Origin of the sequence: Vibrio breoganii (genome assembly GCF_001677275.1) — a bacterium.
In the GTDB taxonomy this organism is placed as follows: domain Bacteria; phylum Pseudomonadota; class Gammaproteobacteria; order Enterobacterales; family Vibrionaceae; genus Vibrio; species Vibrio breoganii.
In genome coordinates, this window is the sequence record NZ_CP016177.1 from 1,382,024 (window position 1) to 1,497,366 (window position 115,343).

The 115,343-nt window shown below is 45.1% G+C and carries 98 protein-coding genes, 1 pseudogene and 1 riboswitch (2 of these 100 running past the window's edge); of the genes and pseudogenes, 38 read left to right on the forward strand and 61 right to left on the reverse strand.

Going from position 1 to position 115,343, the window contains the following annotated elements:
• The 9 genes from A6E01_RS06525 to ccoN form a co-directional block, all read right to left on the reverse strand.
• A protein-coding gene (locus A6E01_RS06525) for an FNR family transcription factor (protein ID WP_017028966.1) crosses the window boundary here: on the reverse strand, positions 1–253 show its start. It extends 497 nt beyond the left edge of the window; 253 of the gene's 750 nt are visible here — the first part of the coding sequence; the start codon lies at positions 251–253; its stop codon lies off the left edge, out of view.
• Between the two features lie 111 nt (positions 254–364).
• Positions 365–1,024, reverse strand: coding sequence for a sulfite exporter TauE/SafE family protein (locus A6E01_RS06530; RefSeq protein ID WP_065209870.1), 660 nt, complete (start codon positions 1,022–1,024; stop codon positions 365–367).
• Positions 1,021–1,194 carry a cbb3-type cytochrome oxidase assembly protein CcoS gene (ccoS, locus tag A6E01_RS21520; RefSeq protein ID WP_082961347.1) on the reverse strand — a complete coding sequence of 58 codons (174 nt, stop codon included), beginning with the start codon at positions 1,192–1,194 and terminating at the stop codon, positions 1,021–1,023. The genes A6E01_RS06530 and ccoS overlap by 4 nt, the downstream gene beginning before the upstream one ends.
• Positions 1,115–3,556 carry a heavy metal translocating P-type ATPase gene (locus A6E01_RS06535; RefSeq protein ID WP_065209871.1) on the reverse strand — a complete coding sequence of 814 codons (2,442 nt, stop codon included), beginning with the start codon at positions 3,554–3,556 and terminating at the stop codon, positions 1,115–1,117. Before A6E01_RS06535 ends, ccoS begins: the two co-directional genes overlap by 80 nt.
• A 5-nt stretch (positions 3,557–3,561) precedes the next feature.
• Positions 3,562–4,041 (reverse strand): FixH family protein, encoded by a 480-nt coding sequence (locus A6E01_RS06540; protein WP_017028969.1) that lies wholly within the window; start codon positions 4,039–4,041, stop codon positions 3,562–3,564.
• Between the two features lie 84 nt (positions 4,042–4,125).
• Positions 4,126–5,103, reverse strand: a complete 978-nt coding sequence (gene ccoP, locus A6E01_RS06545; protein ID WP_065209872.1) for a cytochrome-c oxidase, cbb3-type subunit III — start codon at positions 5,101–5,103, stop codon at positions 4,126–4,128.
• Positions 5,103–5,276, reverse strand: coding sequence for a cbb3-type cytochrome oxidase subunit 3 (locus tag A6E01_RS06550; protein ID WP_017028971.1), 174 nt, complete (start codon positions 5,274–5,276; stop codon positions 5,103–5,105). The genes ccoP and A6E01_RS06550 overlap by 1 nt, the downstream gene beginning before the upstream one ends.
• Positions 5,277–5,285: 9 nt before the next feature.
• Positions 5,286–5,906 (reverse strand): cytochrome-c oxidase, cbb3-type subunit II, encoded by a 621-nt coding sequence (ccoO, locus tag A6E01_RS06555; RefSeq protein WP_017028972.1) that lies wholly within the window; start codon positions 5,904–5,906, stop codon positions 5,286–5,288.
• A gap of 11 nt (positions 5,907–5,917) precedes the next feature.
• Positions 5,918–7,354, reverse strand: a complete 1,437-nt coding sequence (gene ccoN, locus A6E01_RS06560) for a cytochrome-c oxidase, cbb3-type subunit I (RefSeq protein WP_156744615.1) — start codon at positions 7,352–7,354, stop codon at positions 5,918–5,920.
• 250 nt (positions 7,355–7,604) lie between these two features.
• Between ccoN and A6E01_RS06565 the strand changes: the two genes are divergently transcribed.
• Entirely contained in the window at positions 7,605–7,973 is a 369-nt protein-coding gene (locus A6E01_RS06565; RefSeq protein ID WP_065209874.1) for a hypothetical protein, read from the forward strand.
• Between the two features lie 15 nt (positions 7,974–7,988).
• Here A6E01_RS06565 and A6E01_RS06570 read toward each other — a convergent pair whose 3' ends face one another.
• Entirely contained in the window at positions 7,989–9,170 is a 1,182-nt protein-coding gene (locus A6E01_RS06570; RefSeq protein ID WP_017028975.1) for an MFS transporter, read from the reverse strand.
• Between the two features lie 408 nt (positions 9,171–9,578).
• Between A6E01_RS06570 and A6E01_RS06575 the strand changes: the two genes are divergently transcribed.
• A complete protein-coding gene (locus tag A6E01_RS06575; protein WP_065209875.1) occupies positions 9,579–10,562 on the forward strand; it encodes a heparin lyase I family protein in 984 nt (327 codons plus the stop codon).
• 260 nt (positions 10,563–10,822) lie between these two features.
• Here A6E01_RS06575 and A6E01_RS06580 read toward each other — a convergent pair whose 3' ends face one another.
• The 3 genes from A6E01_RS06580 to matP form a co-directional block, all read right to left on the reverse strand.
• Positions 10,823–12,049, reverse strand: coding sequence for a hypothetical protein (locus A6E01_RS06580; protein WP_065209876.1), 1,227 nt, complete (start codon positions 12,047–12,049; stop codon positions 10,823–10,825).
• A gap of 285 nt (positions 12,050–12,334) precedes the next feature.
• Positions 12,335–12,634, reverse strand: coding sequence for a DUF3634 family protein (locus tag A6E01_RS06585; protein WP_017030636.1), 300 nt, complete (start codon positions 12,632–12,634; stop codon positions 12,335–12,337).
• A gap of 25 nt (positions 12,635–12,659) precedes the next feature.
• Positions 12,660–13,109 carry a macrodomain Ter protein MatP gene (gene matP, locus A6E01_RS06590; protein ID WP_017028978.1) on the reverse strand — a complete coding sequence of 150 codons (450 nt, stop codon included), beginning with the start codon at positions 13,107–13,109 and terminating at the stop codon, positions 12,660–12,662.
• A 223-nt stretch (positions 13,110–13,332) separates the two neighbouring features.
• Here matP and A6E01_RS06595 point away from each other — a divergent pair, with 223 nt between their 5' ends.
• Positions 13,333–14,976 (forward strand): S16 family serine protease, encoded by a 1,644-nt coding sequence (locus tag A6E01_RS06595; protein WP_017028979.1) that lies wholly within the window; start codon positions 13,333–13,335, stop codon positions 14,974–14,976.
• Positions 14,977–15,043: 67 nt separating this feature from the next.
• Positions 15,044–15,574, forward strand: a complete 531-nt coding sequence (gene fabA / locus A6E01_RS06600; protein WP_017028980.1) for a bifunctional 3-hydroxydecanoyl-ACP dehydratase/trans-2-decenoyl-ACP isomerase — start codon at positions 15,044–15,046, stop codon at positions 15,572–15,574.
• 195 nt (positions 15,575–15,769) lie between these two features.
• On the opposite strand, the gene rmf is transcribed toward fabA, so the two are convergent.
• The 13 genes and pseudogenes from rmf to A6E01_RS06665 all read right to left on the reverse strand — a co-directional run bounded on the left by rmf (position 15,770) and on the right by A6E01_RS06665 (position 36,691).
• Positions 15,770–15,943 carry a ribosome modulation factor gene (gene rmf / locus A6E01_RS06605; protein WP_026012689.1) on the reverse strand — a complete coding sequence of 58 codons (174 nt, stop codon included), beginning with the start codon at positions 15,941–15,943 and terminating at the stop codon, positions 15,770–15,772.
• A gap of 236 nt (positions 15,944–16,179) precedes the next feature.
• Positions 16,180–18,120 (reverse strand): DUF3466 family protein, encoded by a 1,941-nt coding sequence (locus A6E01_RS06610; RefSeq protein WP_082961348.1) that lies wholly within the window; start codon positions 18,118–18,120, stop codon positions 16,180–16,182.
• Positions 18,121–18,126: 6 nt separating this feature from the next.
• Positions 18,127–20,040: an ABC transporter ATP-binding protein gene (locus A6E01_RS06615; protein ID WP_017030632.1), complete on the reverse strand. Its 1,914-nt coding sequence runs from the start codon at positions 20,038–20,040 to the stop codon at positions 18,127–18,129.
• Positions 20,018–20,257 carry a glutaredoxin family protein gene (locus A6E01_RS06620; RefSeq protein WP_017028984.1) on the reverse strand — a complete coding sequence of 80 codons (240 nt, stop codon included), beginning with the start codon at positions 20,255–20,257 and terminating at the stop codon, positions 20,018–20,020. The genes A6E01_RS06615 and A6E01_RS06620 overlap by 23 nt, the downstream gene beginning before the upstream one ends.
• Positions 20,257–22,386 (reverse strand): bifunctional 23S rRNA (guanine(2069)-N(7))-methyltransferase RlmK/23S rRNA (guanine(2445)-N(2))-methyltransferase RlmL, encoded by a 2,130-nt coding sequence (gene rlmKL, locus A6E01_RS06625; RefSeq protein WP_065209877.1) that lies wholly within the window; start codon positions 22,384–22,386, stop codon positions 20,257–20,259. The genes A6E01_RS06620 and rlmKL overlap by 1 nt, the downstream gene beginning before the upstream one ends.
• A 543-nt stretch (positions 22,387–22,929) precedes the next feature.
• Positions 22,930–23,472: a cell division protein ZapC gene (locus A6E01_RS06630; RefSeq protein ID WP_017028986.1), complete on the reverse strand. Its 543-nt coding sequence runs from the start codon at positions 23,470–23,472 to the stop codon at positions 22,930–22,932.
• 160 nt (positions 23,473–23,632) lie between these two features.
• Entirely contained in the window at positions 23,633–24,643 is a 1,011-nt protein-coding gene (gene pyrD, locus A6E01_RS06635) for a quinone-dependent dihydroorotate dehydrogenase (protein WP_017028987.1), read from the reverse strand.
• Between the two features lie 46 nt (positions 24,644–24,689).
• The gene (locus A6E01_RS06640) at positions 24,690–29,534 is read right to left on the reverse strand and encodes an NAD-glutamate dehydrogenase (RefSeq protein WP_065209878.1); all 4,845 of its coding nucleotides are present in this window, start codon (positions 29,532–29,534) and stop codon (positions 24,690–24,692) included.
• Positions 29,535–29,796: 262 nt separating this feature from the next.
• Positions 29,797–32,399, reverse strand: a pseudogene (gene pepN / locus A6E01_RS06645) (aminopeptidase N).
• Between the two features lie 241 nt (positions 32,400–32,640).
• Complete coding sequence (locus A6E01_RS06650) at positions 32,641–33,300, reverse strand: hypothetical protein (protein ID WP_065209879.1); 660 nt, start codon at positions 33,298–33,300, stop codon at positions 32,641–32,643.
• A gap of 163 nt (positions 33,301–33,463) precedes the next feature.
• Complete coding sequence (prc, locus tag A6E01_RS06655) at positions 33,464–35,470, reverse strand: carboxy terminal-processing peptidase (protein ID WP_017028991.1); 2,007 nt, start codon at positions 35,468–35,470, stop codon at positions 33,464–33,466.
• An 18-nt stretch (positions 35,471–35,488) separates the two neighbouring features.
• The gene (proQ, locus tag A6E01_RS06660; RefSeq protein ID WP_065209880.1) at positions 35,489–36,118 is read right to left on the reverse strand and encodes an RNA chaperone ProQ; all 630 of its coding nucleotides are present in this window, start codon (positions 36,116–36,118) and stop codon (positions 35,489–35,491) included.
• A 99-nt stretch (positions 36,119–36,217) separates the two neighbouring features.
• Positions 36,218–36,691, reverse strand: a complete 474-nt coding sequence (locus A6E01_RS06665; RefSeq protein ID WP_017030624.1) for a GAF domain-containing protein — start codon at positions 36,689–36,691, stop codon at positions 36,218–36,220.
• A gap of 177 nt (positions 36,692–36,868) precedes the next feature.
• On the opposite strand from A6E01_RS06665, the gene A6E01_RS06670 reads away from it, so the two are divergent.
• The 3 genes from A6E01_RS06670 to rsmF all read left to right on the forward strand — a co-directional run bounded on the left by A6E01_RS06670 (position 36,869) and on the right by rsmF (position 42,340).
• Positions 36,869–38,143, forward strand: a complete 1,275-nt coding sequence (locus A6E01_RS06670) for a paraquat-inducible protein A (RefSeq protein ID WP_065209881.1) — start codon at positions 36,869–36,871, stop codon at positions 38,141–38,143.
• Complete coding sequence (locus tag A6E01_RS06675; protein ID WP_065209882.1) at positions 38,140–40,782, forward strand: PqiB family protein; 2,643 nt, start codon at positions 38,140–38,142, stop codon at positions 40,780–40,782. Before A6E01_RS06670 ends, A6E01_RS06675 begins: the two co-directional genes overlap by 4 nt.
• Positions 40,783–40,909: 127 nt before the next feature.
• Complete coding sequence (gene rsmF / locus A6E01_RS06680) at positions 40,910–42,340, forward strand: 16S rRNA (cytosine(1407)-C(5))-methyltransferase RsmF (protein WP_065209883.1); 1,431 nt, start codon at positions 40,910–40,912, stop codon at positions 42,338–42,340.
• Positions 42,341–42,519: 179 nt separating this feature from the next.
• On the opposite strand, the gene A6E01_RS06685 is transcribed toward rsmF, so the two are convergent.
• Positions 42,520–43,356, reverse strand: coding sequence for a CvfB family protein (locus A6E01_RS06685; RefSeq protein ID WP_017028997.1), 837 nt, complete (start codon positions 43,354–43,356; stop codon positions 42,520–42,522).
• 106 nt (positions 43,357–43,462) lie between these two features.
• Complete coding sequence (locus A6E01_RS06690) at positions 43,463–44,332, reverse strand: putative PEP-binding protein (protein ID WP_065209884.1); 870 nt, start codon at positions 44,330–44,332, stop codon at positions 43,463–43,465.
• Between the two features lie 275 nt (positions 44,333–44,607).
• Here A6E01_RS06690 and A6E01_RS06695 point away from each other — a divergent pair, with 275 nt between their 5' ends.
• Entirely contained in the window at positions 44,608–45,660 is a 1,053-nt protein-coding gene (locus A6E01_RS06695) for a 3-deoxy-7-phosphoheptulonate synthase (protein ID WP_017242873.1), read from the forward strand.
• Between the two features lie 13 nt (positions 45,661–45,673).
• Positions 45,674–46,156, forward strand: coding sequence for a YajQ family cyclic di-GMP-binding protein (locus A6E01_RS06700; protein WP_017029000.1), 483 nt, complete (start codon positions 45,674–45,676; stop codon positions 46,154–46,156).
• Positions 46,157–46,214: 58 nt separating this feature from the next.
• Here A6E01_RS06700 and A6E01_RS06705 read toward each other — a convergent pair whose 3' ends face one another.
• The 3 genes from A6E01_RS06705 to A6E01_RS06715 all read right to left on the reverse strand — a co-directional run bounded on the left by A6E01_RS06705 (position 46,215) and on the right by A6E01_RS06715 (position 48,964).
• Complete coding sequence (locus A6E01_RS06705) at positions 46,215–47,372, reverse strand: MFS transporter (protein WP_065209885.1); 1,158 nt, start codon at positions 47,370–47,372, stop codon at positions 46,215–46,217.
• A gap of 164 nt (positions 47,373–47,536) precedes the next feature.
• The gene (trxC, locus tag A6E01_RS06710) at positions 47,537–47,971 is read right to left on the reverse strand and encodes a thioredoxin TrxC (protein WP_017029002.1); all 435 of its coding nucleotides are present in this window, start codon (positions 47,969–47,971) and stop codon (positions 47,537–47,539) included.
• A gap of 48 nt (positions 47,972–48,019) precedes the next feature.
• Positions 48,020–48,964 (reverse strand): precorrin-2 dehydrogenase/sirohydrochlorin ferrochelatase family protein, encoded by a 945-nt coding sequence (locus A6E01_RS06715; protein WP_065209886.1) that lies wholly within the window; start codon positions 48,962–48,964, stop codon positions 48,020–48,022.
• A 446-nt stretch (positions 48,965–49,410) separates the two neighbouring features.
• Here A6E01_RS06715 and A6E01_RS06720 point away from each other — a divergent pair, with 446 nt between their 5' ends.
• The 6 genes from A6E01_RS06720 (at position 49,411) to A6E01_RS06745 (ending at position 54,875) form a co-directional block, all read left to right on the forward strand.
• Positions 49,411–50,439 carry an amino acid ABC transporter substrate-binding protein gene (locus A6E01_RS06720; RefSeq protein WP_017029004.1) on the forward strand — a complete coding sequence of 343 codons (1,029 nt, stop codon included), beginning with the start codon at positions 49,411–49,413 and terminating at the stop codon, positions 50,437–50,439.
• Positions 50,440–50,510: 71 nt separating this feature from the next.
• Positions 50,511–51,713 carry an amino acid ABC transporter permease gene (locus tag A6E01_RS06725; RefSeq protein WP_017029005.1) on the forward strand — a complete coding sequence of 401 codons (1,203 nt, stop codon included), beginning with the start codon at positions 50,511–50,513 and terminating at the stop codon, positions 51,711–51,713.
• Position 51,714: 1 nt separating this feature from the next.
• Entirely contained in the window at positions 51,715–52,812 is a 1,098-nt protein-coding gene (locus A6E01_RS06730; RefSeq protein ID WP_065209887.1) for an amino acid ABC transporter permease, read from the forward strand.
• Between the two features lie 16 nt (positions 52,813–52,828).
• Positions 52,829–53,578: an amino acid ABC transporter ATP-binding protein gene (locus A6E01_RS06735; RefSeq protein WP_017030615.1), complete on the forward strand. Its 750-nt coding sequence runs from the start codon at positions 52,829–52,831 to the stop codon at positions 53,576–53,578.
• 207 nt (positions 53,579–53,785) lie between these two features.
• The gene (locus tag A6E01_RS06740; protein ID WP_017029008.1) at positions 53,786–54,448 is read left to right on the forward strand and encodes a Bax inhibitor-1/YccA family protein; all 663 of its coding nucleotides are present in this window, start codon (positions 53,786–53,788) and stop codon (positions 54,446–54,448) included.
• A gap of 97 nt (positions 54,449–54,545) precedes the next feature.
• Entirely contained in the window at positions 54,546–54,875 is a 330-nt protein-coding gene (locus tag A6E01_RS06745) for a TusE/DsrC/DsvC family sulfur relay protein (protein ID WP_017029009.1), read from the forward strand.
• Here the strand turns inward: A6E01_RS06745 and yccX are convergent.
• Positions 54,870–55,142, reverse strand: a complete 273-nt coding sequence (gene yccX, locus A6E01_RS06750; RefSeq protein ID WP_017029010.1) for an acylphosphatase — start codon at positions 55,140–55,142, stop codon at positions 54,870–54,872. The two genes, A6E01_RS06745 and yccX, sit on opposite strands and share 6 nt — an antisense overlap.
• A gap of 128 nt (positions 55,143–55,270) precedes the next feature.
• Between yccX and A6E01_RS06755 the strand changes: the two genes are divergently transcribed.
• Positions 55,271–56,458, forward strand: coding sequence for a class I SAM-dependent methyltransferase (locus tag A6E01_RS06755; RefSeq protein WP_017029011.1), 1,188 nt, complete (start codon positions 55,271–55,273; stop codon positions 56,456–56,458).
• 71 nt (positions 56,459–56,529) lie between these two features.
• On the opposite strand, the gene A6E01_RS06760 is transcribed toward A6E01_RS06755, so the two are convergent.
• Entirely contained in the window at positions 56,530–61,776 is a 5,247-nt protein-coding gene (locus A6E01_RS06760) for a tandem-95 repeat protein (protein ID WP_065209888.1), read from the reverse strand.
• 272 nt (positions 61,777–62,048) lie between these two features.
• On the opposite strand from A6E01_RS06760, the gene A6E01_RS06765 reads away from it, so the two are divergent.
• The 4 genes from A6E01_RS06765 to A6E01_RS06780 all read left to right on the forward strand — a co-directional run bounded on the left by A6E01_RS06765 (position 62,049) and on the right by A6E01_RS06780 (position 65,309).
• Complete coding sequence (locus A6E01_RS06765; RefSeq protein ID WP_065209889.1) at positions 62,049–63,356, forward strand: TolC family outer membrane protein; 1,308 nt, start codon at positions 62,049–62,051, stop codon at positions 63,354–63,356.
• Position 63,357: 1 nt separating this feature from the next.
• Complete coding sequence (locus tag A6E01_RS06770; protein ID WP_065209890.1) at positions 63,358–63,954, forward strand: OmpA family protein; 597 nt, start codon at positions 63,358–63,360, stop codon at positions 63,952–63,954.
• Between the two features lie 131 nt (positions 63,955–64,085).
• Positions 64,086–64,436, forward strand: coding sequence for a DUF2750 domain-containing protein (locus tag A6E01_RS06775; protein ID WP_017027039.1), 351 nt, complete (start codon positions 64,086–64,088; stop codon positions 64,434–64,436).
• A 66-nt stretch (positions 64,437–64,502) separates the two neighbouring features.
• Positions 64,503–65,309, forward strand: coding sequence for a Cof-type HAD-IIB family hydrolase (locus A6E01_RS06780; RefSeq protein WP_065209891.1), 807 nt, complete (start codon positions 64,503–64,505; stop codon positions 65,307–65,309).
• Here A6E01_RS06780 and A6E01_RS06785 read toward each other — a convergent pair.
• From A6E01_RS06785 to A6E01_RS21420, 4 genes are all read right to left on the reverse strand, one after another.
• Positions 65,301–65,780 (reverse strand): GNAT family N-acetyltransferase, encoded by a 480-nt coding sequence (locus A6E01_RS06785; protein ID WP_017027041.1) that lies wholly within the window; start codon positions 65,778–65,780, stop codon positions 65,301–65,303. The two genes, A6E01_RS06780 and A6E01_RS06785, sit on opposite strands and share 9 nt — an antisense overlap.
• Positions 65,764–66,390, reverse strand: coding sequence for a LysE family translocator (locus tag A6E01_RS06790; RefSeq protein WP_017027042.1), 627 nt, complete (start codon positions 66,388–66,390; stop codon positions 65,764–65,766). Before A6E01_RS06790 ends, A6E01_RS06785 begins: the two co-directional genes overlap by 17 nt.
• A gap of 61 nt (positions 66,391–66,451) precedes the next feature.
• The gene (locus tag A6E01_RS06795) at positions 66,452–67,195 is read right to left on the reverse strand and encodes a hypothetical protein (protein ID WP_237334455.1); all 744 of its coding nucleotides are present in this window, start codon (positions 67,193–67,195) and stop codon (positions 66,452–66,454) included.
• Between the two features lie 11 nt (positions 67,196–67,206).
• Positions 67,207–67,365, reverse strand: a complete 159-nt coding sequence (locus tag A6E01_RS21420) for a hypothetical protein (protein ID WP_017027044.1) — start codon at positions 67,363–67,365, stop codon at positions 67,207–67,209.
• Between the two features lie 284 nt (positions 67,366–67,649).
• Positions 67,650–67,756, forward strand: a riboswitch (glycine riboswitch).
• Positions 67,757–67,841: 85 nt separating this feature from the next.
• Between A6E01_RS21420 and A6E01_RS06800 the strand changes: the two genes are divergently transcribed.
• Positions 67,842–69,227 carry an alanine/glycine:cation symporter family protein gene (locus A6E01_RS06800; RefSeq protein ID WP_065209893.1) on the forward strand — a complete coding sequence of 462 codons (1,386 nt, stop codon included), beginning with the start codon at positions 67,842–67,844 and terminating at the stop codon, positions 69,225–69,227.
• Between the two features lie 284 nt (positions 69,228–69,511).
• Here the strand turns inward: A6E01_RS06800 and A6E01_RS06805 are convergent, their stop codons facing one another.
• The 3 genes from A6E01_RS06805 to A6E01_RS06815 are packed head-to-tail and all read right to left on the reverse strand — an operon-like array spanning position 69,512 to position 72,236.
• On the reverse strand, positions 69,512–70,294 hold the full coding sequence (locus A6E01_RS06805; RefSeq protein WP_065209894.1) for a heme ABC transporter ATP-binding protein: 783 nt from the start codon (positions 70,292–70,294) through the stop codon (positions 69,512–69,514).
• Positions 70,291–71,340 carry a FecCD family ABC transporter permease gene (locus A6E01_RS06810; protein WP_065209895.1) on the reverse strand — a complete coding sequence of 350 codons (1,050 nt, stop codon included), beginning with the start codon at positions 71,338–71,340 and terminating at the stop codon, positions 70,291–70,293. Before A6E01_RS06810 ends, A6E01_RS06805 begins: the two co-directional genes overlap by 4 nt.
• A complete protein-coding gene (locus A6E01_RS06815; RefSeq protein ID WP_065209896.1) occupies positions 71,337–72,236 on the reverse strand; it encodes an ABC transporter substrate-binding protein in 900 nt (299 codons plus the stop codon). Before A6E01_RS06815 ends, A6E01_RS06810 begins: the two co-directional genes overlap by 4 nt.
• 192 nt (positions 72,237–72,428) lie before the next feature.
• Here A6E01_RS06815 and A6E01_RS06820 point away from each other — a divergent pair, with 192 nt between their 5' ends.
• The gene (locus tag A6E01_RS06820) at positions 72,429–72,962 is read left to right on the forward strand and encodes an ATP:cob(I)alamin adenosyltransferase (RefSeq protein WP_065209897.1); all 534 of its coding nucleotides are present in this window, start codon (positions 72,429–72,431) and stop codon (positions 72,960–72,962) included.
• Positions 72,963–73,013: 51 nt separating this feature from the next.
• On the opposite strand, the gene A6E01_RS06825 is transcribed toward A6E01_RS06820, so the two are convergent.
• Positions 73,014–73,643: a LysE family translocator gene (locus A6E01_RS06825; RefSeq protein ID WP_065209898.1), complete on the reverse strand. Its 630-nt coding sequence runs from the start codon at positions 73,641–73,643 to the stop codon at positions 73,014–73,016.
• Positions 73,644–73,721: 78 nt separating this feature from the next.
• On the opposite strand from A6E01_RS06825, the gene A6E01_RS06830 reads away from it, so the two are divergent.
• Positions 73,722–75,203 (forward strand): carboxypeptidase M32, encoded by a 1,482-nt coding sequence (locus A6E01_RS06830; RefSeq protein WP_065209899.1) that lies wholly within the window; start codon positions 73,722–73,724, stop codon positions 75,201–75,203.
• A gap of 93 nt (positions 75,204–75,296) precedes the next feature.
• Here A6E01_RS06830 and A6E01_RS06835 read toward each other — a convergent pair whose 3' ends face one another.
• The 3 genes from A6E01_RS06835 to A6E01_RS06850 form a co-directional block, all read right to left on the reverse strand.
• On the reverse strand, positions 75,297–76,610 hold the full coding sequence (locus tag A6E01_RS06835; protein ID WP_065209900.1) for a malic enzyme-like NAD(P)-binding protein: 1,314 nt from the start codon (positions 76,608–76,610) through the stop codon (positions 75,297–75,299).
• 615 nt (positions 76,611–77,225) lie between these two features.
• A complete protein-coding gene (locus tag A6E01_RS06845) occupies positions 77,226–78,074 on the reverse strand; it encodes a GGDEF domain-containing protein (RefSeq protein ID WP_065209902.1) in 849 nt (282 codons plus the stop codon).
• Positions 78,075–78,638: 564 nt separating this feature from the next.
• On the reverse strand, positions 78,639–79,106 hold the full coding sequence (locus tag A6E01_RS06850; protein ID WP_017030591.1) for a MarR family transcriptional regulator: 468 nt from the start codon (positions 79,104–79,106) through the stop codon (positions 78,639–78,641).
• A gap of 288 nt (positions 79,107–79,394) precedes the next feature.
• Here A6E01_RS06850 and A6E01_RS06855 point away from each other — a divergent pair, with 288 nt between their 5' ends.
• The 4 genes from A6E01_RS06855 (at position 79,395) to A6E01_RS06870 (ending at position 82,549) form a co-directional block, all read left to right on the forward strand.
• Entirely contained in the window at positions 79,395–80,480 is a 1,086-nt protein-coding gene (locus A6E01_RS06855; RefSeq protein WP_017027055.1) for a DUF3179 domain-containing (seleno)protein, read from the forward strand.
• 294 nt (positions 80,481–80,774) lie between these two features.
• Entirely contained in the window at positions 80,775–81,350 is a 576-nt protein-coding gene (locus tag A6E01_RS06860; RefSeq protein ID WP_017027056.1) for a hypothetical protein, read from the forward strand.
• Between the two features lie 138 nt (positions 81,351–81,488).
• Positions 81,489–82,091 carry a DUF3157 family protein gene (locus A6E01_RS06865; RefSeq protein ID WP_065209903.1) on the forward strand — a complete coding sequence of 201 codons (603 nt, stop codon included), beginning with the start codon at positions 81,489–81,491 and terminating at the stop codon, positions 82,089–82,091.
• Positions 82,092–82,198: 107 nt separating this feature from the next.
• Positions 82,199–82,549 carry an EF-hand domain-containing protein gene (locus tag A6E01_RS06870; protein WP_065209904.1) on the forward strand — a complete coding sequence of 117 codons (351 nt, stop codon included), beginning with the start codon at positions 82,199–82,201 and terminating at the stop codon, positions 82,547–82,549.
• Between the two features lie 139 nt (positions 82,550–82,688).
• Here the strand turns inward: A6E01_RS06870 and A6E01_RS06875 are convergent, their stop codons facing one another.
• The 3 genes from A6E01_RS06875 to A6E01_RS06885 are packed head-to-tail and all read right to left on the reverse strand — an operon-like array spanning position 82,689 to position 86,612.
• Complete coding sequence (locus A6E01_RS06875) at positions 82,689–83,534, reverse strand: dimethyl sulfoxide reductase anchor subunit family protein (protein ID WP_065209905.1); 846 nt, start codon at positions 83,532–83,534, stop codon at positions 82,689–82,691.
• A 1-nt stretch (position 83,535) separates the two neighbouring features.
• Positions 83,536–84,156, reverse strand: a complete 621-nt coding sequence (locus A6E01_RS06880; protein WP_017027060.1) for a DMSO/selenate family reductase complex B subunit — start codon at positions 84,154–84,156, stop codon at positions 83,536–83,538.
• A gap of 11 nt (positions 84,157–84,167) precedes the next feature.
• On the reverse strand, positions 84,168–86,612 hold the full coding sequence (locus A6E01_RS06885; protein ID WP_065209906.1) for a DmsA/YnfE/YnfF family dimethyl sulfoxide reductase: 2,445 nt from the start codon (positions 86,610–86,612) through the stop codon (positions 84,168–84,170).
• 199 nt (positions 86,613–86,811) lie between these two features.
• On the opposite strand from A6E01_RS06885, the gene A6E01_RS06890 reads away from it, so the two are divergent.
• Entirely contained in the window at positions 86,812–87,378 is a 567-nt protein-coding gene (locus tag A6E01_RS06890) for a molecular chaperone TorD family protein (RefSeq protein WP_065209907.1), read from the forward strand.
• A gap of 2 nt (positions 87,379–87,380) precedes the next feature.
• Complete coding sequence (napF, locus tag A6E01_RS06895; RefSeq protein ID WP_017027063.1) at positions 87,381–87,890, forward strand: ferredoxin-type protein NapF; 510 nt, start codon at positions 87,381–87,383, stop codon at positions 87,888–87,890.
• Positions 87,891–87,945: 55 nt separating this feature from the next.
• Here napF and A6E01_RS06900 read toward each other — a convergent pair whose 3' ends face one another.
• Both A6E01_RS06900 and hrpA read right to left on the reverse strand, forming a co-directional pair.
• Positions 87,946–88,437, reverse strand: coding sequence for an outer membrane beta-barrel protein (locus A6E01_RS06900; RefSeq protein WP_065209908.1), 492 nt, complete (start codon positions 88,435–88,437; stop codon positions 87,946–87,948).
• A 74-nt stretch (positions 88,438–88,511) separates the two neighbouring features.
• On the reverse strand, positions 88,512–92,417 hold the full coding sequence (hrpA, locus tag A6E01_RS06905) for an ATP-dependent RNA helicase HrpA (RefSeq protein ID WP_065209909.1): 3,906 nt from the start codon (positions 92,415–92,417) through the stop codon (positions 88,512–88,514).
• A 160-nt stretch (positions 92,418–92,577) separates the two neighbouring features.
• Here hrpA and A6E01_RS06910 point away from each other — a divergent pair, with 160 nt between their 5' ends.
• The gene (locus A6E01_RS06910; protein ID WP_065209910.1) at positions 92,578–92,829 is read left to right on the forward strand and encodes a DUF6482 family protein; all 252 of its coding nucleotides are present in this window, start codon (positions 92,578–92,580) and stop codon (positions 92,827–92,829) included.
• A gap of 76 nt (positions 92,830–92,905) precedes the next feature.
• Here the strand turns inward: A6E01_RS06910 and A6E01_RS06915 are convergent, their stop codons facing one another.
• Positions 92,906–94,279, reverse strand: a complete 1,374-nt coding sequence (locus tag A6E01_RS06915; RefSeq protein WP_065209911.1) for a MipA/OmpV family protein — start codon at positions 94,277–94,279, stop codon at positions 92,906–92,908.
• Positions 94,280–94,389: 110 nt separating this feature from the next.
• Positions 94,390–95,079: a sulfite exporter TauE/SafE family protein gene (locus A6E01_RS06920; protein ID WP_065210354.1), complete on the reverse strand. Its 690-nt coding sequence runs from the start codon at positions 95,077–95,079 to the stop codon at positions 94,390–94,392.
• 140 nt (positions 95,080–95,219) lie between these two features.
• Here A6E01_RS06920 and A6E01_RS06925 point away from each other — a divergent pair, with 140 nt between their 5' ends.
• Entirely contained in the window at positions 95,220–95,669 is a 450-nt protein-coding gene (locus tag A6E01_RS06925) for a tellurite resistance TerB family protein (RefSeq protein WP_065209912.1), read from the forward strand.
• On the opposite strand, the gene A6E01_RS06930 is transcribed toward A6E01_RS06925, so the two are convergent.
• A complete protein-coding gene (locus tag A6E01_RS06930) occupies positions 95,666–96,196 on the reverse strand; it encodes a 3'-5' exonuclease (protein ID WP_065209913.1) in 531 nt (176 codons plus the stop codon). The genes A6E01_RS06925 and A6E01_RS06930 overlap by 4 nt on opposite strands.
• Before the next feature lie 151 nt (positions 96,197–96,347).
• On the opposite strand from A6E01_RS06930, the gene A6E01_RS06935 reads away from it, so the two are divergent.
• The 4 genes from A6E01_RS06935 (at position 96,348) to msrB (ending at position 103,043) form a co-directional block, all read left to right on the forward strand.
• Positions 96,348–96,980, forward strand: a complete 633-nt coding sequence (locus tag A6E01_RS06935; RefSeq protein ID WP_065209914.1) for a DUF2760 domain-containing protein — start codon at positions 96,348–96,350, stop codon at positions 96,978–96,980.
• Complete coding sequence (locus A6E01_RS06940; RefSeq protein ID WP_065209915.1) at positions 96,980–98,824, forward strand: Hsp70 family protein; 1,845 nt, start codon at positions 96,980–96,982, stop codon at positions 98,822–98,824. The genes A6E01_RS06935 and A6E01_RS06940 overlap by 1 nt, the downstream gene beginning before the upstream one ends.
• A 77-nt stretch (positions 98,825–98,901) precedes the next feature.
• The gene (locus tag A6E01_RS06945; protein ID WP_065209916.1) at positions 98,902–101,727 is read left to right on the forward strand and encodes an Hsp70 family protein; all 2,826 of its coding nucleotides are present in this window, start codon (positions 98,902–98,904) and stop codon (positions 101,725–101,727) included.
• Between the two features lie 188 nt (positions 101,728–101,915).
• Positions 101,916–103,043 carry a peptide-methionine (R)-S-oxide reductase MsrB gene (msrB, locus tag A6E01_RS06950; RefSeq protein ID WP_065209917.1) on the forward strand — a complete coding sequence of 376 codons (1,128 nt, stop codon included), beginning with the start codon at positions 101,916–101,918 and terminating at the stop codon, positions 103,041–103,043.
• Between the two features lie 69 nt (positions 103,044–103,112).
• On the opposite strand, the gene A6E01_RS06955 is transcribed toward msrB, so the two are convergent.
• The 9 genes from A6E01_RS06955 to A6E01_RS06995 form a co-directional block, all read right to left on the reverse strand.
• Entirely contained in the window at positions 103,113–104,075 is a 963-nt protein-coding gene (locus tag A6E01_RS06955; RefSeq protein ID WP_017030025.1) for an alpha/beta fold hydrolase, read from the reverse strand.
• A gap of 17 nt (positions 104,076–104,092) precedes the next feature.
• Positions 104,093–104,566, reverse strand: coding sequence for a DUF2947 domain-containing protein (locus A6E01_RS06960; RefSeq protein WP_065209918.1), 474 nt, complete (start codon positions 104,564–104,566; stop codon positions 104,093–104,095).
• Between the two features lies 1 nt (position 104,567).
• Positions 104,568–105,158, reverse strand: coding sequence for an HD domain-containing protein (locus A6E01_RS06965; protein ID WP_065209919.1), 591 nt, complete (start codon positions 105,156–105,158; stop codon positions 104,568–104,570).
• Positions 105,146–105,739 carry a ribosomal protein S5-alanine N-acetyltransferase gene (rimJ, locus tag A6E01_RS06970; RefSeq protein WP_017030570.1) on the reverse strand — a complete coding sequence of 198 codons (594 nt, stop codon included), beginning with the start codon at positions 105,737–105,739 and terminating at the stop codon, positions 105,146–105,148. Before rimJ ends, A6E01_RS06965 begins: the two co-directional genes overlap by 13 nt.
• Before the next feature lie 8 nt (positions 105,740–105,747).
• Positions 105,748–107,292, reverse strand: coding sequence for a transcriptional regulator TyrR (gene tyrR, locus A6E01_RS06975; RefSeq protein ID WP_017030029.1), 1,545 nt, complete (start codon positions 107,290–107,292; stop codon positions 105,748–105,750).
• Positions 107,293–107,378: 86 nt separating this feature from the next.
• On the reverse strand, positions 107,379–108,458 hold the full coding sequence (locus A6E01_RS06980) for a YcjF family protein (protein WP_065209920.1): 1,080 nt from the start codon (positions 108,456–108,458) through the stop codon (positions 107,379–107,381).
• A 4-nt stretch (positions 108,459–108,462) separates the two neighbouring features.
• On the reverse strand, positions 108,463–109,833 hold the full coding sequence (locus tag A6E01_RS06985) for a YcjX family GTP-binding protein (RefSeq protein WP_017030031.1): 1,371 nt from the start codon (positions 109,831–109,833) through the stop codon (positions 108,463–108,465).
• 72 nt (positions 109,834–109,905) lie between these two features.
• A complete protein-coding gene (locus A6E01_RS06990) occupies positions 109,906–110,091 on the reverse strand; it encodes a hypothetical protein (protein WP_017030032.1) in 186 nt (61 codons plus the stop codon).
• 273 nt (positions 110,092–110,364) lie between these two features.
• Entirely contained in the window at positions 110,365–111,879 is a 1,515-nt protein-coding gene (locus A6E01_RS06995; RefSeq protein WP_017030033.1) for a fumarate hydratase, read from the reverse strand.
• A 160-nt stretch (positions 111,880–112,039) separates the two neighbouring features.
• Between A6E01_RS06995 and pabB the strand changes: the two genes are divergently transcribed.
• The 3 genes from pabB to asnS all read left to right on the forward strand — a co-directional run.
• Positions 112,040–113,398 (forward strand): aminodeoxychorismate synthase component I, encoded by a 1,359-nt coding sequence (pabB, locus tag A6E01_RS07000; RefSeq protein ID WP_065209921.1) that lies wholly within the window; start codon positions 112,040–112,042, stop codon positions 113,396–113,398.
• Between the two features lie 22 nt (positions 113,399–113,420).
• Positions 113,421–114,020: a CoA pyrophosphatase gene (locus A6E01_RS07005; protein WP_065209922.1), complete on the forward strand. Its 600-nt coding sequence runs from the start codon at positions 113,421–113,423 to the stop codon at positions 114,018–114,020.
• Between the two features lie 128 nt (positions 114,021–114,148).
• A protein-coding gene (gene asnS, locus A6E01_RS07010; RefSeq protein ID WP_017030036.1) for an asparagine--tRNA ligase crosses the window boundary here: on the forward strand, positions 114,149–115,343 show its 5' portion. Its footprint extends 206 nt past the window's final position; only the first 1,195 of its 1,401 coding nucleotides appear in the window; the start codon lies at positions 114,149–114,151; its stop codon lies off the right edge, out of view.

The window sequence follows — 115,343 nt, forward strand, 5'->3', positions numbered from 1 at the left end:
GTTCAGTGATGGTATAGCTTTTAATTGTGCCTGAACGAATGGCATACAAGGATTTCAACTCGTCACCAGCCTTGAAAAGCTCTTGGCTTTTCTGAATCGGCTTCTTGCGTTCAATGATCTGATCGAGCTGATCAAGCTCTGCATCATTCAGCGTAAATGGAATGCAAAGCTGTGAAATACTGCAATCTTGGCAATGAATAGCACAACCACCGGACTGTATACGCTTTGTTGCTGGTTTCTCAATATTAATCATATTTATTAGATTTACATATAATTGATTTACGTCAATATATTAGCACTTTCAACCCTAAATGGGTAGTCATATAAACGTTCGTTATATCAGAAAGTTAACTAATGCATTTGCCTAATTAACTAACAATAATATTGAGTACATTGCGTATGCTATCATCAAACTTCCAATTATGCGGCGAATGATAGGAGATCGAAAAAACTGAGAATATTTAGCTGAACCTGCGCCAATGAGAATCATAGCGGGTAGGGTACCTAATCCAAAGCATCCCATAATTAGTAGGCCATTAGTTGCACTGCCAGAGACCGCAGCCCAACTCAACATCGAGTAGACCATTCCACAAGGAATCCAGCCCCACACTATACCGACAGGATAGGCATACCAAGGAGAGCGCAAAGGAATCATTTTAGCCGCGATAGGCGATAGAAACTTCCATAAGTACTGTCCCATTTTTTCTATCTTTAATAGCCCATTCCACCATTGTGCCAAATACAAGCCCAATAATAGAATCATCACAGCGGCAATGGCGCGCAACACGGTTAAAAAGTGGGTGGAATCGAAGACACTGACACTGCTAGCGACGGTACCACCAACCAGTGCGCCAATAACAAGATACGAGGATATGCGCCCAAAGTTATACAGTAGAGTGATTTGGAACGAACTTTGGCGTCCATTTAACGCTACAGCGCTGGCTATTCCTCCGCACATTCCCATGCAGTGACCGGCGCCAGCTAGTCCAATAAGAAAGGCACCTAACCAATCAATATTGCTCATTTCTCTTTCTTACTCTCGTCAGACGGAATGTCATCTTCTTCGAACAGGATATTATGTCCTTGGCGATCAAGATCTTCAAACTGCTCCGACTTAACTGCCCATAGAAATACGGCCACCGCTACGGCGACCAGTACGATTGCTATGGGAATCAGAATGTATAGACTTTCCATGTTTATTTAGTAATCTCAGTGAGTTAGTAACTACGATGATGGAGCTTGCTGACATGCCCACCACGGCAATATAAGGCGCGACCAATCCGCAAACCGCGAGTGGCAGAATAAGTAGATTGTATCCAAGCGACCAGGCAAGGTTTTCTCTAATTATCTTGCGAGTTTTAAGGGCAAGGGTGCGAGCCTCGATCAATTTATCTAACTTATCTCCCAAAAGTACCATATCCGCTGAGGATTTGGCGACATCAGTTCCGCCGCCCATTGCCACAGAAAGATGGGCACCAGCAAGGGTCGGGGCATCATTGATACCATCACCGATCATGAGTGATACATCTTTCTTAGGCAGGCCATTGAAGTAATTGAGCTTGCCCTCAGGGCTTACGCCAGCTTTCAGCTCGTCAATACCTAACTGTTTGGCGACAGGTGCTGCATTCAGTTCGTTGTCACCGGTAAGTAAGGTTGTGCGAATGCCTAAGTCTTTAAGGGACTGAATGAAGCCTTGGCTGCTTTCTCTGATTGGGTCGCTGTAAGTAAAGGTTGCTGCCAGTTCATCATTGATAGACAGATAAACCGTATGCGGTGTGTTTGCTATTGTGCTGTCACAAGCAAACGTGTAACTGCCTATCTTACAATCAAGGTTATTCACTGTGCCCGTTAGACCTGAGCCAATGTGGTTTTCTACCGCTTCAGCCGTTATCGAATCATCAATGTGTGGCCTAAACGCTACTGCAATTGGGTGATTGGCGTGGGCTTCAAGGGCTGATGCAATCGCTAGGACTTGTGATTCTTGCCATTGTCCAAAGGTCGTCACACTAGAGAGCGACACTTTTCCTTCGGTGAGTGTGCCGGTTTTGTCAACGATAACGTGATTGATCTTACAGAGCGTTTCGATGGCATGCGACTTTCGTAATAATATGCCAAGGTCGCCCATTCTTGAGGTTGAACAAGTAATGGCGGTGGGCGTTGCTAGTGAAAGGGCGCAAGGGCATGTTGCCACCAATACAGCCAGCATGATCCAAAATGCGTCTTCAGGTTGGTTTTGTTGCCAGTAGAAGTAGGTGCAGGCAGAAATAATTAAGATAGCGGCGACGAAATAACGGGCCACGATATCGGCAATTTCTGCGATCTTTGGCTTGGTTGCCTGTGCTTCATCCTGAAGCCTAACAATATTGGCAATCATGCTCTCTTGTTTGCGACAGGCGACTTCTAAGGTAAAGGTTTGTTCACCGTTGATAGTACCGGCGTACACTGTTTCACCAGTACTTTTCTTCACGTGTAAAGACTCACCAGTCAGCATCGATTCATCAACGAAGACGGCTTTATCCAGTACATAACCATCGGCGGGAACGTGCTCGCCGGCCAGCACTCGCACACGGTCTCCTATGCTTAGGGTTTTTACTGGCACCTGGTTGCCGTCTTCTAGTGTCGCCATCGCAGGGACAAGCTTTAGTAAGTTGGCACTGGCCGCAGCTGCCTTGCGACGCGCCCGCATCTCAAGAAATCTTCCAAGTAATAAGAAGAAGGTAAACATTGAGATGGATTCAAAAAACACTTCGCCACTTTGTGTAAAGGTAGCGATTAAACTTGCGAAGTACGCAAAAATTAAGGCGATAGAAACGGGGACGTCCATGCCGAGCGTTCTGGCTTTTAGGCTTCGCCACGCATTCATGTAAAAGGGCAGAGCAGAATACAGCAGAACGGGAGTTGCGAAAATTAGACTGACAATTCGGAAATAGTGTTTAAATTCAGGCTCTAAGTTACCAAACACCTCTAGATACAAAGCCACGGCCAGCATCATGACCTGCATGGTTGCCAGTCCCGCAATACCGAGTTTGTACAGGTATTGCTTCATCGCTCGATAATAGGTTTCTTCTTGTTTGTCGGCTTCGAAAGGAGCTGCTTTGTATCCTAGTTTATGGATGGCACTCAGTAATTCACTCAGTTTGGTTTGTGTTTTATCCCAAGACAATAGGGCTCTGTGAGTAGCGGTATTGACGTGAATACGAACCACACCCTTGTGTGCATTCATTTTCTTTTCAATCAGCCAAGCACAGGCTGCGCAAGACACTCCATCTAGTGACAATGTCACTTCAGAAGTGTTTTCGTCGTTGCGCACAAATTCTGATTGCACTTGCTCGTTATCGTAATGGATCAACGATTGCAACTGTTCAGGAACGAGATCGACTCGCTCTGCTTTCTCTGTACGGTACTGATAGTAAGAGCTTAAACCACTATCTACGATAGTCTGTGCCACTGATTCACAACCAGGGCAACACATCTCTCTCGATTCTTTTAGAATCGTGACGCGATAGTTCGTGTTCTCTGGTACATCTTCACCGCAGTGATAACACGATTTTTCCATAATAATCAGTTCATTAATGGTGCTGGAGTGGAACTAGGGAAGGTCATTCGACCTTGAATTAGCCATTGCTTGTCATGAGGTCGCAGTTCAATAAACCATGGGCCTTGTAGAGGCTCTTCTAGGTGAATCTTATACGTGCCAGAAGGATTGGCGGTAGCAAGATAGTCAAAGTCTCTGTCAGGCAGTGTACGGTGTGAAAACTCTATATTGAGAGCTGGGAAGTTACTGAGCTCACCTTTGTTTAGCTCAATGACGATATCACTCTCATTAGAGTATACCATTGCCGAAAGGTTGAGATCTTGAGCCACACTGACCTTAGACAGGTCTATGTTGATGCCTTTGCCTTTTTTATAGTAATCCTCTGAAACCAGCGAAACGGTATGTTGAGATAGGATGTAAACGCGAAATAGTGTGCCGAATACGGTGGTTAAGATCAAAAGAAGTATGAACCAAGCCCAAAAATGCTTATACCAAGGCTTTACCATAAAAAAGTTCTCTAATTGAAAAATGAAAGGATGATTGTAAAGAAAAGTCAGCCCCTATGGGTAGGGGCTGTTATTGAGTTGTTACTATTTATCTTGGTTGCTTAGGCTCCACACGTAAGCTGAGACAAGTTGTACCTTCTCTTCGCCTAGGATGTCTTTCCAAGCAGGCATAACGCCCATACGACCGTTAGTCACCGTTTCGGTAACTGCCGCTCTTGAGTCGCCATACAGCCAATTGTTATCAGTTAGATCAGGCGCGCCAACTGCAGGGTTACCTTTACCATCTGTACCATGACATGCTGCACACACTATAAAGCGCGATTTACCTGCAGCTGCTTCACGAGCATTTACCTTACGGCCTGATAGTGAAAGGGTGTAACTAACGACTTCTTTAACGCCGTCTTCTCCTAACACATCAATCCAAGCTGGCATCTCGCCAATTCGACCGTCCATGACCGTGGTAACGATTGCTTCAGGCTCGCCGCCATACAGCCATGCGTTATCCGTTAGGTTAGGGAAGCCAAGCTGACCACGGGCATCAGAACCGTGACACTGAGAACAGTTCTGTAGGAACAAACGTTGACCTACTTTTACTGCTTCTTCGTTGGCTGCGATTTCAGGGATAGGGCGCAAGCCACTACCGTCGTCTGTCATCGCAAGCTTACTGAATGCTTCACCAAAGTAGGCATCAGCATCTTCCAACTCTTTTGCGTATTGAACCAATTGCTTGTTCTCTTGAGAACGAGCGATAGAGGCTCGAGATTCTTCAATGCTAGTTACCGTTTGGTCAGAACTCTGCCAGCCTAGTAGGCCTTTGTAGTTACCAAGACCTGGGTAAAGCGCAAGGTAGACAATCGCGAAGATGAAAGTGGAAATAAACAAGTAAGTCCACCACTTAGGCAAATCATTGTTGAGCTCACGAATACCATCGTATTCATGGCCCATGTCATCACCTGGATCAACACCCATTTTGTCCTTTACACACCAGCGAAGGATGATAGCAACACCTACCAAGGTCCCTACGGTGATGAAGGTAATCCAAAGACTCCAAAATGTAGTCATTATTTAGTCTCTCCTTGCTGGTCTTTCTTCGGGCTTTGTTCGTCCGCAAATATAAGATTTGCGTCCTCTTCGAAGCGAGCCTTGCGGTTTTTACCGAAAGCCCACCACACAACGCCGCCAAAGCAGACAAATAGTAGAATTGTCCAGATGCTGTGAATAACACTGATATCCATATTCACTCCTTACTTCATCGCATGGCCGAGAGACTGAAGATAAGCAATCAGAGCGTCCATCTCTGTTTTGCCCGCTACGTCTTGAGACGCAGAAGCCACTTGCTCGTCAGTATATGGTACGCCAAAGTTGTTCTTGAAGATCTCTAATTTCTTCTGCGTCAATTTGCCGTCCAATACATTTTCTTCTAACCAAGGGAAGCCAGGCATGTTTGATTCAGGCACAAGCTCACGTGGATTGATCAAGTGAACACGATGCCATTCATCAGAGTAGCGACCGCCTACACGAGCTAAATCAGGACCAGTACGCTTAGAACCCCAAAGGAAAGGGTGCTCCCAAACGCTTTCACCAGCAACAGAGTAGTGACCGTAACGCTCTGTTTCAGAACGGAACGGACGAATCATTTGGCTATGACATACGTTACATCCTTCGCGGATGTACACATCACGACCTTCCATTTCTAGTGCAGAGTACACGCGCAGGTTCTGTACAGGCTCAGTGGTTTGCTTTTGGAAAATCAACGGAGTGATCTCTACCAATGCCCCCAAGCTGATTGCGAATACAATCAGAATTGCCAGTAGTCCAACGTTTTTCTCAACTAGCTCGTGGCGATTTTTTGGATTATTAGCCATATCAAAATCTCCTATTGTGCCGGTTGAGGAACAGCTTTAAGACTGTCCTTTGGTGCAGCGATGGTCTTGTAGGTGTTGTACGCCATTAGGAACATACCTGCTAAGAAGATAGCGCCGCCGATGAAGCGAACCGTGTAGTACGGGTAAGACGCTTGCACAGATTCAACGAAGCTATAGGTTAGAGTGCCGTCTGGGTTAACACTGCGCCACATCAGGCCTTGCATTACGCCAGAGATCCACATCGCAACGATGTAAAGTACGGTACCCACAGTCGCAAGCCAGAAGTGAACATTGATCAGGCCTACTGAGTACATACGCTCTTGACCGAACAACTTAGGTACTAGGTGATATACCGAACCAATAGAAACCATTGCTACCCAACCTAACGCACCAGAGTGTACGTGACCGATAGTCCAGTCGGTGTAGTGAGACAATGCGTTAACCGTTTTAATAGACATCATTGGTCCTTCAAAGGTAGACATACCGTAGAAAGACAATGAAACGATTAGGAATCGCAAGATTGGGTCATAGCGCAGTTTATGCCAAGCACCAGACAGCGTCATAATACCGTTGATCATGCCACCCCAAGATGGAGCAAACAGAACAAGGGACATCACCATGCCTAGAGACTGAGTCCAGTCTGGCAGTGCTGTGTAGTGAAGGTGGTGCGGACCAGCCCAAATGTATAGAGACACTAGAGCCCAAAAGTGAACGATAGAAAGACGGTAAGAATAAACAGGTCGTTCAGCTTGCTTAGGTACGAAGTAGTACATCATACCCAGGAAACCAGCAGTCAAAAGGAAACCAACAGCGTTGTGCCCGTACCACCACTGAATCATGGCATCGACAGCACCGGAGTACATCGAGTATGACTTCATTGGGGAGACAGGAATTGCCATGCTGTTTACGATGTGCAACACCGCAACAGTAAGGATAAAGGCTCCGAAGAACCAGTTGGCGACGTAAATATGCGATGTCTTACGCTTAACCATGGTTCCGAAGAACACGATTGCATAAGCTACCCAAACGATAGCGATGGCGATATCGATTGGCCACTCTAGTTCTGCGTACTCCTTGCCGGATGTAAATCCTAAAGGCAATGAAATAGCAGCGGCTAAAATAATCGCTTGCCAACCCCAGAAGGTGAATGCCACTAATGGACCACCAAATAGGCGCGCTTGACAGGTGCGCTGAACCACATAATAAGATGTGGCAAAAAGGGCGCTTGTACCAAACGCAAAAATAACCGCATTCGTATGAAGCGGTCGTAGACGAGAGTAGGTTAACCACGGCGTATCAAAGTTAAGCTGTGGCCAAACCAACTGAGCGGCAATCAAAACACCCACACCCATGCCGACAATACCCCAAAGAATGGTTACCAGGGTAAATTGACGAACAACGGTGTAGTTGTAGTTTTGTTCAAGCTGCTTTTCTTGGCTCATTTGCATGCTTCCAATTTATTATTAACTACACTTTTCCAACACAACGCCAACAAGTTGACGCAACGACAAATACCAACAAAATCCGAGGAAAATGAGTCAAAAACGCTCGACTTCCTAAAATCCATTTTAAAGATGGTATTAACAGCATGAATTATACGGAATTAACATTTGAATGACAGAGACTTAACTATAGGAATGAATAGAGTTTTCCTATTTAATGTAAAAAGTTTGAAGTTTGTTACAAAGGAGTCATTTAATGGCCGCAGAAAAATTGACCAAAGGGCGTTTAATTCAAATTATTGTGACATTTGCTGTGCTTATCGCTGCGTTCACTTGGCGAACAATTGAACATAGTGATAACAAATCAATAAATGAAACGAGTTGTATAGTGGTGGATTCGTGCCGTTTTGAGTTTAACAGCAACGACTATCAGCTAGAAGTGGACCCTGAAAACTCCGCGTTTCGAGTGACTAGAGTGTCAAAAGCAGAAAACGATGACTTCGTAGAATATCAGGGAGGAAGTCATCATATTTCAGAGTTTATAAGTCTTGAGAACAGCAGTGAGTTTACTTTTAGTGTGAGAAACAACGAGCAAATATTGCAGGTAAATGTTAACGACAAGTGATATCTAGCACGTAGGTTATGTCGTTAGATGGATCTTCACATCTCTAGCACTTAATGCACCAAACAAAGCACAAAATCCACCTACAATTGCGATTACGAACAATGACGCAGTCCAGTTCCCTGTGGCTTGATGTAAGTACCCAAGAAGAGGTGGTCCTATCGTTGCAAAGCCATAACCGAAGCTCTGAGACATCGCGGATAAAGCCGCTGCTTGAGAGGCGTTGTTACTTCTAAGTCCAACAAACGATAGGCCGATGACAAAGGTCGAGCAGTTGCAAAACCCAAACATCAAGGTCCAAAAGATGGCGAAGTCTGGTAACCAAATTAGCCCTAGAGTCGCCGCTACAGTGCCTGTTGCTGTCAATAAGAATAAGGCTTGCGTGCTCTTAAGCCTTGATAGAAAGGGAATTAATACAAGGCCTGGCCATATGGTCGCGAACTGTAACAAACCGTAGATGTAACCGGCTTCTGTTTCGGTCATGCCTTGGTCCAGCAAGATTTTTGGTAGCCAACTAGCGAACGAGTAGAAAGTAAATGAATTTAAACCTAGCGCGAGTGTAACTTGCCATGCAATACCGCTGGAAAGCAGCTGTTTAATGCTGACTCCCTTGTGTTGAGCGTTATGATTTTCTGTTTCTTTCGAACGAAACCAGAAGACCAACGCCAGCGTCACGAAAAACAGATTAAACAAGAGTGCAAACTGCCACCCTGATAGGGGCGTTACCGTTAGATGAGATAACGGTACCATAGAGGCAGAAGAGAGAGTAGAACCAATCCCCATAGTGAAGGTATATAAGGATGTCATCACCGCTATACGAGTAGGGAAATTCATCTTAACGGCTACAGGCAACAGAACATTGCCGATAGCGATACCCGCTCCAATAAACACTGTGCCCACATATAAGGTTGCAACACTACCAACAGAGCGTAGACACACCCCTAAAAATATGGAGAACAGGGCTAGGCAGACACTCTTCTTTAAGCCAAAACGAGTAAGAACGGTTAAGGCGAGTGGAGATATTAAGGCAAAAGAGAGTAGTGGTAACGAAGAAAGCATGCCCAAAATAGTGGAGCTTAGATGAAGCTCAACCATAATCTGGTCAAGTAAAGGCGCCAGACTGGTAAAGGGACCGCGTAAATTGGCCGCTAGCAATAATATGCCACCTAGCGCTAGGTAGTGGTTGCGTGTAAGAGACACAGGTATTCCCGTTGTGAAGAGCAAGTGAGAGATTATAAAGGAGTAATGATTTCTTGTAGAGCGTTGATTTGTAGTAATTTATAACCTTCGAAAACCATGTATATTTTCGTTATTTATATAACTTGACGCACTATAACTAAAGTGTTGCTGTTGGTTTAATTATCATTCGATATCTCGTTTAAAATATGAGGACTAAAGGTTCTAGCAAGATGCTAAATAGAATGGGGCTGGGGACTTTCTAACTGATGGATAGCATAAACGATTGACACATTTAGACATAGATCGACTTTCAAATATGGCGAAGCGTGCAAAATGTAACGCATGTAACAATCTGTAAATATGATAAGACAAGTTCATTGCTAGCGATGTTATTTTTAGCGCCTATTTAAAATTCTAGAAAGTGCCTTTATGTTAAGAACTATTGTTGCTAGTACCATTGTATTGGTCTTAGCGGGTTGCGGAGGAAGCAGTGCCAACTCTCCAGCATCAAGTAACCCTGATCAACCAATAAACACTCCAATCGATGAAACAGGTCAATATAGGGTAATTAGCTCTACAGAGCTTAACTCAGACGGCCCTGAAAGCATGGAAACCTACGACTTGATCGAGAGCATCTTGGGGCGAGGTGCTATTGAAGCCCCAGATCTCTATTCAAACAACGACCCCGATGGCGGTAGACACATCGTTGAAGAATACGACGAGGTCATTGGCAATCATTTTAAGTTCATCATGCACTTCGAAGATGGAGACCGTGATAAAGGGCGTGTGGACCGTCAAAGAAACGAGATCAAGGCATATGATAAATCTCCAGATAAATTAAAGGGTTACCTAGGTAAGACCTTTGAATACAGCTGGAAATTTAAAATTGGTGATGACCTTAAGGTAACCAAGCAATTTACGCATCTATTTCAGCTAAAGGCCGTAGCCGAAAAGAATAGTGAGGACTTTGTTATTACGAGCAGTCCGATTCTCACACTGACTGCTAACGTTCGCAGCAATCAAAGTGGCCTTGAAGTAAGACATGTCCATTACAACAACGACCGTACAGGTACAGTCAACAACACGCTTGTTCATACCACAAAGATGGATGACGTAGATTGGAATCGTGATATCGCAGGACAATGGATAGAAGCCTTTGTACGAGTGAATTACAGCGAATCTGGTAGCCTGTACATGACGCTAACGTCATTGGGTGAAACCAAGCCAATGATAGAAATCACCGAGAACAACATAGAAACGTGGCGCTCAGGACTAAATGGACGCGACGGAAACTTTGTAAGACCTAAATGGGGCATTTATCGTTCGCTTAAATCTGAGGAGCTATTAAACCAAGATCAGGATGAGGTTTACTTTGCAGACTTTAAGATAAGAGAAGTGAAAGCTGTCGAGTAAGTTGCGTAGCGAAAATACAAAGCCGCTAATTCAAAGCCAAGTGTGCGCGGTGTTGATGATGTTACTCGCCGTCGTGATGTGATTGCTGACCTGTTTCAAGAGATCCTAAGTGCCGGTGAGCTTGAAGAGCATGGGCGAGGCTACAAGCTTTCTTAAAGGCATAAACAGATTCAGTTAGATTCAGTGCGTAAGACTCCATTAGGGATTAAATTAGAAGAGCGGAGAGCTTAGCTCACCGCTCTTTTGTTTAGTGTCATAGCTCACTTCGAAATAGGCATGTTTGACGAGTTCCAGAAATGCTCGGTACTGCCTTTGTTTAAATCTGATGTTAGGACATCATCGATCCGCTTTAGCTCATTCAGTGTTTCTTGAATTGGATCATCAAGATAGTCTAGTCCGTACATACTTTTTACTAAGAGTTTCTTAAATTCCGCTTCTTTCAGGGTTCCTTTAAGACCCGCAGTGCTAGTCTTGTCTTCAACATATTGCTTAGATGTCTCAAATACTTTCGTTAAGTCACCTGACAATGACCTGACTTCGTCTCTAAAGAAAGCCACATCTCCAATAGGTACGTTAATTTCCACGTCGTGATTATCGCTCATGGCACTGACCAAAATATGGACCCGCAAAGCAGCAAGGTATGTTCCAATGCCGGGCACTAGTTGAGGCAGAATCCACATGGCCATTTCTGGGTGGCGCATCATGTGTTTTAGCGAGAAAAGTAGTGTCCCTTCACCTAATAGGTCTGTGGATTGGTGAATAAACCGCTCTATATCTTCTTCAACATGCTGACTTAACCTTGCTGTTGGTTGGTCTGGGTTCTTGAGTATACTTTCCACCTTATGAGCTAATCGCAAAAAGCTGGAAGTAGCTAGAGTAAATGCGGTGGCAGCTTTTTCTGCATCCTGCATATCCAGTTCACGTTTAATTACTCTAGCAACAATGCTCTCGATTTCAGTTGCATCTGGCGGGGGTGGGACTGAACTATTTCCACTAATGGACATTAAAAGTAAAGAACCAATGCCAAGGATAATTCCAGCTGGAAGTGCACCAATCGGCCCTAAAGCGGCAATGCCAGTGGCCAGTGACACAACAATCGTATAGCCCACATCAATCCCTTTTTGTATATCCTCTGCTTCTGGATTTCTTATGTTCAATGCAGCATATCTCGATTGATAAGGGGCAATAACTCGCGACCACTCAATGATACGTGCTCCAGAGTGACTAGTAATAATTAGTAAGGCTGAATCTGGATAATCGACAATCTCATTCCATGGGCCATACCCCAAGGTATTATTCCAACCATAGCGGGTGTCTGCAATGTTCTCATCCGCATAAATAATACGCGCCTCTATTCCATTGTAACCGTAGTGGTAATCATCCGTAGTATTGTTGAGGATATAAGTTTTCCGAGCGAAAAAGCCACGATCTCGCCATTTATATATACAGACCGCTATGGTTCCTCCAGTGCAGTTCATGATGCGCATTGTTTTGATATCCCTTATTAACTTAACGCAATTAAGTGTAGTTGCTTATTTTTGAACGACACGACTGAACCTAGAGGCGTACCTTAACAGTGTTTGTCTTGGTGGGTTTATGCATATCAGTTCACCGGTTCTGAGCCGTGTTCTACAGGTGGAAGAAATGAGATGGGGGATTGCCAATATAAGGAGTTTGAATAATCCATCACTTAGGTAATTTAACATAATATACATAATGCGCACTATATCTAAGAGTTAGAAATAGTGGTTATACAGCTTTAAACCCAAACCCTAGCGCTTATGAGCGTGACTTTTTGCACCTGGCAACGCGCTACGTAAAATGTGGCGTGTTTTGTTAGGCACACCCTTTGAAAATTTAACTCTGTACTGTTCTCTAGACTTGTACACCTTCATCGTACCGTTGAATGGATTTTTACGAGCGATGTCTTTGCACTTGTGAAGAAATGATTTATCAACTTGACCTATGTGTGAACTGACTTCACCTTCTTTAAACGTCAGTTTCATTTTCGGCTTATCGTAAAGCACGATCGCAAATATAAGCGCTGCAGCGATCAAAATGACATATAACATGAATGCCTCCTACATCGAGTGCGAATTAGTCTGATAAAAGTTTGCTGAGGTCTTCTTTGAGTAAGTTGACCTTTTCGTTGGCTTTTTCACTGCGCTGAGCTTCACTAAGTAGATACTCAATGGCGTCAGACAAGGTGCAACCCAACTCATTGGCTCTATGAGAGAGTTTTTCCCAAACGCGATAATCCAAATCTATGGATTTCTTTCGTGTGTGCACTTGTTCTGCGTTGAAATGACGCTTTCTCTTGGCCCGAATGGCTTGTTTGAGCTTGTTATCTAACTCAAGAGACATGTGATTCTCAATCCATTCCAACACTTGAACCGGTTCGTGTTCGATAGCGCGAAGGAGTTCTACTGCTGCAGCGTCTGCGCTGCTGTCTAGATGGCGAGTAACTTTCTCACCTTCTTTCCATTTTTTTACTAGATAGTTCCACTTCCAACCACATTCAAGGTTCTCAAGTTGTTGATATTTCATGATTGTTAATCTAAGTCCATTTAAAATTCAAGACGTACAGTGACAGCGTAACCCTAGTCACTCAATTTGACAATGCAAAGACCTTGCATATTTGTTGTAAAGCACAATTTGATGTAACTAAGTCTAAAATAAACGCTCCGAAATGCATCAAGTACACTATTTTTCGGGTTATCTGTTAATAGCTTAGGTATACTAAGTAGATAGTATATTTTAGTAAGTTTTTATGAAATCGATAGATTGGCAACTCGCAACTCCACAACACGATCAAGTAATAGACTCTAGTCTATCTCTGTTTCAATACCAAGAAGCCCCTTTTGTCTCATTACAGCCTCGATTAAACGCAAGTCTAAAGCGTTTTGTTGCGTTAGCAGATGATGCGCCTTTGTTGGCTATCAACGGCTCTGATACCGTGTCAGTAAAGAAAGATGTTGCCTCTATCCTTTCTCAGTTAACACAAAAGAGTGTCCATCACACAGAATCTATTGTCGCTGAAGAATTATTAGGAAGTTACATTGTCACTGACTCTGGTGATGTTCAATCATCTGTGGGTCTGTTTGAGAAACACAGTAACGGCTACCTAATTATTTCAGCTAATGCAGTGTTATCACAACCGACTACCTTGTTGGCTATTCGCGCATTATTGGCTGGTGAAGACGTCGCAAGAGTGGCGGCAAGCAAGAATGGGTTTTCACCTAAGCAGAGATTTAAAAGCGCAGTGAAGCTCATCATTGTAGGTGATCGCAATCAGTTGGCTGATTTAGATTATCTAGACCCTGCTTTCTCCTCTTCGCACACCATGTTTACTGAAGTAGAAATGGACGTTCGCGTCGATACGACTACCGCACCACTCTATTTAGGCTACATTGCGAGCCTAGTTCGAGAGGCTGGCTTACCCGACATGTCTAGTGATGCCATACACAGCTTCTTGACGGCTGGCGCCCGCGTATGTGAAGAGCAACACTTTGCTCCACTATCCGCCTCTTGGATTCGAGCATTGCTGCGCGAAGCTGCGCTAGAATCTAACGCAGAGACGATCGAAGCCAAGCACATAGATGCTGCACTTGAAGCGCGCTACTACCGAGAGTCTTATCTTCCAAATAGAGCACTTGACGACATTCTTGATGGTCAGGTTTTAATCCAAACCCAAGGCAATGAAGTTGGCCAGGTTAATGGCTTAACGGTGATTGATATCCCAGGGCATCCTGTTTCCTATGGAGAGCCAGCACGTATTTCTTGTGTTATTCACTTTGGTGATGGTGACGTCTCCGACGTTGAGCGCAAGGCAGAGCTGGGTGGCAACCTACATGCTAAAGGCATGATGATTATGCAGGCCTTCCTGAGTAGTGCTCTTAATCTTGATGAACCTTTACCTTACTCTGCTTCTATTGTATTTGAGCAATCATACAGTGAGGTAGATGGCGATAGTGCTTCTTTAGCGGAACTTTGTGCCTTTGTGAGTGCCTTATCTGGTTATGAAATCAAACAAAACATTGCGGTAACCGGCGCTGTTGACCAGTTTGGTCGAGTTCAAGCGGTTGGCGGACTCAATGAAAAAATTGAAGGCTTCTTCTATGTTTGTGCCCATCAAGGGTTAACAGGCGACCAAGGTGTTATTCTGCCGAAGTCGAACCTAAGACACCTTTCATTGCACAAAGATGTTGTCGACGCGATTAAGCAAGGCAAGTTCCATATTTGGAGCGTAGAGGATGTAAACCAAGCTTTACCTATCATCACAGGACAAGCATTTAGTGGCGAGAGTGATGATACTATCTTAAATAAAATCGCCGAGCGCATCGACCGACTCAATCAGCACGATATCAGCGAAAGTTTACTTAATCGCTTAAAAAGAGTGCTGTTTAGGGACTGATCGGAGTTGTAAGTACTATACTGCATCACATAAGATGCAGGTTCAAAAAATCTGGAGACTCAATACAATGCAACAAAAACCTTGCGATATCGCAAACTCATATGATCGTGACGACCTACTAGCATCAAGCCGTGGTGAGCTATTTGGCCCTCAAGGTCCTCAATTACCAGCTCCTAACATGCTGATGATGGACCGAGTGACTAAAATGTCACAAACCGAAGGTGAGTTTGGCAAAGGTCTTATTACTGCAGAACTAGATATTACTCCAGACCTTTGGTTTTTCGATTGTCACTTCCCTGGTGACCCTGTAATGCCTGGCTGTCTTGGTCTAGACGCTATGTGGCAACTAGTTGGTTTCTTCCTTGGCTGGATCGGTGGCGAAGGTAAAGGTCGTGCACTTGGTGTAGGCGAAGTTAAATTCACAGGTCAGATTCTTCCTACTGCGAAGAAGGTAACCTACGAAATCAACATGAAGCGCGTAGTTAACCGTAAACTGGTTATGGGCATGGCTGATGGCCGCGTGCTAGTAGACGGCAAAGAAATCTACGTTGCTAAAGATCTTAAAGTGGGTCTTTTCCAAGATACGTCTAAGTTCTAAGACAGTTTCAAATCTTTTCTTCTAAAGCCATGACCCAGTGTCATGGCTTTTTTATTGCGCTCTTCTCTGTTGTTCTATTAGATATTGTTTCGTAGTGAGTTGGTATAATTTCTATATTTTTTGTTTAAAGCTTTTTAGTTATAGTGCGTTAGTGTCATAAAAACAAGACCCCGTATGGGGTCTGTTTGGATGAGGTTATTTATATAGACCGGATTCCATGTCACCTTTCGCGTCTCTCCAACCGCCCAACCATTGTGATTTGGCATCGGTTTGCTGGTATGGGCAAGTATCGCTTGAGCGACCATTAAGCCCCGCTTTGTAACCTTGGGACTGTGCTCTCTCAAGACGGTCGCGTTTTTGTCTCTTCATAGTTAAATCCTCTAACCTTTCGATAAACAAACTAAAGGCGCGATAAGTTTCTTTGTTCGTGGGTAATGGATATGTCAGTCTGTGCTGAAGCATCTACGTTCAAAGAATCTCAAAGCACCCATATAAGATTCGTCTATAAATTGAGTTTTCTCAAGGTGAAAAAAAGGACAACGCACAATTTGTGATGTTGTCCTTCGTTAACTATGCAGTTAAATGTCTGTTAGGCGGTCAAATAATTACTTGTTTAATCTTCTGCGAAGACCTATCAGACCAAGTAAACCAAGCATCCAAGGAGCCATGCTGCCCCCCTGGCGTTCAACGGCTTGTTGTTCAACACTACGTGGAGTAATCGTTGCTGTTGCGTCCGATGCATTAAGATCAACCGTAGGTACTAACTTAACAGCGACAACCGCTTCAGTACCTGTACCACCGCCACAGTAGGCGTTATGGCCAGTATTATCATAACCGCCAGCACAGTACAGAGCTGTAGCTGCAATTTCGCCTTTATCATTAATGTCTGACGCAGCAATAATGCGGAACTGGTTATTGTTTCCAGAGGCATCATCGTCATTGGTTAGGTCATCAAGCCACCAAGCACGATTTTGGAACAGAGCACGGCGAGTGTCATGAGTGCCTACATCGAAGTCGTATGGGTCGATGAAACCACGGTGTCTACGCTGCTTACCGTTGTACTCACGTGCAGTTTCAGCATCGATGATACCAACGATCTCATTGTAGTTATTCACCGCTTTAGCTTCGCCACCAGAGCCAGTGAAGAAGATAGACTCCCCTGTTTCAGACAAATACGTTGCAGAAGGTGTCTCTTCAGATGCATCAGCTACAAAGATTCGATTTGCAGCTGCACCATTTTCTGGATAGAAGCCACTACGCTTTGATTCACCGATGACCATTAAGTTGTTGTTAATGTCGGTTGCTCGAGTATTGGCGTAAATGTAATCGCCATCGTCTTCGACTATCGCTCTTGAAATAAACTTAAACGTCCACTGATCATCTTGCGTAAGATCCAAACTATCATTTGGGTAGAATAGAGCCGCCTGCATAAGCAAGTTGTTATCATCTCGTAAAGTGTTATAACCAACAAGGACTGGCTTACCCTCGTAAGCAGTTGGATCTGCAACGCTACCATCTTCGTTTGGAATCAGTGTGCTATCAGGCACTACTGCACCACGTACACTCGACATATAGGATTTTTGGTCACGTGTTGCACCAGTATCAGAGGTACTCCATGGTGCTACAGATACACCTGTTGTACCATCACTACTCCAAACGAATCCTTTGGTAGAAAAAGCGAAGTTCTGACAGTAATCTTCAGCTGCAGGATCGGCAATAGACTGTCCATTACTAAAGCATTTACCGACATCACGACCGTTGTAGTCTTTATCGCTATCACCGTAATCAAATGGTGCGACAGATGCACTACCAACAATATAAGTTGCGCCCTCATAACTAAACGAGTCAAACGCCATAGTGCGACCCATTTGAGTGACGATGTCACTTACAGCTACATCATTAAAAGTAGTAGCCGGAGGCAAGATGGTCGTGCCTACAAACCCACGTTCTCGGTAAGCAAGGCCGTAATTGCCAAAGTCATAGTAACCACTACTTGTGGTGCCCATCACTTCGCCATCAACACTGAACTTATTAACAATAACGTTGTTAGAACCAACTACATATGTTCCATTTCCAGGCCTATATGGTTCTGCATCATTAGCACTTGGTTCTGTTTCAAATAATCGTTGCCCCGTACCATCAAAACCATTGGCATTGGCCACATAGTTCTTATCGTAATACGCTTCGCGTTCACGTTTCAAACCACCCGCATCGTTAATACCAAGCCATTCGCGAGTAGCCCAGTTTTCACAACTGTTGTAACCAAGTTGGCGGTAACAGTAGCTTTCTATATCGTCAAAATCTTGGTAGATAAAATTGTTATCAAGACCAAATGGGGCTTCATCGCGAAACGGTAAACCGTCTGTACCATTTCGGGTATCACCGGCCACATTGCCTGTTTCGTCAATGGCACTACCATAAGATTCAAGGGCAAGGTTTGCGGGTACGGTGACCAACTCTACGTTGTAAAGATTGGCACTTGCACTATAAGACGCCATAACCAAAGTGGCTACGGCTGAAAGTTTAAAGATACGACTGCAATTCAAAATATCTTATTCCTGCTGCATTGCTTCGAGCTCTTCCCAGCGCTCAAATGCTATTTCTAGTTCCTGTTCCTTGGAGGCTAGCTCCTCTAGCACAGGCTGTGTTTCCTCTACTGGAAGTGCAAAAAATGCTGGGTCGTTAACCCTTTCCTGTAGGCCTTCTAATTGTTCTTCAAGTTGTTCAAGAAGCTGTGGTAGCGATTCTAACTCACGTTGCAACTTATACGACAACTTTTTACTGGTATTGCGACTTGGTTTGCTTGCTGCTTTGTCTTTAACCACAACATCAGACGTACTCGCAACAAATTCCTGCCTAGAAGCCTTAACTTGAGCTCGCTGCTGCTGTGCGTCATGGTAACCACCAACAAACTCTTCGATACGGCCATTGCCTTCAAAGATCCAACTCGCCATTACGGTATTATCCACAAACTCACGGTCGTGGCTCACTAAAAGTAATGTTCCCTGATAGTTGGCAAGTAAATCCTCTAAAAGTTCCAAAGTTTCGATATCTAAATCATTGGTTGGCTCATCGAGCACCAATAAATTGTTCGATCTTAAGAAGATTCTAGCCAAAAGCAGGCGGTTTTTCTCACCACCAGAGAGAGCTTTAACCGGAGAACGCGCACGACGCGGAGAGAACAAGAAGTCTTGAAGGTAGCTCAGTGCATGACGCTCCCTGCCCCCGACCATGACTTCTTGTTTACCATCGGCAAGGTTATCGATAACTGTCTTTTCTGGGTCTAATGCTTCACGGTACTGATCAAAATACGCGACTTCAAGCTTAGTACCGCAGTGTAAGCGGCCTGAGTCAGCTTCTAGCTGGCCTAACATCAGTTTAAGTAAGGTACTCTTACCACAGCCGTTAGGGCCGATCAGGGCAATCTTATCGCCTCTCATTACCGTGAAACTAAAGTCATCAACAATCTGCTGACCATCAATCTGGTAACTCAGATTCTGCGCTTCAAACACAATCTTGCCACTGCGCGTGCCATCATCAATTTGAATATTGGCTTTGCCCTGCACTTCAATACGCTCTGTGCGTTCACGGCGTAACTGTTTAAGGGCTCTTACACGACCTTCGTTACGGGTACGACGAGCTTTGATGCCCTGGCGAATCCACGTTTCTTCTTGTGCGAGCTTTTTATCAAACTCGGCGTTCTGCGCTTCTTCTACACGTATCGCTTCTTCTTTATCGATAAGATATTGCTGGTAGTTGCCTGGGAACGACGACAACTTACCTCTATCTAGATCAACAATTCGGGTCGCCATAGCTTGGATAAAGCTTCTATCGTGCGAGATAAAGATGATTGAACCGCGAAAATCCTTCAAGAACGTCTCTAACCACTCAATGGTTGTGACATCCAGGTGGTTTGTGGGCTCATCTAGAAGCAGTACGTCTGGGTCACACACTAATGCACGAGCCAGCGCGGCTTTACGTTGCCAACCGCCGGAAAGGTCGGTTAGCAAGGTATGACCGTCTAAGCCTAGCGCTTCCAATACGTTGGTAATGCGGCTTTCAAAGCGCCAAGCACCACTGTGCTCTAGCTGATCTTGTATCTTAGATAAGCGGTTAATGTTCTTTTCGCTAGGGTCTTCAGTAACAAGATCCAACTGATCTTGATAGATCTTAAGCTGTTTGCCTATTTCTGCTAGCCCCTCAGATACGTAATCAAGGACAGTGCCAGCTTGGTTTCTTGGTGGATCTTGCTCAAGGCGTGATACGACCACATCTTGAGTGATCTGCATGTGGCCATCGTCCATCTGCACATCACCCGCGATGACCTTCATCAGAGTAGATTTACCGGCACCATTTCGACCGACGAGACAGACGCGTTCTTTTTCTTGTAATTGGAAGTCAGCATTATCCAATAAAGGGATATCACCGAATGCCAATTGACCATTATGAATGGTAAGTAATGCCATTATTCTCTAACCACTGTTGTAATTGTTGTAAGTTGAAGGGCCAGTTAAGCTCTGAGTTTTCAATGTGGACCACTGGTATTGTGACCCCGTAACGAGAAAACAGCTCATCATCGAAGGCAATATCAACGATTTGGGGTTCAACCCCTACCGTGAGCAGCAGCTTATGTGCTTGCTCACACAGATGACACCCTTCAGTACTGTATAGAATTACGCTCACTACGCATTCTTCTCCAGAGAGACCAACCAGCAATTGTGAATGTGCTTGTTACGAGCAAAGTCCAGTGGCAAGGTCTTATCAGAGATATTCTGCGCTCTAAGGCCTAGCTCTTTAATCGCCTCTAGGTCCATTTTGAATTGGCGCTTATTGTTTGAGAACACTATGGTCCCTTCAGGACGTAGCAATCTCTTTAGGTGCGTCATTAGTTGGATATGATCGCGCTGAATATCAAAGGTCTGCTTCATTCTCTTAGAGTTTGAGAACGTCGGCGGATCGATAAAGATAAGATCGTACTGCCCTGTTGCCGTTTCTAGCCATTGTAAGCAATCCGCTTGTACAAATTGGTGCTGCTTGCCCTTGATGCCGTTAATGGCTAGGTTCTCTTTTGCCCAATCTAAGTAGGTATTCGACATATCAACCGTTGTGGTTGATTTAGCGCCGCCTACAGCGGCGTGAACCGTTGCACTGCCGGTGTAAGCAAACAGGTTTAGGAAATCACACCCTGCTGCCATCTGACCAATCTTACGACGCGTCAGTTTATGATCTAGGAATAAACCCGTATCTAAGTAATCAAACAGGTTTACCTTTAGCTGAACCCCGTACTCGTTCACTTGCATCTGATGGGATTTTTGTGCCAATTTTTGATATTGGTTTGTACCTTTTTGTCTCTGACGTACTTTAAGAACGACATTGTTGGCTTCTACCCCTGTTACTTGAATAGATGCACGAATAATGTCAGTCAGTCTACGTTTAGCCGTTTCTGGGTCGATAGTCTTCGGTGCGGCATATTCCTGAATAACCAGGTGATCTGGGTAGACATCAATAGCAACGTTGTAATCAGGAAGGTCGGCATCGTAGATTCTGTAGCAATCTAGGTGCTCTTTCTTCGCCCACTTACCAATTTTGCCAATGTTCTTCTTCAAGCGGTTGGCAAAGTCTGGTGCCACAATTGCTTCAGTCTTTGGCGCGTCTGCAGTAGAAGCCGCCTTAGCAGAGATTGCGTAGTTCTTCTGTAAACAGTTCAAAGCACCATTGTTCACTTTGTATTGCTTGTCAGCGCGCATACGAAGACAGCTAAGCAGTTCATCAGAGCTTGAGAAGATAGACGCATTCCAGCCACCAAACTGTGCCTTCATCTGAGCACCAAACTCAGAATAAAGCGCAATTAGGCCTGGCTCAGTACTTAGACGCTCACCGTAAGGCGGGTTACAGATAATAGTACCTGCAGCAGCATCCTTAGGCGCTTCAATTTGCGTTGCATCGCCTAGACGAAAATCAATCAAACCTTCAATGCCCGCTCTTACCGCATTCTTTTTCGCGGTTTCTAGTACGCGCGGGTCATTGTCGTAGCCGATCACAGGTACTTCAAACTTGTTAATACCGCGACGTCCGACAACTTTAGCTTCAGATTTTACTTCAGCCCACAGTGCGTAATCGAAATCTTTAAGGTTCTCAAGGCTCCAGCTAGTGCGAGCGTGACCTGGTACCACATTGGCAGCCAGCATTACAGCTTCTATCAGTAAGGTGCCTGAGCCACACATTGGGTCGATAAGCGGAGATTGCTTATCCCAGCCGCTTCTCATCACTATGGATGCCGCTAGCGTCTCACGCAAAGGTGCACGACCGGCTTCGGTACGATAACCGCGCTGGTTAAGTCCTTGCCCCACCATATCGATACCCAATATCGCATCTTCTCTATGAAGACGAACATGAACGCGAAGATCTGGACGATCTTTGCTGATCTCAGGTCTAGGCAGGTTAGCTTTGGTGAAGGTATCAACGATGGCATCTTTAACCTTCATTGCACCATATTGGCTATTGCGTATTTCACGGTTAGTACCATTAAAATCCACAATAATAGATTTGTTTGCGTCAAATAGATTCGGCCAACGTACGGACATGCATGACAGATATAAATCCATATCGTCTACGCATTTGAACTCTGCAAGAACACGTACAAAACGCGAAGCGGTGCGGCTAGACAAACAGGCTTTATAGATCTGTTCTAAATCTGCCTTAAATCGCACCCCTGCTTGTACAGGTTTTGGGTCTTCAATTCCCAAGTTCTTAAGTTCTTCTACCAATAGATTTTCTAAACCATTGGCCGTTACCGCAAGGTATTGATGCATGTTAATCACTAAGCTGCTAATAAAATGGCGTTAATTATAAACCCTTCTAATTGTAAATTCCGAAATTTCTCCCTTAATTGGCTCTAATTGTTCATTTCTAGAGCACCACTTTGTGTTGGTTCACTTTCAACACGCTTATCTCAGCAGCCAATCACTCTTGTCTATTTTTCACAGCAAACTGGTACTCAAACCGATAGTGAATACTTATTCACACTAAAATTGGTATATACCAGGTGCAATTTAAGACTGAAAGTTACTTACAAAAGGCACTAAAAAGGGAAATAAAACCGGCAATCACCACTCCAATTGGCACGTTGCAGCGGTAATGAGGACAAAAAAGAATTTAAAAAATGTGCACTTGCAACACCTAGCCTCACACTAATAAGGATTAATTAGTGCGACTTAGTGAAACTGTGAGATGGGATTACTCAACTTGATGGGTATTCAAGCAAAGAAAAAGGCCGCTTTAGAGAGACTCTAAAACGACCTTGGGGAATAGCAGTGAGTGTTTGTGATAGTAATTAAGGGAGCTGGGGCTACGAACTAAGACACCATTTGAATGTGGCTTTGACAGAACATCGCATTGGCTGAGCGCATTCTGTCGTGCATGACTTTAATAGGTTCACAGAACGACATGGCTTTACTTCCGGTAAGATAGAAATCTTCTGTACTGACTGAAATGACGATGCTCGCTGTTTCTGACGATTCCACCACCATAAAATGCCCAGTATTGTATTCGTTTTGCAGTTCAACAATCTCCCCTTCCTGTGGCTGATATCCTGCAGACTGGGTTTCAAAGAACCAGCTTTTTGGCTGCACAGGCTTATGGAAGCGCTTAACTGTCACTGCTTTAAGTACAAGCTCAGCTTGTCGTGGAATAGATAAAGGTAGGCCTTTAACAGAGTCTTGGAATACATGATAAATGTCTGCGTCTTCGACTGAAAACGGCTGTGGTGTAAATGCAGATTCGATAAGAACTTTACGAGGGAGATCAGAGCGAAATACCATATCTTCGCTAATCTCAAGCATCAGAGAGGATTTATCCTCGTCGTAGTACCAATTCCATGTATCGCTTAGCTTAAGCATAACTCTGTCCTGTTTTAAACTCGGTTTAAGTAAGGCGCTACACCATCCCTTTGCAGGGTCCACGTTACTTTCCGATAATTCTACTAACAGGAGACGAAAAAAAAAGGGGAAAACAATTCCCCTTCTCTTTAGCTAAACAATTGGTTTTACTGCAAATCGATTACAGATTCTTAACGATATCTTTAACCAAGTTTGGTCCTTTATAGATAAAGCCTGAGTAAACCTGCACCAACTTCGCACCAGCCTGCATCTTTTCTTTTGCCGAAACGTAAGAATCGATACCGCCAACACCAATAATAGGGATCTCATCACCCAACTCTTGATGCAGCTTAGCGACAACTTCAGTACTACGCAGTTGTACTGGGCGACCGCTTAAACCACCCGCTTCATCTGCATGCTTCATACCAGCAACGATAGTACGGTCTAACGTAGTGTTCGTCGCGATTACCCCATCGATGCTGTGCTTGCGCAGTGAGTCACAGATCTGAACAATCTCATCATCACTCAAGTCTGGAGCAATCTTAAGTGCAACAGGTACATAGTTACCGTGTAACTCATTAAGTTCTTTTTGTTTGGCTTTCAAGTCACCAAGCAGTGAGTCTAGTGCCTCACCATACTGAAGTGAACGAAGGTCCGGTGTATTCGGCGAAGAAATATTCACCGCGATGTAGTCAGCATACTGATACACTTTTTCCATACAAATCAGGTAGTCACTGTTACCCTCTTCGATTGGTGTATCTTTATTTTTGCCAATGTTAATACCCAGAATGCCATCAAATTTGGCCTTCTTAACATTTTCGACTAACGCATCAACACCGAGATTGTTGAAACCCATTCGGTTGATGATGCCTTCCGCTTCTAACAAACGGAACATACGAGGTTTGTCATTACCTGGCTGTGGACGAGGTGTCACTGTACCCACTTCTACAAAACCAAAGCCCATCGCATCAAATGCTTCAATGCACTCTGCATTTTTGTCTAGGCCTGCAGCCAAACCCACTGGGTTTCTGAAGGTTAGACCCATGCATTCAACAGGACGATGTGGCAGTTTTTGACGATAGAAAAGATCGAGAGGAGTGCCGGTAATTTTTGGAAGATAATTAATTGCGAGATCGTGCGCCGTTTCGGCGTCGAATTGAAATAAGCCAGTTCTGGCAAGACGGTAGAGCATTGTGCCTCCGATAAAAAAAAGCCCCGTGTAAACGGGGCTGTATTATTTACTTTGTAGCTTCACAATTCAAGTTCAAAAGCATCAACTCTCTCAAAGCAACGGAAAATTTAGCAAATTCATGCACATTACCCACCTTAAACTCGTTCAAGGTATTCTCCCAACGTTGCAATGCGATGCGATTGCTGACAATCCAGTTTTCGATTGTCTCTTCTTCTGAAAGAGGTGAATCACCACAGTTGCATTGCAACACTTGCACAGTCAGTTGACGTTGCTGCCAGTCAAGATCTTCTCTAAAGGCTGCTCGAGCTAATGCCTGCCAGTTGTTATCCACGACCTGATTATTGATTTGATCAAGGAACCAATGCAAAGACAATCTATCACCTAAGTAGAAGTAGAGTTTTGCAGTACGCTCGATAGTAGTGCCACACTCTTTTGCCGCTAGAGAAATATCGTAGCAGCAGTAAAGGCTTGAAAGTCTTGCTAAGTAATTAGCCAATGATTTATCAACGCCCTTCTCAATCCATTGCAACGCAATGCTTTGATGTTGCTCCACTTCACTTGGCACCAAGAATTGGTCAAGCTTATTCACGATAACTTCAACGTCAGCTTTGAAACGCTCAACTAATTGTTCGACACTACTATTGTGGGAACGGTTTCTTAGCATCCATCGGGTTAATCGTCTCAACGTACGGCGTATCACAACCATCAGTTGATATTGGACACTGGTTTCAATGCGATTGTCATGTTCACGAATCTTGCTAAACACCTCTGAGAACTTAAACAGTTCTTTAGACGCAGCAAAGGCATTCGCTATATCAACAACACTTGCGCCTGTCTCTTCTTGAAGACGAGTAACAAAGTTGCAGCCCATTTCATTGACTATCTCATTGGCAAGTGCAGTTGCAATGATTTCACTACGTAGCGGATGAGAGTCCATACTTGCAGAATAGTTACGGCGTAACCTATCAGGGAAGTACTCCACCAGCATACGAGAGTGATATTTGTCATTTGCAATCGCATCAGTGGCAAGTTGCTCTTTTAAAAGCATTTTTCCATAAGCCACCAGCACAGACAGTTCAGGTCTACTCAGGCCAACGCCCTGCTTTTCTCGCTCTTGAAGCTGCTCATCATCAGGAATGTATTCAAGTTGTCTGTCGAGATGACCCGCCTTCTCCATAGTGTGAATAAAGCGCATTTGCTCTTTCATACCATTGACGCCTTGCTCTTCAGTCACAGAGATTGACTCTGCTTGACAATAGGCATCGTGCAATACTATTTCCGAAACGTCTTGTTCCATCGAATCAAGGATTTCATTTCTTTGCTTTAATGTCAGGTCGCTATTTTGTACTAGGCCATTAAGCAGGATCTTAATGTTTACCTCATTATCAGAGCTATCCACTCCACCCACGTTATCAATAAAGTCGGTATTAACACGACCGCCGTTCAGCGCAAACTCAATACGCCCAAGTTGCGTCAGCCCAAGGTTACCCCCTTCACCAACGACCTTTGCACGGAGTTGATTGCCGTTTATACGCAATGAATCATTGGCTCTATCGCCGACTTCAGAATGGCTTTCTTTGCTCGATTTAACATAGGTACCGATGCCACCATTCCATAATAGGTCGACCTGCATCATCAAAATGTGCTTGATAAGCTCATTTGGCGCCAGCGCATCTTCCTCTATGCCTAACATTGCCTTTATTTCTGGTGACAGTGTCACTGATTTCGCTTTTCTAGAGAAAACACCACCACCCTTTGAAATCAATGACTTATCATAGTCATCCCAACCTGTTCGAGGTGTATTGAATAAACGATCGCGCTCTTTGTAGGACGTTTTAGCATCCGGGTTAGGGTCAATGAAAATATGAAGGTGGTTAAACGCCGCTTGCAGCAAGATATGTTTGGACAACAACATGCCATTACCAAACACGTCACCCGCCATGTCACCCACACCAATAACCGTAAAGTTTGTTGTTTGACAATTCACGCCTAACTCACGGAAATGTCGTTTAACCGACTCCCAGCCCCCTTTCGCTGTAATGCCCATGACTTTATGGTCATAACCATTTGAACCGCCAGAAGCAAATGCATCCCCTAGCCAGAAGTTGTACTCTTCAGACACGCTATTAGCGATATCAGAAAACGTAGCGGTACCTTTGTCCGCTGCAACAACCAGATATGAATCGTCTTCGTCGTGACGAACAACGTTAGTTGGCGGCACTAGGTTGCCTTCTACAATATTGTCGGCCACGTCTAGCAAAGAGCTGATGAACATGCGGTAGCAACGCTGTCCTTCGGCAAAGATCTCGTCTCTGCCCGAAAGAGTATGTTGCTTCTTACAAACAAAGCCGCCTTTTGCACCCACAGGCAAAATCACCGTGTTTTTAACTTGCTGCGCTTTCACTAGGCCCAGCACTTCTGTTCGAAAATCCTCTTGTCTATCTGACCAACGTAAACCGCCACGCGCGACTTTGCCACCACGTAGGTGCACACCTTCAACGTCTGGCGAGTAAACGAACATCTCAAACTCTGGCACAGGTTTAGGGATCTCTGGGATCTTCTTAGGACTGAGTTTCAATGCCAAACACGGCTTGCGTTCGCCATCCTTGGTTTGCTGATAGTAGTTGGTACGTAACGTTGCTCGAATCATTTCTACATAACGACGCACGATACGATCATCATCTAGGCTCTCTACTTTCTCTAGTTGATCTTTGATCTGCTTGATCACCTTCAACTGAGAGGCATCATCACCGTTATTTTTTGGAAGGAAACGTTTTTCAAACAGCGTCACCAGATTATTGGCAAGCTTAGGGTGCGCGGCTAGCGTATCTCCAATGTAGTGTTGACTGAAAGGAAAACCAACCTGGCGCATATACTTGGCGTAAGCACGCAAGATTGTGGTCTCCACACCGGTAAGGCCCGCACCTAAAATGAGTCGATTAAAACCATCGTTCTCTAGGTCCCCTTTCCATACACCGGCAAAGGCTTGTTGGAAACGGTCTCTGACCTTATTGAAATCAACCGCATTACTGCCTTTATGCAGCATAGAGAAGTCTAAGATCCAATAGGTCTCACCATTCTTGGTTTCGACTTGATAAGGAGACTCGCCAATGACTCTTAGATCGAAGTTCTCCAGCATAGGCATCACATCTGACAAATGAATTGGCGAGTGCTTATGATAGAGTTTAAGGTGAACGACCTTTGAATCGATTAGCTCTTCTTGTGGTCTGTAGAACAGCATTCCAAGCTGATTAAACTCATTTAACAGCTCTAAACGCTCTATATCCGCAACGGCCGCATTAGGTAGCACTGCTTCTTGATAAGATCTTGGGAAGGCTTCCATATAACGCTTAGCAATAGGCAAGCCTCGGCTTTCACCCAAACTAGACACTACCGCTTGCTCTAATCTATCTCCCCACGTAGACGATGCTTCCATCAAGTCTTGTTCAATGCTCTTGGTATCGAAGGTGAGGTTACTGTCTTCAACACGCACAATGTAATGAGTGCGAGCCAGCGGGCTTTCAGAAAAATAGGTGGTGAACTCTACTTCTTGGTTTGTGTTGAATGCGCGCTTAAAGATGCGTTGCGTTTGACGTCGAAGCTCTGTGTTATAACGCTCTTTTGTCACATACACCATGCAGCTCAAGAAGCGACCAAACGGGTCTTTACGCACAAACAATCGGATCATATCTCGGTCTTGCATCTGCACAACACCCATCCCAATGTGCAAAAGCTCTTCTTCACTGGCTTGCAGCAGTTCATCTCTAGGATAGGTTTCTAAAATGTTGTGTAGGGCTTTGAATGCATACGACCCCTTCAAGAAGCCACTGCCTTCCAGAATACGCGCTACCTTGTTGCGTACTAAAGGAATGCCCTCAACACTTTGGTTATATACCGCTGAAGTATAGAGACCCGTAAATCTATGCTCTCCAACCACTCTACCTTGCTTATCAAAGGTTTTAATACCTATGTAGTCATTATAAGCCGGTCGATGGATACGAGATGGTCGGTTGCCTTTAGTGAGAATGAGAATATAAGGCTTAGTGGCTTCTTCTCTCGCAGACTCAGAAAAATTAGACAGCTTAGTCGCGCGTACGCGAGATTGATCGGTAAATAAGCCAAGTCCCGCTTCTTCTGTTGGCTCTAGGATCTGCTCGTCATTGACTTCAACAAGTCGGTACTCTTTGTACCCCATCAAGGTGAAGTTGTGATCCCCTAGCCAATTCAAAAACTCGAGGGATTCTTCAACATGTTTGTTATCTATGCCTTTAACTTTTTCAAGTCCCTTCACCTGCTTAACGACTTTCTTTAAGGCGTCTGTCATAGGTTGCCAATCATTCACAACAGAATGAGTATCGCGAACGACACTCTCTAGTTCCTGTTGCAGGTCATCCATCTGACTCTTACTAGAGAGTCTATCTACCTCAATATGGAACACTGACTGCAATTGGCCATCGAGTGTTTTGTTATTGATATCAAACACTTTGCCATTCTTTAAATGCAGCTTAGCTGGGCCGTGCAACATTATGTGACTGGATAGCCCCATACGTGACAGTGTCATTTTAATGGAGTCAACCAAGAAGGACATATCAGGTAAGATGATCTCTACTATGGTGTGTGTTGACTGCCAGCCATGTCGGCTTAAGGTTGGGTTAAATACCTTTACCGATAAATCATCGAGATCCTTCTCTTTCATATGTTGCCATAGGCTTACCACGGCGCCATACAGATCAGACTCGTTTCGAGAAACTAGGTCATCATGAGAGATATTACTGAATAGATGTTGCGCAAGCTTAGTCACTACGGTTTGATGAGCGGGATCAAGCTTGTCTTCGATCAGTTGATAAACTTTTTCAAGTAGTACAGGGACTAGGGGTTCACGTGCATTCATGGGGCACACTCCGTCAGAGATTTTTATTGTTATGTTAATGCAAGGCTAGTAAATCACGTTACACAAGCAGATAAATCTGCCTATTAGCGCTATTGTAGGTTTTTTATTTCATCATCGTTACATAATTAAAGGCGCATTCTCTAAAAATCTTCAATATGTGACGAAACTGTTAATAAGCAAATCTTTCCCTTGAATATAGAACAAAAAAAGGCTTAGCGTGATGCTAAGCCTTTTCATTCATAAGCGATTGTTTGTTATGCAATTATTTAAGTGCAGCTTCTACTTTTTCAAACAGATCTTTCGCCAAGTTAGGAGTATCGCGCAATACCTCTAACTCCTTACGCATCATTTGTTTACGTTGCTCATCGTATCGAGCAAATTTGAGCATTGGATCAATGAGACGTGAGGCGACTTGCGGATTGCTTGTGTTCAATTTTGCTAGCATCTCTCCAGCAAACTGATAGCCACTGCCGTCTATCGCATGAAAACCGTATGGGTTATTAAAGAATGAACCCAATACGCTGCGAACTCGGTTTGGGTTCTGCATGCTAAATGCGCTGTGATCCATGGCCGATTTCACTGCAGATAGCGCGTTCGAACTCGGCTTTGAACCTTGCAACATAAACCACTTATCCATCACCAGTCCATCGTGACTCCAGCGTTCACTAAACGCATTCATTAGAGCCTCACGGCTTTCTAGATCAGATTGGTTTGCCGACGACAGTGCGCCTATGGTGTCAGTCATATTATCGCTGGCTTCAAACTGTAACTTGGCAAGGTGCTGATGCGCTTTCAAACACGATAAAAACCCTAAACAGGTATTACGAAGAGCGCGCTTAGCAATGCTTTGATGAGAAATGTCATACTCACCACCGTTCAGTGATTGATAGGTTTCTAGCAGTTCAGCCTCTAGGCCTTTAGCAAGCGCAAGCTTAAGCTGTTTAAGGGCCTTTGAAATGCCATCGACATCTATGGCTTCAAACCAACCACATACTTCACTGTGAGGTGGCAGTGTTAGAGCTTCAGCCACAAAGGCTTTGTCTAAGCTCTCATCAAGGAGCAAGGCTTTAAACGAATGAATCACATCAGGAGAGAGCTCTATATCCCCCCCTGGGTAACCGCGTGCTTTATGTATTGAGACAGTAGTGTCTGCCCCGCATCCCAGCGAGAGACTTCATTGGTAGAACACTTCATCAGCTGAACCAACTGGGATTCCGAGTAGTCGTATTCTAGCTTCACAGGAGCGGTAAACTCTCGAAGCAATGAAGGTGTTGGCTTTTCATCAACCTGCTCAAACACAAAACGGTGAGACTCTTGGGTAATGTGCAGTAGTGACTCTACTTCCTTATCGTCGATAATTAGGGGAATCACAGAGCCGTCCTGGCGATACAGTTCAATATCAAACGGTATATGCAGAGGCAACTTCTCTTCTTGCGTGGCGGTTGGCGCCGTATATTGACGAACATTTAAGGTGTAGGTTTTGCTCGTCGCGTCATACTCATCGGTTACCGTTACGGTTGGCGTACCTGATTGACTGTACCAACGCTTAAACTGGCTCAAATCAACACCAGAAGCATCTTGCATTGCCTCGACAAAGTCATCACATGTCGCAGCAGTGCCATCGTGACGCTCAAAGTACAGCTTCATCCCCGATTGGAAACCTTCTTCACCCAACAAGGTATGAATCATTCGAATCACTTCACTGCCCTTTTCATATACGGTTAAGGTATAGAAGTTATTCATCTCTATTACTTTGTCCGGACGAATTGGGTGCGACATTGGGCTTGCGTCTTCGGCAAATTGTGGACCGCGAATAATACGCACGTTGTTGATTCGGTTTACAGCACGAGAGCCCAGATCACTGGAAAACTCTTGGTCTCTAAATACCGTTAATCCTTCTTTTAGGCTTAACTGAAACCAATCACGACAGGTGACTCGGTTGCCGGTCCAGTTATGGAAATACTCATGACCGATAACGGCTTCGATGCCTAGGTAATCTTTGTCTGTTGCAGAAGCTTGATCCGCAAGCACGTATTTTGAATTGAAGACATTAAGTCCCTTGTTCTCCATCGCGCCCATGTTGAAGAAATCAACCGCTACGATCATGTAGATATCAAGGTCATACTCTAAGTCGAATCGCTCTTCGTCCCATTTCATGGAATTTTTGAGGCTGAGCATCGCATGATGAGCTCTATTAAGGTTCCCCTTATCAACGAAAATCTCTAATGCAACTTTACGACCAGAGCGTGTGGTAAAGCTATCGACTAATTGGTCAAAGTCACCCGCTACTAGAGCAAATAAGTAGCTTGGTTTTGGATGTGGGTCTTGCCACTTCACCCAATGACGGTCGTTCTCAAGCTCGCCCTCTGCGATCTTGTTACCATTACTGAGTAGGAATGGAAAATCAGCTTTATCCGCTTCTACTGTGGTGGTGTATTTAGCGAGTACATCCGGTCTATCAAGGAAGTAAGTGATACGCCTAAAGCCTTCTGCCTCACACTGAGTGCAAAATGCGCCATCTGAAAGATACAACCCCTCAAGCGCAGTGTTTGCCGATGGGTCTAGCTCTGTGGTGATGGCCATATCAAATTGAGCCGGTAAGTTTGAGATAACCAAACCTTCATCATTCAATTCATAGTCACTCCAATCAACGCCATTGATGTGCAGTGCTTTGAGATTCAGCTGTTCCCCAACCAAGCTTAAGCGTGTCGCATCATCGTTTGCTAAGACCGTCGATGTTGCAACCACCACTGTTTGCGTTTGATGCAGTTTAAAAACCAGATCGATGCTATCGATATTGTGAGAAGGGGTTGTGTAGTCTTTACGATATTTAGCGACAGGCTGAACAGGAGCTGCGTCTTTCATTCCTACTTCCTATGTAATGATGTTGTAGAGGGTTTAGGGTCTATTTTTATTACAAAAATTACAAGTGTTACACACGTTTGAACTTGATAATTTGTAGCCTATATAGAACTTATGTTTTCTGTTGATTATTTAGCGCTCAATCTCGACTCCTCAATGACTACCGCAAACCAATGTCTTTCGTTTCTACAATCGTTCAGACATAAAAAAGGCACCGTACTGGTGCCTTTTCCTTAATTGACATTCACCGCATTCGAGCCAGTTCGGCGTACATATCGGTGCCTGTGCCCGATAGAGTCAGAGTGTCGTCGTTTAAACTGTAGCTCGATTGAGTTTCGCCGTTTTCATAGAGCAATACTAAGTGATCGTTTTCTATGTAATAGATGCCGCGCTTGATAGATTCCTGGCCTTTTTCTCCACTGGCGCGAAACATAAACACGAAATCTGGCTGAAGTATCAGGTCCAGCTTTTGCACGTTACTAGCAAGGATGTCTTCACCGGCCAATACCTGGCTTGACCAAATACCAGCGAGAGGTTTCGATAGCGCTTTATGGAAGGTAATGCCATTAAGATTCAGGCGATTGTGAGTAGTCTTGTACGCGTAGATTTGAGGTGTGGATGTATTTAGGCCAAGTACAACGGTATCGTCACTGGCGTTATACAAACCCTCCCAACGCTCTACAGAATAGTCTTTCTTCTGAATGTCGATGGTAAAGTAGTAGTTTGAGTCAAAGCTCAGTCGAATAGTTAAAAAGTCATCCTGCGTAGACTCCGGAGCAGGATTAGTGATGAACCATTCCCCAAGCAAAAAGGGATAGTCAAAACTCGGTTCTTTATTTTCATTAGCACTGACATTAAACGACTGTAGCGCGACCAAGAAGAAGATAAACAAAATTCTGCGCATCATTAATCCTTAGTTTTCCCCAAACAATTAAAGCTTAGGTACTCTTGTACGATAATGCGAAGAATTTTGATCTAAATCACATTTGCTATTTATCTCGTTGACAGTAAAGACATAAAAAAAGGTGGCTAATCAGCCACCTTTTTTATCGTATATTTCAGCAATGCTAACTGCTTGAGGTATCAGACAACATATCAACCATTATTGAAATTGATTCATCGAGATAAGCATCAGGCGCTTTGTAATCACTTGGTACATCATCTAGTGACTTAAAGACCTCTTCATCGTTCGCTTTTTGGCGCTCGTTGATTCGCTCAAGACGTTGTGCTTCGCGTTTCTCAGACTCTTGCTCACGAGTCTTAAGGTTCAGAGAAAGCGCATTGGAGTCCTTCTCTTCTTTATAGCGAACAATATCGTCTTCGATGAAACCGAATTCCATGTCATTTTGAATGCGCTTGACATGTTGATCGGTTAATTTCTTGATCAGTGCTGACTCATCACTCAGTTTGGTGTACTTAGCCGGCTCAATGCTATCCCAAGGTAATGCGTTATCTTCCACACTCTCACCTGTTTCAGCAGGGTCGATAGGTGTTGGATAATGAATGTCTGGGATCACACCTTTGTTTTGTGTACTGCCACCGTCAATTCGATAGAATTTTTGAATGGTGTATTGTACATAGCCTAATTCGTTGTCAAACAGATCATAGATATGGTTGAGCGAGCGATGCTGCTGTACCGTACCTTTACCGAACGAATTTTCACCAAGAATAACCGCACGTCCATAGTCTTGCATCGCAGCTGCAAAGATTTCAGAAGCCGATGCGCTGTAACGATTGACCAATACAGTTAATGGACCGTCGTAGCTGATGGCATTGCCGTTATCTGCGTTGACATTGATGCGACCATAGCTGTCTCTCACCTGCACCACAGGGCCGCTGGTGATAAACAGCCCAGAGAGCGCCGTTGCTTCACTTAATGCACCACCGCCGTTATTGCGAAGGTCCACTAAAATACCGTCAACATTCTTCTCTTTCAGCTCGGTAATCAACTTGTCAGTATCTTTAGAAAGTCCCACGTAAAAACTAGGCACTTCAAGAACGCCAAACTTCTTACCGTCTTTTTCAATGATCTCAGACTTAACCGCTCTGTCTTCTAAGCGAACTTTATCGCGAACGATAGTGACGACACGTGTTTTAGCATCTTTGCCATCAGGCAAGATTTGCAAGTTAACCTTGGTACCTTTTGGTCCCTTAATAAGGTCAACAACATCATCAAGACGCCAACCAATGACATCGACAATCTCTTTGCCATCTTGTCCAACGCCAACAATTTTATCGCCTTCGCCTAGCTCTTTACTGCCCGCTGCTGGACCACCAGCAACCAATGAGCGGATGACTGTGTAGTCATCAGTCATCTGCAGCACAGCGCCAATCCCCTCTAAAGATAGGTTCATCTCAGATTGGAAAGTATCGGCATTACGTGGAGAAAGATAACTCGTGTGAGGATCTACCTGACGAGAAAATGCATTCATGTACAGCTGAAAGACGTCTTCGCTTTGAGACTGTGAAATTCGCTTCATCGCATTGTTGTAGCGTTTCGTCAGAATCTCTTTGATCTCTGGCCATTCTTTATCTGTCAGAGCCAGATTAAGCGCGTCGTACTTTACTCGCTTACGCCACAGCTCATCAATTTCCTTCGAATCTGTCGGCCATGCTTCTTCGCTACGATCTAGCTCAATAGATTCATCAACATCAAATTTGATTTCATCATCAAGAAGATCAAGGGCAAAAGCATAACGTTCAAAGCGCTTTCTCATTGAAATGTTATACATCTCAAACGCAATGGTGTTATCGCCCTCTTTTAAAGAGTCATCTAGCTGTGTTCGATAGGTATCGAAACCATCGACTTCAGATTGAGTAAATAGGTTGCGACTAAAATCCAACATATTGAGATATCGGTCGAAAATCTCTGCTGAAAATTGATCGTCTAATTTGAATTGCTTGTAATGAGAGCGAGTAAAACGTGAAGTCACTCGTTTAGCAGCAGTTTGATGCTGAACTTCAGGGGTGAGAACAGGTAAGTCTTTTACCGTGAGGTTTGCTTCGACAGCATTTGCAGAGGCAGCTAGCATAACGCTAGCTGCAATCAGCGTAATCTTTGAACGCATTTTCATTCGCAGGATAAACTCCTTTTAAGCGCGAAGATGCTCCGCCTTAACAACCATTTGCAGGCCATTATTGAGTTGCACTCGCACATCATCCTTGTTTACTTCAACAATGGTCGCAGCCATGTTGCCTTTACCCATGTTTACATTCACATTGTTACCAACAGAGATTTCATCGCTGTTCAATGCACGTGTTTCAACTGGGGCTTGCTTAGGTTTTTCTGCTCTTGGCTTAGGCTTGCGAGCCGGAGCTGCTTTTTTAGCTTGAGCGCGTTTTGCTTTTTGCTCTTCACGGGCTTTATCAGCCTGTTCTTTTCTGCGAGCCGCTACGCGAGCCTTGCTTTCTGCAAGTGCTTGTTGCGCATGGTCCACATGTTCTTGCTCTAGTACGCCACAGTCGTTGCCATCTAGATCAACACGTATCGCACCAGCTTTAACGCCATGTAGGTAGCGCCAAGATGAAGTGTATTGTCTTAGCGCAGCTCTAAGTTGAGTCTTGCTCACTTTAGAGTCTTCACTTAGACGCTCTGCTAAATCCTGAAAAATACCAATTTTCAGTGGCTTAGCTTCGCCTTCTAAAGTAAAGCACTTAGGGAAGCATTCGGCAATATAAGCAATCACTTCTTTACTGGTTTTTAATTTTTCGGTGTTTTCCATGCGGGTTCCTGATTAAACGCGACTCTTGCGCGAGATTCTCAATAATATTCAGCGCTATTATAAAGACATGACAAGTAAAAACCACTCCCGAGTGGTACTTTACTTAGAGTTAATTGGCTCATTGAGCAATTTTTCGACCATATCCATCAACAATACTAACCCTTGTTCATCGATTTCGCTAAAGCGGTCATGTAATGGACTGTCGATATCGAGTACGCCCACCACTTCTCCGTTCATTGAAAATGGGATAACAATTTCTGAATTGCTGTCCGCATCACAGGCAATATGCCCTTCAAACTGGTGTACGTCTTTAATGCGCTGCACGGTATTGGTTGCTGCGGCTGTGCCACAAACGCCTTTACCCCAATTAATGCGAACGCACGCTGGGTTGCCTTGGAAAGGTCCCAACACTAATTGGTCGCCCTCTTTTAGATAAAAACCTACCCAGTTAATATTCGCCAATTCCATGTTCAGTACTGCACTGATATTCGCTAAGTTTGCGATCAGGTTACTTTCACCGCTAATTAATGCCTCAACCTGCAACGTTACTCTCTGATAGTCTTTGATATCCACTTTTTGTTACCTATATGAAAATTGTAACCAAACTCTTTGAAATCCTTCACAATAGGACTCAACATCTAAGATTGCGTATATACTGCAAACTGTAACCGATAAATCATTGAATCTAAACCATCTACGGCAATAAATGTGCTAGCGTAACAGCCGATATAAACTAGGTACGATAACTGCATGGCAACAATTCACAATGCAATCACTACTAATTCCGAACTGCGCCTGTGCCAGGGTTGTGGATTAGCCGTGTCTTCGACGCCTATCAAAGAAAACCAAGACGCGTATTGTCCGCGCTGTGAAACGCAGCTCTACCGTGGACACAGACACTCTTGCTCCGGAGACGTTGCCTTAGCCACTGTGGGCCTTTTACTCTTCATCCCTGTTGTTCTTTACCCTTTTCTATCCATACGTCTTTTTGGAGAATACATAAGTGCCACACTGCTTGACGGCGTGTTCTTACTGATAGATGAAGGCTTTGTATTTGTTGGGTTTCTGGTTCTTTTTTGCGGTTTCTTAGTCCCCCTTGCCCACTGCGTCTGTGTCATTACCGCCAACCTTGCCCTCAAGCAAAACAACACACCGCTGATGCGCTGGAGTATGTACGGTATTTATCACCTAAAACACTGGATGATGATAGACGTCTACATAGTCAGCATTGCCATTTGCTGCTTTAAGCTGACCGATTACAGTGACCTTATCTTTGGCTTAGCACTTCCTGTATTGGTAGTACTGCAATTGGTGTGCTTAGCATTAGTGCTGCGCGTGAGCCCTAGAAAATACTGGCAAAGGCTGGATGAGGTTCAATACCTAGAACGCACGATTAGTAAGGAAGTAAACCCCAGCGAGCTACATGATTGTCCTCAATGCCATTTAATACAGACGCATACCGAACATTGCGTTCGCTGCCACAACAAGATGAAGCGCACTGCTAAACAGTCTCTGCAAGCCACGTGGGCTTACCTTATTGTGGCAACGATTGCTTTGATCCCAGCGAATGTAATCCCAATTTCCATTTTGTTTACCAATGGCGCTCGTCTTGAAGATACGATTTTCTCTGGCGTTATTTCCTTAGTAGATAACGACATGCTGGTGATTGCTATCATCATCTTTATTGCCAGTATTGTAGTACCCGTTGCCAAGATACTCGGCATCCTCTATCTACTACTTTGCATTCACTTCAAGCGCACTGTTTTTCATAGACAGCGTATGATGCTGTTTTATATAGTAAAATGGATTGGTAAATGGTCGATGGTGGATCTCTTTGTTATGTCGATCATGCTAACCTTGGTAGACAGAGGACAAGTACTTAATTTCACACCTGGCTTTGGCGCGGTCGCATTTGGCGTCGTGGTCGTCTTTACCATGTTTTCTGCGGATGCGTTAGACCCGCGTTTAATTTGGAAAAACCATACTCATAAGCATTCAATCTCAACTGGTGACACTTTTTCATGACAGAGCAAAATCAATCATCCTTACCGACTCCTAAGGTAAAACGCTCAACTGGCCTCTCTCCACTTTGGGCGCTGCCTATTGTCGCGCTGCTGCTTGGTGGTTGGCTAATGTACAAAAGTGTCAGCGAAGCAGGACAACAAGTCCGTATTCATTTTGCCAATGCTCAAGGGCTGATTGCCGGAAGAACGACGATTCGCTTTCAAGGCCTAGAAGTTGGCATGGTACGTAAGCTTGAATTAGCAGAAGATCTCAACGGGATCTACGTTGACGCTGAGCTCTATCGTGATGCGCTGCAGTTGTTGGGCGAAGACACTCAGTTTTGGCTAGTCAAACCTACAGCCAGTTTATCTGGGGTATCTGGTCTAGATGCTCTTGTTTCTGGTAACTACATCGCCATACAAAGCGCGACAAAAGGCTTTAACACTCCTCCAAAGACATTCGCCGCATTGTCTAAAGCCCCACAGGACTTACACAGCGCCAGTTCAGAAGGTTTACGCCTTACTCTTAGAAGTAAGGACCTTGGATCTGTGAATGTCGGCTCAAAGATCCTGTTTAGAAAAATACCGATTGGTGAGGTTTACAGCTTTAGTCTCGATGAAGATGGTAAGTCCGTTGTGTTACGCGCCTATATAGACGAAGAGTACGACCACATCATTACCAGTGAGAGTCGTTTTTGGAATGTATCGGGCATTAATGCCAAAGTCGGCTTCGATGGCGTTGACGTCAGAGTTGAAAGCCTTGCTGCGTTAATTGGAGGTGGCATAGCCGTCGACTCTCCTGCTCAAGGCACTCGCGTAGAGTCCGATACTGAGTTTAGGCTTTACCCTGATCTGGCAACCGCCGGTCGCGGTATCCCCATCAAGATAACCCTTCCAGACGACAACAATATCAACCCAACTGGCGCACCACTTGTTTACCGAGGTATTGAAATCGGTCAAATCACCAATGTGCAACTTAGCAAAGACCGACAGGACATCATCGCCCAAGCCACCGTTGAACCGGCTTATCACGACCTATTGAATTCAGGGTCTCAATTTCTTCTTGAAGAAGCCTCCCTGTCTCTAGCTGGCGTTGAGAACCTTGGTAACTTTGTCACCGGTAATTTCTTGACCTTATTACCTGGAGATGGCGAAGCCACCCGCTCATTTAAAGCCGTTAAGCAGGACGAACTCAATACTCAAGACAGTGGCAATCTAGCATTGTCTTTGATGGCTGAGCATAGCTTTGGATTAGCCAATGGATCGGCTGTGCTTTATAAGGGCATTCAGATTGGTCACGTTACGTCGTCACAATTACATGACAGTGGTGTCAAGGTTAACGTACTGATTGACTCACAGTATCGTGCATTGATTCGCTCTAAAAATCGCTTCTTTGTTTCTAGTTCGGTGTCAGCAAGTTTTGATGCCAGCAAGCTGAACGTCAACGTACCTCCCCTTCAGCACCTTTTGGCGGGAAGCATAAGTTTTATTAGAGAAGGCAGCGAATCTGTTAGTTCAAGCTATACGCTGTATGCCAGTGAAGCTCTAGCAGAGCTTGCGGTCTACACAAAATCTGGCAGTCAGGTCATCTCTCTTCTTTCTTCAGAAATGCCTCCTGTGAATGTGGGTACGCCTATCTTCTACAGAAACTTAGTCGTGGGACAAGTGTTGGATTACAAGTTAGGCCATGCGGGGATGGAAGTGAAGATCAAGCTTGACAACCAATACCGCCACCTCATCAATTCCAACACGGTGTTTTGGAACCATTCGGGTGTAGAGATTGATGCTGGTCTATCGGGCGTGTCTGTGAAAGCAGCTCCTTTATCTCGAGTTCTGCAAGGGGGCATCGCCTTTGATACCTTGCCTGGTGTTGAGAACAAGCTCGGCAAACACTATAAGCTTTACCCTAGTCAAGATGATGCTCGCCAGTTTGGAAAAATTATTCGCATCAACGCTGCTGATAATGCCTCTGTCACTAAAGGTACAAAGATCAAGTATCAAGGTGTTGATGTTGGTGAAGTTACTCTCGTCTCTCCACTATTTGAAAAAGCTGGCGTTGAAATGCTTGCACGCATCTATCCTCAGTACGTCTCCAAGATTGCGGTTAAGGGAACCCAATTTTGGCTCGTGAACCCTGAGATAAGCCTCAGTGGCGTTAAGAATCTAGCCAGCGCTATCATTCCGATTATTGAAGTAAAACCGGGCACGGATAGTGCCAAGAAAAATCATTTCACTTTGTTAAAGAAAGCACCACTAGAAGATGGCGTGACCTTTTTCTTACAGACTGAAGTCAAAGGCTCAGTTTCTAAGAACACCCCCATCCTCTATCGTGAGATGGAAGTCGGTTACGTTAATGATGTCCAGTTAGGTGAATTGGCGGATAGAGTGATCATTACCATTAAGGTTGATAAAGACTACGCCTACTTGGTAAGACAAAACTCTCTATTCTGGAATGTATCTGGCCTAGATGTTTCTATTGGCTTAAGCGGCGCAAACGTAAAGGCTGGCACCGTAGATAGTCTTCTTAGGGGTGGCATTGCATTTACAACACCGGAAGAGCAGAATTTGCTACCAATGGCAAAAGCTGAGCGCTCTTTCTACCTGTACAAGAAGGCTGAACCCGCTTGGCTGGAATGGCGCACCGCTATTCCAAAACCTTAGAAAAGTTCTCCTAGAAGAGAGACGCTATCAACGCAACGCGTCTCTCCTCTTTCAACGCTATACACTTTCAAGATAAAGCGAGCGTTGCTACACTTCGCATGCTCGCCTTTCTCATAGGAATCCTACCTTGCATCAAAACGTATATATCCCAGAGCAATTTGTTCAACTAATGAAAGAACAAATGCCTTCGCACCTAAACCTAGATGAATTACTTGAGGCGTGTAAGCGCCCTTTAAAACGCAGCATTCGGGTGAATACTCTTAAGATCTCCGTTGAAGACTTTAAAGAGCAGGCATTAGCAATGGGCTGGACATTAACACCCGTACCTTGGTGCAAAGAAGGCTTTTGGCTGGATAACGTCGATGAGTCTGCCACCTCACTTGGCAATACTAGCCAACACCTTGCAGGCCTATTTTACATTCAAGAAGCCAGCTCTATGATGCCAGTAACGGCGCTATTTGATGACCTCAATGTTGACGCTGATTTTCGAGTATTGGATATGGCGGCAGCACCGGGCTCAAAAACCACACAGATCGCCGCCAATATGGGAAAACAAGGCTTAGTGGTTGCCAATGAATTTTCAGCAAGCCGAGTAAAGATACTGTTTGGTAACTTAATGCGCTGCGGCATTGGCAACATGGCAATGACCAACTTTGATGCACGTGTGTTTGGGCCTTGGCTTCCAGAAACCTTTGATGCCATTTTGCTTGATGCACCTTGCTCTGGTGAAGGCTCTTTACGTAAAGACGCAGATGCAATGAAGAACTGGAGTTTGTCCTCTGTTGAAGAGATTGCCGATACTCAGCAAGACTTAATAGAGAGTGCCTTCCACGCCTTGAAGCCAGGTGGAACACTTGTCTATTCAACCTGCACGCTAAACCGCCAAGAAAACCAGCAAGTGGTCGATCACCTGTTACAAGCCTTTGACGGTAGTATTGAAGTTGAGCCTTTAACTGACCTTTTCCCCGAAGCTTCTCTATCTCTTACAGACGAGGGATATATTCACGTATACCCACAAATCTATGACTGTGAGGGCTTTTTTATTGCCAAGTTCAAAAAGACGGGCTCAGTCTCTGCGCCAAAAGTGAAAAAGCGCTTAGGTAAGTTTCCTTTTCAGCGAATGTCCAACAAAGACAGTGACACCGTCACTAACTCATTAACTGAAGCCTTAGGCATTCAGATATCGGACAATTATTCGCTGTGGCAGCGAGATAATGAAGTCTGGTTGTTCCCAGTACTGATAGAACCCCTACTCGACCAAATGCGCTTCCAACGCATTGGTATCAAACTCGCCGAAGCTCATAAAAAAGGATATCGCTGGCAGCACCAGGGCGTTGTCGCGATGAGTCAACACAACGAAGACAACGCCATTGACCTAAACATAGATGATGCTCGTGAATGGTACATGGGCCGCGATGTTCGTCCAGAAGTTCCTTCGAGTAAAGGTGAGGTTCTGGTTCGCTACGATGGTGTGACCATAGGTATTGGAAAATGGGTGGGTAATCGCATAAAGAATGGATTACCAAGAGAAATGGTTCGAGATAATAACTTGTTCTAATTCATAGAGATGAAGTAGAAGCCTGCAACTTAGTATTTGAAGATAGGCGCTCTTGTGTGGCAAGAGCGCTTTAGTGTACTAAACTTAACCCAATTAATCGGTTAGCGCAGGCTCTTACATAGAGCCATTCCCCAAAGCCTAGGTCAGGATAGCCTAGGCTATTTTTTGGCAGAAATTTGCTATTTTACTAAGTGGATTCCATCAGCTTCGATGGTAATCAAGCCTGCTTTGTACAACCCACCAATGGTCTTTTTAAATGTACCTTTACTGGTGCGGAATACCTTAAAGATGGCATCTGGTGAAGACTTGTCATTAAGAGGCAGGAAGCCCTCTTTTTTATTCAGTAGATCCATCACCTTCTCACTAAGATCATCCATCTTAGCAACACCGACTTTCTGCAATGACAAATCAATCTTGCCGTCATCACGTACTTGTTTAATGTAGCCCTTAAGGCGCTTGCCAATAAACAGCTTACCAATGACATCCGAACTAAAAATCATGCCCCAATGTTCACCATTGATAATGGCCTTGTAGCCTAGGTCACTGCGTTCAGCGATCAACAGGTCTACTTGGTCATTGGCTTTGTAATGATGCGGCGTTTTATCCAGCCATTTATTGAACTTGGTTGTGCCTACGATACGACCGCTGGCATTGTCCGTGTAGACATACACCAATATTGTCTGACCTTCATTAAAACGGGCACGCTGTTCACTATAAGGAACCAGCAAATCTTTCTTTTCAATTCCCCAGTTAACAAATGCACCCGTGGCGTTGATACTGGTAATTTCCATCAAACCCCACTCGCCTACTTGCGCGATAGGGTTTTCACGCGTAGCGCAAAGTTCATTGTCGGAATCAAAGTAAAGAAAGGCTTTCACTAACTGACCAACTTCAGGCTCTTCACTGAGCTGTTTTCTAGGTAAAAGCACGCTTCCATAATCGTAAGCGTCTAGAAAAACACCAAAGTCAGTGATTTGGGTGATTTTAAGTGAGTTAAGTTGGCCAATTTTAATCATAGTAGTACTCGAGTTTGACGATATCGCGACGATTGTATTGCCTTACCCCAACAATAAAAAGACTTTTCTAGCACTTTGCACAATACAAAGGATTAGCACTCGTGACTTAATCTAGATTAATCACGTCACATTGCGGGTGCTCTAGCAAAAACTCTTGCAGTTTCGCTTTGCTTGCCAAGTCTTCTGTAATCAACATCGCAGGCTTACGAGCCGCATGGGCTTGGGTTAGAACCAGTGATAGCAACTCAGTGACTGATTCGTGCTCCACGTTGTAACCCGATGATACCGCTTCGTTATTCCTGTCCACGCCAAGAGTAAGCTGTGTAAGTGAAGCTAGGTCGATGCACACGCCGTCGAAGTACTTTAATAGACGCTCTGAAAGCAACACAGAGGACGGCGTGTCAGCGCCAAATAAAACCTTAAGGCCATTTAATCCACGAGGTAGACCTTGCTCTGCCAAATTGTCGATGACCTTAGCCGCATCACTTAAGCTACGCACAAAGGGAACGACAATTTCTACAGCTACGCCCTGCTCTCTGAGGTCTTTAATGAACTGACACTCAACCGCAAAGCTGGATTTATAAAAGTCAGAGGCATAACGCGAAACACCGCGCATTCCCAGCATAGGGTTCAGCTCTTGCTCTTCTAAGCTGCCAGCAATCAAGGTAGATAAAGAACTGCTGTCGCAATTGCTCAGTTGCACGCGTACACGCTTGTGCTCAACTAGCTTAAGATCTTTTGCTGTTTCGTTTAGAACTTCTAGATAGAACTCTCTTAGAACTTGACCGTTCACAACAGCGTCAAGGGCCATTTTGTCCGCATCACTTAGCGTAGAGTCTTGGCCAATAAGTGCAGGGTGAAAGAACACGCGCTCTTGGATTACATCCCCTATGGACAGCAATACATGCTCTGCAGTGTCGTTCACTTGTTGCAATGAAGAGCCTAAAATAATTTCCGAATTTAGCGTGTTTGGCATTTGCGTCCCTTTCTAGATCTAAGTAGCTATTATCTGATTCAAAATACCACCTCACACCGACGATTCAAATACTTAACCGAAAATTTAGGCGAAGAAAAATACGGAGTAACCCCCTTACGCCGACCAAGGATGCCACTCACTGTTCATAACCCTCTTTAGCGTGCATTTCTTAGACAAATAACTAAGAATTTCTCTATTTTTGGGTAATGAAGTTTATTCCCTCTCGTAATTCCGCTATCTTTAGCCCAATTTCGCTATAAGAAGAAAACAAAATTATGTCTCTAAAAACTGATGAGTTGCGCACTCAACCACTCGGTCCAATGCCAACGCCAGCTGAGTTGTCTCAAAATCACCCTCTTACTGCTGATGTTGCAGCCCGTATTGAGGAGTCTCGTCGCCAAATTGAAGCTATCTTAAAAGGCGAAGATAAACGACTTCTCGTGATTGTAGGTCCTTGCTCTATTCATGATACTGAAGCGGCGATGGATTATGCCGGTCGTCTAGCGGCAATTCAGGACCAATACAAAGACCAGTTATTCATCGTAATGCGTACCTACTTTGAGAAGCCTCGCACCATCATCGGCTGGAAAGGCCTGATTACGGATCCGAATCTAGATGGCTCATACGCACTAGAAACCGGTCTCAACAAGGCGCGTAAGCTGCTTCTAGACATCAACAAACTAGGCCTAGCTACCGCAACTGAGTTCTTAGACATGATCACGGGCCAATACATTACTGACCTGATTTCATGGGGCGCAATTGGCGCTCGTACGACTGAATCTCAAATTCACCGTGAAATGGCTTCTGCCTTATCGTGTCCTGTAGGTTTTAAAAATGGCACAAACGGCAGCGTAAAAATCGCTATCGACGCTGTGCGCGCTTCTAAGGCTTCTCACTACTTCTATTCGCCGGATAAGAATGGTCGTATGACGGTATACCGCACTTCAGGTAATCCTCACGGCCATGTGATCTTACGCGGTGGCGATACCGGTCCAAACTTTGATACACAATCAATAGAGAACGCTTGTAATGCGCTTGGCGAAGTAGGCCTGCCGAAACGACTTGTTGTCGACTTTAGTCACGCTAACTGCCAAAAGCAGCACCGTAAACAACTAGATGTAGCAAAAGAGATCGCAGATCAGATAAAATCAGGCAGCACCTATGTTGCTGGGATCATGGCAGAGAGCTTCATCGAAGAAGGCAATCAGCCAATGGACGACCTTTCTGCACTGCAGTACGGCAAATCTATCACTGACCCATGCCTAAGCTGGGCACACACAGTAGAGATGCTGGATATTTTATCAGACGCTGTTAAAACACAACTTTAAGGAGAAGAAGTAAATGCCTTCATTTGATATTGTTTCAGAAATCGAAGTTGTCGACGTGCGACACGCAGTAGAAAACGCGAATCGTGAACTTGCTACCCGTTTTGATTTCAGAGGCGTACAAGCCAGCTTTGAATTCAAAGATGAGCAAGTAAAACTGACTGCTGAAGCCGAATTCCAACTGCAACAAATGCGCGACATTCTACGCGGAAATTTGACCAAGCGTGGTGTTGACGTCAATACAATGGATTCTCAAAAAGAAGAAGCATCAGGCAAGAACTGGTACCAAACTGTACTGTTTAAGCAAGGTATCGACAAGGAAATGGCCAAGAAGCTGGTTAAAGCCGTGAAAGACGCCAAGCTTAAGGTTCAAGCGAGCATCCAAGGTGAGAAAGTTCGTATTACGGGCAAAAAGCGCGACGACCTACAATCGGCTATCGCACTAATCAAGAGCTCAGACCTTGGTCAGCCGTTCCAATATGAGAACTTCAGAGACTAACTTTCAAGTAAAGTCTAAAAATACTAACGAGGGCCATGGCCCTCGTTTTTTGTGATTTCTATCCTGCCACCATTTGCTGTTTTGTTTTACTTGCCGCCACTAGCATGTAAATACACGTTGCCAACAAAGCTGCGAATAAATAGCCAAGCAGTCCATGTAGTTGCGAAAGAAACCCATCTGCTACGACAGGTCCTGCAACAGAGCCAACGCTATAGCTAAACAGCATCACTTGTGTTGCTGAGACAATAAAGCGCTCATCAAGCTTTTCGCATCCAAGGTTTATGGCCACCGGGTAAATGCCAAAGGTTGCCATTCCTAGCAGAAACAGTGCCCCAGCGAGCAGTGCCACCGAAGACGAAACAAACGTTAAGCCAATCGCAAACATACCTAGCATACACAACAACGCCATTAGCATGACTCGGCTCATGAATTTGTTAAGCTTACTCACCAAAGGCTGAACCAACATCCCGCCTAAGATCACCAGCGCCATCAAACTGCCTATATCAGTGTGCTCAATTTTACGGTTCGCCAGTTCTACCGGCATAAGCCCATATATGGCACCCAGTGTAAGGCCCGATACAATACAACCTATAATGGCTGCGTGGTTAAGCCTTGATATTTGCTTAAAGGAAAGTGTCGCTGACTCTTGGCTATTAGGCTGTGTGCAGGCAACAAACTTTAACACTAAAACAGCCGCAACGATTGGAGAGACAATCACAATAAAGGGCGTTACGCCATTGATGCCAAAAACGCCAATACCCAATTGACCAAACGCAGAACCACCGTAAAGCGAAAGCATATATAGGCTTAATCTTTTCATTCGAGACTCTTCATCACCGGACATTAGCCAAGACTCAACGATGACGAATATCCCTGCAACTGCAATGCCTGCAGTAAAACGTGCCGCTAACCATACAAAGCCATTGGCAAACACTGGCAATACCACAACCGTTAGGGCAAATGTCACTAAACACCCAATGAAAGCGCGTCGATGCCCTACCTCATGAATAAGACGTTCAACAATGACGGCACCGACTAGTAAGCCTGCATAAAAAGCGCTCGCAAGCCAACTCGCATAGTACGTTGGAATATTAAACTGACCCAACATAAGAGGGATCAAGCTCATTAAATAGCCCGATGCCACGGCGTAAAAAGTCAATGCGATAACAGGTACGGTGATACGAGATACACCTTCAGGAAGAAGTGCTTTTTCCAATGTCTTGCGCCTAGATTAATGAATGATTAGGAAGGATTTAAGGCGCGAATATGGGATTAATTGAAGGCTAAGTAAAACAAAGAATTTCTAAGGTTTCGATAAAAGAAATTTATGGCAATATCACAAAAAAACCGTCCGCAACTTAATGCTACGGACGCAGAGAATTACTTGGTAAGTGCTTGATTTAACCACTGATCAAACTGAGATTTTGGTAAGGCGCCACTGAGCATATCTACGCGTTGACCATTCTTAAATACCATGACGGTTGGAATGCTTCTAATTTGAAATTGCGCACCTAACTGTTGCTGCGCCTCGGTATCAATCTTGACACAACGAACCTGACCTTCGCGCTCTTTTGCCACATCAGCAAACACCGGCGCAAACCCTACACACGGATTACACCAAGGTGCCCAGAAATCAACGACAATAGGCGTGTCACCTTGTAGCAAGGCTGCGAAGTTGTCGCTTGTTCCTTCGATAGGAGCGCCATCGAGTAGCGCCTGTTTGCATTTGCCACATTTAGCGCCTTCTGAGACGCGCTCGTTAGGGACTCGATTTAGACCGCCACACGAAGGACAGCGGGTTTTAAATGATGACATAACTTCCTCATTTTTATTAATAGATTAATTGTTCGAAAACTTTAGCGGTTATCTCGCATATCCCAATACTTGTATGCGGCCGTAACATAATGAAAGCTCTGACAGCAGCCCCTTGTTAACTTCAGGGAGCAATACCACCACAGAGCGTCGCAGTTCCAGTTGCTCTTCTAGCCGTTTTTTAAGCTCAGCGACCTCACTCCATGAAATACGCTCCGCATCTCGTCGACAACTATCTGCAAATACCGCATCTAATTCATGATGATAGAGCACCATCTCTGCTGATTGCATCAGACGTAAAGCCTTGAGAGTGAGCATTTCAAAATCACTGCCCGTCTCTATCCAACTGACAGAATAATTTGGCTCAAACTGTTTGCTATCTAGCGTCGCTTCATAACAGGCTTGCAACTGCGATTTCGTCTGTGAAGATTTAACCTCAGGTGCCTCGAAAAAGTACTCCCAAAATAATCGTCTGCGAGTCACATCTGGCAGTTTCACTTTAATATCGGCACGTTTCGACGCTGCAAACTCAGCCAGCAGACCCAAATTTTGTGGCAAAACCGCCTCAAAGGTACGCCTTAGGTTGCGAATAAGGACAGGTGAGCTGCCGCCACTTGAAAACGCGACCTGAATGCGTCCACGGGTTATCATGGAAGGGGTAATGAAATCACAATATTCGGTATCATCAACCACATTGACCATAATGCCTGCTCTTTTCGCATCGGCATGCACTCTGTGGTTGAGATCTGGATTATCGGTTGTTGCCCAAATTTGTACGAACTCTTCTATGAGTTCTTGTTGGTAAAAGCCTTTTATCCAACTTAGCTTCTCTTCTTCGTACAAAGAAAGCAAAAATGGCTCTAATGTAGGTGAAACTACTGAGACAAAAGCGCCAGCCTTGAGCAGGCTCTCTACTTTTCTGCTTGCTACTTCCCCCCCACCTACAACCAAAACTGGTTTGTGATAGAGATCATAAAACAGAGGAAAATATCGCATTTTGTTCCTTAAATGTTAATTGCCCAAGCTAAACCCGTGTCACCATTTTGGTGCGCGATAAAAATTAAACCGCTAAGTGTGACATTGAAATACTCTGTAATACTTAGTCTAATAGTATTTATCACTGCAAATTAATAGCTTTTCCACACACAACACTGATTAGACCATTCATATTGGGAGCTTTCTCCGATTCCCCAAAGTTACACAATGCTGCACTATTTACAAACTGACAACATTTAGTCATTCTAAAGTGGTTAGTTAAGAGTAAATCACAATTTGTAATTAATTGAGATACTTAGCAACCTCAACTACTTTGTATACGGGTATAAAAAATATGCCCCAATTTAGTGAATCGTACAATCGAATTCACGTTTAATGCAGAAATGCAAAGTCGTACTAGGTGATGCCTCATCACCCATGGATTTTAAAAGAAAGGATACGAATAGATGGCGAACAAACTCACAATTCTAGCTTCAGTAGTAGCTGCATCGGCAGCTGTCGTAGCGACGTCTGCATCAGCAGCAGATAGCACACTAGACAAAGTATTAGCTGCAGGCTCTCTCACCTGTGGTGTGAGCACTGGCCTTCCAGGCTTTTCGAACCCTAACTCAAAAGGTGAGTGGGAAGGTATTGATGTTGAGTACTGTCAAGCGCTTGCTGCAGCGGTTCTAGGCGACAAAACTAAGGTTAAATACGTACCTCTTACAGCAAAAGAGCGTTTTACAGCGCTTCAGTCTGGTGAGATCGACGTACTGTCTCGTAACACTACTTGGACTCAGCACCGTGATACGGCACTAGGTCTAAACTTCGTAGGTGTTAACTACTACGATGGTCAAGGCTTCATGGTTAAGAAAGACCTAGGTGTTTCTAGCGCGAAAGAACTTGATGGTGCGGCGGTATGTGTACAGTCAGGTACAACTACCGAGCTAAACCTTGCCGATTACTTCCGTGCAAGCGGCATGGAATACAAGCCAGTAGTATTTGATACAGCGGCTCAGACTTCTGCAGGTTTCGATGCAGGACGTTGTGACGTACTGACTACTGACCAATCTGGCCTATATGCACTTCGTCTAAACCTTAAAGATCCTTCTTCTGCAGTCGTATTACCAGAAATCATCTCTAAAGAGCCTCTAGGCCCAGTTGTTCGCCAAGGCGACGACAAGTGGTTCAACGTAGCTAAGTGGACGCTTTCAGCAATGATTAACGCTGAAGAGTACGGTATCTCATCTAAGAATGCGGATGAAATGCTGAAGTCTTCAGATCCAAACGTTAAGCGTATCCTTGGTGTTGACGGTCCTAAAGGTACTGCACTAGGCATTAAAGATGACTGGGGTTACCAAGTGATTAAGCAAGTGGGTAACTACGGCGAAAGCTTCGAACGTACTGTTGGTACTGGCTCTCCGCTACAGATTAGCCGTGGTGTTAACGCACTATGGAATGCGGGTGGCTTTATGTACGCGCCACCAATGCGTTAATCCTGAAGTTGTAACCTAAGGGCGGCCTCGCCGCCCTTTTGTTTAAATGGATTTAATTAAAGGTTAGTTGTATGACGCCACCGAAAGTAAACCCCGCCGGAGTGAGTTCGGCACCAAAAAGCACCAACCTCCTCTACAATCCCACCTTCCGAGCCATCGCCTTTCAGGTTATTGCTGTACTTGGCCTAGTTTGGTTCTTCTATACCATAGTCAATAATGCATTAAGCAATCTGGATGCACGTGGTATCGCGACGGGATTTGATTTCTTATCAAAAGAAGCCGGTTTTGGTATTGGACTGCATCTTATTGAATATGATGAGACTTACAGTTACGGCCGAACCTTCTTTGTTGGTCTACTAAACACCGCTTTGGTTGCAGCGTTGGGGATTTTTTTCGCGACAATCCTCGGATTTATCATGGGTGTTGCTCGCCTATCGAGCAACTGGTTGGTAAGCCGCTTAGCCGCTGTATATATCGAGGTTTTCCGTAACATTCCTTTGTTACTGCAAATCTTTTTCTGGTATTTCGCTGTATTGCAGGCGCTGCCATCACCAAGACAAAGCTTGAGCCTTGGAGAAGCCCTCTTCTTAAACGTTCGCGGCTTGTTTATGCCGGCCCCTGTTTTCAATGAAGGCAGCGGTATTGTTCTCGCAGCTTTTATTATCGCGATTATTGCCTCTATCTTTGTTGCGATTTGGGCTAAAAACAAACAAAAGCTAACCGGTCAACAAACCCCTGTTGGTCGTATTTCTGTTGCACTGATTATCGTTCTACCTTTGATTGCATATTTCATTGCGGGAATGCCAATCAGTACTGAATACCCTGAACTTAAAGGTTTTAACTTTAAGGGTGGTATCAGTATCATTCCGGAGTTAGCCGCTCTTACTCTGGCACTGAGTATTTATACGGCTTCGTTTATTGCCGAAATCGTGCGTTCAGGTATCAACGCCGTTAGCCATGGGCAAACTGAAGCGGCAATGTCCCTAGGTTTACCTCGTACTCGTACGTTGCGTTTGGTCGTGATTCCGCAAGCATTGCGTATCATCATTCCACCATTAACTAGCCAATACCTCAACCTGACTAAGAACTCCTCTTTAGCAATGGCTATTGGTTATCCGGATCTTGTGTCGGTATTTGCGGGTACGACGCTGAACCAGACAGGTCAGGCTATCGAAATCATCGCAATGACAATGGGCGTCTACCTGACATTAAGTCTACTGACCTCTCTAGTCATGAATATCTACAACAAAAAAGTTGCGCTGGTGGAGAGATAATATGAGCATACATCAATTTCAACCTGATCTTCCGCCACCCTCAAGCTCTGTAGGCGTTGTGGGTTGGTTACGTAAGAACTTATTCAGTTCTCCTTTAAACTCTATCGTTTCGGTACTATTGGGCTATCTCGCCTTTTTACTCTTCAGCAACGTTTTGAGTTGGGCGTTTGTAAACGCTGATTGGGTAGGTACTACACGTGATGACTGCACCAGCGCAGGCGCATGTTGGGTGTTTATCAGTGTGCGTTGGGAGCAATTTATGTACGGCTTCTACCCTGAAGCTGAACTGTGGCGCCCTCGCCTATTTTACGCAACACTCGCAATATTTGTTGCAGCGTTAATGTATGAAAAAACACCGAAGAGAACGTGGATTTGGTTATTCTTCGTTAATATCTATCCGTTTATCATTGCTGCCTTGCTGTACGGTGGTGTGTTTGGATTAGAGGTAGTAGATACGCATAAATGGGGCGGCTTGTTAGTAACGCTGATCATCGCACTCGTTGGTATCGTGGTTTCACTGCCTATAGGCGTGCTATTAGCTCTGGGCCGTCGCTCTGAGATGCCGATCATTCGTAGTATGTGTACCGTCTACATCGAAGTATGGCGTGGTGTACCGCTAATCACCGTTCTATTTATGGCTTCAGTAATGCTGCCTTTGTTCCTATCTGAGGGAATGGAAACGGACAAGCTGATCAGAGCCCTGATTGGTGTGGTAATGTTTAGTGCCGCTTATATGGCCGAGGTTATTCGTGGTGGTCTTCAAGCGATTCCAAAGGGACAATATGAAGCTGCTGATGCGTTAGGGCTCACATATTGGAAGAAAATGCGTTTAATCATTCTTCCTCAAGCGCTTAAGATTACCATTCCTTCGATTGTAAACACCTTCATTGGTTTGTTTAAAGACACCAGTCTAGTTCTCATCATTGGTATGTTTGATGTTTTAGGTATTGGTCAATCTGCAAATACCGACCCTGAGTGGCTTGGTTTTGCTATCGAAAGTTATGTATTTGTCGCGTTAGTGTTCTGGGTATTTTGTTTCGGCATGTCGAGATATTCGATATGGCTAGAGAACAAACTTCACACCGGTCACAAACGATAATTATCAAGGACGTATTATGACGCAACAACAAGATTACATGATCCAATTGAAGGACATGAATAAGTGGTACGGTGAGTTTCACGTACTAAAGAACATCAACCTTGAGGTTAAAAAAGGCGAGAAGATTGTTATCTGTGGCCCATCGGGCTCTGGTAAATCCACAATGATTCGCTGCATCAACCGCTTGGAAGAGCATCAGCAAGGGCATATCTTTGTATCCGGTACAGAGCTCACCGAAGATCTAAAAAACATCGAAGCGGTGCGTAGAGAAGTGGGCATGTGTTTTCAGCACTTTAACCTCTTCCCTCACCTAACGGTTTTAGAGAACTGCACCTTAGCACCAATTTGGGTTAAGAAAATGCCTAAGGAAGAAGCTGAAAAAGTGGCGATGAAGTATCTAGAGCGCGTTAAGATCCCAGAGCAAGCAGACAAATACCCAGGTCAGCTTTCTGGTGGTCAGCAACAACGTGTTGCTATCGCTCGCTCTCTTTGCATGAATCCTCAAGTAATGCTATTTGATGAGCCAACGTCTGCGCTTGACCCTGAGATGGTACGTGAAGTGTTGGACGTAATGGTTGAGCTTGCCGATGAAGGTATGACCATGCTGTGTGTAACGCACGAAATGGGCTTTGCAAAAGAGGTGGCGGATCGGGTTATCTTCATGGATGCCGGAGAAATCATTGAAGAAAACAACCCAGTGGACTTCTTTGAAAATCCACAATCGGATCGTACACAAAACTTCTTGTCGCAAATACTGCACCACTAACGGCAATTTTCACGTAGAATAAAGGGTAGCTAAGCTGCCCTTTTTACTTTGCTTTAACTAGCAATGTTACCATTTGTTACACTTTGCGGTTCACTCGGTAACACTATTTGCTTAATATCAAGTTGGCTCAGGCGAATGTCATACTTGAAAAATGGAACTTTTCGCCACATATATATACTAATTATTTAAAGGTCTTTGAGGAACTCTATGAACAGTCCAATGGTATCACGCACTCGCACGCAAGAAAGTGTGCTGCAAACCAACAAGGTTTTGCGTAACACCTACTTCTTGTTATCACTAACACTACTTTGGTCTGCTATCGTTGCGGGCTTCTCTATGGCAATGAACCTACCTCGCCCAGGTCTTATCCTGATGCTGGTTGGTTTTTACGGCCTACTTTACCTTACTGAAAAGAACCGTAACAACAGCATGGGTCTAGTGTTTACATTCCTATTCACAGGCTTTTTGGGCTACACAACGGGTCCTATCCTGAACATGTACATTGGTGCAGGCATGGGTGACACCATAGTGACTGCTCTTGGTGGTACAGCACTGGCCTTCATGGGCGCATCTGCTTACGCTCTAACTACTAAACGCGACCTTTCTTTCCTTGGTGGCGTTTTGATGGCTGGCTTCGTAGTGCTACTAGTAGGTATGGTGGCCAACATCTTCCTACAAATGCCAATGATTCACCTAGCAATGAGCGGCATGTTCGTTATGTTCTCTACTGGTGTAATCTTGCTAACAACACAGCAGATTGTTCGCGGCGGTGAGACCAACTACATCTCAGCGACAGTAAGCCTGTATGTATCTATCTACAACCTATTCATCAGCCTGCTAAGCATTCTAGGCATCATGAATAACGATTAATTTTGATTAATCTCTGAGTTGTTAAGCCCGCACTAGTTGCGGGCTTTTTGTTTTTTAATGATAATTCAATGAACAGAATCTAAATTAGGAACAGACTATGTTTGAATTTAACGGCAAAAGCATAGAAACCGACGCGCAAGGCTACCTACTCAACTTTAAGGATTGGGAAGAAGGCATGATCGCTATCTTAGCCGAAGAGGAAGGCATTGAATTGACAGAGGCACACCTTGAGGTGGTGCATTTTGTACGAAACTTTTATATAGAGTTCAATACCTCACCTGCAGTTCGAATGCTGGTCAAGGCGATGGAGAAAGCGCACGGTCCAGAAAAAGGCAACAGCAAATACCTTTTCAAGCTGTTCAAAAAAGGTCCTGCAAAGCAAGCGACCAAATTGGCAGGACTGCCAAAACCGGCCAAGTGCTTATAGGATATTAAAGCCTGAATAGTGCTTAAATTCGGCTTCTGATGGAATACAGCTTTCTACAGAAGCCGTTCTTGGGCCTTGTTTGAGCCATTCACCTAACTGATCGACCCCTGACTCAGAGCCACAAGCCATCACTTCTACATTGCCATCATTGAGATTTTTCGCATAGCCGGTCAAACCCAGCTTTAATCCTTCATGAGCGGTGTGATAGCGAAAACCCACCATTTGTACCCTGCCCGACAGTAAGAACTTTCTACAGATCGACACCATATCGCCTCCTGATTGTCCAAAATAGATTCACCTATACGAATATCTAAAAGTATAAGCCCTTCTGATTTGCTTTTAGCGGATGCTTACACGACAATGTCACAAAATTTCCTTCGAGACCTACATTTCCTATGAGTGCATCTATAAAACTTGCCAAAGGCAGAGATAAATCTGTTCGCCGTCGCCATCCGTGGATCTTTTCTAGAGGTATAGAAACGGTTTCAGGTGATCCTCAACTAGGCGATACTGTGGATGTGTTTGCACATAATGGACAATGGCTAGCAAAAGCGGCTTACTCGCCTCACTCTCAAATTCGAGCTCGTGTTTGGAGTTTCGCTAAGCAAGAAATTGACACTCAGTTTTTCATCAAACGCATCGAGCAAGCGCAAATGTTGCGTGACGAATGCATTGCTGAGGGTGGGCTTACGGGTTATCGCCTGATTGCTGCAGAATCGGATTCTATGCCGGGTGTCACCATTGACCGCTACCAAGATTACATGGTGTGCCAATTTTTAAGTGCGGGTGCTGAAAAACTTAAACAGAACATTGTAGATGCTCTTGTACACTGCTTTCCTAGCTGTTCTGTTTACGAGCGTTCAGATGTTGCGGTTCGTAAGAAAGAAGGCTTAGAAGAGAGCACAGGCCTTTTACATGGCACTGACCCAACAGAGCCTGTAGTGATTGAAGAGAACGGCGTTAAGATTCAGGTGGACATTAAGACCGGCCACAAGACCGGCTTCTATCTTGATCAGCGTGACAGCCGCCAACATTCGATGAAGTATGTTAAGGGTAAACAGGTTCTCAACTGCTTCTCTTACACAGGCGGTTTTGGCTTGTATGCTTTGAAGGCCGGCGCTGAGCGAGTCATCAATGTTGACGTATCACAGCCAGCTCTTGATATTGCAAAGAAGAATGTTGAGATTAATGGCTTTGACGTTAAGAAAGCCGTTTTCCTTAACGCAGACGTATTTAAGATCCTTCGTGAATACCGCGATCAAGGTACACAGTTTGATGTGGTAATTATGGACCCACCTAAGATGGTGAGCTCTAAGCAAAACTTAAACAGTGGCGCGCGAGGATATAAAGACCTAAACATGCTGGCCATTCAAATCCTTAAGCCGGGTGGCACGCTACTCACTTATTCATGCTCAGGCTTGATGGAGTCAGGTTTGTTCCAGAAAATCATCGCAGATGCTGCACTTGATGCAGGGCGTGAAGTGAAGTTTGTTGAGTCATTTACTCAGGCGAGTGACCATTTATTTGATACGGCTTATCCGGAAGGGCTTTACCTGAAAGGCTTTGCTGCTAAGGTAATTTAACTTAACTTAATAACGAATACGATAAAGGCTTGCATGCGCAAGCCTTTATTCTATCTGTAGTACTGTCGTGACTAATCGGGTACTACGACTATCTGTGCTAAGATATCATCGGCATTAAAGTTACCTGAATCTGAAATCAAATCGCCAAATTGCTCTCGACTATCTTCTATGACAATGGTTTGTGTACCAGACTCATGAGCGATATCCAATGTAATATCTTCACCGACGACGAACACCTCTATTGAAGCAAGCAACTCATCTAGGTTATTGCTTCCAGTATCATCCAGAATGTTATTCAGGTTAAGACTGTCCTCTCCGACAGTGAAGTTTTGCACTACATCCGTACCGTCATCAAGTTGCCCGTCGTTCCAGGTAAATGAATCAGAGTCAGAGGTTCCGACTAAGATGTCTTCACCAAGGCCGGCTAGTATAGGGTTTTCCTCCTCGACAGCAGCCAGGCTTGCGTTTACAACAGGTTCACCATCTAGAATTTTAACGTTAATTTGATCTTGTGACGGTTTAGGTTGACCAATATTCACATCCACCAAATCAATAGTGAAAGTCTCATCTCCCTCTATTTCACTATCAGGTGTGCCATAAATTTCCATTGAGACAATATCATCATCTGATGCACCTTTAGCTACCGTCTTATCTACATTGGTCACGTTAGTAATGATGACGTCAATCGTTCCATCTTGGCGCTCCACAAAGGTGGAGTTGAATCCATCAGTGGTGTTTATTAAGACGTCATAATCATCCAGAGTTAACCCTGCTGCCATATTCGCAATAGCAAAAGTGAAGACTAAAGAAGCACCAGCACGAATTGTAACGTTCCCACCTTCAAGCAACTTAACGTTAATAGAGTTACCGAAACCTCCTTCAGGTACTTCGTTAAGTTTCTTAGGAGTAAGACCCCATGCTGCATCATTATCTTCACCACCGATTAGTTGAACCCTAACTTCTGCGGTATCAGTTAAACCACCAGTGTCTGTAACTAAAACTGTAAAAGTTTGATCATATTCAAAGTCATCAGTAAGTGCCTGATTCAACGTAATATTACCGGTTGAAGGATCTATATCAAAGACACCATTTGTATACTCGCCATCTTCAAAGCTATAAATCAGTGCATCCCCATCGGGGTCTTCGGCAATGACTGAACCAACTATATCACCAACATCAGACCCTTTAGACAATCCAACAAAATAGTAGCTATCGTTATTTGGTTCATCTCCTGGTTGATCATTTCCTGAGATGAACTCTGGAGCATCGTTTATACCATTAACGGTAACAACAATTGTTTTTACCTCACTAACACCACTATTGTTATCAGTGGCGGTATAAGTGAAGGTAACCTCGTCACTCTCCCCAAAAACCAAATCATCAAAGTCACCCGCCGGGTCAAAACTATAACTACCATCGGCGTTGAACGTTAACGAGCCTTTATTTACATCTGACACCAACTGATAGCTAGCAATTGTACCATCCACATCCGTAGCCGCAGGGACATTGCCCTCAACCGACGTGTCTTCATCAGTAACAATGCCGCCATCGAGCGCCACAGGAATGTCGTTCACGCCGTTTACTGTGATCGTGATGGTTTTCTCTTCACTCACACCGCTATTGTTATCAGTGGCCGTATAAGTAAACGTCACCTCTTCACTCTCACCAGGTGCTAACGCCTCAAACTCACCATTTGGATCGAAGCTGTAGCTGCCATCGCCATTAAAGGTCAGAGAGCCTTTATCTACATCCGATGCCAGCTGATAGCTTTCCACGGTGCCATCCACATCCGTAGCCGCAGGGACATTGCCCCCAACTGACGTGTCTTCATCGGTAACAATGCCGCCATCAAGCGCCACTGGAATGTCGTTCACTCCGTTAACCGTGATCGTGATGGTTTTCTCTTCACTTACACCACTATTGTTATCAGTGGCGGTATAAGTAAATGTCACCTCTTCACTCTCACCAGGTGCCAACGCCTCAAACTCACCATTTGGATCGAAGCTGTAGCTGCCATCACCATTAAAGGTCAGCGAGCCTTTATCAACATCCGATGCCAGCTGATAGCTTTCCACTGTGCCATCCACATCCGTCGCCGCAGGGACATTGCCCCCAACTGACGTGTCTTCATCGGTAACAATGCCGCCATCGAGCGCCACAGGAATGTCGTTCACGCCGTTTACGGTGATCGTGATGGTTTTCTCTTCACTCACACCACTATCGTTATCAGTGGCGGTATAAGTAAATGTCACCTCTTCACTCTCACCAGGTGCTAACGCCTCGAACTCACCATTTGGATCAAAGCTGTAGCTGCCATCGCCATTAAAGGTCAGCGAGCCTTTATCAACATCCGATGCCAGCTGATAGCTTTCTACAGTGCCATCCACATCCGTCGCCGCAGGGACATTGCCCCCTACCGACGTGTCTTCATCGGTAACAATGCTGCCATCGAGCGCCACTGGGATGTCGTTCACTCCATTTACTGTGATCGTGATGGTTTTCTCTTCACTCACACCACTATTGTTATCAGTGGCGGTATAAGTAAACGTCACCTCTTCACTCTCACCAGGTGCCAACGCCTCGAACTCACCATTTGGATCGAAGCTGTAGCTACCATCGCCATTAAAGGTCAGCGAGCCTTTATCAACATCCGATGCCAGCTGATAGCTTTCCACGGTGCCATCCACATCCGTCGCCGCAGGGACATTGCCCCCTACCGACGTGTCTTCATCGGTAACAATGCCGCCATCGAGCGCCACTGGAATGTCGTTCACTCCGTTTACGGTGATCGTGATGGTTTTCTCTTCACTCACACCGCTATTGTTATCAGTGGCGGTATAAGTAAATGTCACCTCTTCACTCTCACCAGGTGCTAACGCCTCGAACTCACCATTTGGATCAAAGCTGTAGCTGCCATCGCCATTAAAGGTCAGCGAGCCTTTATCAACATCCGATGCCAGCTGATAGCTTTCTACAGTGCCATCCACATCCGTCGCCGCAGGGACATTGCCCCCTACCGACGTGTCTTCATCGGTAACAATGCTGCCATCGAGCGCCACTGGGATGTCGTTCACTCCATTTACTGTGATCGTGATGGTTTTCTCTTCACTCACACCACTATTGTTATCAGTGGCGGTATAAGTAAACGTCACCTCTTCACTCTCACCAGGTGCCAACGCCTCGAACTCACCATTTGGATCAAAGCTGTAGCTGCCATCGCCATTAAAGGTCAGCGAGCCTTTATCAACATCCGATGCCAGCTGATAGCTTTCCACGGTGCCATCCACATCCGTAGCCGCAGGGACATTGCCCCCAACTGACGTGTCTTCATCGGTAACAATGCCGCCATCGAGCGCCACAGGAATGTCGTTCACGCCGTTTACGGTGATCGTGATGGTTTTCTCTTCACTCACACCACTATTGTTATCAGTGGCGGTATAAGTAAATGTCACCTCTTCACTCTCACCAGGTGCTAACGCCTCGAACTCACCATTTGGATCAAAGCTGTAGCTGCCATCGCCATTAAAGGTCAGCGAGCCTTTATCAACATCCGATGCCAGCTGATAGCTTTCTACAGTGCCATCCACATCCGTAGCCGCAGGGACATTGCCCCCAACCGACGTGTCTTCATCGGTAACAATGCTGCCATCGAGCGCCACTGGGATGTCGTTCACGCCATTTACTGTGATCGTGATGGTTTTCTCTTCACTCACACCACTATTGTTATCAGTGGCGGTATAAGTAAACGTCACCTCTTCAGTCTCACCAGGTGCCAACGCCTCGAACTCACCATTTGGATCAAAGCTGTAGCTGCCATCGCCATTAAAGGTCAGCGAGCCTTTATCAACATCTGATGCCAGCTGATAGCTTTCCACTGTGCCATCCACATCCGTAGCCGCAGGGACATTGCCCCCTACCGACGTGTCTTCATCGGTAACAATGCCGCCATCAAGCGCCACTGGAATGTCGTTCACTCCGTTAACCGTGATCGTGATGGTTTTCTCTTCACTCACACCACTATTGTTATCAGTGGCGGTATACGTAAACGTCACCTCTTCACTCTCACCAGGTGCTAGCGCCTCGAACTCACCATTTGGATCGAAGCTGTAGCTGCCATCACCATTAAAGGTCAGCGAGCCTTTATCAATATCCGATGCCAGCTGATAGCTTTCCACTGTGCCATCCACATCCGTCGCCGCAGGGACATTGCCCCCTACCGACGTGTCTTCATCGGTAACAATGCCGCCATCAAGCGCCACTGGAATGTCGTTCACTCCGTTAACCGTGATCGTGATGGTTTTCTCTTCACTCACACCACTATTGTTATCAGTGGCGGTATACGTAAACGTCACCTCTTCACTCTCACCAGGTGCTAGCGCCTCGAACTCACCATTTGGATCGAAGCTGTAGCTGCCATCGCCATTAAAGGTCAGCGAGCCTTTATCAACATCCGATGCCAGCTGATAGCTTTCCACGGTGCCATCCACATCCGTAGCCGCAGGGACATTGCTCGCTACAGAAGAATCTTCGTCAGTAGTGATTTCATCATTAAATGCTATCGGTAAGTCGTTAACTGGCTCAACTACTACTGCAACCGTAGCAGTGTCAGAACCACCATTACCATCCGAAATTGTATAAGTGATTTCCACCGGTCCTACATAGTCTTCAGCTGGTGTAAACTTCAATTCACCATTAACAACCTCTACTACACCAACTTCTGGTGAAACTAATGCTTCAACTATGCTCAGCTTGTCCCCATCTGAGTCAGCATCATTCGCTAAAACGTCAATGGTTATAGGCGTATCTTCAAGAGTTGTCGCTGTATCATCGGCTGCACTGGGTACTGAGTTTATAAGCGCAACGGTCTGCACTACAATTTCAACAATTGCATCACTTTGTTCAACAGTAATTTGAGGTGGAAATAAGCCTTCCGTTTGAAAATCTGTAGCAGCTATAGTTTGTGCACCATCTCGCTCAACCGCACCGGTCGCGGTCAAACTAGACCCTTCGTCATCTCCAGATTGGGGATCATTACCGTCTTCTGCAGTAGGATCGCCGCCCTGTTCAAGGGAGTCTAAAACGCTTTGAATTCCAGACTGTGCATCTACAGATTGGATCGTGTTTTGTTGGGCGATAGACACTCGCAATTCAGTCACTATATCTTCAGGTACAGTTAGCGGGTTTTCGCCTATAGAAAGGATCACGTCACCGTCTTGCGGAACATAATCTAGGGGAGCTATTTTGAGGTTACCTTGCGCATCGACGATCAACCAACCATCGCCAGCAATGACTTCTTGAGCAAATGAGATACTGTCCATGTGTTCTCCTTAGGCGAGCTGTTCTTACTTTGCATGAAACATGCCGTAACATATTTTTCGCCTCTGAGTAAATTTTATACTATTTTTAGGTTTACATCTCATTAATCTTCTTAAAATGAACAGTAAACAATACGAAACAATTTGCTCATTCTATTGTTGTAAATAGTTTTGTATTAACTATTATGTACTTAGTGACCAAAACGCCGTATTGAAAGCAAGTGAAGGCTTCAGTTTTGGTTAAAAAAAAGTAACGGAATACTAGGGAGTACACCTTGAAAAGGATTAAGCTAAGCGCAATCGCTCTAGCTACAATGCTGTGCAATCCAGTCTCAGCCCAGTCGTTAGAGCAAGCCATCTCATACACTCTTCAAACCAACCCAACGGTTAAGAGCTCTTACAACGACTTCATGTCCTATGTTTATGAAAACAAAGCCGCAGTACGTGAGTACTACCCAAAGCTTGATTTAACAGCGGGTATAGGTTGGGAAAACTATCAAAATGATCAAACTAACCGAGATGACGATTACACAGCGTTAGACGCTTCGTTAACGTTCACTCAGCTAATTTGGGATGGTTCTAATACTCTAAACAATATGGATCGTACGGCAGCGGAAGCTGAGTCGCTTAGGTATAAAGTGCTCAGTGACGCATCTGATATCTCATTGGAAGTCGCCAAAGTGTACCTCGATGCTCTGAAAGCCTATGAGATTTTGGCTCTTTCTGAGAGTAACCTTGCCACTCACAAAGAGATCTTTAAAGACATCAAAAAACGAACCGATTCGGGGATTGGCTCAACCGCCGATTTATCCCAAGTTGAGGCTCGTATTGCTAAAGCACACGGCAACTTGCTAGCGGCTCAGAACAACTTGTTTGACACACACACACAATTCACTCGCTTAGTGGGTCAAAGCCCGCAAGGACTTGTGTTCCCACGTGCAGACGAAACTACCATACCTCTAACTCTCTCAGAAGCTATTGATGTAGCGCTAGAGAAACACCCTGTGATTAAGACAGCTAAAGTAGATGTCGATGCTGCTAAATTCCAATACAAGCAGTCAAATAGCCCTAACCTACCCACTTTTACTATCGAAGCGGGTTATGACTACTATGACGATGCTGAAGGTATTGAGGCACAGCGTGATGAGATGAATGCCACACTAAGAATGCGCTACAACCTGTTCAATGGTGGCGTCGATAGTGCAAATAAAGACAGAGCGGCTTATCAAATGAATAAGGCTAAAGACCTTAGAGACAGAGCCTACCGTAATGTAGAAGAAAGCCTTCGTTTGTCCTGGAGTGCATTGGATTTAACACTGCAACAAAAAGAATTCTTAGCTGACCATGTAGACGCAGCCTCTGATACCGTTGTCGCTTACGACAAGCAATACAAAATTGGTAAACGAACCCTGCTTGATTTGTTGAACACTGAAAATGAGCTGTTTGAGTCTCGCAAAGGCTACGTTGACGCTTTATATGCAGAGCAATACGCAAAATTTCGCGTACTTAATGCAACAGGCACCTTGCTTGAGTCCTTGTTGGTAGACGTTCCTGAACAGTGGAACGAGGCGGTGGAGTACTAATATGAAAAACTTATTTCTAGCCTCAGCAGTTTCACTAGCACTATTGGGCTGTGCCAACGATACCGAAGAGTACATCGAAACACCTCTTCCTGATCAACAAGCCGACCTTCGTGATTTTGATGGCGATGGTGTGATTAACGCTCGTGATAAATGCCCTACTACGCCAAAAGGTGCGCGGGTTAACAATGACGGTTGTGAGGAGCTTATTGAAGTTTCGCAAGAGCAGAACTTGAAAATCCTATTTGAAAACGATTCAGCCGAAGTGAACCCTGTTTTCTCTGGACAGATACAAGGGATGGCCGAATTCCTAAAACAATACCCTGAAACCTCAATCGAAATACAAGGCTTTGCCAGTAACCCAGGTGATCGAGAGTACAACCTCGAGTTATCACGCAACAGGGCACTATTTGTTCAAGATAAGCTTATTGGGTTTGGTGTCGAACCAAGTCGCGTCACCATCATAGGTTATGGTGAGGATGAAGTAGAAGATGACACCCCTACAGATGAAGCACTAGAGCGTCGCGTTGAAGCCACGGTCGTGGGCTTTAAGGGTGACTTCATCAAGGAATGGACCATCTTTACTAAGCTACCAAAATAGGTAAAACACAGCGCACTTTAATGACTAGCCGAGCATTTGCTCGGCTTTTTTATTTACAGAACGGTAAAATGTGCCACCTAAACAATAAGCATGCTAAAATAGCCCGCATATCACACTGTTAGGAAATAACCATGAGCCAATTGAGCAACGATATTCAGAAAAATCTAGAATTGTTTGTTGAACAAAGCAAAGAAGACAATCGTGTTTGGGGTCTAAAAAACGAAGACGGTTGGCTAGCTTGCGACTCTAGCGAGTTTGCGGAAACTGAAGTTATGCCGTTTTGGTCTGACAAAGCCGATGCCCAATACCACAACGTTGAAGAGTGGGCAGATTTCGAAGTAGTGGAAATTCCTTTGGATATCTTTGTTGAAGACTGGCTAATTACCCTATCAGAAGACGGTGTTCTTATTGGTACTAACTGGAATGCTGAACTAGAAGGCAAAGAAGTAGAGCCTGAAGCACTGGCTAAACTCTACATCTAATTACGTTTTACTTTATCCCTGCCAATTTATTGGTGGGGATTTTTGTTTTTAGGTAGGTCATAAATCATGTATAAACTCATCGCTATCGATATGGATGGCACTCTGCTCAATACCGACAAGGTTATCTCAGAGCAAAATAAACTAGCCATCGCAGAAGCAAGAAAACAAGGTGTTACTGTTGTTTTAGCTTCTGGTCGCCCACTGCAAGGTATGGTGGATAGCCTAAATCAACTTAATATGAACAGTGATGAAGACTATGTGCTTTGTTACAACGCCGCAATGATTCAAAATATTGGCACCGGTGAAGTCATTCGAGAATGTTTAACCTCCGGTAAAGACGCTAAGCGTGTTGCCAAGTTCGCAGAAGAGCGCGGCTGTAACTATCATGCGTTCAGTAAGATTCATGGGTTAATTACCCCTCGCGATAGCCACTACACGCAACATGAAGCAAAAATCAACGATCTCACCGTTACTCTAATGGACTTCGATACATTGGAAGATGATCATCCAATCGTCAAAACCATGCTAGTAGACCCTGTTGAGATCTTACAACCTATCGTAGACAGTGTCCCTGAAGACCTGAATAATGATTACTCCGTTGTACGAAGCGCCCCGTTTTTTCTCGAGTTCAATAACCCACTAAGTAACAAAGGTGAGGGTGTAGAGGCGCTGGCGAAGCACCTTGGCATTAAGCAAAGTGAAGTGATCTGTATTGGCGATGCGGGCAATGACCATGACATGCTGAAATACGCAGGCCTAGCGGTTGTGATGCAAAATGCTGATGAAGAAACTAAATCTTTAGCCGACTACATTACCAATACTAACAACAACTCGGGTGTGGCAAAGGCAATCGAGAAATTTGTACTAGCTTAGTACTTTAGTCATGCAATGAATATGCGTTTGAAACCCTCGTTTCTTGTAGGTTTCAAGCGCATTTTTGTTGAAATGCCACACTTCAACGTTTAGCCTTTTAGCTCCGTAATCCGCAAATTCTTGTTCAATGCGCTCAAGTAGTGCCAACCCTAGTCCGTTTCCTCTGTGTTCCTCACTGACAAACCAGTGATCTATACTGCCAACTAATTCAGACTTTGTTAGCGGTGAAGCCAATTCACACAGTTGCCCTGTAATAAAACCGCTCAACGCACCATCGTTCAATACCACAAACACGATGCAGTCTGGTGTATTCAAATACTCGGCAATTTCAGTTTCTAGCTCTGATCGACAAGGCTTTTTAATTAACCCATCATCGTGATTATGATGCCATTGATAAAGAGCGGCCCATAGCTCAATTAATTGTGTTTTTTCTGCCTCTTCAGCCCGTTTGACTTTAAAAGTACCCGACATTTTGCCACACCACCCTAACCGCTAATGCAATTAACACCACACCAGAAATCTGGTCAATAATTTTGCCTTTAGTACGTAATCTTTCCAGAAATATCGGGCTTGATAACACCAAAGTAATAAAGGTATACCAAAGGCCATCAACAATTAATGGGGTCATTACTACAGTTGCTTTTGCACCTGTGCTTTCCCCAACCGCGACAAACTGACTAAACAAGGCGATAAAGAAAAGTGCAATTTTGGGACTGAGAAGCGATATAAGTAGCCCTTCTTTTGCAGACTGCTTGATGCTCACCGCCTCACCACTTTCTAAAGTACTGGCTATCCCACCTTTAGAACTTAGAGATTTGTAACCTAGATAAGCAAGATAACCCGCACCACAGAGGGAAATAGTCACAAATAGTGCTTCTGATTTATGCAACACAACCGCTAAACCAATAACCGTAATGAAGGCATAAAAGCCAATACCAATAGAATGAGCCCATGCCGAGGCAAGACCGTTAAGCCTCCCGCCAGAGAGGGTATGTTTAGTCACAGTGGCAAGACTTGGGCCCGGAGACATAGCACCAAGTAAACAGATGACAAATAGCGAGAGCCAGAGATCGAGAGACATTTGGGGGTCCGATAACGAAAGTAGAACTCTATGCTATTGATTTATTTTAATAGGTAAACCCCTATTGCGATTTTTTCTGCAATCCTATGGCTTCACTGGTTTGATCGATTTTGACAATTTTTGCTTGTTTAGCATCAATACTCTCATCGATCTTCTTAAGTCTATCAGAAGCGACTTTCTTACGATCGCAAGAGTCTGACTTGGCATCCCAACTCGTGCCATCCAAATAAATCTGACACTCTTTAACAAGGCTATTGAGGGTGTTGATGAGTTTTGCACGCTGAGTATGGAGTTCATTGACTTCCTGTTGTAAACGCAGCTGGTCTTGGAAGAAAACTTTAGAGGTCTCTAAGACGTTATTTTGTATTTCAGTACGCTCTTTCAACACATCATTGCTTGCGGTAAGTTCTTCCACAGCTGTTTCTTGCTCCTCAAGCGTGCTTTTTAGTTGCTTGAGTTCAGTTGAAAGCTTCTGATTTTCTTTCTGCAGTTGTGCTGACTTGTCTTGAAATTCAGTCACAGATTGCGCTGTTTTTTGTTCACGTTCGTTCGTCGTGGTGAGGGTTTGCTCTGCTTCAGACAAGTCGGAGCGAAGTTGATTATTTTCTGATACTAATGTCGCGTGCTCTTGAATGATTTTTTGGTGATTTTCTCTTTCAACAATAATCTCTTGATTGGTATTGTGTGAAATAAACGCGCTTCCCGCTGCCACTCCAAGTGCAAAACAAACAACGCCGGCTAAAACCGTAGTTTTTGTGTTGCCTGCACGAGCGAACAAGCTGGATACATTTTTTTTATCAACCACACACTTCTCCATTAGTGAATCAATTCAGTAATCATCAACACCGCAGTGTAGACTACGAAGGCACCAGATAACACTATAACGACCCATTTCTGTAGCTTTTCGTTGGTGTTATACCGTACAAACAAAAAAGCTAGGGCAATCAATATAACGATAGCCAGTAAACGTGTCATTTTACCTCCTCAAAATCCGTTTAATATCAGTTCTACGTTAAGTCTATCAGTTAAGTATTTGTTTTATTTATTCTAGAACAAAAGATTTTTCTATTATCCCCTTGAAACTGTAATGATTTATGTTAATTTACCCGCCTGTAAGTAATTTACTTACACACCTAGCGTTTTTAGCGCTAGTTCCGATGAAGACTGCAGGAGAGTGACGTTTTATTACGTCCACCGAAGAAGTAAATCTTTCAGGTTCTTGTTTATACGTTCTTGTTTAACAAGTGAGGACTGCAGTTGGAGGAATCTCTGGAGAGAGCCGTACTACTTTGTTGTAGCAAGCGGCCGCCGAAGGAGCAAGCCCTTTTAGGGTGAAACTCTCAGGCAAAAGGACAGAGGAGTGAAATTGCGTTTAACTACTTTTCTGTTAATTTTGTTCTATTGATCCGCGTTCACTCTTCTCCTTATATGTTGTTTATTAAGGGGAAAACATGCCATTTTCACAATCTTCGCTACATTCTGTTTTACAATCCATCGACAATTTTGTCTGGGGTCCACCGCTGCTGATCTTACTGGTGGGTACTGGGGTTTATTTTACCTTCAGCCTTGGTCTTATTCAGCTTAGACACCTTCCTACTGCGTTAAAGATGGTGTTCACTAAATCCGGTGACTCCAAGTCTAAAGGCGATGTTTCCGCCTTTGCTGCACTCTGTACTGCCCTATCTGCCACTATCGGTACTGGCAATATTGTCGGCGTTGCTACAGCGATTAAACTTGGCGGGCCAGGCGCGCTATTTTGGATGTGGCTTGCTGCTCTATTTGGCATGGCGACAAAATATGCCGAGTGTCTACTTGCAGTAAAATACCGCACCACCGATGACAAAGGTGGCATGCTTGGCGGTCCAATGTACTATCTTCGTGATGGTGTTAAATCGCCACTACTCGCCACACTGTTTGCCGTATTTGCCCTTGGGGTTGCTCTATTTGGTATCGGTACCTTTCCTCAGGTGAATGCCATCTTAGATGCCTCAGAAGTGACATTAGGCGCTGATAGAACCATGGCGGCCATTGTTCTAACTGTACTCGTTGCTATGGTGACCTTAGGCGGCATTAAATCCATCTCACGCGTCGCGGGTAAGGTCGTTCCCACTATGGCAGTGATCTATATCGTCTCCTGCTTGGGTATTCTGGTGAATAATAGCGACCAGATATTGTCGGCGATTGAGTTAGTTGTCGTCTCAGCGTTTACGCCGACTGCAGCAAGCGGTGGCTTCTTTGGTGCGAGCGTGATGCTTGCTATTCAATCCGGTATTGCTCGCGGCGTATTCTCGAACGAGTCTGGGTTAGGCAGTGCGCCAATGGCAGCTGCAGCAGCTAAAACGGATTCTTGTGCTCGTCAGGGACTTATCTCAATGACAGGCACCTTTTTCGATACCATCATCATCTGCACCATGACCGGCTTAGCGCTCATCATCACTGGCGCATGGCAAACGGATCTGGCTGGCGCAATGATGACCACACACGCATTTGCTGTTGGTCTAAACGCCGATACGCTGGGCCCTATATTGGTATCTGTTGGCTTGTTGTTCTTTGCGTTTACTACCATTCTTGGTTGGAACTATTATGGTGAGCGCTGTGTCGTTTACCTGTTTGGAACTAAAGCGATACTGCCTTATAAAGTGCTGTTTATCGCCTTGGTGTTCTCCGGCGCATTTATGAAGCTAGATATGATTTGGCTTATCGCCGACATCGTTAACGGCTTAATGGCCGTACCCAACCTTATTGGTTTGATTGCTCTTCGCCAAGTGGTCATAGCTGAAACCAAACTGTTTTTCAGTAAGCCCCTACCCGGTAAGGTCGCTACTAGTTCGGTATAAATAAAAGAAGCCCACGTTCGAAAGATAGTGGGCTTCTTTTTGATAGCTGAAAACTATCAGCCTGACATTCATAGCCAATGAATTAATGAACTAATGAACTACAGACGCGTCATTGTCGAAGTCTCTTATCGGCAATCTTGGTTTTGCTACGAGAGATCCCCGATAAGAGCACTCGGGGATGACGTAGATGGTAGAAATATTGGAGGTAAGTCGACTTGTGATTAGAGACCAGCTGTAAGCTCGAGGCTTGCAACTTGCGGCTAGCAGCTTTCAGCTATCAGCTATCAGCTTTTCAATTTTTTCACCGCTAAAATATTCGGATTACCTGTCATCGTATTGGTCGATACTTGAACCTGATACGGGTAGATAGATTCTATTAACTCTTGCGTCAGTATCTTGTTTGGCTTTCCATCTGCGACCACTCTTCCGTTTTGCAATAACATCAGACGATCACAAAACTCTGCTGCTGTGTTTAGATTATGAAGCGCGACGACGACTGTCTTCCCCTCTTTTACCAAACTGTGCAAAATGTTCATTAATTGGGCTTCATGGCCAATATCTAGGCTAGCACTTGGCTCATCAAGCAATATAATGGGTGTGTCTTGAAGCAAAATTCGCGCTAAATGAACCAGTTGTTGTTCGCCTCCGGAGAGATGATCCACCGTTCTATCGGCCAGGTATTCTATATCGAGTCTCTTTAAGGCTTGCGCTATTTTTTGCTTTTTTACTTCGATGCTTAAGTTGGCATTATTTACCAATCCAAGGGATACCAGTTCAGTGACTTTGTAAGGAAACTCAACGCGATTGGACTGAGGTAAATAACTGATCTGGGCGGCGCGTTCACTTGCAGAAAGCGCTCCTAACGATTGCCCTTTGATAAAGACATTGCCGGAAGATGGTGTTAAATAACCACTTAAGTGCTTTAACAGACTCGACTTACCCGCTCCATTGGGTCCGATAACACCTATCAACGCGCCGGCTTCCACCTCAAAGTTGATCCCTTGCAAGATGGGTTTACCATTGATTTGCGAGCAGAGTTCCACAGTATTCAGACGAGGTTTACTCATAACAATCGACCTTGTTTTTGCACTCTAACCACTAGCCATAGGAAATAAAGGCCACCGAGCACTGCGGTGATGATGCCAGCCTTTATTTCATAAGGGGCAATCAAGTAGCGCCCTAGCAAGTCACACACGAGTAATAGAATTGCCCCAAATAGCGCTGACAATGGCAACAAACTGATGTGATTAGCCCCCGTCAACATACGAACGAGATGAGGCACCATCAGACCAATAAATCCAATGGGACCGGCAATGGCGATGGACATCGCGGTGAGTAAAGAGGCGCACAACAATAAGGCAAAGCGACTTCTTTGTACGTTCATCCCTAGCCCGTGAGCCGCTTCGTCGCCAATAGACAGGGTGTTGAGCCAACTCGCACGTTTCAAGAGCCATACAGACGCTAATATGATGGCCGGCAATGGCCAAGCAATATGTTGCCATAAGCGCCCTTCCAAGCCACCCATGGTCCAAAAAACAAATTGATTCACCTCATACTGCCTAGCAAATAGAAGCACGCCAAGGGTTGCTCCGCCCAACAGGGATGAAAGCGCTAGCCCAGCCAAAATAAGATAGAGGGTTTGACCATTACCTGAGTTTTTCGCCAGTACATACACAAACATGGCGCAAGCCAACGCTCCTACACTCGCTATCACAGGTGTCCACAATGGATTGGATAAAGAAAGTCCAGTCGCAATGGCAATCACCGCACCAAAACTGCTACCTGCACTGACGCCAAGAACATCTGGACTCGCCAAAGGATTTCGAAATAAGCCTTGCGTGCACGCACCTGCAAGGGCTAACGCACTGCCTGCGGTAATTGCAGCGACAACACGGGGTAAGCGAATATGAACGACGATGGCTGACAAAGTTGGATATTGTGAGCTCGCAACCTCTTGCCCTTCAACAAGCCACAGCTTTAAAAATGCAACTAAGTCCGCCAAAGCGATATCAACAGCGCCTAAAGTCAGTGCAAACCAAATAGAAAGCAAAAGCACTAACAAAGAGCCATAAAAGTAGAGTCGTATTTTTGGCAGGCTCGAATCTGCAATCATGGAGCTGGCGCTCCTAGTACCGCTTTGTTGACGAACAAAATGGTCTCAACAATATGTTGGCTGTAAGTGCCACGTAGATTTTCAGGTATTGGATAAACGTCCCCATGCTTAATCGCGTCGATGCTTCTGAGGGCGGGATCTGTCATTACCTGATTCATGAAGTTTTCTGCGCCCTGTTCGTCACCATAAATCCAGCCTGGGACAAAGAGTACTTCGGGATTTAACGCCACCAGCAACTCTTTAGACATAGGGGTCTGTCCAAACTTGTCCGCCTGTAAATCAGAGACCAAATTTTGAAAACCGGCTTTATCGACAATGAGCTGCCACGTCGATTGGCGAGTGCTCGATGTTCCCCAGCTGTTGTAATCGAGTACCTTATATTGATGACTGGTAAATATGAGCTCTTCTTCTAGTCTGCGATCCATTTCCGTCACCATGGCTTCCGCCTTGTTTTGCTCATCGACCATCTTACCCACCAGCTTGATCAGCTGTTTTATCTCTTCATAGGTGGATGGTGTGGGTAGTAAAAAGACCTTAATTCCAGCGGCGCGAAGCTGCTCAACGCGACCTGCATCGCTCCAATTTGCGGCAAACACAAGATCAGGTTGATTGACTAAGATTTGTTCAACATTGAGATCGATACGAGGAATTGTTGTTGGCATCTTTCCTGCTACTGCAGAGAAGTGTTTATCGTCCACTAGATTGGTGACGGAACTGAACTGCTGAGGATCGATTAAATCCAGCAACACTTCATCACTGAATAAGGATTTCGATGAGATTTTTTGCGGTGCTGAAGGTAGATGAACTGCAGTGCCACTTGCATCCGTAACCGTCATTGGGAAACTCGCCCATGCCGTTGACGCACAAAAACAAGCAAGTAACAAAAAGACGCGCATAATACTTTCCATAGTCTGTTTTATTCAGAAATTAACCACTTGATGTTGTCTACTCCACGTGAAGAAAATTGAAGTAATCCGTGATTTTATCGAATAACAGTGATTAGATATCAGATTGGGACATAGAGTAACAATGTTTCTCTACTAACGCATTGAAACATAGTCTAATTGTAAGCCGAAAAGGACGAATAAATGAAATTCAGTGGCAATATCGATGAATTAGCTTATCCATTCATCTTTGAAGAAAGCCCACTTTGTGATTTTGAGATTCTCACAGATGAACTATGCACTGTCGTCGGGTTAGCGCTCACCGCTATAGAAAACCCTCAGATACGCGACTCTCTAGACCAACTGCAGCCAAAGATATTTCATCTCAATGGGTCTATACGTGGAAAAAATGGCATATTCGAGAGCGATGTAGAACAGCTCACAAAGGAGTACCATTTCTTTAGAAATAGCGTCGCCGATGATCAAAAGCGTTTCGTTTTACCAAGAGGAACGGGCCCTGTTGTGCAACTGCACTACTGCAGAAGTCTGTCAAAAAAGGTAGTTAGACAATTGGTATTGGTAGAAAAATCTGGGAAGAATGTCCCAGAAACTCTACCTAGGTTTGCGAACCTGCTAGTGAATTACTTTTTTGCCTTAACCCGAGTACTAAACCAAGAGATGGGTATTGATGAGCCAGAATACGTCAGTATCAATTATCCTGCGAAACCTAGAACTTAATGGTACCAGTTACCAGCTTCAAGCTGACAGCTAGAGACTAGATACTAGAAGTTAGAAACTACTCACCATCAGCTGCGCTCCTAGCGCAACCAACACCACACAGGTACACATCTGCAGGCGGTAATTAGTTTTGCCGTTTGCTAGCAAGGCTTTGGCCTTATCGAGCATGCTTGCAAGCCCACACTGCCACAACATAGCTATTACAAAGTGTATTGAAGCAAGAAACATAGATTGCAGCCAAAGGTTGCCATTTTGGTCGATAAACTGTGGCAGAAATGCGAGATAGAACACCGCTGTTTTTGGGTTTAACACATTCGACAGAAATCCTTCCCTAAGAGAAATATAACGCGATACTCCCTTTTCACTGCTGTCGATGTGCAATGCGCCTACACCTCGACGCAAGGAGCGAGCCCCTGACACGCCAAGATAGATCAAGTACGCCGCACCAACAATCTTGATACCATTAAACAAATCGGGACTTTGGCTAATAATGGCGGCAACGCCGATCGCGGACCAAGTTGCATGAAGGTATAACCCTAAGCAAATCCCTAGACTCGTAGCATAGCCATCCCACTTACCGCCTCGACTGGTATTTCTTATCACCAATACGGTGTCTAACCCCGGAGTAATGGTCAACAAGGTCATTGCGGCAATAAAGGTATATAAGTCGTTAATCTGCATTGGATTTTCTATTGCTGACTAGGTTGGAAGCAGGAAGTTTGCTAGTCTAAACCAATTCAACACCCTTAAGGAAGAGATATGTCTGCATTTCAATCACTCAAAGACCATTTCCAAAAGATTGATAATTTTAACCACCTATCGGCAATCTGCGGATGGGATGCTGCAGCGATGATGCCAAGTGGAGGCAACGAAGCCCGTTCACGTGCCATGGCAGAGCTATCCGTGCATGTACACAGCTTAAAAACGGAGCCACAGCTAGAAGAGTGGTTTGGCAAAGCCTCAGAGCAATCGCTATCAGTTCAAGATAGCGCCGTACTACGAGAGATGAAGCGAAGCTGGCTTATGTCCAACGTACTGCCAGCCAATCTGGTAGAAGCAAAGTCCTTAGCAGGCTCTAAGTGCGAGCATGCGTGGCGTACTCAAAGAGGTAACGACGATTGGCAGGGGTTTTCGAAAAACTGGCAACCTGTGGTTGAACTGTCTCAAGAAGAAGCACAAATACGCGCCGAAGCGACTGGCCTACCTCCTTACGATGCCATGCTCGATATCTTTGAGCCAGGGACAAACAGCGAGTCACTTAGCCAAATCTTCGATGATGTAAAATCTTGGCTTCCAAGCCTCATAGATACGGTCATTACTAAACAAAGTACTGAAGCAATTATTGAATCGACGGGCACCTTTGACACCTCTAAACAAAAAGCGCTGGGCCTTGAGGTCATGAAGCTACTTCAGTTTAATTTTAAACACGGTCGCCTCGATGAAAGCGTACATCCGTTTTGTGGTGGTGTGCCGGAGGATGTAAGAATAACCACCCGCTACGATGAAAAAGAATTCATGCAGTCGCTGATGGGCATTGTTCATGAAACGGGTCATGCGCGCTATGAGCAGGGCTTACCGTCCTCTCTTTTGGGAAATCCAGCGAGTGAGGCTCGTTCAATGGGGATCCATGAATCACAGTCCCTATTCTTTGAGATGCAGCTTGGGCGTAGCACTCCTTTTATTGGTCATCTAAGCCAGATGGCCACTAAGCAGTTTACCTCTCATGATCCGGCACTATTTGCGCCTAGCAATCTGAACAAGCTTTACACACGGGTCAAAAAAGACTTTATCCGCGTTGACGCCGATGAACTCACCTACCCAGCCCACGTTATTCTTCGCTTTGAGATAGAGCGCGACCTCATCAATGGCAAGATCAGCTACAAAGATGTTCCTGAATTATGGGATGCGAAGATGCAGTCTTATCTCGGCCTGTCTACTGCTGGAAACTATAAGAATGGTTGTATGCAGGATATTCACTGGACCGATGGTGCCTTTGGGTATTTCCCAAGTTATACGCTTGGTGCTATGTACGCGGCGCAGTATATGGCGGCTATGAGAAAAACCGTAGATGTCGATGGCGCACTTCATGCTGGAGACCTAAGCCCTATCTTCACTTGGTTGTCAGATAACATTTGGTCAAAGGGGAGCTTATTAACCACCGATGAACTGGTTAAAGCCGCGACAGGTGAGACACTGAACCCTATTCATTTCAAACAGCATCTGCAAAATCGTTATTTGTAATTCATTCAGAGCACCTAATTTAGGTGCTCTGACACTCTTTCTTGTAGGTGACACTTTGTCTTCACCTAAACGAGCATGTACGAACCACATTACCTACAGATATTCGTTTCTCTGTTTTATTGCTTCGCGGTATACCGCATCTGCCACCTTCGCATGCATCTCCTTATCCAGAGCCTCAGGGACAAGATCACCATTAGATGCTAATGCAGATAAGGTTTCTGATACTGCGATTTTCATTTGATGAGTGATTGTTGGAACGTCCGCGGCCAAGGTACCTTTAAATAAACCAGGGAACGCCAGCATATTGTTCACGACCTTGCCACATGTTGCAAAGCTAGCACCATGCTCTATCGCTAGACTTGGTTCTATTTCTGGGTCGGGGTTACTCAACGCCATAATTATTTGCCCTTTTCTGACCATCTCTGGCTTAATAAGGCCTTTTACTCCAGTTGTGGCTACTACCACATCCGCAGTCATCATCACCTCTTCCAAACTCATAGGCTGGCCCCCCATACCGCGAAGCTTTTTCTGAGCATCTTGGTCTAAATCACAACCTACCACTTTTTTAACACCATACTCTAGTAACAAACTGCAGATTCCCATCCCAGCAGCCCCTAGTCCAATCTGACCAAATACTCTCCCTTTAAGATCAATATTGGCTTGTTTAGTCGCCGAAAGAAGCGCTGCTAATACAACCATAGCGGTACCATGCTGGTCATCATGAAAGACTGGTTTGTTGACCCGCTCGATTAGCTCATCTTCAATTGTAAAGCACTCTGGTGCTTTAATATCCTCTAGTAAAACAGCACCAAAAGATGAAGAAATCGCTTCCACTACTTCGATAATTTTCAACGGGTCTTTCTCTTTTAGCAAAATAGGCACTCCAGAAAGTTCAACCATTTCAGCTAGAATCGCAGCCTTACCCTCCATCACTGGAAGCCCTGCTTCTGGCCCTATGTCACCAAGCCCAAGGATAGCGGTACCGTTAGTCACAATTGCGACGGTATTTTGGATATTGGTGTACTCCTTAATCTTATTCGGAGACAGCTGAATTGCCTCACAGACGCGGGCTACACCGGGTGTATATAAGTCACGAAGAATTTCCAACGAATCGATGCTAATCGCAGAGACGGTTTTAATCTTACCTTGCTTATGACGATTGAAAACACGGTCGGATTTACCTGTAATTGAGGTATCTGGCAACTGATTTATCTCGTCGAACAGTTGCTGAATATTCAATGAATCATCATATTCAAGAGTCACTTCCCACACCGTCTCCTTATCGAGACGCGAAACGGCATTCAACCCTTCGACCGTTGCACCAAAGGCACCAATCACGCCCAGAACTTTTGCCATATAACCGGGTTTGTGGGGAGCTTCAACCAATAAAATCTCTACAATATGCATACAAATCTCTTATTATGACTTAGGTAAAACAAGGTCTTACAAAGTCTACAGACTAAGATATGAATCAGTTAGAATTGTTACATAATTGTGATCAAGCAAACAAAATAGAGTGTTTATTCTAAAGAATGAGATTTATACAAAAGAACAGGATAACTAAACCCATTAGGCTAGATTGCTAATGTCCAGCAACATAGGAACTCTGGTCATTATGAGTTAATTCGCACGACAAGGTCTCAGAGAGCATGTTCAGACTTGCTGTTTTCAGCTCAGTTCTTGCTTTATATTGGTAATAATCGATTTGAATAGAGGGTCATTTGATATCTCTTATGGTAGGTGAGTTACTCATGATAAGTAAACGATGACTTAGAGTTATGGACACCAACTAGGTACTCTTCCAACACCTCTTCATAAACAAAAGCGCTTTCTTTAAGTGAGAAGTAATCAATTGCAATATCTATAATTCCTGCTCGTAGATCCGCATAAATTTGCTCTTCGTAGGCAGGTGACTCCCTAAGGTTTATAGGAATGTGGATAAAAGGCGGAGCAGGTTGCAAATGTATACGTTCATTATTGAGGGAGAGAGCGTGGTCAGTTCAGAAATTCATTCAGCTTAACCTAGATATCATACGAAAGATCATGAAAATGGCATCGATTATTACGGCCATTTTTCTTCACCTTGTATAACGCCTTATCGGCTTGAGAGAATAAACGCTCAAATTGATTTTCTGCCAACGGTGGAACGGTAGTACCTCCAATACTTAAAGTGACGTCAAAGGGTGCACCTTCAACCGGCATTGGTATTGATTTTTGTAGCCTAGTCATGACCTCTTCAACCTCAGTTGGTGACGTATTTGGGCACAGAATAATAAATTCATCCCCGCCCCAGCGAGCCAGTAAGTCATAGCCTCGAGTTTCCTTACGCAAATGCTCTGCAACCAAGACTAAAACCCTATCACCCACTTGATGCCCATATTCATCATTTACTTTTTTAAAGTGATCGATATCGACAAGGATCATTGAGGTGTCCGTCAAGTAGCGCAATGAGCGCTCTAGTTCCTTTTTGGACAATTGTTCGATTGCTCGCTTATTGAAGGTATTCGTTAACGGTTCTATCTCAGCCATGCGCCTTTGCCTGCGGAACATATTGTGAATACCATACGCAATGAGCGCAAGGCCAAGCAAGGCCAATACATCACCTACAAACACATCTACAAATACATTGCCATGGGTGACCGACTGAAATTGATATACCTCTTCTAAGAACTCATAAGACTTGCAAACCATTAATGACAGCAGACCCAGCTTTACAGTGTATTCAAGTGTGATACGACCGAACACATAGATCGTTGTCAGCAAAATTAAAGAAGCGGACTCCAACAGAAAGTTCGTTTTATCAAGAATTTGAAAATTAAGGAATAAATAGGCAGGAAACAGTGCACTAATGGCTATCAATAGATAGTTCATAAAAGATCGCTCTAACCAATACAAAGTGAAAGTATTGGTTTGTAGAGCCTATTTTTAAGAAATGGGAAAACACTGAATTCGGTCATTTTAAACACTGAGGTCTCGACTGGATAAGAAATTAATCTTAATACCTTGTTACAAATGTAGCAAATTGACCTTCACACTTCTGGAAGGAAATGATTGTTTTAAAGTTTATCTTATAGCTCGCAGCGTGTTACTAGTAGATGCCCCTGTATCTATTTGTTGGCTGATCTACTTAAACAGAGAATGAATTTAGGCAGTTTGCCATGCAGTCACTCTTTAGGAGAGCACATGAAACATCATCATATTGTTACCGTAATTGCATTATCAGCAAGTCTATTAACCGCTATATCACAGTTTTTAAACCCGGTGAAACAGTCATAGAGCAGTAAGTCATCAAATCGAAGAGTAAACACGGTAAGCCGTACACTCTAAGGTCAAGTGCCCTGACCTACTCTCACTTTTAAAAACCGTCCTCTCAATAACACCACATTCAGACAACGTTTTATCCTTCATTGAACAAAACTTGTTATTCAGTCCGCTCTACTTATGATGGGCAAGCAAGGCTTTAGTACACAAACGTGTCAGTTCTTTGTTTTCGTCTTCAGTCAAACAGTCCATGAACTCGATACGGGTTTCGATAACCACTTCACTGCACACCTTTTTGATCTCTTCGCCACTTTCAGTCAAAGCAAGCAACTTAGTTTTCTGATTATTATCGTCTTTCATTGTCTTTACCCAGCCACGCTTTACCATGTTATCCACAGTGCGTTTTGCCGTACTTCTATCGTACATGAGGTAATCCGCTAGGCTTTGCTGCTTGATGGGCTGATTCTCAAAAATAATATGCATCCCTAGCAACATTTCAAGAGTAACATCAGCGTGCTCGCGTAACTTCCCATGAACTAGGTTTCGATGAAGCCGGGTTAACACCGTCATCAAGAATAATGGGCTGTTCTCTAGAACCGGCAATCGGCGTAGATCTTTTGCAAAAATAGAGTCAGTAGACATAGTGAGTTCTCATTCCAAAAAGAAAGTCTTACCCTTCTTTTTATTGTTGTTTATACAACAATAGCAAAGATCATAGAAAATGTCTTGTTTTCAGGCCACCGAACAATTGCCGTACTTCCCTTACCCACATCCTACTTAAGTTATTGATAATATGTACAAATTAAATTTTGATCATAAATTGCTCATTTTATTGTTGCATAAGCAACATGATTTATTTATAGTGAGCACATTGTTGAGGATGCAACATAAAGTGCAGGACGCAAAAACGATTAACTAAAAGAGACTTACATGAAAAAAGTAATCTTTAATGTATACGCTGCGGCACTCGCTTCTATTGCCATATTTTGTGCCATTTTAATGACTGAACCTGGCCAATCTCTGGCAGTGCCAAGAGACTGGGTTCTGGGTTATTACAAGAACCTTTCCGTATTTATCACGCTACAACTTATAGCCTTAGCAGGCTTATGGATTCTTAGCGAGAAGTGGAAAATGTGGAACCGAAAGCTGATGTCTTTAGCAACTATTGGTGTGTTCCTCACTTTCTGGGCTGAGTCTCACGCAATGCCAACGGCATTCCCTACTGAACAATTTAACGCTGAGTATTTCACTGTTGAAGAGGCGGATGAAAAGATCCCTGCCGAAGATCAGCGTGTCTACGTGGTAGAGCAAGGTGATGAAGTGCGTATTTTCCCTCGCTACCACATCCAGTTGCCACACGTTGCAGGTTGGAAGAATGAAGACACCGATTACGCTATTACGTTTTGCGGCCTGTCCAATCTGGCTATGGTTGTGGAAACAGACTACGGGTTGGGCGAAGCTGACTTACAAGTATTAGGTCAAGCTCACAATAACCTGATATTTAAAGATGTGAATAACGGTACGGCTATCCAGCAAGCAACCATGCAGTCTGAATTTACCGACCACAATACCAAAGTTATTCCTAACACTATGATGGATTGGGAAGAAGCAAAAGCGTTATATCCTGAAGCACAAGTCTATCTCTATGGTGCTGACCGTATGATTGATGGTCTGTTATATGACCTATTCGAGCAACCACTTATCGATCAGCGTGATTTGGGCAATGAAAAATTTATCTTCCCGACATTGTCGCTCACTGATCAGCGCATGAATCCTAAGACAGAGATCTTTGGTTACGATAACGGTGAAGGACAGCAGATAGCGATAGACCCTAACTTTGCTCGCGACAACGATGGTTACCAGTTTGAGTTTGGCAACGAGACACTAAGAATTGAAACTGATGGCAGTATCGTTCGTCTGGTAAACGCGGAAACCATGCAGCAAGTACCTACTCATAACGGCTTCCACTTTGGTATTTGGGCTGAGTACTTCCCTGAGTCTGAGGTTCTTCAGTAATTAATGAATACTAGGAATAGTCCATATTCTTTATGGGCTATTGTGAGCACAACGAAAATGTGACACCTTTTAGAGAGACTAATTAACTCTCTGATTTATATAAGTAGATATAGCACTAACCCACTACGAAAGGGGCTTTATGTTCTGCTGTATTAATAGATGGATTTATTTCGAAGCGGCTCAAGGGCTCTAAATTAGACAAGCTTTATTTTAAAGCATTAATAAACCCCATAACTACCCTGACAAGATGCTCTTGTCAGTGAGTATTATTGATAAAACGTTTCTGGAGAAATCATGTTCAAACACTATTCCATCGTTGCTTTAGCTTTCTTATTATCGGCGTGTACCACCGCTCCACAAAAGGGTGATACCGTACTTGAAACGCGAATCTTAGAGTCCAATACCATCACAACCACAGCCGCTGTCATTGATATCGATTATGACGAGCGCTCAGTCACCATTGAGAATCAAAACCGTATTGTCGTGCTATACGTAACACCTGAAGTTACTCGCTTTGACGATATTAAGGTTGGGGATTTTGTGACCACTGAATATACAGAAACTGTCGCAGTGCATGTACAGACTCAAGATGGTGAGACGCGTATTCAAACCTCTGGTGACTTAGACAAGGCGAAAGAGAGTGTTGATGCAATGGAACAAGTTCAAGTGGTATCGGATATCTTAGCTATTGATACTACCTTGGGTAACGTCACCTTAAAACAGCCGCACGGTGGTGAACTGACTCTACCGGTTGAATACCCAGAAAATCTAAACAATGTCTCTGTTGGCGACCAGGTAGTGATGACCTACACCAAAGCCGTGGTTATCTCCATTGACAATCAATCTGAAGAGATGCCCGTTACTCGATAATAAAGGGCCGTAATTCCGCCTTTTATTACCTAAAGCCTAACTTAACCGTTAGGCTTTTTTGTTTCCGTCATCCTTATATGGCTAACGATGTACTGCTAAAATGGAACAGCAAACATCAACACACCCTAGGATGCGTAAATGAAGTTAACCCGATGCTGTTCTTTTCTTGGCCTATTGCTCGTCAGTAACGTCTATGCTGGTCAGCAAGTTGTTCAATTGGAGGATGGTCGCCAAGCTGTACTCAACGACGATTTTACTTGGAAATACCTAGACGTCTCCGCTAATGAGAAAGTAACAAAGCCCGCCTCTGTAGTCTCAAGCGACCTCCCTACTGCAGCGCCAACGGCCACATCCGTTGCAGCCTCTACTTCTTTGATCGCAGGTGCTAGCATAGTTGTGCTTGATGGCGACAATACCCAAGTTGCAGTAGAGCACTCAGGCGTAGCGATTAACCTTGTCGGCACGCAATGGAATGACGGCTATTTAGTCATTGACACTGAGATCACCAACAATGGTCTGCAGCCGGTGATAAAGGCTGACCTCAAGATTGATGTTTACGACCTGCAAGGCAACTTACTTGCGAGCGAAGAACACGCGGTGTTTCGTTCTATCAAACGCATGGCAGATACCTATCTGCGCCCTCAACAGACCAAGCAAGGCTCGACGATAAAGATAGAGGCACCACAACAAAAACAATATCAAATTCTATCTAAAATCAGTGAGTTAGATCATCGAGGATAATCTGCTTTTTCGTTCAAGCTATGTCTTTGCACTACTTTACATTAGCTTACACTGATATTCATTCAGGGGCCTATGTTTAAGATGTACAAACAAACGAGGACAGAGCCATGAAAAGCAAATTAACACTATCAATCCTAGCGCTTCTTGGTCTTTCAATTGCACTGGGTGTTAATGCGGCAGGTCAAGCACGCGGGATGAAAAGCGATAGTCCAATGCCTAACTTTACTGCAATGGATACCAACAGTGATAACAAAGTGAGCGCCGATGAATTCAACGCCTTTAGAGCACAGCGGATGGAGCAGCGTAAGAGCGAAGGACGACAAATGAAAAACGTCTCTAAAGCAGCGACCTTTGATACCCTAGATACAAACGGTGACGGTTATATAAACCAAACCGAGTGTCAAAACCAGCCTAAAAACGGCGGTTACAGTAAAGGTGGTCGAGGAAAAAACTCATAAAAGAACGCTATAAAAAAGTGAGTGCCGAATAACTCGTGCACTCACTTTATTTTAGCTGAAAGCTACCAGCTACCAGCTACCAGCTACCAGCTAAAGGCTAGAAGCTAGAAGCTAGAAGCTAGAAGCTAGAAGCTATCAATTATAAACCTGTAGTCATATGTAGACTATAAAACAGCCCGCGACCGATGAGCTCAGAAACCCAAATAAGTACCAGCGCAACGCCAAGATTAATTGGGTTTACTGACGCTTTGTTAATTAATGGCATAATCCAAATCAGCAAACCAAACACTAGTAGTGCCACTTGCAGCAGCAAGTAAAATCCTAAGCCGTCTACCAATTCTGAAGCCTTAACTACCGATGACTGAATATCACCAATTAGCGTCATCTTACCGACTGTCGCCAGCAAGCTGATACCAATAGCGATAACCGCAAGGATTGCAATGTTACGATCGACTGTGAACTTACTATCGTTTGCCAACACAATCACCCATTGTGAGAACAGTAAGCCCGTAACCACCATTGTCATCACAAAGCTCATTGGCGTATAGATGTTGTTCCAAGTCGGTACCGTATCAATCATGTAAACACAGATCATCGAGTACATGAAGATAACACCCAAAGCCATAGCCACCAGCATCAGCAGTTTCTGCACACCAGCACCGCCCTTCTTCAGCACAGACAGTAGCCATTGCAGACCACCTACAGCAAAGAAAGCTGCGCCAAAAAAGACTTCATTGGATAGCCAAGCTGAGCCCAGCATATTAAATGCATTGAATGCTCTTAGCGGCGAACCAAGGTGAGTGGTAGAGAACAGAAAACCAATACCCATGATTGCCCAAAGGAAAAACATCGGCACTTTATAGCTGTTTATCTTGTCCTCGTCATAACCTTTAGCAAGAGCTCGTGCACTTACCAGCAGATATCCTCCCACAGCAGTTTGTGCAAGAACGGTAAAAAAGATCAAAGACCATTCGTGAAAGATCATCTTACACCTCCTTAGGGTTAGCTAGGAAACCGCTAGTATCACCGGTCGCTTTCGCATTCTTGTTAAGCTTGATAACGATATTTGGCAGCGTTTGAGTAGACGATGGCAGTGGAGCAACATCCGCAGTAGCGCCGTATTTTTCACGAAGGGTATTAATCTCACCAAACTCTAGTGCGCGAAGCGGACAAGACTCAACACACATAGGTTGCATGCCCTGACCCACACGTTCGTAACAGCCGTCGCACTTAGTCATGTGGCCTTTCTTCGCATTGTATTGCGGAGCGCCGTATGGACACGCATTAGCGCAGTGTTGACAGCCAATACAGATGTCTTCGTTCACCACCACTAAGCCATCTTCATCACGCTTGTGCATCGCACCCGATGGGCACACCTTAACGCACGCTGGATTGGTACAGTGGTTACAAGCGATAGAAAGATAGTAAGAGAACACATCTTTCTGCACCCAGGTATCGCCATCTTGAACAAAACCACCCCCCGCATATTCATAAATGCGACGATAGTTGCTCTTAACATCTAGGTCTCGATAATCTTTACAAGCAAGCTGGCAAGTTTTACAACCTGTGCATTTACTTGAGTCTATGTAAAAGCCGTATTGTTTCATTACTTCCTACCTTATGCTTTGCTCAATGCTTTGATTTGAACGAGATTCGTGTGTTGCGGATTACCCTTCGCCAATGGACTTGGTCTTTGGGTGGTAAGCACATTGATAGAGCCCGCGTGGTCAATTTTCTGACCATCAGGGGCATACCAAGCGCCCTCACCTAACGCAACAACGCGAGGTAGGATACGTGGCGTCACCTTAGCCGCAATATGCACTTCACCACGGTCGTTGAAGATACTGACCATATCGCCGTTCTTGATTCCACGCTCTTCGGCATCAATTGGGTTAATCCAAACCTCTTGAGGAGCCGCGGCTTTTAGTAAAGCAACATTGCCATACGTTGAGTGCGTTCTCGCCTTGTAGTGGAACCCTGTCAACTGTAATGGATAGGTATCAATTTTCGGGTCATTGTGACCTTCAAACGAATCAACATAGATAGGAAGTGGGTGGATCACATCCCCTTCTTTTAGCTCCCAAGTGGCTGCAATCTCGGCAAGTGCTTCAGAGTAGATCTCAATTTTTCCACTTGGTGTGTTAAGCGGGTTTGCTTGGGGATCCTTACGGAAGTCTTCATAAGCGATGTAGTCACGATTGTACTGACGCTTATAGATACCCAGCTCTTTCATCTCTTCAAAGGTCGGTAGAGATGGGTCTTGCTTACGAGTCTCAGCATACAAGTGCTCAACCCACTCTTCTTGGGTTCTACCTTCAGTAAACTCTTGCTCTACGCCCATGCGTTTTGCAAGCTGCGAACACATTTCATAGATACTCTTGGCTTCAAACTGTGGTTCAATCGCTTTTTGCGCGTAGATAAAGTACGGCGCATTCGCCGCTTTACCGTCCATTGCCCAGTCATCTTGCTCTGAAGTAGTTAGGTCAGGAAGAATGATATCTGCGTATTTTGCCGATGACGTCATATGGTTATCAACCACCACAATCATCTCACACGCCTTATCATCTTGTAGGATGTCGTGTGTACGGTTGATATCAGAGTGCTGGTTGATCAAGCAGTTACCTGCGTAGTTCCAGATCATCTTGATTGGATTTTGCAGGCGCTCTACACCGCGTACGCCGTCGGTTTTATCCGTCATTTCTTCATGACGGTAGATAGCGTCCGTCCATAGGAACATAGAGATAGAAGCTTTAACCGGGTTTGGTACCGTAGGGAAACGCACAAACGGAATGTTAATGTCACTCTCACGAGCACCCGTTGAACCGCCCGCGACACCCACAGAACCTGTTAGCAAAGAAAGCATTGCGATAGCACGGCAAGCTAGCTCACCATTTGCTGTACGCTGTAATCCCCAGCCTTGGTGAATTGCACATGGCTTGTTAGTGCCCATTTCACGGGCAAGCTTAACAATGGTGTCAACCGGAATACCTGTGATCTTAGAGGCCCACTCAGGAGTTTTCTCGATACCGTCTGCGTCTTTACCTAGGATGTAAGACTTATAGTCACTGTTCTTAGGCGCAGAAGCCGGCAGTGTTTTCTCGTCGTAGCCCACACAGTATTTGTCCAAGAAGTCTTGGTCTACTAAGTCTTCTGTGATCATCACATAAGCCACACCCGCAACCAGCGCAGCATCCGTGGATGGACGAATTGGAATCCATTGGTCTTCACGGCCACCGGCTGTGTCGGTGTACCTTGGATCAATGATGATAGTTTTCGCGTTAGATTTGTTTTTACTCTCTACGTAGTGATGGATAAGACCACCACCAGACATGCGAGTTTCTGCTGGGTTGTTACCAAACTGGACATTTAGCTTAGTGTTCGCCAGATCAGAGAAAGAGTTGTTGTTTGCCCAACCGCCGTAGGTGTAGCTCAGTCCCTTGGCAATCTGCGCGGTAGAATAATCGCCGTAGTGGTTTAAATACCCCCCCGAAAGGTTCATCAGGCGTGCAATAAGCGTTTGTGCTGGCGGCCATGACTTAGTCACTGTGCCACCTAAGGTGCCAGTACCATAGTTTAGATAGATAGAGTCGTTGCCGTAATCTTTGATAAGACGCTGCATTGTACCTGCAACCTCATCGTACGCCTCTTCCCACGTGATACGCTTAAATTTGCCCTCACCACGTTTGCCTACGCGCTTCATTGGGTATTTCAAACGGTCAGGGTTGTAGACGCGGCGACGCATTGAGCGGCCACGCAAACAGGCGCGAACCTGCGTACTTTCACCGTACACATCACTGCCAGTGTTATCCGTTTCTACATATTTGATTTCACCATCTTGTACATGCATACGCAGAGGGCATCGAGAGCCACAGTTTACCGTACATGCACTCCATACCACCTTCTCATCAGAACTTTGTTGGACGGCTGCTGATACTGGGCTGGATTTAAATGGAAGGCTGATACCACTGGCCAGCGCTGCAACACCCCCTACTGCTGAAGACGCTTTTATGAAGCCTCTTCGAGTAAGGTTCATCACGCCTGACTCTTGATTATTTTTTGTCATTCTTAGGTGCCTTTGTTCTAGTAATTACTACTATTTTATAGTTAGTGAGATAATTGACACCTATAGAAAACCCCGAGATTGATTGATATCAAAAACAGCTCAAAAATAGTTTTAACGTGCTAGAACTTAGAGGCAAACAATAGACAGTGAAATGAATTTACATATACTGACGAATCATCACCTATGCGGAATTTCAAGAATGATTCTCAATACAGCTAAGCTCGTCGGTTCCCTCTTTTACGAGCGCTGGACAAAACAAGAATTGGCCCATGTTTTAGCCGCTCTGGCTGAAGAACACGTCGTTTCCCAACCATGTATTGATGAGCTAGAGACGCAATCTAACGAAGCTCTAGAGCACAGTTTTTCCCATCTTTTTGAGGGACTAGGCGATATGCCTGCGCCTCCATGGGGTTCTGTTTATCTTGACAAAGACCGAGTCGTATTTGGTGAGTCGACCGTAGAATACCGTGCTTTTCTTGCGAGCCATGGGATATCCCTCGACACGGGCTTAAGAGAACCAGAAGACCAATTGGGTTTGACCTTATATGCCTTTTCTCAACTGCTTGGCGAGGAAAAAGGACAAGCGGCCAAGCACCTACTTGAGTACCACCTGCTTCCTTGGGCACTCCCTTATTTAGACTTGCTTGCTAAGAAAGCTGATAACCCGTTCTACAGTATCTTAGCCGCAGATATCAAAACTTGGTTAATGCAAGTTTCAAATGAATTACAATTAAACATTGTAGATAGAAAACTGTATCTCGATTAACTATGTCCGACGCTATTGATTCAAATCGCAGAGGCTTCTTAACCCGTTTATCCAAGCCGGTTGCTACTCTAAGTGCGCAAGCAGAACCCACACCAAGAGTAGCGGCTCGCCCACCACAAGCGGTGGATGAAGCGCTATTTACTCGTTTGTGCGACGGGTGCGGAAAATGCGCGGATGCTTGTCCTAACAGTATCGTGCACGTTCGTGAGGGCCTTGCTCGTATCGATATGGACTACAACGAATGTAGCCTGTGCCAAGAATGCACCAAGGTGTGTCCTACTGGCGCGCTCAATGCAAGCGTTAAAGCTCACATTGACCTTATGCCAAGCTTTTCTCAAGGATGCGATAACTATCTTCAGCTTGCGTGTACTTTATGCCAGTCCAGCTGCACTCTCGCCGCGATTCAAATAGAAGTAGATGAACTGCCAAGAATTGATACCCAGCGATGCAACGGCTGCGGACAATGCCAGTCTTCGTGCTACGTCAATGCCATCTCTATGGTGGCAAGCTAAATCTAAAGAAAAAAAATGCTCCTAAACAGGAGCATTTTTAGTTCTAAATTGGGTATTACAAAAAGTGGAATGTTGCGTTTAGCGTAAACGAATCAATGTTGCCAGCATCACCGACTTCAAAGTTTTGGTATCCCGCGCCCACTGAAATCATATCAATGACGAAGTACTCTACGCCAATGCCGTACATTAGATCGTAGCCATCATCGCTATCTGCGCTCGCTTGGCCACTCACATCGTAGCGGTTTGCACCAAGGCGACCGTAAATGTGTACAGGGCCTAGGTCTACACTTGGTTTAATGCCCACGTAGAAAGAGTCAGCATCGTACTCTTGCCCATCAAACTTAAATTTACCGTGATTCCAGTAGCCTGCTTCAATACCGATGATCGGTAAGATACCTGTACCTACATGTAGACCAAATGTAGTGTTGTCATCGCTACCGAAAGAAGCTTGACCTACTGCACCACCCGCGTATAACCATGAATCTGCAGCTGCCATAGACGAAACACTCATCAGACCAATGGCAAGAGCATGTTTAACGTACTTCATTCTAACTTCCTGTTTTAGTTGTGGTTTTACTTTGTCACATTATGAACCATAAATGACAAAATCACAGCATAGAATTACGCATTATCAATAGCATTTCGAATACGCTTATCTGAAATCGGGTACGGTGTGCCCAATTGTTGAGCAAAAAAGCTGACTCGCAATTCCTGAAGCATCCAATGAATCTCTTTCACTGATTCAGGTACTACCGCGCCTTTTGGTATCTTATTCTTTAGCTCTTGGTACTCTTTCGCCACTGCCTCAATCTTGAGAAGTTGCAAACGGTCTCGGTTAGGGTCGATAGGTAGTTTTTCCATACGCCTTTCGATAGCACGCATATAACGCAAAATATCCGGCAATTTCTTCCAGCCGCAATCGGTGGCAAAGCCTTTATAGATAAGCCCTTCCACTTGTGCCTTAATATCAGACAAAGCAAAGGCCATGCTAAGGTCAACACGCCCTTTCAGCTTTTTATTGATATTAAAGGCAGTGGTCAAGATCGCTTCTACTTGCTTTGCAATATCAACCACGGTATCACCAAGCTCTGCACGCACATGCTCTTTCAGCGCTTCAAACTTGTCAGACTCCCATACAAGACCGCCCTGCTCTTCAATCAACTTATCTACACCACAAGCAATGCAATCATCGATGAGGTCCAGCACCTTACCAAACGGATTAAAGTAAAGGCCTAGCTTCGATTTGTTCGGCAGATTCTGATGCAAGTACTTAATTGGCGAAGGAACATTGAGCAGAACCAAACGACGCTGACCGGCTTGCATCGCTTGTTGTTGTTCATATTCAGTCTCAAACAGCTTGATCTCAACGCTTTGCTTAGCATCGACAATGGCTGGGTACGCCTTAACCTGATACCCACCACGTTTTTGTTCATACACCCGCGGGATCTCACCAAAGCTCCAAGTACGAAGATCTTTTTGCTCAATATCATCATCCGCCACCTTAGAGAGGGTCTGTTGAACCTTCTCTTTTAGGCTGTCTTTAAGCTCATACAGATCCGCATGCTCTTTCAATTTACGGTTTCGATGATCGACGGCGCGGAAGGTGACCTTGAGGTGATCTGGGATCTGTTCTAGTTTCCAGTCTTCTCTGAGTACCTCTACGCCCGTCATACGGCGCAACTCTCTCTCTAGGCTATCAAGCAATGGGGCTTCCATTGGCGTCACTCTCGACAGAAACGCATCCGCGTAGTTAGGAGCAGGCACAAAGTTACGACGAAGTGTTTTAGGCAGTGCTTTGATTAAGCTCACCACCAGCTCATGACGAAGACCAGGGATCTGCCAATCAAACCCTTCTGGCTGAACTTGGTTTAATACCGGTAACGGAATGTGCACCGTGACACCGTCACTATTATCACCAGGCTCAAACTGATAGCTAAGCTTTAACTTAAGGCCGTTTTGATGCCAAAAGTTTGGATAATCTAACTCAGTGACGTGCGAGGCATCGCCACGAAATAGCATCTCTTTTTCAAAGTTAAGCAACTCAGGGTTGGCTTTACGCTCTGTATTCCACCACGAATCAAAGTGGCGGCCCGAGATGGCATCGGTTGAGACTCGCTGATCATAAAAGTCGAATAGCTCATCGTCATCCACCAAGATATCTCGGCGACGAGATTTGTGCTCAAGCTCTTCCACTTCTTTTAATAGCTTACGGTTTTGCTTAAAGAAACTGTGCTTGGTTTCCCAATCCCCTTCAACCATAGCGGCGCGGATAAACAACTCTCGACAGAGCGTTGGATCAACTGGGCCATAGTTTACCGTGCGTTTTGGCACAATCGGAATACCATACAGAGTCACCTTCTCGTGAGCCTGCACCGCCGCTTGTTTCTTCGACCAGTGCGGTTCACTGTAGCTGCGCTTAATAAGATGCTTAGCCAGTGGTTCTATCCATTCAGGCTGTATCTTGGCCACAATACGACCCCACAAGCGTGAGGTCTCCACCAATTCTGCTGTCATTACCCATTTAGGCTGCTTCTTAAATAGGCCTGATGCTGGGAAGATATGGAAGCGTGCATTACGAGCACCTTGGTATTCATTCTTTTCTTGGTCTTTCATGCCCACATGCGACAGCATGCCACTGAGGAGTGCACAGTGTACCGACTGATAGTCTGCAGGTTCATCGTTCACCTTAATATCAAGCTCACGCAATGATTGGCTAAGCTGGAAGTACAAGTCTTGCCACTCACGAACGCGCAAGTAATTGAGATAGTCTTGCTTGCATTGGCGACGGAACTGGTTACCTGACAATGCCTTTTGCTGGGTTTTAATGTATTCCCATAAGTTCACAAAGCTCAAGAAGTCCGAATCTTTATCAAAGAATCGACGGTGCTTATCGTCTGAGGATTGCTGTTTATCACTTGGGCGCTCACGAGGGTCTTGAATAGACAGCGCAGAGGCGATGATCATCACCTCTTTAGCACAGCCAAGACGCGGCGATTCAATCACCATACGGCCAAGACGAGGATCGATGGGTAGCCGAGCTAACTTACGACCAATACCCGTTAGGCGCTTACGCGGGTCGTTTGCGGTCGGGTTGATGGCTCCTAGCTCTTCAAGGAGTCGTACACCATCTTGAATGTTGCGGCGATCTGGCTTTTCGACAAATGGGAAGGCTTCGATATCACCAAGCCCTAAAGCGGTCATCTGCAGAATAACGGACGCAAGGTTAGTGCGTAGTATTTCTGGATCAGTAAATTCAGGACGAGACAAGAAGTCCTCTTCTGAATAAAGCCTGATACAGATACCCTCAGCCACACGGCCACAACGACCTTTACGCTGGTTTGCACTCGCTTGTGAGACCGCTTCAATCGGTAGTCTCTGTACTTTGGTACGGTAAGAGTAACGACTGATGCGCGCTGTGCCTGGGTCAATGACGTAGCGAATGCCCGGCACTGTCAAAGAGGTTTCTGCAACGTTGGTTGCCAGTACAATTCGGCGACCACTATGAGACTGGAAGATCCGGTTTTGCTCAGACGATGAAAGCCTTGCGTAAAGTGGGACGATTTCGGTATCTCGCAGATTACGTTTACTCAAAGCGTCAGCGGTATCACGTATCTCACGCTCACCGTTCATAAAGATAAGGATATCCCCTAGCCCTTCGTCGCAAAGTTCATCAACCGCTTCAAAGATACCTTCAAGCTGGTCTCTATCAACATCATCTTCGCCAGATAAAGGACGATAGCGAGTATCTACTGGATAAGTACGGCCCGAAACCTCAATAATAGGCGCATCGTTAAAGTGCTTAGAGAAGCGTTCTGGGTCAATGGTTGCCGAGGTAATGATGATTTTAAGATCAGGGCGCTTAGGTAAGATGTTTCTCAGGTAGCCCAGAATAAAGTCGATATTGAGGCTTCGTTCATGAGCCTCATCGATAATAATGGTGTCGTATTGATTTAAGTAGCGATCATGCTGGATCTCTGCCAGCAAGATACCGTCAGTCATCAACTTAACTTGAGTATTTTCACTGATCTTGTCGTTAAAACGCACCTTATAGCCGACAAATTCCCCTAGCTGGGTTTCCATCTCTTCGGCAATACGGCTTGCCACTGAACGCGCTGCAAGACGCCTTGGCTGAGTGTGACCAATTAAGCCCTTTTTACCTCGTCCTAATTCAGCACAGATCTTAGGAAGCTGAGTCGTCTTACCCGAGCCCGTTTCACCCGCAACGATCACCACCTGATTCTCGGCAATTGCCCTAGCGATATCATCGCGCTTTTGACTTACCGGTAAGATTTCTGGGTAGTCAATGGTAGGCGTATTCGATTGGCGGGACTGCACCGTCATCATGGACTTGGCAATATCTAATGCGATTTCATCAAACACGGTATTCTTAGCGCTCTCTTTCTTGATGCGACTTGCGCCTTGAATGCGCTTAGAGAGGCGAAAGCGGTCCTTTATCATGCACTCTTTAAGAGCGGCTTTAAGAGAGGTAGCGGTGTTTGTCTGTTTTTGAGGCTGAGATTGGGTCAAAACGATTCCGAACTGATAACAATGAAAGGTATAACTCGCTAAATTGTATCACAATAGGCTTAAAAATCGTGTATTTGCTTCATCGATAATTACCTTTCAATGATCCATTTAGGCTGCGTTGCGTAAGTGTTTTCACTCTTCTTTGGCAAGCGAGGAACCCATGGAACTTTTAATTGAATCATTGGAAGGTGATATTTATTTAGCGTATCAAGTTCAGGGCGAACACAAAGCGCCGTTAGTGGATCATCAAAACAAACTACGCACCTTTCGCAGCCTTGAGCAGGTGCGAGAACACTGCGCGGGAGAAATGTATCAATCCGCCTCGCTATTACAATCAACTGCATACGATGAAATGTGTGGCTTTGGTGAGTCAGAGCGAAATGCGACTATTATGAATCTCAACTGGTTTTAGCGCCTCTACTACTTATCGGTCACACACAAAAAAGAGGCTCCCATTTGAGCCTCTTTTTTTGTATCGCTTGTTTGTTTTAGAAATCAAACTGCAAATAGACAGTGTTGTAGTTGCTGCCACCCTTAATACGCCCATATTGAGACGATTTTTCAAAGATTGCTGAGCGGTGGTGTATTGAGTAACCCAACCATACGCCATCCATTGAGCGAGAGTTGAACATAGAGCCCAAATTCACATCGACAGAGAAATCCAAGTAGTTGAGGAAGTTGTTAGGCTCATAGCCTTTTTCGTCAAACTCGTTTTGCTCTAGCGAGTTGATCTTAGAGGTGTAAGACATACCTTCCGCGACACCCAGTCTCCAATCAAATGGCCAAGGTATGGTGTAGTAGGCCTTTATCGCTAATATATATTCTTGGCTTGTAGCCTGGTCATCATTACTCCAGTGCCAACCAAAGCCTGGGGTTAAGTAGATATCCAGCGGTAATCCAAACAGGCTATCGGTCAAAGGATGACCGTAAAATACCGTGGTAATTTGGCTGTTGTACGGATCGTCTTCAATATCCCCACCTAAGATGTCACCAAGGTTGGACGGTGTGCCCCACCCATGTGCTACCCGCACGTAGGGTTTATTGGATAAATCCGACTTACGTGGCTTACCCGGGTCATTGAAGAAGCCAAAGCCGAGATAATATTCGGTCTGCACTTGACCATCAATCACAGCAGCATCTTTTGCGTTACCATCAAGTATCTGTATGTTTGCTGCGCCTAGAAGATAAAGGTTGGACACAACATGATAATTAGCACGAACCCCTACAAAATAATCTACACCCGCATCAATGTCTTCTGCATTCAACGCATAGTATTTGGTGTTAAAGTCGCTACTTTTTAGGCGCAAAGAGGCGTGGGGTTGAACGGTAAAATCACCAAAGTAGTACTCACCCTCTGTACCTGCTTGTATGTACCATTCTCCGTCAGTGTCGGTCATCAACTCAGAGTATGCATACCAATTTTCGTCATATTGATACTCACTTCTAACACCCAAATCCAAGGCATCAGCACCAAATTCATTTTGAATTTCTGCAGGTATATCTACAAAACGCAATCGCCCTAAAACAGAGACATTCCAATCGCTTTCTTTAGGATTGTACAGATACGCTCCGAGTTCCAGTCCCTTTACGTAAACGTATTCGTTCTCAAAATAGAGCATGGGAATAAAAGTGCTTACGCGCTCTGAGTCTTCAAGGTCAAGACCGTTTACATAGGGTACAGACGCGCTACGAACGACGCCTGCGAGCCCCCAGGTTTGCTCTGGATTCTTTTTGGTATTCTCGGCAAGTTGAGCATCTTCCGACTCAGCAGGATCTGTGACCGGTCTTTCTTCTGCTATCGCGCCAGAGGATAGGCAAATAGCGATCGATGCAGCCAACATCTTAGGTTGAAATTTGTTCATAGAGTCCTTTCAAAGCTTAAAACTAGCAATAAGGCTAAAAGTCACTATTTATTATAGGCTTACAATTCTAAGAAAGGTAAATATTGTTTTCGGTGCCTGTCATTTGTCGGTTAAGAAAGGCCTTGCCAGATAGCGCTCGAGCCACTCACTAGACAAAGGAACAGCGAGATGTGTCTCATCCACTCTTTAGAAAGGTAGTTTACCGAGCGTATCGCCACCCAATAACCCAGCATAGCCGCAGGGATAAGTGGCACCGTTAGCCAAAAGTGCTTCATAGTAAATAACCCCATGCCCATAAGCACTATCAAGGATAAGATAGAGCTAAACACAAAGAAGGCCGACAAATTACCACGCAGCTTGTTGGCATCTTGGTGCTGAAGTAACAGTGCCATTGGCGGCCCGCCAATACTGGAGCTAGTGCCCATAAAGCCAGATAGAAACCCAGCTACAAACATGCGCTTAGGCGTTGGCTCAAGTCGAAATGGCAATGCACTGACTAAAACGGCGAGCAACACAAACAGCCCAAGTCCCAGCGACAGCATGCTCGCGGAAACGTAAAGCAGAATTGCGCCTCCCACTAAAGAGCCAGGAATACGTCCGTACAGAGCGAGCTTTAGTCCGCCAATACTGATGTTAGAGCGGAACTTAAAGGCGTTAATGAGTGACACCACCAGCGCCACTAAACAAATAGGTGCAGGAACATAATCTATTGAAATTTGGAATAATAATGGCGCGGCAACAATCGCTAATCCGAAGCCGATAGCCGTTTGAACAAAGGCTCCCACAAAGATTAATAGCATGGCAATAAGGGATGAGGCTTCAAATAACCCTAGGTCAGGCATTATAACTCCAAAGTAGTTTTTCAAAATTCACTATTGACTTCATTCCCTGTAGTCCTGCATATAATGGATAAACGATAAAGAATCATGAGGTCGATCACATGTTCAATAAAATCCATTCTTTGTTTAAAGAGCTATTAGATGGCAACGATCTTGCTACCCACACACAAAAACAACCCAAGCTCGCTATTGCCGCTTTATTGTGTGAGGTGACAGCCGCTGACCATGAACAAACGCCGCAAGAGTTAGCAGCAGAGCAGCAGATGCTGCAAAAACTGTTAGACGTAACGGCCGAAGACGCCGCTGCACTGCTTGAAAACGCGCGGGAACAAGCAAACCAATCCGTTTCTTTATATGACTTCACGTCTCAATTAAGAGACTTACCTCGAGCTGAGCGAAGTGATCTCATCAAAGCCATGTGGACGGTCGCCTATGCCGATGGTGAGCTTGACCCTATCGAAGAGTCCGTCATCCGTAAAGCCGCTGAGCTTATCTATGTGGATCACAGCGACTTTGTAAAAACAAAACTAGAGGTACAAGAGGGTAATTAGAGCATAGCTAGCGCAAGCTTTGCCAGATTGTAAGCATCCGTATAGCCTGAATGCTGTCTTCCTTCCCACTCGATGTTTAACGCTTCTTGCGCCGCTCTGTGACCAATTCGTTTTTCTCTAAGGCGATGTTGCATGCGGTACAAGGTCGCGAGATTTACAAACTCAACAAAGGGAAAATCAATCTCTTTATCGATGCATTCGTTGCGAAAGATAATGTCGTCACGACCCCAGCTTGCGTAAATCTTGTTCGCGCCGCCAAAATTTTTGATCATCGACTTCATCACGTCTTCAAGTGGTCTACCCTGCTTTTCAATCTTGCGTGCAGAGATACCCGTCAATTGAGTACAAAATGGAGAGACTTCGTCTTTTTCAGGCTTCACATAATATTGCGCGCGCTTAACGATTTCTTGCTTAGCTAGATCAATCTCCGCTAAACCAATTTCTATGATTTCACCTGTAATGCCCTTGCCGTTTTCATTCCAGCAACACATTTCTAAATCAAAGCAAACAACTCGGTTATAGTTCATTAAATCTTGTTCATGAGCGATATTAATTGTCGTTAAGTTTACCCTAATTTGACATACTCAAACACTAACTAAATGTATTTAAGTACTTGAATTTCTATTCAAGCGCCCGCACATTTAGAGCAATTACATTATACCTAATGAGACTCTAATCATGATCATCGACCTATCCGTGTTACCCAACACGTTTGATATGCTTCACGCAGGTTTAGCTGCGTCAAGTGTCGTCCTTCTGGCTGTTGCTATCGCTCGCAAGCCAAAAACCATTGAAAAGATCGTCGAAAAACCCGTTGAGAAACGTATTGAGGTTGAAAAACCTGTAGAAAAAATCGTTGAAGTCGAGAAAATCGTCGAAGTAGAAAAAGTGGTTGAGAAAGTGGTTGAAGTTGAGTCAAAACTCAAAACAGCCTCTACTGACTCTGCGCTGCAACTGCTGTCACTACTACAACAAGAAGCTCGCCTAATCGACTTCCTTAAAGAAGATATCTCTGCGTTCGCTGACGAAGAAGTGGGCGCAGCCGCTCGTGTTATTCATAGTGGCGGACAGAAAGTGCTTAAAGACTACGTGACACTATCACCAGTTCGTAGCGAAACGGAAGAAACACAAATTCAAGTGGCTGAAGGGTTTGACGCTCAAGAGATTCGTCTCGTTGGTAACGTTACGGGCAACGCACCCTTTACTGGCATCCTAATTCATAAGGGTTGGAAAGCGGACAACATCGAGCTTCCAAAATTGGCTGAAAACTACAACGCCAACATCATCGCCCCTGCGGAGGTTGAGCTGTAATGAGTGAATCTGCAAAGTACATTGTTGGTATCGATTTAGGTACTACCCACAGCGTTTTATCCTTTGTTGATAAGCACCAAGAAGAAGCTAAAGTCGAGGTAATGCCAATTCCTCAGCTTAGTGCGCCGGGCCAGGTAGAAAGCCTAAATCAATTAGGGTCTTTCATTTACCAGCCTAGTGAACATGAGATGGGTGCAGGCTCTCGTACCCTTCCATGGACTGAGTCTCCAGAAGCGCTAGTGGGCTCTGTTGCGAGAAAGCTTGGCAGCAAGACCCCAATTCGTTTAGTGGCCAGTGCCAAGTCTTGGCTAGGTCATGCGGCAGTAAACCGTCGTGAAGCCTTCTTGCCAGCAGGCAGCCCTGAAGAGATCAGCAAGGTTTCTCCTTTGCGTGCGACTGAGCTTTACCTAGAGCATTTAATGCAAGCATGGGATCATGCCCACCCAGAGCATAAGCTTCACCAGCAAGACGTTACGATTACGGTTCCTGCATCTTTTGACCCAGCTGCGCGCGATCTTACTGCGGAAGCGGCGCGCAATCTTGGCTTGCATCATCTTACTTTGTTGGAAGAGCCACAAGCGGCGCTGTACAACTGGATTGAAAAAACCGGAGATGACTGGCGCAACCAATTAACGGTCGGTGATGTCGTCTTGGTTGTCGATGTTGGCGGTGGTACTACGGATTTATCGCTCGTAGCGGTAACAGAAGATGAAGGTAACCTGACCTTAGAGCGTGTTGCCGTTGGCGAGCATATTCTGCTTGGCGGCGACAACATGGACCTTGCCCTAGCCTATCGCATTAAGATGAAGATGGCTCAAGACGGCAAAGAGCTGCAACCTTGGCAAATCCAAGCCATCGTGCACGCTTGTCGCGACGCCAAAGAAGCACTGCTAAACGATAAAGAACTGCAGTCTGTGCCGATTGTTATCCCAAGTCGTGGCTCTAAGCTGATGGGCAGCACACTAAAAACCGAATTGACCTCAGAAGAGGTTCAGCAAACCCTAGTGGACGGTTTCTTCCCTGTTGTTGATATTGACGAGCATCCAAAGCAAGCACGACGCGGCGCATTAACGCAGATGGGTCTGCCGTACGCGCAAGATGCCGGTGTGACAAGACACATTGCCGCCTTCCTAAGCAAGCAAGCAGAATCCACCGCTGATGTGTTTGGTGGCATGTTTGGCTCAGATAAGCCTGACTTTGTTAAGCCTACGGCTATCTTGTTTAACGGTGGCGTACTCAAGGCCGATACCCTTGCTGAGCGTCTGTTTGAAGTGATTAACCTATGGCTAGCTGACGCTGACGCGCCAGAGGCTAAACAGCTTCTCGGCTCAGACCTTGACCTTGCGGTATCTTCTGGTGCTGCCTACTACGGTCAAGTTCGTCAGGGCAAAGGTGTTCGTATTCGTGGCGGTATCGCTTCGAGTTACTACGTCGGCATCGAAAGCGCCATGCCTGCTATCCCTGGCATGGCACCACCAATGGAAGCATTGTGTGTGGCACCCTTTGGTATGGAAGAAGGCTCTTCAGCAGATGTACCAAGCCAAGAATTTGGCCTTGTGATTGGTGAACCAGTACACTTCCAGTTCTACGGCTCTACCATTCGCCGTGAAGACAGCGCAGGTACGCACCTAGATTACTGGCAAGACGACGAGCTCGATGAGCTTCCTGAAATCCATGTCACTCTAGATGCGAAAGAAGGCCGTCAAGTGGGCGATGTGGTTGCGGTTAAGCTAGCATCTCGCGTAACCGAACTGGGCACCCTCTATCTTGAAGCGATTGCAGCGGATAACGGTCAAAAGTGGCACGTTGAATTTGATGTGCGAGAAGAAAACGCCTCAAGCTAATCTATAATTCCAAAGACCCTAAACAGCACTGGGCTCCTCAGTGCTGTTTTCTCCACCCTTGTTGCTCCGAGTTAACTATGACATCGTCAAAGACACCTGCATCATCAAAAAAATCTCGCTTTCTCGTCGGCATTGACCTTGGTACCACCAATACTGTGGTCGCGTTTTGTGAAAACACTGAACCGCTGAAAGAATCTCCTTTGCAACTGTTTGAAATTGACCAACTTGTGGGGCAAGGGGAAGTAGCACGCAGACCGCAGCTCCCTTCTTTTCGATTTCATGCGACAAAGCAGCAGTTTTCCAGTGAGACCCTGCAGTTGCCGTGGACGCAGCAACAGGTTGCAGGAGACGTAGAGAATGTCATTATCGGAGAATGGGCACGAGAGCTAGGCTCTCAAGTGGAAGGACGACAGGTATCCAGTGCCAAAAGTTGGCTATCCCATGCCAGTGTAGACAGAGAATCAGACATCTTGCCATGGGCGGGGGCTGACGATGTTGAAAAGGTCTCTCCGGTGATTGCCAGTGCCAGTTACTTAAACCATATCAGGCAGGCATGGAACCACCGAAACCCTATCAATAGACTTGAAGAGCAGGAAGTGGTTATCACGGTCCCTGCCTCTTTTGATGAAATTGCCCGAAACCTGACCCTAAAGGCTGCCTCTCTTGCAGGCTTAGATAAGGTGTTGCTACTAGAAGAGCCTCAAGCGGCCTGTTATGACTGGTATGCACGCTTTGAGCAGCAGCAGAACCCCGATCTTTCAGATATTCCACTGATTTTGATCTGTGATGTAGGTGGCGGTACCACCGACCTTAGCCTTATCCAAGCGAAATACACAGACGGTGAACTGAGCCTTAATCGTACTGGCGTAGGTGAGCACCTCATGCTTGGCGGTGATAACATCGACCTTGCCCTTGCTCATATCAGTGAACAAAAGCTCAACAACAAGACACCAATGAAAGCCCAAGCGCTGAGCAAGCTGATTTCCCAAACTCGACGTGTGAAGGAGAACTTACTCGGCGTAAATGCGCCAGAAGAAGGCAAAGTCACCCTATTAGGTGGCGGTTCTCGTCTGATTGGCGGCGCACGCAGTGTGGCGGTAACGCGAGAAGAGGTTCAACAGCTTGGTCTTGAAGGCTTCTTCCCTCTAACTCCATTTGATGAGCTACCTAGCACCAAGCGAAGTGCTGTTGTGGAATTTGGTTTGCCCTATGTATCAGACCCAGCCGTTACCAAGCACGTAGCGCAGTTTTTGAACCAGCATCAATCTGCTTGCCAAGACGCGTTAGGTAACAGCCGACAACACGCTATCCCTGTTGCGCTTCTCGTCAATGGCGGTGCGTTCAACAGCCCTTTGATCAAGAAACGTATTCAAGATGTCCTTGAATTATGGCGTGATGATTCTATTACCCTGTTGGATAACCCACATCCAGACTTTGCCGTGGCGTATGGCGCAGTGGCGTACAGCAAAGCGCGTCGCGGCGCTCAGCTAAAGATTGGTGGTGGTAGCCCCCGCTCCTACTTTTTACACCTAGCGGGTAAGAATAAAAGCCAAGCGCTATGTCTTCTTGGCAAAGGCAGTGAAGAAGGCACAGAAGTGCGCCTAACCGGAAGACGGTTTGCACTCACTCTCGACCAACCCGTGCGCTTTAATCTGTTGACCACAACCATGGACAGTTTGAGCGACGGCTCAACCCCTAACAATGGAACACTTCACACCGTAGATAGCGACTTAATGCAGGCTCTTCCTCCTTCTATCGCCTCTCTTGACAGTGGTAGTGATGAAGAACTAGAGGCGAATCAAAAGCGCAGAGTAGAAGTACAGCTCAGCAGTAAGTTGACAGAAGTGGGTACATTGCAACTAGAGTGTGTGGACATCGACAATGATGACGACCGCTGGCAGGTCGAGTTTGAGGTTCGCAATCAAAAAACCGTTGAAGAGCAGCACATACCTGCGAACCTTACTCAATCCAAGCAGCTGATTTCTACCCTTTACAGTGGCAGCAAAAAGCAAACCGATGCCAAAGAAATCAAGATGCTTGCCAAGCAACTAGAACGAAACTTAGGTAAACGCGATAGCTGGGACCTAACCACCTCTCGTCACCTATTTGATGCCTTTGCACTGGGTAAGAAACGTCGCCGTCGCTCTGAGCCGCATGAGAAAAACTGGCTAAGATTAGCAGGCTACAGCTTAAGACCAGGATTTGGCGATCCCGTTGATTCGTGGCGAATGGAGCAAGTGTGGCCACTTTACCAACAAGGTATTCAGTTTAAGAACCAGCAAGGGTGGAGCGATTGGTGGATTTTTTGGCGTAGAGTCAGCGGTGGTCTGAATCAAGATCAACAAGAAAGCATTCTTGCCGATATTGCCAAATATTTGCATCCAGGAGCGCTTAAAAACCCACAAACAGCCAAAGTAGCCCATGAAAATGGCTACGAGGCAATGGTTCGCCTATCGGCCTCTTTGGAAAGACTGCACTTTGACGACAAAACGCTACTCGCCAATTGGTTTATGACCAAGGCCTGCCACTTAGAAAGCTATCGCGATGCGCATTGGTGGGCGCTGGCACGACTTGGCAGTCGCAGGCCACTATATGGCAGCCAGCACAATGTTATTCCAGTTGAAGAGATCAATAGCTGGTTGCACACCTTGCTTGAGCTAGATTGGAATAAACAAAGCATGGCAGCCTTTGCCGCAGTAATGATGGCTTGTAAAACCGGTGATAGAACCCTTGATGTGGCTGCGGAGCTAAGACAGAAAGTAATAGAAAAAGTCACAGGCAGTAAGGTGCCGCAAACTTGGTTGCATCTTCTCACCACTGAGGAAGCATTCAATCAGGAAGAGGCTCAAAAAGCCTTCGGCGATACCCTACCCGCAGGTTTGCAATTACTGCAAGACGATTAAAGCCCCAAAAACCCACTATTGCCCCTACGCCTAAGGGGCAATATTCGCCTTATCCTGAACCATTGTCTTCAAACCCTCGTACTATTACTGTTAATTAAAATCGATAATTAATAAAAAATCGTGAAATTTTTTCTTGGTTTGTACTCTCCTATTAAGAGACTATTCAACAAAGAAAGACGAGGTCTCAAATGAAACGACTGTCTACCGCACTTTTCACCATTGTTATTGCTTCTCCTTTCGCATGGATGATGTCTAGCAGCTCTATGGCTGACGACGCAAAAATGTCCGACGCAACCAACATTAAAGTGGCAACACTTGCCGGTGGTTGTTTCTGGTGTACAGAGGCCGACCTAGAGAAATTGCCAGGGGTCATTGACGTTGTCTCCGGTTACACCGGAGGGACTGAGGTTAACCCAACCTACAAACAAGTGGCGGCAGGTAAGACCGGCCACATAGAAGCGATACAAGTCACTTATGACGCAGACTCAGTGACCTATGTAGAAGTGCTAGACCACCTGTTTCGCCATATGGATCCTACCGATGATCAAGGTTCATTTGTGGATAGAGGAAGGCACTACCGACCTGCGGTGTTTTATCACAACGAACAGCAATTCAATATCGCCAGCGGCTTCATTCAAGATATAGACCGATTAGGTGTGTACAAGAAACCCCTGAAAACAGAGCTCATCGAATACACCACCTTTTATGACGCTGAAGATTACCATCAGGATTACTACAAAAAGAACCCGATTCGCTATAAATACTATCGTCACGGTTCTGGACGCGACCGCTATCTCGATAGCATCTTTGGTAAAGATCGTGAAGAGTCCGGCATGACCTTGATAGCAATGATTGAGGCTGATAAAGGCGTTGACACTCAACGCTACACAAAGCCAAATGATTCTGAGATCAAAGATATGCTGACTGAACTCCAGTACTACGTTACTCAGCAAGAAGGTACCGAGCGTCCATTTAAAAATGAGTACTGGGATAACAAAAAAGATGGGATCTACGTGGATATCGTCTCAGGTGAACCTTTGTTTAGTTCCACAGATAAATACAAGTCAGGGACAGGCTGGCCTAGTTTTACCAAGCCGATCAATGACCGTTTTATAACCGAGCACAAAGACAGCAAACTGTTTTACACACGTATAGAAGTAAGAAGCCGATTTGGTGATTCACACCTTGGGCACGTGTTTGAAGATGGTCCTGAGCCTACCGGATTGAGATACTGCATTAATTCGGCGTCGTTGAAATTTATCCCTAAAGATCAATTATCTAAAATGGGATATGAAGAGTTCTTAACACTATTTTAGAAGGTGCAAATTTAGTGTATGATTTTCTTAGCAGCTAAGTTAACCACGTTGCAATGGCTAGCCAACTGCTTAGAGTACCGGCCTTCGGGCCGGTTCTTTTTTATCTGACAATCCACTAAGAAACGCAACCAAAGCTTCATTCACTCTCTCTGCTTCCTCATATTGCAAAGCGTGCCCTGCACCCTCCAATCCTATGAATTTGTGATCGCTAGGTAAATAAGAACGAACCTTCTCTGATTGATTGAAACTCAGTAGTTGATCTTCCTTACCCCACATCAGTAGCGTGGGAATTTGATTCTTGTTTAGACTTTCAAGAGCCTGTTGGCTTGATTGCTGCAATGCCTGAATAGCCGTCAAATAAATCGCATTACGAAACCCTTTTATTCTCATCTGCTCTTGATAACGTTGTTGCCAGTGACCAAGCAATTCAGGTTCTACAAAGTCTTTGATCTGCTCTTTAATCATGTTGGGAAGATAAAAAGCATAGGTGAGGTAGCGACCAATAATAGGCAGTTTAAGCGGGCCGATATTAACCGGTTCATTCAAGGGTGAAAGAAGGCTCACACTCGCGACCCTTTCGGGGTGCGATTGGGCATAGTGAGACACAATAGCGCCGCCCATAGACAAGCCAACCAAATGTACAGCTTGGTCGATGTGCAAATGCTCTAAAAGGTGTTCAAGTTGGCTGGAAAAAAGCGCTAGGTTATATCGCGTATTGGGACGGGCAGAATAGCCTCTTCCGAATAGATCAAACGTGAGTACGCGAAAACCAGACTCCTCTATGGCCTTGGCATTTCGCTCCCAGGCAAAGCTAGGCACTGAGAAGCCATGCACCAATACCACAACGGGTAAATCAGAGTCACCAGCAATGCGATAATTCACAATGCCAAGTGGCAGCTGCGCAATAGTGAGTCCGGGGTGATTTTTTAACTCTTGGGTTAAATAGCGACGTTCTAGGTTTCGCCAGAAGGGCAACATGATCAACAATAGAATGAGAAAAAAAAACGCTAGTAACCCTAACTCAAACCACACATGCCACCCCTCAAATCTTAAGGACGATTACCGAGTTTTACTTGTCCGTCAGTGGTAAACCATAGCGCCTGTTTGCGTCGTCGGCCAATCAAAATTGGGCCATCGTCAAAAAACAGAAAGTTCTTCCAGTGTTGTTTGAATATAGACCAGGTGGTTTGCACGACATTGTATTTCTCGTAACAGAAGTACACTGTAACGTCGTCTTGCCAATCAATGTGTTCAATCACTGCTTCAGGCAGGCCTTCATCATCGGACTCCCAGTTGTTCATCCAATTTACCGAGTCAGACCAATTAGCCCCTGACGTCGGCCAATCTTGGCTACTCATGCGCTCTGAGTCAGGACTTTGCTTACTGATGTTATCCTTCCAAAACTGAGCACTTTTAGCCTGCGACATAGGCTTAATTTCCGCTAAGTCTTCGGAGGGAATAGGCATGGATTGGTGGGTAAAGATCCACTTGCGTGAATATTCATCTAGCGATATATGGTCCATATTACTCATCTTTTAGCCAGCCGTTTTCTACGGCTTCATCTATGATCTGTAGCGCCTTCTGCCACAAGGTTTCTGAGCCTTGCTGAATGCGACCGTTGATAGCAATGACTTGACTGCGTTTCACTTGATGCTCAACCCAGCTTTGTCCTTGATTATGATAGTTCAATAACATCGGGATGAATCGATCTAACGCCTTAGCAAACTTGGCATCATCGGTTGTCGCTGCTTCAAATTCATCCCAAATGGCACGCAGTTCTTCTCTTTGGCCTTCTGGTAGGTAACCAAACAAACGATCTGCCGCTAGCAATTCTTTTTGCTCTTGCTCTTTGGAGGCCACCGCGTCATAGACAAAGGTGTCTCCTGCATCAATTTCAACAATATCATGCAATAACAGCATCTTTAGGACTCGAGCAATGTCTACTTCTGCATTAGCGTGCTCATGAGTGAGCATAGCCATGGTAGCGACATGCCAGCTGTGCTCTGCGCTATTTTCAAGGCGACCTTGCGCGCTCTTTACTCGAGTTCTTCTGAGTACATTCTTAAGCTGGTCAATCTCCATCAACATTTCAAGTTGTTGGTTTAATCTTTGCATGCTTCCATCCAGTTTTCGTTAGTAAGTGACGTCAACACATGGTCTTGCCAACGCCCATCAATCAATAGGTAGTCCTTGGCGATCCCTTCTTTTACAAAGCCCATTTTTTCTAGGACCTTGGCACTTCGCTCATTATGGGGAAGATAAGACGCCTGAATTCGGTGCATATTAAACTGCTTAAAAAGATAGTGACAGGCTTCTTTCAGGCTAAAGTGCATTAGTCCCTTACCCTGCTCCTGTTCATCGAGAGAATAGCCAAGATTACATGCGTGAAAGGGATAAGCGACAATGTTGCTAAAGGTCACGACACCTAATACCTTGCTCTCGTCATGATTCAAAACTAGAAGGTACAAACCTTGTCTGAGTTTTTCTAATTCCTCAAGGCGAGCTATCTTATATTTCCATCCTGTAACTGTGTAAAAACCTTCATCTCTGATGGGATCCCAAGGCTTTAAAAACGCTTTATTGCGAACAAAGTATTCACACAATATCTTCGCATCCGAGCGCGTCACAGAGCGAATCATCGGCTCTGAAACAGAAGTACTTTTCTTGACCACTAAGGGCTTATGAGTGAAAAACATCTCCAAACCTATTTCTTCCCAATCTCATAGTCGCGAAGCTTATTCGCAATTGAGGTGTGCGAGACATTCAGCCTTTTGGCGAGTTTTCTACTTGATGGAAATGCTTGATACAATTTTTCTAGCACCTGAGATTCATGGCGCTTCATTATATGATCCAGTGAACCATCAAGGTCGAGCTTCGCCTCTCCTTTGGACAACCCATCAAGGGTAGGAAGATGAAAATGCTGGGTCGATAACTCTGTCCCCTCAAGCTCGGTGAGCGCGCGAAGTACCGCATTGTCGAGCTCGCGTATATTACCCGGCCAGCTATAGCTGATTAAGGCGTCCATCAGGCTTGCTGAGCAGCTTGGTTTATCAATGCCCAACTGAGCGCAGTGTTTTACCAGCAACATATCCAACAATGGTGCGATATCTGATGATCTGTCGCGCAGTGGCGGGATCTTGAGGTTTAAAACGTTAAGACGGAAGTAGAGATCCTGGCGGAAGGTGCCCGACTCTATCAGCTGCTCTAGCGTATGCTTAGTCGAGGCTATGACGCGAACGTTGACGCTCACCTCTTTATCTTCACCTACACGTCTAAATGTGCCATCTTGTAAGAATCGTAACAGTTTGCTTTGCAAGTGTGCGGACATCTCGCCAATCTCATCGAGGAAAACAGTCCCTCCATCGGCATTCTCAAAGATACCCTTATGAGGCTTACCTTGATTTGAGGCACTTTCTGCATGACCAAACAACTCAGTTTCTGCCACGTCATCCGGCATAGAGGCACAACTTAGCACAATAAAGGGGTTTGCTGCGCGATGAGAGCGAGCGTGACAGGCACGAGCAAGCATTTCTTTGCCGGTTCCTGTATTGCCTTCTATTAACAAGGGCTGCTCAAGCATGGAAAGTTTCTTGGCTTGTGTGATCAGCGCTTTGTGTCGGTTAGATATACCTACAAAATGCTCAAACCCCAATGGGTCGCTATCAGATACCAGCTCAGTTTGACCATGGTCTTGCCTAGATTGTCTTAGCTGAAACACGGTACTTGCGTGCACAGAGGTATCGCTGTTTTGCATCAAATGGACAGGAATGATCTCCATCTGATAGTCAATGCCGCCAATCACAACGGTTTGTTTAGTCCTAGTAGCAGAGTCTTCTAGCCAAGATTGATAAGAAAACTTAGGAAGCAGTTGACTGATGGAACTGCCTAATATTGACTGTTCGCTACTGTGGAATAGCTGCTTGGCTTTTTGGTTAGCCATGTCAATCTGGCCATTGAGCCCAACGGAGAGAAGCGCTTCTGACAGGTTATCAAGTACCGCGGTAAGTTCCGTGTTCTTGCGCTCGCTGGGCATAAACTGAATGCGCCTAACATCAGACACACCTTCAATGCGTCTGATTTGTGCCATCAAGGCACTAAAGGATTCAAAGTCTAATTCTGGGCAATTAAGATAAATGATGCCGACAGGGTCAATCTCTATGCCTCGCAAATCTAGGTTTTGCGAGGTTAAGATATCCAGCAGTTCGCGGGTTAAACCTAAGCGATCTTCACACAATACTTGTAAGCGCACGTCTGATTCTCAAGTGTTCAATAATGTTTACATGAGTGTCTAGCAGAAGCGCATTTCAGTCAAGCAATATCAAGGATTAGAGCAAGTTAACCCTGCTCTCTTTCTTCACTATTTTGTAAACGATGTTTAACAGAGACCAATACTTGGTCACGTACATCTCGCAATCGCAGGCGATTATCGTCAGAAAATGGAATGGGTCTCATCAGTTGCGCAGCCTTAATACCCAAACGCGCCGTCAGCAAACCAACACCCACCCCTTGTGCGGCGCGAGTGGACAGCTTGGCGGTGAGATCCATGGATAAAAGATCCATGCCGGCATCCATAGCAAGCTCAGTACCACCCGCCGCGGCCATATTGAATAAAGTCAGTCTTAGTAACTGAATTCGAGACCAATACCCTAGCTCTACGCCATATTCTTTAGCGATGCGATTGATAAGGGAGATGTTTCTCCACGCCACCAGCAACATATCAGCGGCGGCCAAAGGACTCACCGCAACCATCACGGCGGCCTCAGATGAATACTTGGCAATGGCTTTGTTGATCTTCTGATCCACAGGAGATAACACATACCCCTGATACAAATCTAACATGTCACGATCAGAGTGATTGTCACTTTTATGTTGCGACCATTTAGACAGACCTACGTTTTCGACACCCGATGCGGTCATTGTCTTAGAAAGAGAATCACAAAACGGCCCGGCATTACCATAGTCGTTATTGTCATACAGCTGTTGAGCCTTCATTTGCACGTCGCCTTGGTGACGAAGACGTCTCATTTTAAGTAGCTCACGCAGTATCGCGCCTGCCCCTATCGCGCACCCGCCGGTTAACAACACCGTCCATGACAAACTAAGAAGGTCATTCGTTTGAAACGCACCGATGAAGGAGTCAACCAGTTGCCATGCACTTAAGCCGCCCAAGGTGGCAAACAGTAGCTTCCAACGCAGCGGAACTCGACGTCGGTTAAACAGCGTCTCTACCTTCTCTTCGATCGGCTCATCTACTGCGGTAGCAATAGGCTCAGCCTTGATAAATTGGTGATCTTCAAAGGTTTGCTTTGTTCCAAGATCAGGCTGCGCCTCTTTATATTGAGTGTTTGCACTTTCATCGCGATCACTTTCATCACCTGAGCGCGTAAACACTTGTTTTTGTTTATATTCGTTCAAAGCATTACCTCAACTTATCGCCCAGCAAGAACTGCATCACCTTATCCATACCGATATGTGGTAGTGGCGTTGCTTCAACATAGTTTTGCGGTCTAAAACTGACAAAATCGAACCCCTGTTTATCCCAGAATTCTGCTTTGGGCAGGGTTGCTGGCACCTCTCCAGGATATAGAGTGAGCGCATTTCCTTCGATTGTTGTGCCATTAACAACAGGAATTGATTTCCCTTTCTGATCGACAAATCCTGCATCCGTCGATTTTATCGAAGCGAACGGCATGCACTCCATGGACACACTTTCAAAAGAGACATGTTGCCAAATTGGTTGCACCAAGTGTCGAAGCAACAAATTCAAATTTGAATGTTGATCAGGAGTAATGTGGTCAGCTTTGGTTGCCGCGAATAACAACTTGTCGGTTCTTGGGGAAAACAAGCGACGAATTAGACTGTTTTTCCCGTAGCTGAAGCTCTTCATTATTTCGGTAAGTGCCACCTGCATATCGCTAAAGGCATGCTCACCCTGATTAAGAGGCGTTAACACATCAACCAACAAGATTTGTCTATCGAAGGAAGAAAAATAATGTCGATAGAAGGGTTTAATGACCTGTTGCTGATACTCTTTGTAGCGCTTGGATAACAAATTGACTGCGCTACCCTTGGCAGGTTTGTCCTTGACTGTATAAGGAAAGAACAGCACTACCGGTGCATCGGCGAGCTCACCAGGCAACACAAAGCGCCCAGGCTGTATCAGCTGATAGCCCTTCGATTTGAGATCCAGTAATAGCTTGGTGTATTGCGCTGCGACCTCATTGATAAGCTTGTCGTCATTAAACTCGTCGTAATCAAGGTGCTGGCTACGCGCTAACCACGCCTCGACTTCAGGAAGGTTTATCTGCTGAAGACGTAATAACTGCTGCTCAGACCATGCTTGAAAGTCCATCTCTAACATCGGCAGATCCAGCAGCCACTCTCCCGGGTAGTCCACTAGATCCACATATAAGGTGGCATGACGACTTATCAATTTTCGGGCTTTGCTACTCGGCTTATATTTGATTGCAATACGAATCTCACTCACATCACGAGTAGGTGTTGGCCATTGCGGGGTTTCAAGAGTCAAAGATTCATAAGAACCGTCTAGATTAAATCTAGGAGTGAGAAGGTTCTTTTGTGGCACTCTTCGTGCACCTAGCACCCTAGCATCTCTCTGCGCCGCCAATAAAGGCAGGTTGTCATGGGTTGACGTATGTAGCAGCTGGTCCACAAAGGAGGTAATAAATGCAGTCTTACCTGCACGAGAAAGGCCGGTGACACCAATTCTTAGGTGTGCATCCAGCCCTCTATTAAGTAGTTGTTTTGCTTCGTTTGTTATTTTGTTCATATCACGCTCCTAAACTCAAGATATTGAATTACTCTCCAAATATCCAGCGTTAGAGCGCAACATTAACAAGATTTAATCATCGGCAATGAGCTTAAAAATGACAAACAGAGCGAGTTCCAAAAGAAGTGTAAGTACTATCGTGATGGTAATGTACTTCTCGTGGAAAATGGCAATACCATTGAGAATAAGGTCATAGCAAAGGAAGCCACCGATAACGACGGCAACGATGATCTGAAGAATTTGTACAAAGCGTGGCATAACATCCCCTGTTAATAAAAGTCACAACTTAATTGTATCAGCTATCTCGCTGAATTTTCGAAAAAAAGCGCAATCTTTGATTGCGCTTCATCTGTTTAGATTAACTAGTACCAATCACACTAAATAGGTGATCAGAAATAGCGCAAGGAAAATGCTTGAGAACAAGGCAGGATTTTTCGATTAGTAGTAATTCTACAATCAAAAATTCTAACGCAGTTATCGAGCATTTTAACCAGCTAGCATGACCAGTTATTTAGTACGATTGGTATAGAGTTAATCCATTTCGGCAATTTTTACCTTCCAAGTTTCTGGACCAATCTGGTGTGCATTGGCACCACTTGAGTCTACCGCAACGGTGACAGGCATATCTTCAACATCAAATTCGTAGATCGCCTCCATGCCTAGCTCTTCAAATGCAATCACCTTGGCACTCTTGATGGCTTTAGAGACAAGGTAAGCAGCGCCACCCACAGCCATGAGATACACCGCTTTGTTTTCTTTAATAAGCTCAACGGTTTGCGCGCCGCGTTCAGCCTTGCCTATCATGCCGGCAATGCCTGTTTTTGACAACATCATCTCAGTGAACTTATCCATACGCGTTGAGGTGGTTGGGCCCGCGGGTCCTACCGCTTCATCACCTACTGCATCCACAGGGCCAACGTAGTAAATAAACTTGCCTTTAAAGTCGACACCTTCTGGCAAGCCTTCACCGCTTTCTAGAAGCTGTTGAATACGTTTGTGGGCGGCATCACGTCCAGTCAACATCTTGCCTGACAGCAATAAGGTCTCACCGGTTTTCCAGGTTTCAATATCGGCTTGGGTGACAGAATCCAGATTCACTCGGCGCGCTTTAGCGCCCGCATCCCACGAGATTTCTGGCCAGTCTTCAAGTTTAGGTGGAACCAAATTCGCCGGGCCCGACCCATCTAGAGTGAAATGTACGTGTCTGGTTGCTGCGCAGTTTGGGATCATGCATACAGGCTTAGACGCTGCGTGGGTTGGCGCGGTTTTGATTTTCACATCCACCACGGTGGTTAAGCCGCCAAGGCCTTGAGCACCAATACCGGTTTTGTTGGCACGCTCGAAGATCTCTAAGCGCATCTTCTCTTCTGTGGTTTGTGCGCCTCGCTCCATCAATTCATGGATATCAACGGGATCCATTAAGGATTCTTTTGCCAGTACTGCTGCTTTTTCTGCAGTACCACCAATGCCTATCCCTAGCATGCCCGGTGGACACCAGCCTGCGCCCATTGTTGGCAAGGTTTTTTCAACCCATTCTGCTACGTCATCGGATGGATTTAGCATTACCATCTTGGTTTTGTTTTCTGAGCCACCGCCCTTAGCGGCAATCTGTACCTCAACCTTGTCACCTGGCACCATATTAATGTGCACAACAGCAGGTGTATTGTCTTTAGTATTGATACGCTTGCCCGCTGGGTCTAACAAAATAGACGCTCGAAGCGGGTTATCTGGATTGGTGTAGGCTTGTCGTACGCCCTCATCAATCATCTCTTGTACTGTGACGTCGGTGTCTTCCCACTGTACTTTCATGCCAATGTTCACGAAACACGTCACAATGCCAGTATCCTGACAAATAGGTCTGTGGCCTTCTGCTGACATTCGAGAGTTAATTAGGATCTGTGCAATCGCATCCTTTGCCGCAGTGCTTTCTTCGGCGTGGTACGCTTTTTCTAACGCTTGCACAAAATCAAGCGGATGGTAGTAAGAGATGTATTGAAGTGCATCAGCGACGCTGCTGATAAGATCTTGCTTACGAATTACGGTCATTCGCGGAGCCCCTTTTGGTCAGTCTGAATCCGTTTCAAGCACGATAAAGCCTATGACTTCACGTGCGTTCTGAACTTGAGATAAATCTATGATACTCTTGAGGCGATTCTCAAACCACACTCACCTTTACGGTGTCGTCACATTTCAAGCAATTTGATAGATGTCTGATTTAAATATTCAAACCGAGCAACTCATTTATCGAAAGGATCTCGCCCTAGATCTGTTCGAAAAAATAGAACATTACCCTTACGCCATGCTGCTGCGCTCCGCATCGGATAATCACCCAAACAGTCGTTATGATATTTTGGTGCATTCACCACAGATCACAGTAGAAACCTATGGCGACGTGAGTGATGTAACAATAGAAGGCGAGCTTTCTCAAGTTGCAGAGGATCCTTTCGAACTCTTGCGAAGACTGCAACAGCAATACCTGCCTTATTCACATACCGATACACATCTCCCCTTTATTGGTGGCTGGCTTGGCTACTTTGCTTACGATCTTGGCAGACGCATTGAAGACTTTAAAAGCATTGCCAAACGAGATCTTAACGCGCCGGATATGGCGGTGGGTCTGTATGAAAAGGCATTGGTGGTTGATCACGAACTCAAACAAGCTTACTGGGTTGGACAAAACCTCAGTGGCGACAACATGCCTTCCCACTCTCAAGAGTTTGATGTCGAGCATCCTTCGTTCCAGTTAGAGACGCCTTGGTCTGCCAATATGAGCAAATCGCAATATCAGGGTAAATTTGAGGCTGTTCAAGACTATCTGTTAGCGGGTGATTGTTATCAAATCAACCTAGCCCAGCGCTTTAGCGCTGGATACTCTGGCAACGAATGGCAGGCATACAAGACCCTAGAAAATGAGAACAAGGCGCCGTTTTCTGCGTTTATTCGCTTATCGCACAATGCGGTGCTCAGTATATCGCCAGAGCGCTTTTTATTGGCTCACGATAAACAAGTCGAGACCAAGCCAATTAAGGGCACAAGGCCACGCTTTAACGATCCCTTAAAAGACAAACAGCAAAGAGACGACTTACAAACGGCAGAGAAAGACCAAGCCGAAAACCTGATGATTGTGGATCTGCTGCGTAACGACATAGGGCGCGTGTCCTCCCCTGGTAGTGTGAAAGTCCCGCATTTGTTTGAAATAGAGAGCTTCCCTGCGGTTCATCATCTGGTGAGTACGATTACCGGTGTATTGGACGAGCAGTATGACGAGTACGACTTGCTTCGCGCTTGTTTTCCGGGAGGGTCAATTACTGGCGCACCCAAGGTCAGAGCCATGCAGATCATAGAAGAGCTTGAGCCTCATCGTCGCAGTGTTTATTGCGGTAGCATTGGCTATATCAGTCGATGTGGCAATATGGACACTAGCATCACCATCAGAACGCTTATCACAGAAGATCAAAAAATCCATGCCTGGGCAGGCGGTGGATTGGTCGCTGACAGTGAGTGTGAATCAGAATATCAAGAAACCTTACATAAACTTGGCAAAATTCTGCCAGTATTAGAATAGTGAATTGTTCAGAGAGGAAGGCATGACCAAAGACGAGTTTTTATTGAGATTTAATCTGAGTAAGCCTTCTTCCTACGATACACAAAGCCTGCAACGACTGGCCCATTTTGACCAAGATGTGCTAAGGCCTGCTGCCGTATTAATTGGTCTGGTTGAGCGCAGCAATCGTCTTCATGTCATCCTCACTAAGCGCGCAGCCCATCTTAAGCACCACCCAGGGCAAGTAAGCTTCCCCGGAGGAAAATACGAGCAAGATGACTGTCTTCTAAGTGTTACTGCGGTAAGAGAAACCTATGAAGAAGTGGGCATTGACCCCTCATTGATCACGGTAGCGGGTGCTCTGCCCCCATTACCGACTCTAAGTCAGTTTGCGGTGACCCCTTATATTGCTTTTATCGACTCTAACTACCAGTCAAAGCTTGATCCCAACGAGGTAGATGAGGCATTTGAAGTGCCCGCCGAGTTTCTCTTTGCACGCCAGAACCTCGCAAGTTTCCATTTCCAGTTAAAAACCGTCACCCACAAGGTGTTTGCTATCCCCTATCAAAGACACTTTATCTGGGGAGTCACTGCGCAAATTATTGATGCAATGCAAAGACAGCTCACTTATTTGATGGATTAAACAGCGCTTAATAAAAAATACCCATGAAATAGGCACTCTTTACTTGATGCAAAATTATTGGTGAGTAAACTGATAAGTTCTATTTAATTTTCTATTTCTCGATAGCATCTATTGGAGAGTAATACCAAATGACTTACGCGCCTGTAACAGACGTACTTAGCGGAAAGCTCGAAGTAAACAGTGAAATCACTGTTCGTGGCTGGATCCGCTCACGTCGCGATTCCAAAGCTGGAATCTCTTTTCTTGCCATCTATGACGGCTCTTGTTTCGACCCGATTCAGGCCGTGGTCCCAAATAGTTTAAATAATTACGATGAAGAAGTACTAAAACTGACCACAGGTTGCTCTGTAGAAGTGACAGGTACCGTCGTAGAGTCTCCAGCAAAAGGTCAAGATTTTGAGCTAGCTGCAACCGCTGTAACAGTGGTTGGCTGGGTTGAAGATGCTGACACTTACCCAATGGCTAAGACTCGTCATTCTATCGAGTACCTTCGTGAAGTGGCACACCTTCGCCCACGTACCAACGTGATTGGCGCTGTTGCTCGCGTGCGTAACTGCTTGTCACAAGCGATCCATCGCTTCTACCACGAGCAAGGCTTCTTCTGGACTTCAGCTCCGCTAATCACAGCATCTGATGCTGAAGGTGCGGGTGAGATGTTCCGCGTATCCACTTTGGATATGGAAAACCTACCGCGCACTGATAAAGGCGATGTGGACTACAACGAAGATTTCTTCGGCAAAGAAACATTCCTTACTGTATCTGGCCAGTTGAACGCAGAAGCGTATGCATGTGCCCTAAGCAAGGTGTACACCTTTGGTCCAACGTTCCGCGCAGAAAACTCAAACACCAGCCGCCACCTAGCGGAGTTCTGGATGGTTGAGCCAGAGATCGCGTTTGCTGATCTTGATGATGCAGCGAAACTGGCTGAAGACATGCTTAAGTATGTATTCAAAGCGGTTCTTGCAGAGCGTCGTGACGATCTAGAGTTCTTTGCACAGCGCATTGACAAGCAAGCGATCTCTCGCCTTGAGCAGTTCGTAGACGCTGACTTTGCACAAGTGGACTACACAGACGCCATTCAAATTCTACTGGACTCTGGTCGTGAGTTTGAATTTGACGTTGAGTGGGGCATCGACATGTCATCTGAGCATGAGCGTTACCTTGCAGAAGAACACTTCAAGGCACCGGTAATCGTTAAGAACTACCCGAAAGACATCAAAGCCTTCTACATGCGCTTGAACGACGACGGCAAAACTGTTGCTGCGATGGACGTTCTAGCACCTGGCATTGGTGAAATCATCGGTGGTGCTCAGCGCGAAGAAC

Bases quoted from the DNA above. Each gene is read 5' to 3' on its own strand.
- A6E01_RS06985 (WP_017030031.1), bottom strand. From the start codon at position 109,833: ATGAACAAAATAACAAACGAAGCAAAACAACTACTTAATAGAGGGCTG.
- A6E01_RS06760 (WP_065209888.1), bottom strand. From the start codon at position 61,776: ATGGACAGTATCTCATTTGCTCAAGAAGTCATTGCTGGCGATGGTTGG.
- A6E01_RS06565 (WP_065209874.1), top strand. From the start codon at position 7,605: ATGGCCGCAGAAAAATTGACCAAAGGGCGTTTAATTCAAATTATTGTG.
- ccoP (WP_065209872.1), bottom strand. From the start codon at position 5,103: ATGACTACATTTTGGAGTCTTTGGATTACCTTCATCACCGTAGGGACC.
- A6E01_RS06550 (WP_017028971.1), bottom strand. From the start codon at position 5,276: ATGGATATCAGTGTTATTCACAGCATCTGGACAATTCTACTATTTGTC.
- A6E01_RS06885 (WP_065209906.1), bottom strand. From the start codon at position 86,612: ATGACAAAAAATAATCAAGAGTCAGGCGTGATGAACCTTACTCGAAGA.
- A6E01_RS06745 (WP_017029009.1), top strand. From the start codon at position 54,546: ATGTTTGAATTTAACGGCAAAAGCATAGAAACCGACGCGCAAGGCTAC.
- matP (WP_017028978.1), bottom strand. From the start codon at position 13,109: ATGAAATATCAACAACTTGAGAACCTTGAATGTGGTTGGAAGTGGAAC.
- A6E01_RS06900 (WP_065209908.1), bottom strand. From the start codon at position 88,437: ATGAAGTACGTTAAACATGCTCTTGCCATTGGTCTGATGAGTGTTTCG.
- A6E01_RS06735 (WP_017030615.1), top strand. From the start codon at position 52,829: ATGACGCAACAACAAGATTACATGATCCAATTGAAGGACATGAATAAG.
- A6E01_RS06585 (WP_017030636.1), bottom strand. From the start codon at position 12,634: ATGTTATATGTCATTTTGATCGCTGCAGCGCTTATATTTGCGATCGTG.
- A6E01_RS06855 (WP_017027055.1), top strand. From the start codon at position 79,395: ATGAAAAAAGTAATCTTTAATGTATACGCTGCGGCACTCGCTTCTATT.
- rimJ (WP_017030570.1), bottom strand. From the start codon at position 105,739: ATGTTTTTCACTCATAAGCCCTTAGTGGTCAAGAAAAGTACTTCTGTT.
- rlmKL (WP_065209877.1), bottom strand. From the start codon at position 22,386: ATGCATCAATACCTTGCGGTAACGGCCAATGGTTTAGAAAATCTATTG.
- A6E01_RS06815 (WP_065209896.1), bottom strand. From the start codon at position 72,236: ATGCGCGTCTTTTTGTTACTTGCTTGTTTTTGTGCGTCAACGGCATGG.
- A6E01_RS06640 (WP_065209878.1), bottom strand. From the start codon at position 29,534: ATGAATGCACGTGAACCCCTAGTCCCTGTACTACTTGAAAAAGTTTAT.
- A6E01_RS06935 (WP_065209914.1), top strand. From the start codon at position 96,348: ATGATCATCGACCTATCCGTGTTACCCAACACGTTTGATATGCTTCAC.
- A6E01_RS06945 (WP_065209916.1), top strand. From the start codon at position 98,902: ATGACATCGTCAAAGACACCTGCATCATCAAAAAAATCTCGCTTTCTC.
- A6E01_RS06820 (WP_065209897.1), top strand. From the start codon at position 72,429: ATGAAATTCAGTGGCAATATCGATGAATTAGCTTATCCATTCATCTTT.
- A6E01_RS06615 (WP_017030632.1), bottom strand. From the start codon at position 20,040: ATGGCATTACTTACCATTCATAATGGTCAATTGGCATTCGGTGATATC.
- A6E01_RS06810 (WP_065209895.1), bottom strand. From the start codon at position 71,340: ATGATTGCAGATTCGAGCCTGCCAAAAATACGACTCTACTTTTATGGC.
- rmf (WP_026012689.1), bottom strand. From the start codon at position 15,943: ATGAAGAGACAAAAACGCGACCGTCTTGAGAGAGCACAGTCCCAAGGT.
- A6E01_RS06575 (WP_065209875.1), top strand. From the start codon at position 9,579: ATGTTAAGAACTATTGTTGCTAGTACCATTGTATTGGTCTTAGCGGGT.
- A6E01_RS06650 (WP_065209879.1), bottom strand. From the start codon at position 33,300: ATGCGCAGAATTTTGTTTATCTTCTTCTTGGTCGCGCTACAGTCGTTT.
- ccoN (WP_156744615.1), bottom strand. From the start codon at position 7,354: ATGCAAATGAGCCAAGAAAAGCAGCTTGAACAAAACTACAACTACACC.
- A6E01_RS06740 (WP_017029008.1), top strand. From the start codon at position 53,786: ATGAACAGTCCAATGGTATCACGCACTCGCACGCAAGAAAGTGTGCTG.
- A6E01_RS06920 (WP_065210354.1), bottom strand. From the start codon at position 95,079: ATGCTATTAATCTTTGTGGGAGCCTTTGTTCAAACGGCTATCGGCTTC.
- fabA (WP_017028980.1), top strand. From the start codon at position 15,044: ATGCAACAAAAACCTTGCGATATCGCAAACTCATATGATCGTGACGAC.
- A6E01_RS06530 (WP_065209870.1), bottom strand. From the start codon at position 1,024: ATGAGCAATATTGATTGGTTAGGTGCCTTTCTTATTGGACTAGCTGGC.
- A6E01_RS06805 (WP_065209894.1), bottom strand. From the start codon at position 70,294: ATGAGTAAACCTCGTCTGAATACTGTGGAACTCTGCTCGCAAATCAAT.
- A6E01_RS07005 (WP_065209922.1), top strand. From the start codon at position 113,421: ATGACCAAAGACGAGTTTTTATTGAGATTTAATCTGAGTAAGCCTTCT.
- A6E01_RS06725 (WP_017029005.1), top strand. From the start codon at position 50,511: ATGACGCCACCGAAAGTAAACCCCGCCGGAGTGAGTTCGGCACCAAAA.
- A6E01_RS06990 (WP_017030032.1), bottom strand. From the start codon at position 110,091: ATGCCACGCTTTGTACAAATTCTTCAGATCATCGTTGCCGTCGTTATC.
- A6E01_RS06770 (WP_065209890.1), top strand. From the start codon at position 63,358: ATGAAAAACTTATTTCTAGCCTCAGCAGTTTCACTAGCACTATTGGGC.
- A6E01_RS06785 (WP_017027041.1), bottom strand. From the start codon at position 65,780: ATGTCGGGTACTTTTAAAGTCAAACGGGCTGAAGAGGCAGAAAAAACA.
- A6E01_RS06775 (WP_017027039.1), top strand. From the start codon at position 64,086: ATGAGCCAATTGAGCAACGATATTCAGAAAAATCTAGAATTGTTTGTT.
- A6E01_RS06870 (WP_065209904.1), top strand. From the start codon at position 82,199: ATGAAAAGCAAATTAACACTATCAATCCTAGCGCTTCTTGGTCTTTCA.
- yccX (WP_017029010.1), bottom strand. From the start codon at position 55,142: ATGGTGTCGATCTGTAGAAAGTTCTTACTGTCGGGCAGGGTACAAATG.
- A6E01_RS06780 (WP_065209891.1), top strand. From the start codon at position 64,503: ATGTATAAACTCATCGCTATCGATATGGATGGCACTCTGCTCAATACC.
- proQ (WP_065209880.1), bottom strand. From the start codon at position 36,118: ATGGAAAACACCGAAAAATTAAAAACCAGTAAAGAAGTGATTGCTTAT.
- A6E01_RS06890 (WP_065209907.1), top strand. From the start codon at position 86,812: ATGATTCTCAATACAGCTAAGCTCGTCGGTTCCCTCTTTTACGAGCGC.
- pyrD (WP_017028987.1), bottom strand. From the start codon at position 24,643: ATGCTCTACCGTCTTGCCAGAACTGGCTTATTTCAATTCGACGCCGAA.
- A6E01_RS06850 (WP_017030591.1), bottom strand. From the start codon at position 79,106: ATGTCTACTGACTCTATTTTTGCAAAAGATCTACGCCGATTGCCGGTT.
- A6E01_RS06960 (WP_065209918.1), bottom strand. From the start codon at position 104,566: ATGGACCATATATCGCTAGATGAATATTCACGCAAGTGGATCTTTACC.
- A6E01_RS06860 (WP_017027056.1), top strand. From the start codon at position 80,775: ATGTTCAAACACTATTCCATCGTTGCTTTAGCTTTCTTATTATCGGCG.
- A6E01_RS06720 (WP_017029004.1), top strand. From the start codon at position 49,411: ATGGCGAACAAACTCACAATTCTAGCTTCAGTAGTAGCTGCATCGGCA.
- A6E01_RS06540 (WP_017028969.1), bottom strand. From the start codon at position 4,041: ATGGTAAAGCCTTGGTATAAGCATTTTTGGGCTTGGTTCATACTTCTT.
- A6E01_RS06595 (WP_017028979.1), top strand. From the start codon at position 13,333: ATGAAATCGATAGATTGGCAACTCGCAACTCCACAACACGATCAAGTA.
- A6E01_RS06580 (WP_065209876.1), bottom strand. From the start codon at position 12,049: ATGCGCATCATGAACTGCACTGGAGGAACCATAGCGGTCTGTATATAT.
- A6E01_RS06845 (WP_065209902.1), bottom strand. From the start codon at position 78,074: ATGAACTATCTATTGATAGCCATTAGTGCACTGTTTCCTGCCTATTTA.
- A6E01_RS06925 (WP_065209912.1), top strand. From the start codon at position 95,220: ATGTTCAATAAAATCCATTCTTTGTTTAAAGAGCTATTAGATGGCAAC.
- A6E01_RS06825 (WP_065209898.1), bottom strand. From the start codon at position 73,643: ATGCAGATTAACGACTTATATACCTTTATTGCCGCAATGACCTTGTTG.
- A6E01_RS06910 (WP_065209910.1), top strand. From the start codon at position 92,578: ATGGAACTTTTAATTGAATCATTGGAAGGTGATATTTATTTAGCGTAT.
- A6E01_RS06835 (WP_065209900.1), bottom strand. From the start codon at position 76,610: ATGCATATTGTAGAGATTTTATTGGTTGAAGCTCCCCACAAACCCGGT.
- A6E01_RS06875 (WP_065209905.1), bottom strand. From the start codon at position 83,534: ATGATCTTTCACGAATGGTCTTTGATCTTTTTTACCGTTCTTGCACAA.
- A6E01_RS06715 (WP_065209886.1), bottom strand. From the start codon at position 48,964: ATGCGATATTTTCCTCTGTTTTATGATCTCTATCACAAACCAGTTTTG.
- A6E01_RS06830 (WP_065209899.1), top strand. From the start codon at position 73,722: ATGTCTGCATTTCAATCACTCAAAGACCATTTCCAAAAGATTGATAAT.
- trxC (WP_017029002.1), bottom strand. From the start codon at position 47,971: ATGTCATCATTTAAAACCCGCTGTCCTTCGTGTGGCGGTCTAAATCGA.
- A6E01_RS21420 (WP_017027044.1), bottom strand. From the start codon at position 67,365: ATGACACGTTTACTGGCTATCGTTATATTGATTGCCCTAGCTTTTTTG.
- A6E01_RS06730 (WP_065209887.1), top strand. From the start codon at position 51,715: ATGAGCATACATCAATTTCAACCTGATCTTCCGCCACCCTCAAGCTCT.
- pabB (WP_065209921.1), top strand. From the start codon at position 112,040: ATGTCTGATTTAAATATTCAAACCGAGCAACTCATTTATCGAAAGGAT.
- A6E01_RS06630 (WP_017028986.1), bottom strand. From the start codon at position 23,472: ATGCTTAAGCTAAGCGATACATGGAATTGGTACTACGACGAGGATAAA.
- A6E01_RS06790 (WP_017027042.1), bottom strand. From the start codon at position 66,390: ATGTCTCTCGATCTCTGGCTCTCGCTATTTGTCATCTGTTTACTTGGT.
- A6E01_RS06915 (WP_065209911.1), bottom strand. From the start codon at position 94,279: ATGAACAAATTTCAACCTAAGATGTTGGCTGCATCGATCGCTATTTGC.
- A6E01_RS06930 (WP_065209913.1), bottom strand. From the start codon at position 96,196: ATGAACTATAACCGAGTTGTTTGCTTTGATTTAGAAATGTGTTGCTGG.
- A6E01_RS06800 (WP_065209893.1), top strand. From the start codon at position 67,842: ATGCCATTTTCACAATCTTCGCTACATTCTGTTTTACAATCCATCGAC.
- napF (WP_017027063.1), top strand. From the start codon at position 87,381: ATGTCCGACGCTATTGATTCAAATCGCAGAGGCTTCTTAACCCGTTTA.
- A6E01_RS06670 (WP_065209881.1), top strand. From the start codon at position 36,869: ATGGCAACAATTCACAATGCAATCACTACTAATTCCGAACTGCGCCTG.
- A6E01_RS06865 (WP_065209903.1), top strand. From the start codon at position 81,489: ATGAAGTTAACCCGATGCTGTTCTTTTCTTGGCCTATTGCTCGTCAGT.
- A6E01_RS06965 (WP_065209919.1), bottom strand. From the start codon at position 105,158: ATGCAAAGATTAAACCAACAACTTGAAATGTTGATGGAGATTGACCAG.
- prc (WP_017028991.1), bottom strand. From the start codon at position 35,470: ATGAAAATGCGTTCAAAGATTACGCTGATTGCAGCTAGCGTTATGCTA.
- A6E01_RS06880 (WP_017027060.1), bottom strand. From the start codon at position 84,156: ATGAAACAATACGGCTTTTACATAGACTCAAGTAAATGCACAGGTTGT.
- msrB (WP_065209917.1), top strand. From the start codon at position 101,916: ATGAAACGACTGTCTACCGCACTTTTCACCATTGTTATTGCTTCTCCT.
- ccoO (WP_017028972.1), bottom strand. From the start codon at position 5,906: ATGGCTAATAATCCAAAAAATCGCCACGAGCTAGTTGAGAAAAACGTT.
- A6E01_RS06995 (WP_017030033.1), bottom strand. From the start codon at position 111,879: ATGACCGTAATTCGTAAGCAAGATCTTATCAGCAGCGTCGCTGATGCA.
- A6E01_RS06695 (WP_017242873.1), top strand. From the start codon at position 44,608: ATGTCTCTAAAAACTGATGAGTTGCGCACTCAACCACTCGGTCCAATG.
- A6E01_RS06940 (WP_065209915.1), top strand. From the start codon at position 96,980: ATGAGTGAATCTGCAAAGTACATTGTTGGTATCGATTTAGGTACTACC.
- A6E01_RS06690 (WP_065209884.1), bottom strand. From the start codon at position 44,332: ATGCCAAACACGCTAAATTCGGAAATTATTTTAGGCTCTTCATTGCAA.
- ccoS (WP_082961347.1), bottom strand. From the start codon at position 1,194: ATGGAAAGTCTATACATTCTGATTCCCATAGCAATCGTACTGGTCGCC.
- A6E01_RS06685 (WP_017028997.1), bottom strand. From the start codon at position 43,356: ATGATTAAAATTGGCCAACTTAACTCACTTAAAATCACCCAAATCACT.
- A6E01_RS06675 (WP_065209882.1), top strand. From the start codon at position 38,140: ATGACAGAGCAAAATCAATCATCCTTACCGACTCCTAAGGTAAAACGC.
- A6E01_RS06535 (WP_065209871.1), bottom strand. From the start codon at position 3,556: ATGGAAAAATCGTGTTATCACTGCGGTGAAGATGTACCAGAGAACACG.
- A6E01_RS06700 (WP_017029000.1), top strand. From the start codon at position 45,674: ATGCCTTCATTTGATATTGTTTCAGAAATCGAAGTTGTCGACGTGCGA.
- A6E01_RS06755 (WP_017029011.1), top strand. From the start codon at position 55,271: ATGAGTGCATCTATAAAACTTGCCAAAGGCAGAGATAAATCTGTTCGC.